94 protein-coding genes and 1 pseudogene (1 of these 95 running past the window's edge) are annotated in these 115,343 nt (G+C 69.6%); 39 read left to right on the forward strand and 56 right to left on the reverse strand.

Annotation, left to right across the window (positions count from 1 at the left end; translation table 11 throughout):
• From H7J06_RS28210 to H7J06_RS28220, 3 genes and pseudogenes are all read left to right on the forward strand, one after another.
• Window positions 1-310: pseudogene (locus H7J06_RS28210) on the forward strand (hypothetical protein); the annotation flags it as partial.
• An 81-nt stretch (window positions 311-391) separates the two neighbouring features.
• Entirely contained in the window at window positions 392-1,030 is a 639-nt protein-coding gene (locus tag H7J06_RS28215; RefSeq protein WP_372515428.1) for a DsbA family protein, read from the forward strand.
• A 3-nt stretch (window positions 1,031-1,033) separates the two neighbouring features.
• A complete protein-coding gene (locus tag H7J06_RS28220) occupies window positions 1,034-1,852 on the forward strand; it encodes a serine hydrolase (RefSeq protein ID WP_264042749.1) in 819 nt (272 codons plus the stop codon).
• Here the strand turns inward: H7J06_RS28220 and H7J06_RS28225 are convergent.
• Window positions 1,849-2,475, reverse strand: coding sequence for a TetR/AcrR family transcriptional regulator (locus H7J06_RS28225; protein ID WP_264042750.1), 627 nt, complete (start codon window positions 2,473-2,475; stop codon window positions 1,849-1,851). The genes H7J06_RS28220 and H7J06_RS28225 overlap by 4 nt on opposite strands.
• Window positions 2,475-2,612 (reverse strand): hypothetical protein, encoded by a 138-nt coding sequence (locus tag H7J06_RS28230; RefSeq protein WP_264042751.1) that lies wholly within the window; start codon window positions 2,610-2,612, stop codon window positions 2,475-2,477. Before H7J06_RS28230 ends, H7J06_RS28225 begins: the two co-directional genes overlap by 1 nt.
• Before the next feature lie 187 nt (window positions 2,613-2,799).
• Between H7J06_RS28230 and H7J06_RS28235 the strand changes: the two genes are divergently transcribed.
• Window positions 2,800-4,635 carry an acyl-CoA dehydrogenase gene (locus H7J06_RS28235; protein WP_264042752.1) on the forward strand — a complete coding sequence of 612 codons (1,836 nt, stop codon included), beginning with the start codon at window positions 2,800-2,802 and terminating at the stop codon, window positions 4,633-4,635.
• A 56-nt stretch (window positions 4,636-4,691) separates the two neighbouring features.
• Window positions 4,692-6,476 carry an acyl-CoA dehydrogenase family protein gene (locus H7J06_RS28240; protein ID WP_443678424.1) on the forward strand — a complete coding sequence of 595 codons (1,785 nt, stop codon included), beginning with the start codon at window positions 4,692-4,694 and terminating at the stop codon, window positions 6,474-6,476.
• 90 nt (window positions 6,477-6,566) lie between these two features.
• On the opposite strand, the gene H7J06_RS28245 is transcribed toward H7J06_RS28240, so the two are convergent.
• Together H7J06_RS28245 and H7J06_RS28250 are read right to left on the reverse strand one after the other, a co-directional pair.
• Entirely contained in the window at window positions 6,567-8,036 is a 1,470-nt protein-coding gene (locus H7J06_RS28245; protein WP_264042753.1) for an aldehyde dehydrogenase, read from the reverse strand.
• Between the two features lie 55 nt (window positions 8,037-8,091).
• Window positions 8,092-8,874, reverse strand: a complete 783-nt coding sequence (locus H7J06_RS28250) for a class I SAM-dependent methyltransferase (RefSeq protein WP_264042755.1) — start codon at window positions 8,872-8,874, stop codon at window positions 8,092-8,094.
• A 100-nt stretch (window positions 8,875-8,974) separates the two neighbouring features.
• Here H7J06_RS28250 and H7J06_RS28255 point away from each other — a divergent pair, with 100 nt between their 5' ends.
• Window positions 8,975-10,135 carry a glycosyltransferase family 4 protein gene (locus H7J06_RS28255; protein WP_264042756.1) on the forward strand — a complete coding sequence of 387 codons (1,161 nt, stop codon included), beginning with the start codon at window positions 8,975-8,977 and terminating at the stop codon, window positions 10,133-10,135.
• Here the strand turns inward: H7J06_RS28255 and H7J06_RS28260 are convergent.
• The 3 genes from H7J06_RS28260 to pgfA are packed head-to-tail and all read right to left on the reverse strand — an operon-like array spanning window position 10,097 to window position 13,766.
• Entirely contained in the window at window positions 10,097-10,900 is an 804-nt protein-coding gene (locus H7J06_RS28260; RefSeq protein WP_264042757.1) for a hypothetical protein, read from the reverse strand. The two genes, H7J06_RS28255 and H7J06_RS28260, sit on opposite strands and share 39 nt — an antisense overlap.
• Before the next feature lie 5 nt (window positions 10,901-10,905).
• The gene (locus H7J06_RS28265; protein ID WP_264042758.1) at window positions 10,906-12,540 is read right to left on the reverse strand and encodes an MmpA family trehalose lipid delivery protein; all 1,635 of its coding nucleotides are present in this window, start codon (window positions 12,538-12,540) and stop codon (window positions 10,906-10,908) included.
• A 20-nt stretch (window positions 12,541-12,560) separates the two neighbouring features.
• The gene (gene pgfA / locus H7J06_RS28270; protein WP_264042759.1) at window positions 12,561-13,766 is read right to left on the reverse strand and encodes a cell envelope lipid trafficking protein PgfA; all 1,206 of its coding nucleotides are present in this window, start codon (window positions 13,764-13,766) and stop codon (window positions 12,561-12,563) included.
• Between the two features lie 242 nt (window positions 13,767-14,008).
• Between pgfA and H7J06_RS28275 the strand changes: the two genes are divergently transcribed.
• A complete protein-coding gene (locus tag H7J06_RS28275; protein WP_264042928.1) occupies window positions 14,009-15,118 on the forward strand; it encodes an acyltransferase family protein in 1,110 nt (369 codons plus the stop codon).
• 76 nt (window positions 15,119-15,194) lie between these two features.
• On the opposite strand, the gene H7J06_RS28280 is transcribed toward H7J06_RS28275, so the two are convergent.
• The 5 genes from H7J06_RS28280 to H7J06_RS28300 are packed head-to-tail and all read right to left on the reverse strand — an operon-like array spanning window position 15,195 to window position 23,580.
• The gene (locus H7J06_RS28280) at window positions 15,195-16,670 is read right to left on the reverse strand and encodes an AMP-binding protein (protein WP_264042760.1); all 1,476 of its coding nucleotides are present in this window, start codon (window positions 16,668-16,670) and stop codon (window positions 15,195-15,197) included.
• 1 nt (window position 16,671) lies between these two features.
• A complete protein-coding gene (locus tag H7J06_RS28285; protein ID WP_264042761.1) occupies window positions 16,672-17,649 on the reverse strand; it encodes a phosphotriesterase family protein in 978 nt (325 codons plus the stop codon).
• Window positions 17,650-21,870: an alpha-(1->3)-arabinofuranosyltransferase domain-containing protein gene (locus H7J06_RS28290; RefSeq protein ID WP_372515429.1), complete on the reverse strand. Its 4,221-nt coding sequence runs from the start codon at window positions 21,868-21,870 to the stop codon at window positions 17,650-17,652.
• Window positions 21,871-21,873: 3 nt separating this feature from the next.
• A complete protein-coding gene (locus H7J06_RS28295) occupies window positions 21,874-22,047 on the reverse strand; it encodes a DUF2613 domain-containing protein (RefSeq protein WP_140698126.1) in 174 nt (57 codons plus the stop codon).
• Between the two features lie 42 nt (window positions 22,048-22,089).
• Complete coding sequence (locus H7J06_RS28300) at window positions 22,090-23,580, reverse strand: serine/threonine-protein kinase (protein WP_264042763.1); 1,491 nt, start codon at window positions 23,578-23,580, stop codon at window positions 22,090-22,092.
• 35 nt (window positions 23,581-23,615) lie between these two features.
• Between H7J06_RS28300 and H7J06_RS28305 the strand changes: the two genes are divergently transcribed.
• From H7J06_RS28305 to H7J06_RS28320, 4 genes are read left to right on the forward strand one after another with little or no spacing between them, the layout of a single operon-like run.
• On the forward strand, window positions 23,616-24,830 hold the full coding sequence (locus H7J06_RS28305) for a glycoside hydrolase family 3 N-terminal domain-containing protein (protein ID WP_275080022.1): 1,215 nt from the start codon (window positions 23,616-23,618) through the stop codon (window positions 24,828-24,830).
• A 28-nt stretch (window positions 24,831-24,858) separates the two neighbouring features.
• On the forward strand, window positions 24,859-25,485 hold the full coding sequence (locus H7J06_RS28310) for a TetR/AcrR family transcriptional regulator (protein ID WP_264042764.1): 627 nt from the start codon (window positions 24,859-24,861) through the stop codon (window positions 25,483-25,485).
• Entirely contained in the window at window positions 25,482-26,402 is a 921-nt protein-coding gene (locus H7J06_RS28315; RefSeq protein WP_264042765.1) for an alpha/beta hydrolase, read from the forward strand. The genes H7J06_RS28310 and H7J06_RS28315 overlap by 4 nt, the downstream gene beginning before the upstream one ends.
• A 50-nt stretch (window positions 26,403-26,452) precedes the next feature.
• Window positions 26,453-28,315, forward strand: coding sequence for an ABC transporter ATP-binding protein (locus H7J06_RS28320; protein ID WP_264042766.1), 1,863 nt, complete (start codon window positions 26,453-26,455; stop codon window positions 28,313-28,315).
• Here H7J06_RS28320 and H7J06_RS28325 read toward each other — a convergent pair.
• Together H7J06_RS28325 and H7J06_RS28330 are read right to left on the reverse strand one after the other, a co-directional pair.
• Complete coding sequence (locus tag H7J06_RS28325; protein ID WP_264042767.1) at window positions 28,312-29,157, reverse strand: MaoC/PaaZ C-terminal domain-containing protein; 846 nt, start codon at window positions 29,155-29,157, stop codon at window positions 28,312-28,314. The two genes, H7J06_RS28320 and H7J06_RS28325, sit on opposite strands and share 4 nt — an antisense overlap.
• Window position 29,158: 1 nt before the next feature.
• On the reverse strand, window positions 29,159-30,511 hold the full coding sequence (locus tag H7J06_RS28330; protein WP_264042768.1) for a 3-oxoacyl-ACP reductase: 1,353 nt from the start codon (window positions 30,509-30,511) through the stop codon (window positions 29,159-29,161).
• Window positions 30,512-30,661: 150 nt separating this feature from the next.
• Between H7J06_RS28330 and H7J06_RS28335 the strand changes: the two genes are divergently transcribed.
• Window positions 30,662-31,981: an acetyl-CoA C-acetyltransferase gene (locus H7J06_RS28335; protein ID WP_264042935.1), complete on the forward strand. Its 1,320-nt coding sequence runs from the start codon at window positions 30,662-30,664 to the stop codon at window positions 31,979-31,981.
• Window positions 31,982-32,090: 109 nt separating this feature from the next.
• On the opposite strand, the gene H7J06_RS28340 is transcribed toward H7J06_RS28335, so the two are convergent.
• Window positions 32,091-33,230: a TDT family transporter gene (locus H7J06_RS28340; protein ID WP_264042769.1), complete on the reverse strand. Its 1,140-nt coding sequence runs from the start codon at window positions 33,228-33,230 to the stop codon at window positions 32,091-32,093.
• An 18-nt stretch (window positions 33,231-33,248) separates the two neighbouring features.
• Here H7J06_RS28340 and H7J06_RS28345 point away from each other — a divergent pair, with 18 nt between their 5' ends.
• On the forward strand, window positions 33,249-34,199 hold the full coding sequence (locus H7J06_RS28345) for a TIGR03564 family F420-dependent LLM class oxidoreductase (protein ID WP_264042771.1): 951 nt from the start codon (window positions 33,249-33,251) through the stop codon (window positions 34,197-34,199).
• Here H7J06_RS28345 and H7J06_RS28350 read toward each other — a convergent pair whose 3' ends face one another.
• On the reverse strand, window positions 34,200-35,612 hold the full coding sequence (locus H7J06_RS28350) for an alpha/beta hydrolase (protein WP_264042772.1): 1,413 nt from the start codon (window positions 35,610-35,612) through the stop codon (window positions 34,200-34,202).
• 100 nt (window positions 35,613-35,712) lie between these two features.
• Entirely contained in the window at window positions 35,713-37,548 is a 1,836-nt protein-coding gene (locus H7J06_RS28355) for an acyl-CoA dehydrogenase (protein ID WP_264042773.1), read from the reverse strand.
• Window positions 37,549-37,795: 247 nt separating this feature from the next.
• On the opposite strand from H7J06_RS28355, the gene H7J06_RS28360 reads away from it, so the two are divergent.
• Window positions 37,796-38,875, forward strand: a complete 1,080-nt coding sequence (locus H7J06_RS28360; protein ID WP_264042774.1) for an NAD(P)H-dependent amine dehydrogenase family protein — start codon at window positions 37,796-37,798, stop codon at window positions 38,873-38,875.
• On the opposite strand, the gene H7J06_RS28365 is transcribed toward H7J06_RS28360, so the two are convergent.
• On the reverse strand, window positions 38,872-49,863 hold the full coding sequence (locus H7J06_RS28365) for a type I polyketide synthase (protein ID WP_264042775.1): 10,992 nt from the start codon (window positions 49,861-49,863) through the stop codon (window positions 38,872-38,874). The two genes, H7J06_RS28360 and H7J06_RS28365, sit on opposite strands and share 4 nt — an antisense overlap.
• A gap of 256 nt (window positions 49,864-50,119) precedes the next feature.
• On the opposite strand from H7J06_RS28365, the gene H7J06_RS28370 reads away from it, so the two are divergent.
• The 4 genes from H7J06_RS28370 (at window position 50,120) to pe (ending at window position 57,705) form a co-directional block, all read left to right on the forward strand.
• Window positions 50,120-51,541 carry a condensation domain-containing protein gene (locus tag H7J06_RS28370; protein WP_264042776.1) on the forward strand — a complete coding sequence of 474 codons (1,422 nt, stop codon included), beginning with the start codon at window positions 50,120-50,122 and terminating at the stop codon, window positions 51,539-51,541.
• 69 nt (window positions 51,542-51,610) lie between these two features.
• Entirely contained in the window at window positions 51,611-54,628 is a 3,018-nt protein-coding gene (locus H7J06_RS28375; RefSeq protein WP_264042937.1) for an MMPL/RND family transporter, read from the forward strand.
• Window positions 54,629-54,757: 129 nt separating this feature from the next.
• Window positions 54,758-56,500, forward strand: coding sequence for an AMP-binding protein (locus H7J06_RS28380; RefSeq protein WP_264042777.1), 1,743 nt, complete (start codon window positions 54,758-54,760; stop codon window positions 56,498-56,500).
• Between the two features lie 65 nt (window positions 56,501-56,565).
• A complete protein-coding gene (gene pe, locus H7J06_RS28385; RefSeq protein ID WP_264042779.1) occupies window positions 56,566-57,705 on the forward strand; it encodes an acyltransferase PE in 1,140 nt (379 codons plus the stop codon).
• A gap of 7 nt (window positions 57,706-57,712) precedes the next feature.
• Here the strand turns inward: pe and H7J06_RS28390 are convergent, their stop codons facing one another.
• Window positions 57,713-58,360 carry a GAP family protein gene (locus H7J06_RS28390; RefSeq protein WP_264042780.1) on the reverse strand — a complete coding sequence of 216 codons (648 nt, stop codon included), beginning with the start codon at window positions 58,358-58,360 and terminating at the stop codon, window positions 57,713-57,715.
• A 257-nt stretch (window positions 58,361-58,617) separates the two neighbouring features.
• On the opposite strand from H7J06_RS28390, the gene H7J06_RS28395 reads away from it, so the two are divergent.
• The gene (locus tag H7J06_RS28395) at window positions 58,618-59,112 is read left to right on the forward strand and encodes a flavin reductase family protein (protein ID WP_264042781.1); all 495 of its coding nucleotides are present in this window, start codon (window positions 58,618-58,620) and stop codon (window positions 59,110-59,112) included.
• 15 nt (window positions 59,113-59,127) lie between these two features.
• Here the strand turns inward: H7J06_RS28395 and H7J06_RS28400 are convergent, their stop codons facing one another.
• From H7J06_RS28400 to H7J06_RS28420, 5 genes are all read right to left on the reverse strand, one after another.
• Window positions 59,128-59,289, reverse strand: coding sequence for a hypothetical protein (locus tag H7J06_RS28400; RefSeq protein ID WP_264042782.1), 162 nt, complete (start codon window positions 59,287-59,289; stop codon window positions 59,128-59,130).
• Window positions 59,290-59,429: 140 nt separating this feature from the next.
• A complete protein-coding gene (locus tag H7J06_RS28405) occupies window positions 59,430-60,179 on the reverse strand; it encodes a succinate dehydrogenase/fumarate reductase iron-sulfur subunit (protein ID WP_264042783.1) in 750 nt (249 codons plus the stop codon).
• A 1-nt stretch (window position 60,180) separates the two neighbouring features.
• A complete protein-coding gene (locus H7J06_RS28410; RefSeq protein WP_264042784.1) occupies window positions 60,181-62,145 on the reverse strand; it encodes a fumarate reductase/succinate dehydrogenase flavoprotein subunit in 1,965 nt (654 codons plus the stop codon).
• Window positions 62,146-62,177: 32 nt separating this feature from the next.
• Window positions 62,178-63,008 (reverse strand): succinate dehydrogenase subunit SdhC, encoded by an 831-nt coding sequence (sdhC, locus tag H7J06_RS28415; protein ID WP_264042785.1) that lies wholly within the window; start codon window positions 63,006-63,008, stop codon window positions 62,178-62,180.
• Window positions 63,009-63,071: 63 nt separating this feature from the next.
• A complete protein-coding gene (locus H7J06_RS28420) occupies window positions 63,072-63,377 on the reverse strand; it encodes an Rv0250c family protein (RefSeq protein ID WP_264042786.1) in 306 nt (101 codons plus the stop codon).
• Between the two features lie 115 nt (window positions 63,378-63,492).
• On the opposite strand from H7J06_RS28420, the gene H7J06_RS28425 reads away from it, so the two are divergent.
• The 4 genes from H7J06_RS28425 to nirD all read left to right on the forward strand — a co-directional run bounded on the left by H7J06_RS28425 (window position 63,493) and on the right by nirD (window position 67,644).
• Window positions 63,493-64,251, forward strand: a complete 759-nt coding sequence (locus tag H7J06_RS28425) for an isocitrate lyase/PEP mutase family protein (RefSeq protein WP_264042787.1) — start codon at window positions 63,493-63,495, stop codon at window positions 64,249-64,251.
• 70 nt (window positions 64,252-64,321) lie between these two features.
• On the forward strand, window positions 64,322-64,669 hold the full coding sequence (locus tag H7J06_RS28430; RefSeq protein WP_264042788.1) for a hypothetical protein: 348 nt from the start codon (window positions 64,322-64,324) through the stop codon (window positions 64,667-64,669).
• Window positions 64,670-64,765: 96 nt separating this feature from the next.
• Window positions 64,766-67,291, forward strand: coding sequence for a nitrite reductase large subunit NirB (nirB, locus tag H7J06_RS28435; protein WP_264042789.1), 2,526 nt, complete (start codon window positions 64,766-64,768; stop codon window positions 67,289-67,291).
• Window positions 67,288-67,644 (forward strand): nitrite reductase small subunit NirD, encoded by a 357-nt coding sequence (gene nirD / locus H7J06_RS28440; protein WP_264042790.1) that lies wholly within the window; start codon window positions 67,288-67,290, stop codon window positions 67,642-67,644. Before nirB ends, nirD begins: the two co-directional genes overlap by 4 nt.
• On the opposite strand, the gene H7J06_RS28445 is transcribed toward nirD, so the two are convergent.
• The 10 genes from H7J06_RS28445 to H7J06_RS28490 all read right to left on the reverse strand — a co-directional run bounded on the left by H7J06_RS28445 (window position 67,641) and on the right by H7J06_RS28490 (window position 76,444).
• A complete protein-coding gene (locus H7J06_RS28445; protein ID WP_264042791.1) occupies window positions 67,641-69,071 on the reverse strand; it encodes an HNH endonuclease signature motif containing protein in 1,431 nt (476 codons plus the stop codon). The genes nirD and H7J06_RS28445 overlap by 4 nt on opposite strands.
• A 115-nt stretch (window positions 69,072-69,186) precedes the next feature.
• Entirely contained in the window at window positions 69,187-70,017 is an 831-nt protein-coding gene (locus H7J06_RS28450; RefSeq protein WP_264042792.1) for a hypothetical protein, read from the reverse strand.
• A gap of 52 nt (window positions 70,018-70,069) precedes the next feature.
• Window positions 70,070-70,753: a sirohydrochlorin chelatase gene (locus tag H7J06_RS28455; RefSeq protein ID WP_264042793.1), complete on the reverse strand. Its 684-nt coding sequence runs from the start codon at window positions 70,751-70,753 to the stop codon at window positions 70,070-70,072.
• Complete coding sequence (locus H7J06_RS28460; RefSeq protein ID WP_264042794.1) at window positions 70,750-71,898, reverse strand: uroporphyrinogen-III synthase; 1,149 nt, start codon at window positions 71,896-71,898, stop codon at window positions 70,750-70,752. The genes H7J06_RS28455 and H7J06_RS28460 overlap by 4 nt, the downstream gene beginning before the upstream one ends.
• Before the next feature lie 139 nt (window positions 71,899-72,037).
• The gene (locus tag H7J06_RS28465) at window positions 72,038-72,583 is read right to left on the reverse strand and encodes a GNAT family N-acetyltransferase (protein ID WP_264042795.1); all 546 of its coding nucleotides are present in this window, start codon (window positions 72,581-72,583) and stop codon (window positions 72,038-72,040) included.
• Window positions 72,584-72,621: 38 nt separating this feature from the next.
• On the reverse strand, window positions 72,622-73,491 hold the full coding sequence (locus H7J06_RS28470) for a 5-oxoprolinase/urea amidolyase family protein (protein ID WP_264042796.1): 870 nt from the start codon (window positions 73,489-73,491) through the stop codon (window positions 72,622-72,624).
• Window positions 73,488-74,114, reverse strand: a complete 627-nt coding sequence (gene pxpB, locus H7J06_RS28475; RefSeq protein ID WP_264042797.1) for a 5-oxoprolinase subunit PxpB — start codon at window positions 74,112-74,114, stop codon at window positions 73,488-73,490. The genes H7J06_RS28470 and pxpB overlap by 4 nt, the downstream gene beginning before the upstream one ends.
• A 12-nt stretch (window positions 74,115-74,126) precedes the next feature.
• The gene (locus H7J06_RS28480) at window positions 74,127-74,813 is read right to left on the reverse strand and encodes a queuosine precursor transporter (protein ID WP_264042798.1); all 687 of its coding nucleotides are present in this window, start codon (window positions 74,811-74,813) and stop codon (window positions 74,127-74,129) included.
• Window positions 74,814-74,825: 12 nt separating this feature from the next.
• Window positions 74,826-75,806, reverse strand: coding sequence for an ABC transporter substrate-binding protein (locus tag H7J06_RS28485; RefSeq protein ID WP_264042799.1), 981 nt, complete (start codon window positions 75,804-75,806; stop codon window positions 74,826-74,828).
• A gap of 50 nt (window positions 75,807-75,856) precedes the next feature.
• Window positions 75,857-76,444: a hypothetical protein gene (locus tag H7J06_RS28490; RefSeq protein ID WP_264042800.1), complete on the reverse strand. Its 588-nt coding sequence runs from the start codon at window positions 76,442-76,444 to the stop codon at window positions 75,857-75,859.
• Window positions 76,445-76,600: 156 nt separating this feature from the next.
• On the opposite strand from H7J06_RS28490, the gene H7J06_RS28495 reads away from it, so the two are divergent.
• On the forward strand, window positions 76,601-76,900 hold the full coding sequence (locus H7J06_RS28495) for a deoxyribodipyrimidine photolyase (protein WP_264042801.1): 300 nt from the start codon (window positions 76,601-76,603) through the stop codon (window positions 76,898-76,900).
• Window positions 76,901-76,925: 25 nt separating this feature from the next.
• Here H7J06_RS28495 and H7J06_RS28500 read toward each other — a convergent pair whose 3' ends face one another.
• Entirely contained in the window at window positions 76,926-77,723 is a 798-nt protein-coding gene (locus tag H7J06_RS28500; protein WP_264042802.1) for an SDR family oxidoreductase, read from the reverse strand.
• A 55-nt stretch (window positions 77,724-77,778) separates the two neighbouring features.
• Between H7J06_RS28500 and H7J06_RS28505 the strand changes: the two genes are divergently transcribed.
• Window positions 77,779-78,027 carry a hypothetical protein gene (locus H7J06_RS28505; RefSeq protein ID WP_264042803.1) on the forward strand — a complete coding sequence of 83 codons (249 nt, stop codon included), beginning with the start codon at window positions 77,779-77,781 and terminating at the stop codon, window positions 78,025-78,027.
• On the opposite strand, the gene lysE is transcribed toward H7J06_RS28505, so the two are convergent.
• Window positions 78,024-78,629 carry an L-lysine exporter gene (gene lysE / locus H7J06_RS28510; RefSeq protein ID WP_264042804.1) on the reverse strand — a complete coding sequence of 202 codons (606 nt, stop codon included), beginning with the start codon at window positions 78,627-78,629 and terminating at the stop codon, window positions 78,024-78,026. The two genes, H7J06_RS28505 and lysE, sit on opposite strands and share 4 nt — an antisense overlap.
• 70 nt (window positions 78,630-78,699) lie before the next feature.
• On the opposite strand from lysE, the gene H7J06_RS28515 reads away from it, so the two are divergent.
• Both H7J06_RS28515 and H7J06_RS28520 read left to right on the forward strand, forming a co-directional pair.
• Window positions 78,700-79,590, forward strand: coding sequence for a LysR family transcriptional regulator ArgP (locus H7J06_RS28515; protein WP_264042805.1), 891 nt, complete (start codon window positions 78,700-78,702; stop codon window positions 79,588-79,590).
• Window positions 79,591-79,828: 238 nt separating this feature from the next.
• Entirely contained in the window at window positions 79,829-81,466 is a 1,638-nt protein-coding gene (locus tag H7J06_RS28520) for a hypothetical protein (protein WP_264042806.1), read from the forward strand.
• A gap of 189 nt (window positions 81,467-81,655) precedes the next feature.
• Here the strand turns inward: H7J06_RS28520 and H7J06_RS28525 are convergent, their stop codons facing one another.
• On the reverse strand, window positions 81,656-81,928 hold the full coding sequence (locus H7J06_RS28525; protein WP_264042807.1) for a hypothetical protein: 273 nt from the start codon (window positions 81,926-81,928) through the stop codon (window positions 81,656-81,658).
• A 273-nt stretch (window positions 81,929-82,201) separates the two neighbouring features.
• Window positions 82,202-82,876, reverse strand: a complete 675-nt coding sequence (locus tag H7J06_RS28530) for a TetR family transcriptional regulator (RefSeq protein WP_264042808.1) — start codon at window positions 82,874-82,876, stop codon at window positions 82,202-82,204.
• A 134-nt stretch (window positions 82,877-83,010) separates the two neighbouring features.
• Between H7J06_RS28530 and H7J06_RS28535 the strand changes: the two genes are divergently transcribed.
• Window positions 83,011-84,645 (forward strand): amidohydrolase, encoded by a 1,635-nt coding sequence (locus H7J06_RS28535; protein ID WP_264042809.1) that lies wholly within the window; start codon window positions 83,011-83,013, stop codon window positions 84,643-84,645.
• Window positions 84,646-84,657: 12 nt separating this feature from the next.
• On the opposite strand, the gene H7J06_RS28540 is transcribed toward H7J06_RS28535, so the two are convergent.
• Window positions 84,658-86,268, reverse strand: a complete 1,611-nt coding sequence (locus H7J06_RS28540; protein ID WP_264042810.1) for a sensor domain-containing protein — start codon at window positions 86,266-86,268, stop codon at window positions 84,658-84,660.
• Window positions 86,269-86,488: 220 nt separating this feature from the next.
• On the reverse strand, window positions 86,489-87,970 hold the full coding sequence (locus H7J06_RS28545; RefSeq protein WP_264042811.1) for an MFS transporter: 1,482 nt from the start codon (window positions 87,968-87,970) through the stop codon (window positions 86,489-86,491).
• Between the two features lie 126 nt (window positions 87,971-88,096).
• Between H7J06_RS28545 and H7J06_RS28550 the strand changes: the two genes are divergently transcribed.
• Complete coding sequence (locus tag H7J06_RS28550) at window positions 88,097-88,756, forward strand: L,D-transpeptidase family protein (protein WP_264042812.1); 660 nt, start codon at window positions 88,097-88,099, stop codon at window positions 88,754-88,756.
• A 1-nt stretch (window position 88,757) separates the two neighbouring features.
• Here the strand turns inward: H7J06_RS28550 and H7J06_RS28555 are convergent, their stop codons facing one another.
• Window positions 88,758-89,804, reverse strand: a complete 1,047-nt coding sequence (locus H7J06_RS28555; RefSeq protein WP_264042813.1) for an SAM-dependent methyltransferase — start codon at window positions 89,802-89,804, stop codon at window positions 88,758-88,760.
• A gap of 123 nt (window positions 89,805-89,927) precedes the next feature.
• Here H7J06_RS28555 and H7J06_RS28560 point away from each other — a divergent pair, with 123 nt between their 5' ends.
• Window positions 89,928-90,776, forward strand: coding sequence for a UbiA family prenyltransferase (locus H7J06_RS28560; protein ID WP_264042814.1), 849 nt, complete (start codon window positions 89,928-89,930; stop codon window positions 90,774-90,776).
• 15 nt (window positions 90,777-90,791) lie between these two features.
• On the opposite strand, the gene H7J06_RS28565 is transcribed toward H7J06_RS28560, so the two are convergent.
• The 5 genes from H7J06_RS28565 to H7J06_RS28585 form a co-directional block, all read right to left on the reverse strand.
• Window positions 90,792-91,538, reverse strand: a complete 747-nt coding sequence (locus H7J06_RS28565) for a GAF and ANTAR domain-containing protein (protein ID WP_264042815.1) — start codon at window positions 91,536-91,538, stop codon at window positions 90,792-90,794.
• A gap of 46 nt (window positions 91,539-91,584) precedes the next feature.
• Window positions 91,585-92,292, reverse strand: coding sequence for an ANTAR domain-containing protein (locus H7J06_RS28570; RefSeq protein WP_264042816.1), 708 nt, complete (start codon window positions 92,290-92,292; stop codon window positions 91,585-91,587).
• Between the two features lie 91 nt (window positions 92,293-92,383).
• Window positions 92,384-92,956, reverse strand: a complete 573-nt coding sequence (locus H7J06_RS28575; RefSeq protein ID WP_264042817.1) for a hemerythrin domain-containing protein — start codon at window positions 92,954-92,956, stop codon at window positions 92,384-92,386.
• 24 nt (window positions 92,957-92,980) lie between these two features.
• Window positions 92,981-93,106, reverse strand: a complete 126-nt coding sequence (locus H7J06_RS28580) for a hypothetical protein (protein ID WP_264042818.1) — start codon at window positions 93,104-93,106, stop codon at window positions 92,981-92,983.
• Between the two features lie 116 nt (window positions 93,107-93,222).
• A complete protein-coding gene (locus tag H7J06_RS28585; protein ID WP_264042819.1) occupies window positions 93,223-94,581 on the reverse strand; it encodes an NAD(P)/FAD-dependent oxidoreductase in 1,359 nt (452 codons plus the stop codon).
• Window positions 94,582-94,693: 112 nt separating this feature from the next.
• Between H7J06_RS28585 and H7J06_RS28590 the strand changes: the two genes are divergently transcribed.
• Window positions 94,694-95,812, forward strand: a complete 1,119-nt coding sequence (locus H7J06_RS28590; protein ID WP_264042820.1) for an alpha/beta hydrolase — start codon at window positions 94,694-94,696, stop codon at window positions 95,810-95,812.
• A gap of 10 nt (window positions 95,813-95,822) precedes the next feature.
• Here the strand turns inward: H7J06_RS28590 and H7J06_RS28595 are convergent, their stop codons facing one another.
• Complete coding sequence (locus H7J06_RS28595) at window positions 95,823-96,521, reverse strand: TetR/AcrR family transcriptional regulator C-terminal domain-containing protein (RefSeq protein ID WP_264042821.1); 699 nt, start codon at window positions 96,519-96,521, stop codon at window positions 95,823-95,825.
• Window positions 96,522-96,600: 79 nt separating this feature from the next.
• Here H7J06_RS28595 and H7J06_RS28600 point away from each other — a divergent pair, with 79 nt between their 5' ends.
• Window positions 96,601-96,879, forward strand: coding sequence for a hypothetical protein (locus H7J06_RS28600; RefSeq protein ID WP_264042822.1), 279 nt, complete (start codon window positions 96,601-96,603; stop codon window positions 96,877-96,879).
• Window positions 96,880-96,941: 62 nt separating this feature from the next.
• Window positions 96,942-97,313 carry an SRPBCC family protein gene (locus H7J06_RS28605; protein ID WP_264042823.1) on the forward strand — a complete coding sequence of 124 codons (372 nt, stop codon included), beginning with the start codon at window positions 96,942-96,944 and terminating at the stop codon, window positions 97,311-97,313.
• On the opposite strand, the gene H7J06_RS28610 is transcribed toward H7J06_RS28605, so the two are convergent.
• Entirely contained in the window at window positions 97,303-97,773 is a 471-nt protein-coding gene (locus H7J06_RS28610) for an Lrp/AsnC family transcriptional regulator (protein WP_264042824.1), read from the reverse strand. The genes H7J06_RS28605 and H7J06_RS28610 overlap by 11 nt on opposite strands.
• A 136-nt stretch (window positions 97,774-97,909) precedes the next feature.
• On the opposite strand from H7J06_RS28610, the gene H7J06_RS28615 reads away from it, so the two are divergent.
• The 5 genes from H7J06_RS28615 (at window position 97,910) to H7J06_RS28635 (ending at window position 104,844) form a co-directional block, all read left to right on the forward strand.
• Entirely contained in the window at window positions 97,910-101,398 is a 3,489-nt protein-coding gene (locus H7J06_RS28615; protein ID WP_264042825.1) for an indolepyruvate ferredoxin oxidoreductase family protein, read from the forward strand.
• A 259-nt stretch (window positions 101,399-101,657) separates the two neighbouring features.
• Window positions 101,658-101,906: a hypothetical protein gene (locus H7J06_RS28620; protein ID WP_264042826.1), complete on the forward strand. Its 249-nt coding sequence runs from the start codon at window positions 101,658-101,660 to the stop codon at window positions 101,904-101,906.
• A 125-nt stretch (window positions 101,907-102,031) separates the two neighbouring features.
• Window positions 102,032-103,213, forward strand: a complete 1,182-nt coding sequence (locus H7J06_RS28625) for a zinc-dependent alcohol dehydrogenase (RefSeq protein ID WP_264042827.1) — start codon at window positions 102,032-102,034, stop codon at window positions 103,211-103,213.
• Window positions 103,214-103,299: 86 nt separating this feature from the next.
• Window positions 103,300-104,277: a pyridoxal-phosphate dependent enzyme gene (locus H7J06_RS28630; protein WP_264042828.1), complete on the forward strand. Its 978-nt coding sequence runs from the start codon at window positions 103,300-103,302 to the stop codon at window positions 104,275-104,277.
• A gap of 228 nt (window positions 104,278-104,505) precedes the next feature.
• A complete protein-coding gene (locus H7J06_RS28635) occupies window positions 104,506-104,844 on the forward strand; it encodes a hemophore-related protein (protein WP_264042829.1) in 339 nt (112 codons plus the stop codon).
• A 97-nt stretch (window positions 104,845-104,941) separates the two neighbouring features.
• On the opposite strand, the gene car is transcribed toward H7J06_RS28635, so the two are convergent.
• From car to H7J06_RS28670, 7 genes are all read right to left on the reverse strand, one after another.
• Window positions 104,942-108,478: a carboxylic acid reductase gene (gene car, locus H7J06_RS28640; protein ID WP_264042830.1), complete on the reverse strand. Its 3,537-nt coding sequence runs from the start codon at window positions 108,476-108,478 to the stop codon at window positions 104,942-104,944.
• Window positions 108,479-108,673: 195 nt separating this feature from the next.
• Window positions 108,674-108,874 (reverse strand): hypothetical protein, encoded by a 201-nt coding sequence (locus tag H7J06_RS28645; protein WP_264042831.1) that lies wholly within the window; start codon window positions 108,872-108,874, stop codon window positions 108,674-108,676.
• A 67-nt stretch (window positions 108,875-108,941) separates the two neighbouring features.
• Window positions 108,942-109,235: a DUF4235 domain-containing protein gene (locus tag H7J06_RS28650; protein ID WP_264042832.1), complete on the reverse strand. Its 294-nt coding sequence runs from the start codon at window positions 109,233-109,235 to the stop codon at window positions 108,942-108,944.
• Window positions 109,232-109,522 carry a DUF3618 domain-containing protein gene (locus tag H7J06_RS28655; RefSeq protein WP_264042833.1) on the reverse strand — a complete coding sequence of 97 codons (291 nt, stop codon included), beginning with the start codon at window positions 109,520-109,522 and terminating at the stop codon, window positions 109,232-109,234. Before H7J06_RS28655 ends, H7J06_RS28650 begins: the two co-directional genes overlap by 4 nt.
• Window positions 109,509-109,919, reverse strand: a complete 411-nt coding sequence (locus H7J06_RS28660) for a phage holin family protein (RefSeq protein WP_264042834.1) — start codon at window positions 109,917-109,919, stop codon at window positions 109,509-109,511. The genes H7J06_RS28655 and H7J06_RS28660 overlap by 14 nt, the downstream gene beginning before the upstream one ends.
• A 75-nt stretch (window positions 109,920-109,994) precedes the next feature.
• Complete coding sequence (locus H7J06_RS28665) at window positions 109,995-110,951, reverse strand: TIGR03557 family F420-dependent LLM class oxidoreductase (protein ID WP_264042836.1); 957 nt, start codon at window positions 110,949-110,951, stop codon at window positions 109,995-109,997.
• Window positions 110,952-110,995: 44 nt separating this feature from the next.
• Window positions 110,996-111,274, reverse strand: a complete 279-nt coding sequence (locus tag H7J06_RS28670) for a hypothetical protein (protein ID WP_264042837.1) — start codon at window positions 111,272-111,274, stop codon at window positions 110,996-110,998.
• Window positions 111,275-111,407: 133 nt separating this feature from the next.
• Between H7J06_RS28670 and H7J06_RS28675 the strand changes: the two genes are divergently transcribed.
• Window positions 111,408-113,933, forward strand: coding sequence for an excinuclease ABC subunit UvrA (locus H7J06_RS28675; RefSeq protein WP_264042838.1), 2,526 nt, complete (start codon window positions 111,408-111,410; stop codon window positions 113,931-113,933).
• A 208-nt stretch (window positions 113,934-114,141) separates the two neighbouring features.
• Here H7J06_RS28675 and H7J06_RS28680 read toward each other — a convergent pair whose 3' ends face one another.
• Window positions 114,142-115,343, reverse strand: partial view of a sugar porter family MFS transporter gene (locus tag H7J06_RS28680; protein ID WP_264042839.1) — the 3' portion only. The gene runs 229 nt beyond the window's last position; the window shows 1,202 of its 1,431 coding nt (coding positions 230-1,431); the start codon falls outside the window, past its right edge — the gene reads right to left on this strand; its stop codon occupies window positions 114,142-114,144.

Consider the following 115,343-nt stretch of genomic DNA (forward strand, 5'->3'; position numbering starts at 1 on the left):
CAGGGCGGCCCGGCGGCGCGGGCCGCGGCCACTGGTGGCGGGCATGCTCGCGCTGGCCTCCCCGCCACCGCCGGCGGGCGGACTGGCCGTGGCGGCCACGGCGACGGCCGCCCGCGCGCGTCGCTTGTTGGAGCCCGCCGGCGGGCGGACTGGCCGTGGCGGCCACGGCGACGGCCGCCCGCGCGCGTCGCTTGTTGGAGCCCGCCCGCCGGTCGACCCGGTGGTGTCATCGGGTGGCGACGTCGGCCGTCATCGCGGCGACGATCGCGGTGCCCGTGGTCGTCAACGTGCTCTGCCACCACTGACCTGACCTGCGCTACTGTTGCTACGTACTTGCTACGTAGGTCGCACGGACGAGGGGTGCGCGTTGCCGAAGACGACCGCGGGTCGGATGGGGGTGACCGCGGTCGCGATCGTCGCGATCGTCGTCGCCGCGGTGGCCCTCCTGATCGGCCGCAGCGACACCGACGGGCCCGACCGTGCCTCGGCGGAGGTGAGCACACCCGCGGTGGTTCGCGAGAGCAGTCACCGGCTGAACTCCCCACCCGGCGCCGACGTGACGTTCGTCGAGTTCCTGGACTTCGAGTGCGAGGGCTGCCGGGCGGCGTACCCGGTGGTCGAGCAGCTGCGGGCCGACTACGGGGACCGGGTCGAATTCGTGCTGCGCTACTTCCCCCTCCCCGGGCACGTCAACGCCGAGCGTGCCGCCCGCGCCGTCGAGGCCGCCGCCCAGCAGGGCAGACTCGAGGCGATGTACCGCACGATGTACGAGACGCAGGCCCAATGGGGCGAACGACGCGCTCCCGCCGACGACGTATTTCGCGGGTTCGCAGCCGAACTCGGCCTCGACCTGCCCGCCTTCGACGCGGCCTACGCCGACCCCGCCACCGCGCAACGCATTCAGGTCGACGTCGACGACGGCATGGCGCTCGGCGTCCAGGGCACGCCGACGTTCTTCGTCAACGGTGATCACGTGACCCCTCGGTCCGTCGACGACCTGCGCAACGCCATCGAGAAGGAGCTGCGCTAGCCGATGCGACGTCCCGCGATCGTCCTCGTCGTCGCTCTTCTGCTGGCCCTGGTCTCGGGTGCTCCGCCGTCAGCCGGTGCGCCCTGCGGCAACGCAGCGTCGGACTGCGACCTGCGTGAGCGCATCGCCGCCGCCGAGCAGTACCTCCACGACCGCCCGGGCACGATCGGATTCGTGCTGCGCGACCGCGCGACGGGGGCCACGTACCGCAACGCCGATGCCGCCACCCCGATCTGGACGGCGTCGACCATCAAGCTGGCGATGGTCGCCGATCTGCTGACCAGGCAGCAAGCCGGCGCCGTCACCCTCACCGACGCCGACCGCCGCCTGATGGTGGCCATGCTGCGCAACTCCGACAACGACGCCGCCGACGCGCTGTGGTCGCGGTTCGGGGGACCGGCGAACGCGTTCAACGCGAACTTCCCCCGCTATGGGATGCCAAACGTGGTGCCGCAGAGGGGTTTTAGCGACGTGTTTCCCTATTGGGGCTTTCAGAAGGCGACGGCCGACGACCTGGACGGGCTGATGAACTACGTGCTTGCCGGGCTGCGCCCCGCCGACGCCGCCGCCGTGGTGGCCGAGATGCAGCGGGTCGACCCCGACCAGCAGTGGGGCGTGTGGGGTGCCGGCCCCGCGATGGCACCCGGGAACAAGGACGGATGGTCGCAGGAGCAGGGCGGGTGGGTGGTCAACTCGGTCGGGTTCGCGGGTCCCGGACAGCGCTACACGCTGGCGATCATGAACGCGCTCGGCGGCGAGGGTGGCTACGACGACGGCGTCGCCACGACGACCCAGCTGAGCCGCATCCTGCTGGCACCCTAGGGACGCGAGGGCAGCCCGAACCGGTGCACGAATTCCCGTGACTGGATCAGGAACTCGACCTGACGGGCCACCTCCCGCAGCGGCTCGGCCGTGCGGGTCGCCCGACACAGCACCACGGCGCCCTCCAGCGCCGCGATGCAGGTGACGGCCAACGATCCGGCGTCGGCCTCGTCGAATCCGTCGGCCACGAAGGCGCGGGTGAGTGCCGCCCGCCACCGGTCGAAGATGTCACCGGCGATGGGCGTCAGCGCCGGTTCGGCGTCGGCCGAGCCGATCGCGGCGGCGACCACCGGGCAGCCTGCCGCGAAGTCGCTCTCGGCCAGGGTGCGCTCCCAGAAGGCGACGAACTGGCGAATCAGCGGGGTGCAGCCCTGCGTGGCGGCGTCGTCGATCAGACCGGCGATCGCGTCGCCCGCGAACCGCAGCGCCTCGGTCAGCAGCTGACTGCGACCGCCGGGAAAGTGGTGGTAGACCGACCCGCGTGGCGCGCCGCTGCGGGCCAAGACCTCGTCGATCGTGACCCCCGCGGCACCCTTCTCGCGCAACACCTGGGCAGCGGTCAACAGCATCCGGTCACGCGTCGTGCCCCGCGTGGCGCGGCTGACGTCGACGGGGGAGGGCATCAGGCGGCGGCACCCGACTGACGGTGCATCCGGTCGCGCCATTGCGCCACCTGGGCGGTGCCTGGCAACGGCCGGCGCCGGCCGTCGACGGCCCAGCTGAATCGGCGCCCCAGGACGTTGACCTCGACGACCCACATGGTGGCCTCCCTTATTATGGAGTGAAGCATATTCGACTGAACGTCGGACGGGTCGGAATGTATTCCGTGTCACATTGACGGCGGCCCACTATGGGTCCAGGCATACCGGCCGCGGGCGCGGTCATCTGGCCGCCCTGGCCCGATCGGACTACGCTGCAGTGCGGTTCGACAGCGAAAGGCGCAAGACGTGGGTCACTACAAGAGCAACGTGCGCGACCTCGAATTCAACCTCTTCGAGGTCCTCCAACTCGAGAAGGTCCTCGCCACCGGCGAGTTCGGCGACCTGGACGCGGACTCGATTCGCGACATGCTGAGCGAGGCGGCTCGCCTGGCAGAGGGCCCGCTGGCCGAGTCCTTCGCCGACTCCGACCGCCACCCGCCGACCTTCGACCCCGACACCCACGTGGTGACGCTGCCCGCGGCGTTCAAGGAGTCGTTCCGGGCGTGGCAGCAGGGGGAGTGGTTCCGCATCGGTCTGTCCGAGGACGTCGGAGGCGTTCCCGCGCCGTCGATGCTGGCGTGGGCGATCAACGAGTTCCCGCTCGGCGCGCAACCGGCTGCCTTCATGTACCTGGCCGGGCCGGTGCTCGCCGGCATCCTGCACGAGGAGGGCAACGCGCAGCAAAAGCACTGGGCGGCAATGGCGGTCGATCGCAACTGGGGTGCGACGATGGTGCTCACCGAGCCCGACGCGGGCTCCGACGTCGGCGCCGGGCGCACGAAGGCCGTCGAGCAGCCCGACGGCACCTGGCATCTGGACGGCGTGAAGCGCTTCATCACCAGCGGCGACTCCGACGACCTGTTCGAGAACATCGTGCACATGGTGCTGGCCAGGCCCGAGGGCGCCGGACCCGGCACCAAGGGCCTCTCGCTGTTCATGGTGCCGAAGTTCCTGCCCGACCCCGAGACCGGGGAACCGGGTGAGCGCAACGGCGTCTACGTCACCGGGCTCGAGCACAAGATGGGCCTGAAGGTGTCCGCGACGTGTGAGCTGACGTTCGGGCAGCACGGCACCCCCGCGGTCGGTTATCTGGTGGGCGACACCCACAACGGCATCGCGCAGATGTTCAAGATCATCGAGTACGCGCGAATGATGGTCGGCACCAAGGCGATCAGTACGCTCTCGACCGGATACCTCAACGCCCTCGACTACGCCAAGACGCGCATCCAGGGCGCCGACCTCACCCAGATGACCGACAAGACCGCACCGCGCGTCAGCATCCTGCACCACCCCGACGTGCGCCGGGCGCTGATGACGCAGAAGGCCTACGCCGAGGGGCTGCGCGCGCTGTACCTCTACACTGCCGCGCATCAGGACGTGGCGGCGGCGAACGTCGTCTCCGGCGCGGACGCCGGGATGGCGGGCCGGGTCAACGACCTGCTGCTGCCCATCGTCAAGGGCGTCGGGTCCGAACGGGCCTATCAGACGCTGACGGAGTCCTTGCAGACCTTCGGTGGCTCGGGCTTCCTGCAGGACTACCCGATCGAGCAGTACATCCGCGACGCCAAGATCGACTCGCTCTACGAGGGCACCACCGCGATCCAGGCGCAGGACTTCTTCTTCCGCAAGATCGCCCGTGACCAGGGCGGCGCGCTGGCCCACGTCGCCGGTGAGATCCAGAAGTTCCTGGACGCCGAGTCGGCACGTGCGGAGCTTGCCAACTGCCGCGGACGGCTGGCCACGGCGTTGGCCGACGTGCAGGCGATGGTCGGAGCCATGACCGGTTATCTGATGTCCTCGCAACAGAACTCGCGTGAGCTCTACCGGGTGGGCCTCGGCTCGGTGTCCTTCCTGCTGGCCGTCGGCGATCTCGTCATCGGGTGGCTACTGCTGCACGGGGCGGAGATCGCCCTGGAGGCACTCGACGGCGGCCCGTCGGAACGCGACCGGGCGTTCTATCGGGGAAAGGTGACCGCCGCCAAGTTCTTCGCCGACAACGTGCTGCCGCGGCTCACCGCCGAACGCAAGATCGTCGACGCGGTCGATCTGGCCACCATGGACCTCGACGAGGGAGCCTTCTAATTTCCGCCAGCCACTACAAGGCCAACGTTCGAGACCTGGCGTTCAACCTCGTCGAGGTGCTCGGTCTCGACAAGGCGCTCAGCAGTGGCCAATTCGGTGGACTAGAGGTCGACGACGTCCGCGGCATGCTGGCCGAGGCCGCCCGGCAGGCGGAGGGCCCGCTGGCGGCGTCGTTCGCCGAGAGCGACCGCAACCCGCCGACGTTCGACCCGCACACCCACTCCGTGACCCTGCCCGCGGCCTTCAAGGAGTCCGTGCTGACGTGGCAGCGCGGGGAGTGGACGCGCATCGGGCTGGCCGAGGGCATCGGCGGCCTGCCCGCACCCGCCATGGTCCGGTGGGCGATCAACGAGTTCCTGGTCGGCGGTCTGCCCGCGGCGTTCTTCTACCTCGACGGCCCACCGATGATGGACGTCCTGTTCGACGTCGGCAACGAGCAGCAGAAGCGTTGGGCCGCACTGGCCGTCGAGCGCAACTGGGGTGCCACGATGGTGCTCACCGAGCCCGACGCGGGCTCCGACGTCGGCGCCGGCCGCACCAAGGCCGTCGAACAGCCCGACGGCACGTGGCATCTGGACGGCGTGAAGCGCTTCATCACCAGCGGCGACTGCGACGACCTGTTCGAGAACATCGCCCACCTGGTGCTGGCGCGGCCGGTCGGAGCGGCGCCGGGCACCAAGGGACTCAGCCTGTTCCTGGTGCCGAAGTTCCTGCCCGACCCCGAGACGGCGGCCCCCGGTGCGCGCAACGGCGTCTACGTCACCGGGCTCGAGCACAAGATGGGGCTGACGGCGTCGGCGACGTGCGAGCTGACGTTCGGACAGCACGGCACCCCGGCGGTCGGTTACCTGGTGGGCGACACCCACGAGGGCATCGTCCAGATGTTCAAGATCATGGAGTTCGCCCGAATGGCCGTGGGCGGCAAGGCGATCGCCACGTTGTCGACCGGCTACCTCAACGCACTGGAATTCGCGAAGACGCGGGTGCAGGGCAGCGATCTGACGCAGATGACCAACAAGACGGCACCGAAGGTGACCATCCTGCACCACCCCGACGTGCGACGCTCGCTGCTGATGCAGAAGTGCTACGCCGAGGGACTCCGAGCGGTCTACCTGTACACCGCCGCCCACCAGGACGACGTCGTCGCCGAGCTGGTGTCGGGAGCCGACGCCGACATTGCCCGTCGCGTCAACGACCTGCTGCTGCCGATCGTCAAGGGCGTCGGGTCGGAGCGGTCGTATCAGTACCTGTCGGAATCGCTTCAGACCCTGGGTGGTTCGGGCTATCTGAAGGACTATCCACTCGAGCAGTACGTCCGCGACGCCAAGATCGACTCGCTCTACGAGGGCACCACGGCAATCCAGGCGCAGGACTTCTTCTTCCGCAAGATCGCCCGCGACCGCGGCGTCGCCCTCGAGCACGTCCTCGGTCAGATCCGCGCGTTCGTCGAACGTCCGGACGGCCGCCCCGAGTTGGCCACGTATCGGGGGATTCTGGCCACCGCGGCCGCCGACGTGCAGGCGATGGTGGCCACCCTGACGGGGTACTACGTCGCGGCGAGTACCGACGCCCGCGAGGTGTACCGCGTCGGACTGCAGTCGGTGCCGTTCCTGCTCGCCGTCGGCGACCTGCTGATCGGCTGGCTGCTGCTGTGGCACGCCGAGGTCGCGCTGTTGGCTCTCGACGGTCAGCCGTCGGAACGGGACCAGGCGTTCTATCGCGGAAAGGTCACGGCCGCAACGTTCTTCGCGACGAACGTGCTCCCCCGGCTGGGCGCCGACCGCCGCGCCGTGGAGAACACCGAACTCGCGGCGATGGAGCTGGCGGACGACGCCTTCTAGCCTCGCCCAGAAACGCGATCGAGTGTGCGGTGAGATCGCAACATCGCCCCCGACGACGATCTCACCGCACACTCGACGAGTGGGGAAGCGCTAGGGCGTGTACCCGAACGGCAGCAGGACGCTCTTGGCCTCGCAGTACGCCTCGATGCCCTCGGGGCCGTTCTCGCGGCCGATGCCCGAGTTCTTGTACCCGCCGAACGGGGCGCCGGGGTCGAAGGCGTACATGTTGACCGCATAGGTACCGGTGCGGATCCTCTTCGCGATCTCGAGAGCCTTCGGGAAGTCGGTGGTGTACACGCTGCCCGCCAGGCCGTACGCCGAGTCGTTGGCGATGCGGACGGCGTCGTCCTCGTCGTCGAACGGGATCACCACGAGCACCGGGCCGAAGATCTCCTCCTGCGCGATGACCATCGAATTGTCGACGTCGGCGAACACCGTCGGCTCGACGAACCAACCGCCGTCCAGACCCTCGGGCCGTCCGCCGCCGGTGACGATGCGGGCGCCCTCCTCGACGCCCTTCTTGATGTAGCCCTCCACGCGCTCGCGCTGCCGCTCGGAGATCAGCGGGCCGATCATGGCGCCTGCGTTGTCGGGCAGCCCGACCGGCATCGCGGCCACCGCGGCCGAGAGCTTCTCCACCACCTCGTCGTAGCGCGACCGCGGTGCCAGGATGCGCGTCTGGCCGACGCACGCCTGCCCGCAGTTCATCAGGCCGGAGAACACCAGCATCGGCAGCGTCGAGTCCAGGTCGGCGTCCTCGAGGATGATGGCCGCGGACTTGCCGCCGAGCTCCAGCGTGCAGGCCTTCAGGTTCTCGGCCGCGATCTTGGCGACCTCCTTGCCGACGGCGGAGCTGCCGGTGAAGGTGTACTTGTCCAGCTCGGGGTTGGCGGTCAACGCACGCCCCGTCTCGGCGCCGCCCGGCACGATCGACAGCACGCCCTCGGGCAATCCGGCCTCGGCGAACATCTGCGCCATCGCGAACACCGACAGCGGGGTCTCGGCGGCTGGCTTCAGGACGACGGTGCACCCGGCCAGCAGCGCGGGGCCCAGCTTGTTGGCGGCCAGGAAGAACGGCACGTTCCAGGCGGTGACCGCGCCGACGACGCCGACCGGCTCCTTGAGCACCATGGTCTGGCCGTAGATGCCGTCGCGGACGTCCTGCCAGGTGAACTTGTCGGCCGCCCCGACGAAGTAGTTGAACGACGACATCGCGGCGCCGTACTGCATCATGTCGACGATCGTCGGCGGCTGCCCCGTCTCGGCGGCCAGCAGGAACTTCAGCTCGTCGGCGCGCTCCTCCATGATCTTCACCGCGGCGCCGAGCACGGCGGCCCGCTCCTCGGGGGAGGTGTGCGGCCACGGGCCCTCGTCGAAGGCCTTGCGGGCGGCGGCGCAGGCGGCGTTCACGTCGGCCTCCGACGCCATGGGAACGCGGCCGACCAGCTCACCCGTGGCCGGAGAGTGCACTTCGATGACCTCCGAGGTCGACGGCTCGACCCACTTGCCGCCGATGAACAGCTGGTCCCAGTCGGTCTTGAAGGCAGTGCTCTGTGTCATGAAACTCACATTACCCACCGAAACGCCAAACTGGAACCTGTTGCAATTCAGGCCGTCACGCCGGTCGCAACACCAGCACCAGGTTGCTGACCAGAAACTCCCGAAGCACCGGGACGCGCGTCATCCACCACGCCCATCGCGGGTGGTAGCGGGGAAAAGCGGCCACCAGCATCCCCGTGCTCTCCGCCCACGCCAGGCCGTCGGCGGCCGACACGGCGAACAACGACGAGCCGTAGTCGTTCTTCGGCCGGTGGCCGTGCCTGCGGGTGTACCGCTCGGCGGCGCGCGCCCCGCCGAGATAGTGCGTCAACCCCATCTCGTGGCCGCCGAACGGGCCCAACCACACCGTGTACGACAGCACCACCAACCCGCCCGGCTTGGTGACCCGCAGCATCTCGCGGCCCATCCGCCACGGGTCTGGGACGTGTTCGGCGACGTTGGACGACAGGCACACGTCGACGGCGTCGTCGGCGAACGGCAGCGCCATGCCCGACGCCCGGACGAACGTGCCCGCGCCGGGCTCGCCGGCGGGGCTACGCCTGGATGTCGCCGCCAGCGCGGCTCCGGCGTGCGCCTCGCTGGCGTCGGGCTCCACGCCCAGGTAGTGCACGCCCGCCGCCTCGAACGCCGACGCGAAATACCCCGGGCCGCCGCCGACGTCGAGCAGGGTCAACCCCGTCGGATCGCCGTCGACCAGAGCCGCCACCAGAGCGACGGTGTCGTCGGCGAGCGCGCCGTAGAACCGGGGCGGGTCGCTCTGCTCGAAGCGGAACTCCCCGAGCAGCCGCACCGACCTCGCCAGGGTGGCCCGCCTGGCGACGGGGTCGGTGGCGCGCATGGGTCAACTGTATTCAGCGCCGAGTGGCCAGTTGTCATACGGATCCGGACGGCAACGGTGTCATAACTGGCCACTCGCGCGGGGTTTAAGCTGGTCTGCGATGTCCGACCGTCCCCTGAAGTCCGTCCTGCTGCTGTGCTGGCGCGATACCGGGCACCCTCAGGGCGGCGGCAGCGAGACCTACCTTCAGCGCATCGGCAGCCAGCTGGCGGCCGACGGCGTCGAGGTCACCCTGCGCACCGCCCGCTATCCGGGGTCCGCCCGACGCGAGGTGCTCGACGGCGTGACCGTCAGCCGTGCCGGCGGCCGCTACGGGGTGTACGTCCGGGCCGGGCTGGCGATGGTCGCGGCACGGGTGGGGCTCGGCCCGCTGCGGCGGGTGCGACCCGACGTGGTGATCGACAGCCAGAACGGCATCCCGTTCCTCGCGCGGCTGGCGTTCGGGCGGCGGTCGGTGGTGCTGGTCCACCACTGCCACCGCGAGCAGTGGCCGGTCGCAGGTCCGCTGATGAGCCGCTTCGGCTGGTTCGTCGAATCCAGCCTGTCCCCGCGCCTGCACCGCGGCAACCAGTACGTCACGGTGTCGCTGCCGTCGGCCCGGGACCTCGCCGACCTCGGCGTGGAACCGCACCGCGTCGCCGTGGTCCGCAACGGGCTGGACGAGGCGCCCGCCGAGACCCTGCGGCAGCCGCGGTCGGCGACGCCCCGGGTGGCCGTGCTGTCACGGCTGGTGCCGCACAAGCAGATCGAGGACGTGCTCGACGCCGTCGCCGAGTTGCTCCCTCGGACGCCGGACCTGCACCTCGACGTCGTCGGCGGCGGCTGGTGGGGCGAGCGGCTCGTCGCGCACGCCGCCCGCCTCGGCATCACCGACGCGGTCACCTTCCACGGTCACGTCGACGACCGCGCGAAACACGAAGTGCTGCAACGATGCTGGGTGCACGTGCTGCCGTCGCGCAAGGAGGGGTGGGGGCTCGCCGTGACCGAGGCGGCGCAACACGCCGTCCCAACCGTAGGGTACCGGTCCTCCGGCGGGCTGACGGACTCGATCGTCGACGGCGTCACCGGTCTGCTGGTCGACGACCACGCGGAGTTGGTGTCGCGCCTGGACCGGCTGCTGTCCGACCACGTGCTGCGCGAGCAACTCGGGGTCAAGGCCCAGCTGCGCAGCGGCGAATTCTCCTGGACTCAGAGTGCCGACGCCATGCGCGCGGTCCTGGAATCAGTGGTCGACGGCAGGCTGGTCGGCGGCGTCATCTGACGAAGTCGGGGTCGCCGGTGGGTCCGCGAGCGTCGGTGTGCCACCGACGAGGTCGTCCCAGTGCCGCCGGACGGGCGCCCATCGACGGTCGAAGGCCGCGGCCCGCCGCACGGCTCGGGCGTGCTTCTTCGGGCCGTAGCGCCACCGGGCCCACGGCGAGGTCGGACGTGCGAGTCGCACCGCGGCCACCCACGCGACGGGGGAGACGAACAACCCGATCAAGGCGGTGGGGTACTTGCCCTTCAGCGCCGCGACGGCGACGAGGGCGAAGTTGACCAGCAGCAGGCCGACGGCCGCGTAGCGCACCGCGGCGAACTCGGGCGGGAGGTCGTCCACCTTGACCGGGGACACCCCTACGGTGGCAAGCCCCACGCACGCCGCGGCCAACGTCACCACGTTCACCGACAGCTGGCCCTCCTGGGTCCAGTAGACGTCCTGCAGCCGGAAGATCATCGCGAACTCGTCGAGCACCAGCGAGGCGCCCACGCCGACGAACAACGCCGCGAGGTAGGTCCACGCCGACAGCGGCGGCGAACCAACGCCGCTGAAACCGCCGATGATCAGCAGCACCACGCCCGGCGTCGAGTGGTGCATGTGCACGCCGCCGCTGCTGACGTCGTGGAACGGCCCCTTGCCCGCCCGGATCAGCCGCGTGATGGTGCGAGTGGTCAGGAACGTCACCACGAACGCGGTGAAGCTCAGCAGCAGCGGTCCCTTGTAGCCGTTGACGACCTCGGCCTGCCACCACTCGCTGAGCCAACCCATGGCGCCTAGTGAACCGCACTCCTGCGCCGCACGGCGATCATCCCGGTCGCGCCGGCCAGCAGGGCGACCAGCCAGGCCAAGTGCGCGGCGATCATGACGCCGCGGTGCGACGCCGCGGGCCGGTCGCCGCCGACCCGGTAGACGGCAACGTCGTCGTCGGCGAAGGCGACCGGCAGCGACAGCCGGGCCCTGCCACCGCCCTCGACGACGACCCAGCCGACGCCCGCCGCCGCCAACTCGTCGACCCCCGCGCGGGACTGCACCAGCCGCTCGATCTCGCGTGCACGCGTGCCCTCGCCGGGCACCGTCCGCCCGCCGATGTTCAGGTCGCCGGAGGTCAGCACCTCCGCGGACACCCAGCGCGGCAGCGGGTCGAGTACGGGCGCGGAACCCGCCCACGGGAAGTGCCGCATGCTCATCTGGGGCAGCACCGCCACCGGTCGCGGATCGGCGTTGACCACCGCTGCCGCCGCCGCCCACCCCGCCGGGTAGCGCACGGAGGTGACCTTCCCGCCGACGCCCCACGCGAGGTCGGGCAGGACGGCCAGCAGCGCGAGGCAGCACACCGCCGCAGTGGCCCCCTTCGGCACCCGGCGCGCCACCGTGACGACGGCCGACGCGCCCGCCACGGCATAGCCCGGCAGTGCAAGGGCGACCCACTTCTGCGCGTCGCGTAGCACCCCCAAGCCGGGTACCGCGCGGACGATCGCCTCCACCGTGGCCAACCCGGGACCCGTCGCCATCAGCGCGGGCGCCACCACCGCGACCACCGCGAGTACCAGGAGCGGACGCGCGCCCGGCCGCCGCACCGCCGTCGGCAGACCCACCGCGACCACGGCGAGCAGCACGGCCGTGGCGAGGAGCGCGAACAGCGTCATCCTGGTGCTCGGAACCGCCTGACCGTTCCAGATGCCGCCGAGACCCGCGAGGCTGCCCAACGTGCCGAGGCCGGGTTCGGCCCTGGCGGCGAACTCGGTCACGCCGGCCGCCTGGCTCGACGACAGCGATCCGGACACCATCGGCGCGACAAGCCACGGCAGCGCGCCGAGCACGGCAGCGCCCAACGAGATCGCCGCACACCACCGCCGGGACCGACCCGCCCCCGGCGCCGCACACGTCGCCAGCGCCACGGTTGCGGCGAGCATCAGACCGGTTGGCGTCAGCCCCGCGAACGCGATCCAGAACAGGACGGCCCACGAGGTGCTGTCACCGGAGCGCAGCCGGAGCACCGCCGCCGCCACCCACGGCAGGCACCCGTATCCGACCAGAAGACTCCAGTGGCCCTGCAGCAGCCGTTCGGCGACGTAGGGATTCCACACCGCGAGCGTGGCGGCCACGAACTGCCCGCCCAGGCCGGCGGCGGGGACGACGACGTCGGCCAACCGGGCCGCGCCCCAGCCGGAAAGCCACAGGCCGGCGATCAGCAGGACCTTGACGACGATGCCGCCGTCGACGACGTGCGAGGCCACCGCCACGAAGAAGTCCTGCGGCAGCGCCCGTGGCGCCGCCTCGGAGAGCCCCAGGGCGGCGTCGGTCAGGTACGCCCTCGGGGTGGAGACCGCGTCACGCAGGAGCAGGTAACCCGGCGCCAGCAGGGGCGCCGTGATCGCGAGGGTCAGTGCCAGCGAGTACGCCGGCACCCACCACCGGGTGCGTGCGATCAGACCGGTCGGTCCGGGGGCAGATCCGACGGCCGCTGGGTGGGGATCTTCTCGGTCGCCGCCTCGGCCGCGGGCATCGGCCCGGTGTCGGTCGGGCGTCGTCCGAAGAAGCCGTGGCCGGTGTCGTCCAGACCGGGATCGATCAGGGCGGACTGGGCCCGCAGCGTGAACCAGCCCAGCAGGGCACCGCCGACGAGGGCCAGCAGACCGATCGCGGTGAACGAGATCGGCAGGATCCGACCCCACAGGGCGACGACGTCACCCTCGTCGCGGGCACTGGCCACCTGCGACTCCACGGTGTCCTCGGTGGAGGTCACCTTGTAGTCGGCGAACGTCACCTCGGGCTTGAGGGCATCGCGCGCGTAGTAGTGGTAGCCGTGCTCCTCGGCCTTCACGATGGTGCCCGACACCGGGTCGACCCAGAAGGTGCGCTGGGCGGCGTAGTAGCGGGTCATGGTGATCTGCTCGTCGGGATCACCCGGCAGGCCCCACAGCTCGGCCCGCGCGGAGACGACGCTGTCCGCGTCGTCGCCGTACAGCGAGGCGTACTTCACGGGGTCGACCAGCTTGCCGTCGGAGTCGTAGCCGATGTTCTGGGTGAACCGGAAGGTGTTCAGCCCGTTGACGTCCTCTTCGCCGTCGTAGTTGGCGTCGTAGGCCTTCTGCGCGATCGGGTCGAAGTACGGGTAGGTCTTCTTCTCGGTGTCGAACGGGAAGCGGTAGGCCAGGCCCTCGTGCGGGAGGGCGACGTTGGTCGGCGGCTGGGTGTCGTCGATGCTGCGCGGCTTCTGCACCGAGCCGCCGGGGTTGGTGTCGCTGGACACCGCCAAGGCGGTCTTGCGATCGAGCGTCACGGTGTCGACCAAGGCCAGCAGCAGGCCGTTGTCCTGCTGCTTGTCCGTCCGGCGCACGGTGTTGCCGACCTGAAGGGTGACGACGTCGGCGTTCGAGGGCGACTCGACGCTGATCTGCTGCTGGAACGACACGGGTGCGTTCCGGTCGACGACGAACTTCTGGGTGTTGAGTGAGTCGGGATCGAAGACGGTTCCGGTGCCGTCACTGACCAACGTGGTGTCGATGTCGAGCGGGATCTTGGCGATCTTGCCCTTGGTGTACGTGGACAGCAGCAGAGCTGCGATCAACAGGGCGGCACCGAGACCCATGAGCCCGCACGCTGCGATGCGCAGCGCTACAGCGCGGTTCAAACCGTGCCTCCTTCTCGTCCTGGGACGACTCCTCTAACGCCGTCACCTGCCTCGAAGGCAGTTGAGGCAAACCTGCTCGACCCTAACAGCCCATGGTGAGGCCGGTGTCGACCGCAAGGCCATCGGGCACACTGGGCGGCGTGAGTGAGCGCAGCGACCCGGAATCGGTCTCCGGAGGGCAGGAGCGCAGCGACCCGGGAGCAGTCTCCGGCACACGCAGCTTCCTGCCCGCCGTCGAGGGGATGCGGGCGTGCGCGGCGATCGGCGTCGTGATCACCCACGTCGGCTTCCAGACCGGGCACACCACGTGGAGCACCGGTCGCGTGCTGGGCCGCTTCGACCTGGCGGTCGCGGTGTTCTTCGCGCTGTCGGGCTTCCTGCTGTGGCGCGGGCACGCCGCCGCCGCGCGCGGTCTGCGGCACACCCCGCCGACGGGGCACTACCTGCGCTCCCGGCTGGTGCGCATCATGCCGGGCTACCTCGTCGCCGTGGTGCTGATCCTGCTGCTGTTCCCCGAGTCCGATCCCGATCTGACCGTGTGGCTGGCCAACCTGACGCTGACCCAGATCTACGTGCCGTTGACGCTGACCTCTGGGCTGACGCAGATGTGGAGCCTGTCGGTCGAGGTCACCTTCTACCTGGCGCTGCCGGTGCTGGCGCTGTTAGCCCGGCGGCTGCCGGTGCGGGCGCGGATCCCGGCGATCCTCGCGGTCGCGCTGGCCAGCTTCGCCTGGGGACTGATCCCGTTCTCCGTGCCGTTCGGGGTGAACCCGTTGACGTGGCCGCCGGCGTTCTTCTCCTGGTTCGCCGCGGGCATGCTGATCGCCGAGCTCACCGTCAGCCCGGTCGGGTGGGCGCACCGCCTGGCCCGCCGCCGGGTGCTGATGGCCGTCGTCGCGCTCACCGCGTTCGGCCTGGCCGCGTCCCCCATGGCCGGGCCGGCGGGCCTGGCGCCGGGCACGCTGGGGCAGTTCCTGATCAAGGTGTCGATGGGCGCGGTGGTCGCCGGGGCCCTGCTGGCGCCGTTGGTGTTGGACGCTCCTGGGACGTCGCACCGGATCCTCGGCAGTACGACGATGGTGACGCTCGGCCGGTGGTCCTACGGGTTGTTCGTCTGGCACCTGGCCGCGCTGGCGATGGTGTTCCCCATGATCGGGGAGTTCCCGTTCAACGGGCACATGCCGGTGGTGCTGGCGCTCACCCTGGTGGTGGGCTTCGCGCTCGCCGCGGTGAGCTACGCGCTGGTCGAGTCGCCGTGCCGGAATGCGTTGCGGCGGTGGGAGAGACGGTATGCCGTGTCGCCGCTGGACAGCTCGGTCACCGACGCGCCCGAGCCCGCGGTCGCCCGCTAGCGCTCCCTCGCCGAGACAGCACTGGTAGTCGTCGGCGGGGCCCGAGGACGACCATGGTTGCCGTCTCGGCGGCGCGCTAAGCGCGAGCCCGCAGTCGCGCGACGACCTCCTCGCGCACCGCCGACCGCCTGGCCTTGCCCGCGTCGTCGCGCAGCGGCCGGTCGACGAACTCGACCGTGCGCGGCACCTTGTAGCCCGCAAGGCGCTCGGCGAGGAAGGCGATCACCGCCGATTCGCTCAGCTCGGTGCCGGCCTGCACCAGCGCGTGGGGCACCTGCCCCAGATCGTCGTCGGGGACGCCAACGGCCAAGCAGGACAGGATGTCCGGATGCTCGGCGAGCGCCGACTCTATCTCCGCCGGGTACACGTTGCGACCGCCCACGGTGAACATGTCGACGCGCCGGTCGGACAGGAAGAAGAAGCGCTCGGCGCCGTCGTCCACGTAGTGACCGAGGTCGCCGAGCGAGTCCCAGCCGTCGCGGCTCTTGGCGGTGGATCCGACGTACCGGTAGGTCGGGCTGCTGCCCGGCGCGGGTCGCATGTACAGTTCGCCGACCACGCCGGGCGGGCATTCGTGGCCGTCGTCGTCGAGCACCTTCATCTCACCCGCCACGACGGTCCCGACCGTTCCGGGGTGACGCAGCCACTGCGTGCCCGACACGAACGTCAGCGCCTGAAGTTCGGTACCGCCGTACAGCTCCCACACCACCTCCGGCCCTAGAACGTCGATCCACGCCTGCTTGATCACCGGTGGGCACGGCGCGGCCAGATGCCAGAACCGGCGAATCGACGAGAGGTCGTAGGCGTCGGGGTTGGCGCGATAGACCGGAAGCAGTCGTTGCATCACGGTCGGCACGGTGGCCAGGTAGGTCACGCGGTAATCGGTGACGAGGCGCAGGAACTCCTCCGGCTCGAAGCGAGGCATCACCACCAGGTGGTGCCCCAGCAGCAAACCGGCTGCGGCCGTGGTGAATCCGGTGTTGTGGTGCAGCGGCACCGACAACAGGTTGACGTCGCCGTACTCCATGCCAAGCGGGTAGCCGATCGCCGCGGGCAGGCGGCTGTCCCCGCCCGCCTCGATGAGCTTGGGTCGGCCGGTGCTGCCGCCCGAGGTCATCGACTTCCACACCGGCGACACCGCCTCGGGCAGCGGCGCGACGGACAGGGCGGCGTCGGGCACGAAGTCGGCGGGCACGCTCGGCGCCACGCCGCGCGGATCGGTGCGGCCCACCACGAGAGCCCGCGGCACCAGGTCCAGGATGTCGGCGAACTCGACGTCGGGCAGTCGCGTCGACAACGGCTGCGGCACGGCACCCAGCTTCCAGCAGGCGAGCACCGATTCGATCCAGCCAATCGAGTTGGGCATCGCGATCGACACGTAATCGCCTGTGCCGACGCCTCGTTCGGCGTAGGCGCGGGCGAGCCGGTTGGTGGAGGCGTCGAGCTCGGCGCGGGTCAGGGTCCGTCCCTCGCAGGTGACCGCGGGCGCGTCGGGCTCGGCGGCGGCCAGCGCCGAGACCTGCGTGCCGATCGGTGCGAATCCGGTGACCACGTCAGTACCCGCCTAGGGTGGAGAAGATCGTGCGGGGATTGTCCACCAGCATGGTGGTCAGCTGCTCCTCGGTGACACCGCGCTGCCTCAGTGCGGGGAGCACGTCGTCGTGGATGTGCAGGTAGTGCCAATTGGGCAGGGCGACGGGCAGAGTGGCTTCGGGAAGCGCGTCGAAATAGCACGACGCGTCGTGGGACAACACCATTCGGTTGGCGTGCCCGCGTTCGCACATCGTCGCGACGGTGTTCACCCGGTCCTCGAAACCCAGGTACGCGTCGACGCCGAACCGGTCCATGCCGAGGTAGGAGCCCTCCGCGATCAGCTCCTCGAGATAGGCGATGTCGGTGGTGTCCCCGCTGTGGCCGATGACGACGCGGCTGAGGTCGACGCCCTCCTCGGCGAAGATGCGCTGTTGGTCGAGGCCGCGCCGGGTCGCCGCGTGGGTGTGCGTCGAAATGGGGACACCGGTCTGCCGATGTGCCTGGGCGACGGCACGCAGCACCCGTTCCACCCCCGGTGTGACGCCGGGTTCGTCGGTGGCGCACTTCAGGATTGCCGCCTTGACGCCGGTGTCGGCGACGCCGTGTTCGATGTCGCGGACGAACATGTCGACCATCGGTTCCGGGCCGCCGAGCGGCGCGCCGGGGCCCAGGTAGTGGAAGTACATCGGGACGTCGTTGTAGGTGTAGAGCCCGGTGGCGACGACGATGTTCAGCTCGGTGGCCGCGGCGATGCGGGCGATGCGGGGGATGTAGCGGCCGAGTCCGACGACCGTCAGGTCGACGATGGTGTCGACGCCGCGGGACTTGAGTTCGGTGAGCCGGGCGACGGCGTCGGCCTCCCGTTTGGCCCCGTCTCCCCAGCCCTCGGGATAGTTCTGCATGATCTCGGTCGTCATGATGAACACGTGCTCGTGCATGAGCGTGACACCGAGGTCGGCGACGTCCAGGGCTCCGCGCGCGGTGTTGAGGAGTGGCACTCAGTCGATGTTAGGGACGTTCTCGCGCCGCGACGGTGAAATGGGGACCACCGATGCCGCCACGGCGGCCACCGAGATCAGCGCCAGCAGTTGCACCCCCCACGCATGGCCGATGTAGCCGTCGACCGAGCGCCAGGGGTATCTGCTGAGCACCGCGCCCGCGAGGGTCAGTCCGCCCGCGGCGAGGCCAAGCGTCAGCCGGTCGGAGAGTTCGGGTCGCGCGCGCAGCAGGCGTCGCAGCCCGATGGCGGCGCCCAGGACCACGACGCCGACCAGACCGGAGACGAGACAGCCGACGGCGAGCACCGCGGCGCCCGCGCCGAGGGGTCCCCACCGCCAGGGGTCGGCGCCCTGCTCCGGTTCGCGGACGCGGCGCACGGGCAGGAACGCGAGCAGCAACAGCAGGGGCAGCAGCGCAAGGCCCCCGACGAGACCAATTCGATAGGTCGTGTTGGAGGCGAAGTCCAGCGTGACCGGACCCGACGTTCCGGGCGGCAACTGCCAGCCCTGCTGCCAGCCGTTGACCGTGACCGCGGTCAGCGCCGTGCCGTCGGCCGTATGCGCCGTCCAGCCCGGGTTGACGCTCTCGGGCACCACCAGGATTCGCCGGCTCGGCGACGGGGCGACCTCGACCTGCCGGTGGTCGGGCGCCCACTGGGTCGTGGTCGCGGGAGTCGTTGGGGCGCTGGGCAATTTGGCGGCCAGCGGGCCGGCCAACTGCACGCCGTCGGCGACGAACGCGGGACCGGGACTGATCACCAGCTCCTGCTGCCCGGCGGGCACGGCGATGGTGGTCGTGCCGCAGGGCGTGGCGGCGACGGGTTCGCCGTCGAGCAGCGCGCCGACGGTGGTGCTCACCGACGTCTGGACGAACTGTCCGGCGATGCCGATGATCGGCCCCTTGCCGCACGGCAGCGCGATGGGGCGGTCGCGGTTGCGACCCGGATCGGGTGCGGCGATCGGAGCGCCGCGACCGTCGAGCGCGGTGACCTCGGCCAGCCCCGGCGGCTTCACCTGGTCGAATCCGAGCGCCGTGCGGTCGATCACGTCGTTCCAGTCGAGGATCGAGATCTTCGCGGTGTCGGTGACGAACGGCGTCAGCCCGATCGTCTGCGGCCCGTCGGGCCGCAGCGTCCGGATCTGCGGGCCGTTGCCGAGGTCGACGGCCACGATCGTGGGGTGGGCGGGCAGCTCCGACGGGCTCGGCGTCAGCCGCAGCGCGGCGACCTCCGTCGGCCGCGGCAGCTTCAGGGTCAGGTTGGCCGCGGTCCGCTGCTGCACGATGTTTTGCGGTGCGGTCCACGACGTTCGCGGGTCGCCGTCGCTCGCCGCGTAGGCGGAGCCGAGCACGTCGATCACGTCGGCGTCGCCGAGGGTGCGTGCGGTGTTGGGCTGGGCGACGAGGTCGGCGAGATTGGGTCCTTGGCGGGCTCGTACCCACACCGTCGGCGTCACCGTCGTCGCGGCGGGCACCGACAGCGTGCGGCTCAGGTTGACCGGTTCCTCGGGCGAGGAGGCCATGGTCGCCGCGCACCGCACCCCGTCGGGTCCGTCGGCGCACCCGGGGCGGCCGAGCAGCTCGGACCCCAAATCCCATTGCGCGACGGCCGAACCCGATGGTGGGGCCGGAACGTCGACGGTGTGCCGCAGGCTGACGGGCTGTGCGAATCCCGACGCGTCGTACTGGGTGACGGTGAAGTCGGTGATGCCGAATTGCACGCCGGCGGAACCGTCGTCGGTCGCCACGGCGGTGAACCGCACCCACGGCGTCTCGCCGAGGGGGAGTGCCGCCGTCAGCGGTTTGCCGGCCTGGTCGAAACGCAGGGTGCTGGTGCCGGTCGCGGTGGAGACCTCGATGCGCCGCACCTGGGCGCCGACGGCGGTCGCACTCGGGGTGATGCTGACGGCCGCGTTGGTGATGGGGTGGTCGAAGTCGACCTGAAGCCATTGGCCCACCGCCGATTGCAACGAGTTGGACACCCAGCTGGTGGCGGGGTCCGCGTCGACGGCGGCGGCCGCACTCGCGGCGGGGGCGACGTTGGGCAGCGCGGTGGAGTCCGCCGCCGAGCTCGACACGGTGATCTTGCCGCCGGGCCAGCGGCCGTAGACGATGCCGGCGCCACCGGCGGGATAGTCCATCACGCGGTTGAAGGTGTTTCGCGAATCTCCTTGCGCGCGAACGGCCGAGGAGTGGTCGTCGACCCGGCCGTAGTCGGTCTCGCGGGCCACCGGGCTGTCGGTGACGGTGACGACGGGCGCGGGGAGCCCGGCGGCCAGCGCGTCGGAGGTCAGCAGCATCGGCCCCAGCGGCGGCTGACCGAGCAGCCTGCGCCGTTCGTCGATGCGCAGCAACGCTTCTGGGCCGCCGTCGACGCGGGCCATCGCGTCGGTGTCGGTGAGATACGGGCGCAACGGTTTCGCGCCGTCGACGCGGTAGATCTCCACCGGCGGATAGGCGGGCCGCAGTCCGCTGTCGGTGACGAAGCCCTTCAACGTGCCGGGGCCGACGGGTTCGCCGAACTGCGCCACCTTGGTAAGCCCGGGAGATCCGTCCACGACGCGGTGCACCAACAGCGGGCGGGCCGACCGCGACGTCTCCGGATCGAGGTCGTTGCGCACGACGAGGTACGAAACACCTTGACGCGCAAGGGTGTCGGCGAGACCGACCGACGGTCTGCCGGCGGCGAACAGCCGTTGCACCGAGTCCAGCGCGCGGATGGTCTCCGGCGGCGTCAGCGGAATCGAGTCCCGCACCCCCCACGGGCTGTCGCCCAGCACCTGCAGCGGCTCGTCGTGGCTGTTGCCCCACGTCTGCGTCGCGAACGGCGCGCCGGGAACCACCAGGACCCGACCCGGGGTGGGCGCGTTGTGCTCGTCGAGCCAGTCCGCGGCGTCGTGCCAGTACCGAGGTATCGCGGTGAAGGTGCCGGGCGGGGCCAACCGGCCCGTCCAGGCCAGCGACGTGGCCACGGCCAGCGCGACCAGTACGACGGCGCCGACGGCGACCCTCTTGTCGCGTTCGGGGTGGGCCAGCGCCTGCAGCCAGTCGCGTCGCGGGGCGCTGCCGGGCAGCGGGATGCGGGCCAGCAGGTGCGCGACGCCGAGCACCAGCGGCAGCCGGATCAGCGGTTCCAGCTTGTGCACGTTGCGCAGCGGCGTGCCGTCGGCGTCCAGGAAGGCCTGGACGTCGTGCGCGAACGGGCTGCCAAGGCCCCCGGAGTAGCCCACCGCCAGCAGCGAGACGCCGACCAGGAGGATCGCGATCAGCCTGCCGCGGCCCGGCATCGACCGCAGCGCAAGGCCGGCCAGCCCGGCCGCCGCCACCAACGTCGTCGCCAGCACGGCGAGCGACCCCGTCACCAGCGACGCCCCCGCGGTCGCGTTCGGCGCGACGAACGGCGTCCAGCTGTAGGTGCCCCGGAGCACCTCCACCAGCGACAGCCATTGCGTCGTGACCCCGGAGGACTCGATGAAGTCGAGGAACGGCGGGCTCACCCGCCCGAGCATCAGCAGCGCGACCACCCACCACGTCACGGCAAGCGCACCCGACAGCACCCACCACCCGGTGAACCGCCACCACAGCCGGTTCGGGCGATGCGCCGCCCACCAGATCAGCGCCGCCAGGCAGGCCGTCAGGGTCGCCACCGCGTTCACCGCGCCCATCAACGCGACCGCCAATGCCGAACGGGCCGCCAGCACGCGCACCGACCCCTGGCCTCTCAGGGCCACGATCACGGCGAGCAGCACCCACGGCGCGAGCATCATCGGCAGCGTCTCCGAGGAGATGGCGCCAAGCGTCGTCAGCACCCGCGGCGACAGCGCGAACGCCAGCGCGGCCACCACCCGAGAACTGCGACTGCCGATGCCTAGGGTCTCGGCCAGCCGGAGGACTCCCCAAAACCCGACCGCGAGCAGCAGCGCCCACCACAGCCGTTGAATCACCCAGCCGGGCAACCCGACGAGGTCACCGGCGAGGAAGAACGCGCCGTGGGGAAAGAGGTAGCCGTAGGCCTGGTTCTGCGCCTGTCCGAACGGGAGGTCGCTGTTCCACAGATCGGCGGCCCTGGCGAGGAATCGCAGCGGGTTGGCCGTCAGGTCGAGTTTGGTGTCCGGCGACGTGCGGCCCGGCGCTTGGGCGAAGCTGAGCGCGAGGGAGAGGACTGCGACGAGCCACAGCCAGCGACGGCTGACGGGGTCGGGCAGATTCGGTGGGGCGGACAGAACCTAGGTCCGGTCGCCGTACTCGACCCTGTTGAGGACGGAGGATCCCGGATCGCCGGCCTGCAGCGGGGGCTTGGTGTCCTGCTGAACCATCAACGTCACGCCGAAGATGGCCGCCGCACCAAGCAACAGCCCGACGACGATGCTGGCCGCAGCGGGCAAGACGAACCGATCCACCCGGCCAAGGTAGCACTCGTCGGCGGCACGGCGGCGGGAGGACTAGTAGAGGATCACGACGGCGTCGCGACCCCCGCGGCAGGTGATCCAGGGGTCCGAGCCCTCCGCGGAACACGTCACGAGGAACTTGTCGCCCACGCAGGCGGCGCCCTCCGCGCAGGGAATCGCGCCGGCGGCCACCACGGACCGCGGTTCACGGCTGGGGTCCGCAGCGTCCCAATACGCCTTCAGCACGTTGCCGACGAAGGAGCAGGTGGCGGCGGGGCTGCCGCGCACGCCCTGGCTGGCCCACCCCGCCTGGCCGGTGATCTGGAACCCGCCCTCGCAGTCCTCACCGGTCGGGTCGGCACCCCGGATCTCGGCTGGTCTGGGCCGGCCGCCGACGCCGGTGGTGGGCGCGTCGTCCACCGGCGACGACGGTGCCGCGGCCGACGGCGACGAGGTGGGGCCGGGGCCGGCGTCGGCGCCCCCGCCACGGACGACGACGATCACCAGGACGACGACGAGCGCCAGCAGCGCGGCGACCCCGGTGAACGCCCAGATGCGGCCCGCGCCCGAGGCGGGCGGCACGAACTCGGGCTCGTCGAACGCCGGCTCGGGAGGGTACGGCTCGGCCGGGTACGACGGGGCCGAGAGCTGACCGGCGGCCATCGTCGGGGCGAACTCCGGGTCGACCTCCGGACCGACGTCGGCCAACGGATCGGGCTCTTCGGCCGACCACGCCGCGACGAAGACCTCGGGCAGGCCCGACCCGGTCGTGGGGTTGGCCAGGTGTTCGGTCGGGGCGTAAGCGGCGGGATCGGCGATCGGCTGGGCCTGCGTGGCCGCGGTCGCGGCGTCCCGCAGCGCGGCCGCGAAGTCCAGGCACGCCTCGAAGCGGTCCCGCGGGTCGGCCGCCAGCGCACGCAGCAACGCGGGGTCGAAGGCGGCCAGGTCTTGACGGGTGGCACCCAGCGGACGGACGTCCGCCGCCGGCGGCACGCCGCTGAGCAGGTGGCGGGCCGTCGCGGCGAGCCCGTACTGGTCGGCCCTGGCGTCGTCGTCACCCCGGGGGACGCCGAAGTCCGTCAACGACGCGCGCCGCCGCCGCTCGTTGGTCAGCAGGATGCTCGACGCCGTGACGTCGCCGTGCGCCAACCGCCGGGCGTGGGCGTGGTCCAGCGCGTCGGCGACGGCGGTGACGATGTCGAGGACCTGGTCGGCGGGCATCCCGGTGTCGTACCGGTCGCGCATCAGCGCGGCGGCGTCGGTGCCGTCGACGAAGTCCATCGACGCCCACAACAGGCCACGGAATTCGCCGTGCTCGTGCACGCCGACCACGTGCGGGTGCCACAGCGTCGCGGCCATGTCGGCGCGTCGGTGGAAGCGGGCCCGGAAGTCCGGATTGGCCGACGCCGCCGCAGGCAGTACCCGCAGCGCGTCCTGACGCAACGTCCGCGGATGCGCGGTGAGATACACCGCGCCGCTGGCGCCCTCGCCCAGCTGGCGCACCACGGTGTACCCCGCGAACACGTCCCCGGATCGCAGCGGCATGCCCCGGAGATTACCCAGCCGCTACGATTCGCCCCATGCCGTTGGGCCGCGCCGCAGGAGATGACTCGAAGGGTCCCAGCCAGCGGACGACCATCGTGTCGATCGTCCTCGCGGTGCTCGCGATCGCCGCCGTCGTGGTGGCCAGCGTGTACGTCGTGAAGCACCGCGACACGGCTTCGGCGCCGTCGCCGACGCCGAGCCCCACCCCGCTGCCCCCGGCGGAGGCGCCCGTCTGCGGCGACGGCGACGCCCTGCTCGCCGCCATGTCCACGCGCGACAAGCTGGCCCAGATGCTGATGGTCGGTGTCACCGGCGCCGACGACGCCCGCGCGGTGGTGGCCAAGGACCACGTCGGCGGCATCATGATCGGCAGTTGGACCGACCTGACCATGCTGGGCGATCCGCTCAAGGAGATCGCCGCCTCGGCGGGCGCCCTGCCGCTGGCGGTGAGCACCGACGAGGAGGGTGGCCGGGTCTCGCGACTCAAGAGCCTCATCGGGGTGCAGGAGTCGGCCCGCGTGCTCGGCAGGACGGTCTCGTCGCAGGAGGTCCACGACATCGCGCTGGCCCGCGGCAAGGCGATGAAGGACCTCGGCATCACGGTCGACTTCGCGCCCGACGCCGACGTCTCCGACCAGGACGACGACACCGTGATCGGGGACCGCTCCTTCAGCGCGGACCCGCAGAAGGTCACCGAGTACGCCGGCGCCTACGCGCGGGGACTGCTCGAGGCCGGCGTCACGCCGGTTCTCAAGCACTTCCCGGGACACGGCCACGCCTCCGGCGACTCCCACGAGGGTGGCGTCGTGACACCTCCGCTGTCGGACCTGATGAACGACGACCTGGTGCCCTATCGCGAGCTCGCGCAAGTGCCCGGCACCGCGGTGATGGTCGGGCACATGCAGGTGCCGGGGCTCACCGGAGCCGACCCCGCGAGCCTGAGCCCCGCCGCCTACTCCCTGCTGCGCACCGGCGGGTACGGCGGGCTGCCGTACAACGGCGTGGCGATCACCGACGACATCTCCAGCATGGGTGCCATCAACCAGCACTACACCGTCGCGCAGGCGGCACTCAAGGCGTTGCAGTCGGGTGCCGACATCGCGCTGTGGATCACCACCGACGAGGTTCCCGGGGTGCTCGACGCGCTGGAGGCCGCCGTCGCCGCCGGCGAGCTGGACCCGAAGAGCGTCGACGCCTCGGTGCTGCGGATCGCGGCACTGAAGGGCAAGAGTCCGCGCTGCGGAGGCTGAACGCCGCGCGATTGCCTAGTCTGATCTGATGGCCGGTGGAACCAAGCGATTGCCGCGCGCGGTGCGTGAGCAGCAGATGCTCGACGCGGCCGTGCAGATGTTCTCGGTGAACGGCTATCACGAGACGTCGATGGACGCGATCGCCGGCCAGGCCCAGATCTCCAAGCCGATGCTCTACCTGTACTACGGGTCCAAGGAGGAGCTGTTCGGCGCCTGCCTGGACCGGGAGCTGGCACGGTTCGTCGACACCGTCCGCGGGGAGATCGACTTCAGCCAGACCCCGAGGGACCTGCTGCGCAACGCGGTGGTGGCGTTCCTGAGCTACATCGACACCAACCGGGCGTCGTGGATGGTGTTGTACACCCAGGCCACCAGCTCGCAGGCGTTCGCCCACACCGTGCGCGAGGGGCGCGAGCGCATCGTCGACCTCGTCGGCAGGCTACTGCAGTCCGGCACGCGAAATCCCGAGCCGGACACCGACTTCGACATGATGGCCGTCGCGTTGGTGGGCGCGGGCGAGGCGGTGGCGGCGCGCGTCAGCACCGGCGACGCCGAGGTGCACGAGGCCGCCGAACTGATGATCAACCTCTTCTGGCGCGGCCTGAAGGGCAGACCCGCCGACAGCCAGGCATCGGCGGCCGCGGGCTTGCCGTGATCGAGCACGTCGCCATCCCGCGGGGCCCCTTCGCGCTCGCCGGAGATCTGCACCTGCCCGACGACTTCGCCCCCTCCGCGCGCCGGCCCGCCGTCGTCCTCGCCACGCCGGGCAGCAGCGTCAAGGAACAGATCGGCGGCAACTACGCGTCCCGGCTGGCTCGCCGTGGACTCGCCGCCCTCACCTTCGACCCCAGCCATCAGGGCCGCAGTGGCGGCGAACCGCGCGACCTCGAGGATCCGTACCGGCGCGGCGAGGACATCTCCTACGCCGTCGACGCGCTGAGTGCCGTGGACGGCGTCGACCCCACCAGGATCGGCGGGCTCGGCATCTGCGCAGGCGGCGGCTACGCCGTGCACACCGCTCGCACCGACCACCGGATCAAGGCAATCGCGACGGTCGTCGCCAGCAATGTCGGCGAGGCGTTTCGTAGCGCCGCGTTCGCCCCCGACGGTCCGGTTGCGGCGCTCGACGACCTGGCCCGCCAGCGCGTCGAGGAGGTCGCCAGCGGCACGCCGGCAAGGGTCAACTGGCTGCCCGACACGCTCGAAGACGCTGCCGCCCTTGGCATCACCGACGTCGACACCCTGCAGGCGATCGAGTTCTACCGGTTGCCACCGGCGTACAGCGAGCACTCCACCAACCGCCGTCTGAGCCAAAGCGACCCACTGCTGCTGGGCTACGACGCCTTCCACCTCGTCGACCCGCTGCTCAGCCAGCCGCTGCAGGTGATCGTCGCCGGTCGGCGCGGCACCACCGGCCAGTACGAAGCGGGAATGGCGTTGTGGGACATGGCCCCCAACCCCGTCGACCTCCACGTCGTCGATGGCGCGGGTCACTATGAGATGTACGGGGTGCCGCGGTACGTCGACCAGGCCGTCGCACGACTGCTGGCGTTCTACGACGAGCACCTGTGAGGTGACGTAGCGTCCGACCACGGATTCGGGCCGGCAGAAGAGGTGTTCCCATGGTCGACGCAGCGCAGCCGGGCGTACGGCCGGACCGTCTGATCCGGCGCAGCCTGGGCATGCTGCCCGCCGTGCGCCGTTCGATCGTCGCCCTGTTCGTGGTCGGCGCGTTGGCCTCGGCCCTGCCCTACGTCAGCGCGGCGGCCTTCGGCCCCATGATGCAGGTCGTCGCCGACGCCGGTACGAACGGAAACCTCACCGAGGTGTGGGACATGCGGGGCGCGTTGGTCGCCCGGACCGACGGGCCGCTCGGGGGCGTGGCCGGCTCGGTGCCGTTCGCCGTCCTGTTGACCGTCTGGGCCGGCGCGCTGGTGCTGACCCAGCTGATGTACCTCGTGAACGCCTGGGTCGGCACGAAGGTCGAGCGGGCGCTGGTCACCGACATCCGCCAACGGGTCCACGACCACCTTCAGACGTTGTCACTGGACTTCCTCACCGCCTCGCGCAGCGGGGCGCTGATGCAACGCGTGACGACGGAATCCGCCGGGGTGCAACGACTTCTGACGGGGTGTCTGCTGCCGCCCCTGATCGACACCCTGGTGCTCCTGGTGGCGGTCGGCTACCTGGTGGCGCTGTCGTGGCAGATGACGGTGGCCGCGCTCGTCCTCACGCCGGTGGCGCTGGTGGTGCTGAAGGTCGCCGGCGGACACGTGCAGGCGGCGGTGCGGCGGACGATGACCGCGGATCGGGCGATGGGCGCCGAGCTGGAGCAGACGATCAGCGGCATCGCCGAGATTCAGCTCTTCAACGCGCAAGCGTTGCGCAGCAGCCGCTTTCGGACGGTGTCGGACGACGCCGCCCGCAGCGACGCCTCGACGACGATGTGGATGCAAGCCACCGCCAACGGTTCTCAGGTGTTCATCGCGTTGAGCACGGTGGTGGTGTTGCTGGTCGGCATCGGGTTCAGTTCGAGCTTCGGCCTGACGTTCGCGGGACTGATGGTCTTCGCCGGAATGGTGCCGACGATGTTCGGTGCGGCACAACGCGTCATGGGCGCCTACACCACCTATCAGTCCGTGGCGCCGAGTGCCGCGTCGACCTATGAGTTGCTCGACACCCGCCCCACGGTTCGGGAGTCGCCGGGCGCAACGCCGCTCGGAAACGTTCGCGGCAACCTGGTGTTCGACGACGTGGTGTTCGGCTATTCGTCGACGCAGAAGGTGCTCGACGGGTTGTCGTTCTCGGTCGCCGAGGGCGAGACGGTGGCGCTGGTCGGCGGTATCGGGTCGGGGAAGTCGACGGTCTACAACCTCGTGCTGCGATTCCTCGACCCGCAGCGCGGCCGAATCCTCCTCGACGGTCATGCAATCGACGAGGTCACGATCGCCTCGCTGCGTGACCAGGTGTCGAAGCTGGCCCAGTTTCCGTTCTTCGTCAAGGACACGATCCGCGAGAACATCCGGTTGGCCCGGCCAGGGGCCACCGCCGCCGAGATCGAGGAGGCGTGCCGTAGGGCCAACGTGCACGCCGTCATCACCGACCCGAAGAAGATGCCCGCCGGGTACGACACGGTGGTGGACGTGCAGGTGCCCTCCGGCGGGCAGAAACGCCTGATTGCGTTGGCGCGCTGCCTGTTGCGTACCCCGGAGGTGCTGTTGCTCGACGAGCCCACCGAGAACCTCGACGCCGGTCAGCGGGCGCTTCTCACCGGCGTGATCCGCGGCTACGCCAAGGACCGCACCTGCCTGGTGATCAGCCACGACATGGACTTCATCGCCGCGGTCGCCGATCGCATCCTGGTGATCGAGGACGGTCGCATCGCCCAGCAGGGCGACCACCAGACGCTGATCGCCGCCGGCGGACCGTACAAGCGGCTGTACGAGGCGCAGAACGTCGACCCGAGCCTGGTCTACCCCAGCTAGATCGCCCGCACCGTTGCAGTCAGGTGCGGGTACCCCTTCGACAGGTTGCGCAGCGTCAGGTCCCAGCCGTCGGCGACGTGCTCGGTGTAGAGGCCGACGCGGGCCGGCAGCAGAATGGGCTTGCCGAACCGCACCGAGTACTTCACCGCATCGCGAAGCTGTCCCTCGACGTTGGCCAGTACCGCTGCGGCGGAGAACATTCCGTGCGCGATCGAGGTCGGGAACCCGAACAGCTTGGCGCCGATCGAGCTGGTGTGGATCGGGTTGTGGTCCCCGCTGACCGACGCGTAGTGCCTGATCTGGCTCGGCGTGATGTGGAGGATCGCGTTGGGCGGCGGCAACTTCTGCTGCTTGCGCGGTTGCTCCGGCTTCGGCTCGTCGGACAGGCTGGTCCGCTGCTGGTGCAGGAACGTCGTCACCTGATGCCAGGCGACCTCGTTGCCGACGCTGATCTCGGTGATCAGGTCGACCAGCAGGCCCTTGCGGTGTTCGCGGAGGTTCTCCGCGTGCACCTTGACGCCAACGGTGTCGGTGACGGAGATCGGGCGGTACTGGGTGATCTGGTTCTCGACGTGCACCGAACCCATTGCGGCAAACGGGAAGTCGAAGCCACTCACCAACGACATCACCGACGGGAAGGTCAGCGCGAACGGGTACGTCAGCGGCACCGAGTCGCCGAAGCGCAGACCCGTCACCGCGGCGTACTCGGACACGTTGGCCGGGTTGATCGCCACGTCGGAGATCGTCACCGTTCGGTCGGGCAGCGAGGTGCCACGCGAGACGAACGGCAGCGCTCCGGCCGCGGCCAGCGCCATGTTCCTCAGACCACTCGGTTGGGTCATCTCACGCTCCCAACAGGGCCTGGCCGCACACCCGAATGGTGTTGCCGGTGACGGCGTTCGACGCGGGGCTGGCGAAGTAGGCGATGGCCTCGGCGACGTCGACCGGCTGGCCGCCCTGGAAGAGTGAGTTCATGCGACGTCCCACCTCCCGGGTGGCCAGCGGGATCGCCTCGGTCATCTTGGTCTCGATGAACCCCGGTGCGACGGCGTTGATGGTGATGCCCTTCTCGCCGAAGACGGGGGCCAACGCCTGGGTCATGCCGATCATGCCGGCCTTGGTGGCGGCGTAGTTGGTCTGGCCGCGGTTGCCCGCGATGCCCGCCATCGAAGACAGGCCGACGATGCGGCCGCCCTCGCCGATCGTGCCGTTGTCGACCAGGCCCTGGGCCAACCGTTGCGGGGCAAGCAGATTGACGGCCACGACCGAATCCCAGCGACCCTCGTCCATGTTGGCGAGCAGCTTGTCGCGGGTGATGCCTGCGTTGTTGACCAGCACGTCGGCCTTGCCGTCGTAGTGCTCGCGCAGGTGCTCGGTGATGCGGTCGACCGCGTCGGCCGCCGTGACGTCGAGGGCCAGCGCGGTGCCGCCCACCTTCGTGGCGGTCTCGGCCAGGGCGTCGGCGGCGCTCTCCACGTCGATCGCCACCACCTTGGCCCCGTCGCGGGCGAACACCTTGGCGATCTCGGCCCCGATGCCCCTGGCTGCGCCGGTGACCAGGGCGACCTTGCCGTCGAGCGGCTTGTCCCAGTCGGCGGGCGGCACCGAGTCCTGGGCGTCGACGTAGAACACCTGAGCGTCGACGTAGGCGGACTTGGCCGACAGGAGGAACCGGATGGTGGACTCCAGGCCGGTGGCGGCGGGCTTCGCGTCGGCGGCCAGGTAGACCAGTCCGATGGTCGCGCCGTGCTGCAGCTCCTTGCCCAGCGAGCGGGTGAAGCCCTCGAGCGCCCGCTGCGTGATGCGCTCGTCGACGCTGGCCGTCTGGTCGGGCGTGGTGCCGACGACGACCACGCGACCGCTCGAGCCGATGTTGCGCAGGACCGGGGTGAAGAAGTCGCGGAGCGCCTTCAAGCCCTCGGGGGTGGTGATGCCGGTGGCGTCGAAGACCAGGCCGCCGAACGTGTCGGCCCAGCGGCCGCCGACGTTGTTGCCCACCAGGTCGTAGTCCTCGGCGAGCGCGTTGCGCAGGGGTTCGGCGACGCGGCCATCACCGCCGATGAGGAGAGGACCGGCGAGCGGCGGCTCGCCCGCCCGGTAGCGGCGCAGGGTCTCCGGCTGCGGAACGCCGAGTTGCTTGGCCAGGAACGAGCCAGGTCCGGAGTTGACCACTTGCGAGAACAGGTCGGAAGCCACAGAGCTGCCTTTCGAGGAGACGGGTAGTGCGTGCGGGACTGGGGTACCCATGACCGCGCGAGATTGTCGTATCGGTCACGAACTTACTCCAGAGTAAGAACGGTGGGTAGTATGACGCTCGACACCAGCAACCACAGTCAAGCAACGGAGATGAACGTGGCCGACACCCAGTCGCCCAGCAAGGCAGCCCGCAGAGTGGCCATCCTCGGCGGAAACCGGATCCCCTTCGCGCGCTCCGACGGCGCCTACGCCAACGCGTCGAACCAGGACATGTTCACCGCCGCGCTCGGAGGGCTCGTCGACAGATTCGGCCTGAAGGGCGAGCGCATGGGTGCCGTCGTCGGCGGCGCGGTGCTCAAGCACAGCCGCGACTTCAACCTGATGCGCGAGTGCGTGCTCGGCAGCGCGCTGTCCCCGTACACGCCGGCGTACGACCTGCAGCAGGCCTGCGGCACGGGTCTGCAGTCGGCCATCGCGGTGGCCAACGGCATCGCCCTCGGGCAGTACGACTCGGGCATCGCCGGTGGCGTCGACACCACCTCCGACGCACCCATCGCGTTCGGCGACGACCTGCGCCGCGTCCTACTCGGCCTCCGCCGCGCCAAGTCCAACGTCGACCGGCTCAAGCTGGTCGGCAAGCTGCCCGCCTCCATTGGCGTCGAGATCCCCACCAACGGCGAGCCCCGCACCGGCCTGTCGATGGGTGAGCACGCCGCCATCACGGCCAAGGAGATGGGCGTCAAGCGCGTCGACCAGGACGCCCTCGCGGCCGCCAGCCACCAGAACATGGCCGCGGCGTACGACCGCGGGTTCTTCGACGACCTGGTCAGCCCGTTCCTTGGGCTGTACCGCGACAACAACCTGCGCCCGGATTCGTCGGCCGAGAAGCTGGCCAAGCTCAAGCCCGTGTTCGGGGTGAAGAACGGCGACGCCACCATGACGGCGGGCAACTCGACGCCGCTGACCGACGGTGCCTCGGTGGCGCTGCTGGCCAGTGACGAGTGGGCTCAGGCGCACTCGATCCCGGTGCTGGCGTACTTCGTCGACGGCGAGACCGCGGCGGTCGACTACGTCAACGGTCCCGACGGTCTGCTGATGGCGCCCACCTACGCGGTTCCTCGCCTGCTGGCCCGCAACGGGCTGACGCTGCAGGACTTCGACCTCTACGAGATCCACGAGGCCTTCGCCTCGGTGGTCCTCGCGACCCTGAGCGCATGGGAGTCCGAGGAGTACTGCAAGGAGCGGCTGGGTCTGGACGCGGCGCTGGGCAGCATCGACCGGTCCAAGCTCAACGTCAACGGGTCCTCGCTGGCGGCGGGCCACCCCTTCGCTGCCACCGGCGGTCGCATCGTCGCCCAGCTGGCCAAGCAGCTCGCCGAGAAGAAGGCCGAGACGGGCCGGCCCGTGCGCGGCCTCATCTCGATCTGCGCGGCGGGCGGTCAGGGCGTCACCGCAATTTTGGAGGCGTGACCTCCGGGGTGTAACGCCCCGCGACACCGCGTCGATATGTCCAGTAGCTCCGTGTTGCCGTCAGCCCCCCCGACCCGACGGCAACACGGGGCTTCTTTCATGTCTGGGGTCAGGCGGGCGTGGGCGGATCCTTCTTCGCCCGCACCGGCCCCGCGTTCGCCGGCGGCGGTGTGAACAGGCTGCCGCCGACGCTGCCCCTGGCCGTCCGCGTGGCGACCAGACCCCACGTGCACAGCAGCCCGGCGTAGGCGAGCAGCGCCGCGACCCGGAACGCCGGCAGGCCGGTGTGCACGGCCAGCTGCGTGGTGCCGGTGACGAACGTGCCGACCGGGAAGGTCAGGCTCCACCACGTCAGCGCGAACGGCATGCCGCGGCGCAGGGTGCGCACCGTCAGTGACGTCGCCAGCACGATCCACAGCAGCGCGAAACCCCACACCGGCACGCCGAAGAGGACCGCGAAGAGGTTCATCGCCTTGGCCAGGTCGGCGGGCACCGCCAGCGCCGCGGCCGTGCCAAGCAAGCCAGCGGCCGTGATGCCCTGGCCCAGGGGCCCCAGCACGATCCACAGCGTGGGCACGCGCGCGGTGCCCGAGGTGCCGTAGTGCGCAAGGCGGCTCCAGATCATGCTGATGATGATCAGCCCGGCGAACAGCGACAGCCCGAACATCGCGTAGCAGCCGTAGAGCATCGTGGTGCGTCCCGTGCCCGGCGCCATGTGCGGGATCAACAGCGCGCCGGCCGCCGCGGACACCATCGGCGGGACCACCGGCATCAGCCAGCCGCCGAACGCCGCGTCCGGTTCGACGTTGAACTGGGTGAACATGACGAAGGGGATGGACACCGCCGTGAACAGGCCGCCCACGGTGCCCGCCGTCCACAGCACCCACGCCAGGTCGACCGCGATCCGCGCCCCCAGGAGGTCCTTGCCGACGAGGATCGCACCCGACCCGACCGTCATCAACGCCATCGGGCAGGCACCGTAGAAGTGCGCCATCTGCGGATTGTGGGAATGGCTGCGGGCGACCGTCGGATGGCGGAACCACTGCACGCTCACCGCGACGAGCAGCACCACCAGCAGTGCCGCCGCGACCACCCACACCACGCGGGAGAAGACGTGCAGCCCCGGCACGTGGATCGGCAGCCCGACGCCCGCGGTCGCGACGATGCCGGTGCCCATGACCGACGCGAACCAGTTGGGACCGAAGTTCTGCAGTCGCGCCGCTTCGGTCGCCGTGGAGGGTGCGGTCATGTGTGGCATTGAACACCGATGCACTCGTGCTTCGATGGACGCGTGCAGATCTCCATGTTTGGCCAACTCGGCGACGCGGGCCGTGACAATCCGGTCGACGCGTGCGTGCAGAACCTCGCCCAGTTGCGCGACGAGGGCTTCCGCCGCGTGTGGATGAGCCAAATGCCTTATGAGCCGGACCTTCTCACCGTCCTGGCGGTGGCGTTTCGCGAGGTCCCCGACATCGAGGTGGCCACCGGCGTGGTCCCCATCCAGAATCAGCACCCCATGCAGATGGCGCAGCGCGCGCTGACCGTCAGCCTGGTGTCACACGGGCGCTTGATCCTGGGCCTGGGCATGACGCACCAGGCCGTGACCGAGGGCATGTGGGGCATCCCGTGGGACAAGCCGGTGCGCCGGCTCAACGAATTCCTCGACGGTCTGCTGCCGCTGCTGGCCGGTGACGCCGCCGACGCGACCGGTCAGACGGTCACCACCAGGGGAGCACTGATGATCGCCGGGGCGCCGAGGCCCGACGTGTACGTCGCCGCCCTGGGTCCGCAGCTGCTCAAGATCGCCGGCCGCCGGACGTCGGGCACGTGTACCTGGATGACGGGGCCCAAGACGCTCGCCGGTCACGTCGGCCCCACGCTGCGGCAGGCGGCCGCCGACGCGGGCCGTTCCGAGGACGCCGTCCGCGTGGTGGCGGCGTTGCCGGTGAGCGTCACCGACGACGTCGACGGCGCCCGCAAGCAGGCCGCCGAGCAGTTCAAGATGTACGGCGTGCTTCCGTCCTACCGCGCCATGCTGGACCGCGAGGGCTACGCCGGGCCCGAGGACGCCGCCATCATCGGCGACGAGGCGACGGTCCGGGAGCGGCTCGCCGAACTGAGCTCGGCCGGGGTCGACGAGTACGTCGCGGCGACCTTCGATCCGTCTCCCGAGGGCCGGGCCCGCACCCGCGCGGCGCTGCGCGCCCTCGACGCCTGATCAGATCTTGGCGACCGGTGCGCCCGCGGGCAGCGGCACGGCCTGGACGCCGGGGGTGTGGATCGCGCCGGCCAGCCAGGGCAGCGCCGCGGTGAACACCTGGGTGGCCAGTGGCCAGTCGTGGCGACCCGTCGTCGGCACCACCGAGCACGTGATGCCCTTGGCCTTGCCGAGCCCGCACAGTGTGTTGGCGGCCTGCGTCTGATCGGTGGGCATGCCGTCCGCGTCGCGCCCGCCCAGCCCGACGGCACCCTCGCTGTGCGGCATGTTGAACTTCTTCGGCGCATCGGTGGAGATGGCGAACCAGCCCGAGACGCCTTGATAGGGGCCGTGTTTGGCCATGACGGTCGCCGGGTCGAACTGTGCCCAGGCCGCCTCGCTGCCGCCGTAGAGCCGGGCGACCGTTTGATCCTTGGTGCCCGCGTTGGGCCCCGTGTCGCCGGCGATGTCGACGAAGCTGGAGAACAGGTCGGGATGCATGACGGTCAGGTCGACGGCGCAGGTGCCGCCCATCGACCAGCCGACGACGCCCCAGTCGGAGCTTGCCGAGCTGGTGCCGAAGGTGGCGTTCACGTAGGGCACCACGTCCTTGGTGAGATGGTCGGCGACGTTGCCGCGGGTGCCGTTGACGCACTCGGTGTCGTTATTGAACGAGCCGCCGGAGTCGACGAAGACCAGCACGGGTGCGTTGCCGCCGTGGGATTGGGCGAAGGAGTCGACGATGGACGCGGCGTTGCCGGTGCGAAGCCAGTCGGCGGGGGTGTTGAACTCGCCGCCGATCATCATCACCACGGGCAGCTTCGGCGCGGGGTTGGTGGCGAACCACCGCGGGGGCAGGTAGACCAGCTCGGTGCGGTGCTTGAATCCCGATGCGGCCGACGGGATGTCGACCGGCACGACGCTGCCGTGGTCGAGCACGGTGCCGGACTTCTGCATGGCGGTCACGGTGTCGAGGTCCGTCTCGTCGGGCAGGGGACCGGCGGTCAATTGGTTCCAGGCGACCTGCACGGTGGGGAAGTAGCCCACCCAGGTGTTGAGCGCCAGGCCGGTGCTCAGCAGGCACAGCGGGACCGCCGCCACCGCGGCGATGCGGCGCCACTTCACCCCGCGCCAGCCGAATATCGCTGCGGCGAGGGCGAATCCCGTCACACCGGTCCACACCCACAGCGAGTCGGGAGCGGGATCACCCGCCATGCCCTGGGAGTCGACGTACCAGTGCGCCCACGCGGCCGCGCCGACGCCCACCAAGACGGCCACGGGTGCCCAGATCAGCCACCAGCGCCGCGCTCGCCAACCCAGCGCGGCGACCAGCACCACGAGCGCGATGATCTGGATGGTCAGCGGCAGCCAGCCCTGCAGGAGCGACAGTCCGTGGCGGTAGGTGGCAGGAGCATCGGCGGCCAAGAAGTGCACGTTTACATGGTCGCAATGAAACCTGGGCGGTAGCTGTTCGGCGGTTATGAAACGCAAGAGGCCCCCGCCGCAGCGGGGGCCTCGAGCGCGTGATTCGACGTTAGAAGGCAGCCTCGTCGAGTTCCATCACTTCGTTGTCGATGTTCTCCAGCACCAGACGCGTGCTGGACAGCAGGGGCAGGAAGTTCTTGGCGAAGAACGACGCGACGGCGATCTTGCCCTCGTAGAAGGACTTGTCCGCGCCGGTCGCACCCTGGTCGAGGGCGGCGATGGCCACGACGGCCTGCTTCTGCAGGAGCCAGCCGAGCACCAGGTCGCCGACGCTCATGAGGAAGCGCACCGAACCGAGGCCCACCTTGTAGATGTTGGCCGAATCCTCCTGGGCCGACATCAGGAAGCCGGTCAGCGTGGCGGCCATGCCCTGGACGTCGGCCAAGGCGTTCGCCAGCAGTTCACGCTCGGCCTTGAGGCGTCCGTTGCCGGATTCGTTCTTGACGAACTGCTCGATTTCGTTCGCGACGTAGCCCAGCGCAACACCCTTGTCGCGGACGATCTTCCGGAAGAAGAAGTCCTGCGCCTGAATGGCGGTGGTGCCCTCGTAGAGCGAGTCGATCTTCGCGTCGCGGATGTACTGCTCGACCGGGTAGTCCTGCAGGAAGCCGGAACCACCGAAGGTCTGCAGGCTCTCGGTCAGCTTGGCGTAGGCCTGCTCCGAGCCGACGCCCTTGACGATTGGGAGCAGCAGGTCGTTGACCTTGCCCGCAAGCTCGGGGTCCACGCCGTGGACGGCCTTGGCGACCTCGGCGTCCTGGAACGTCGCGGTGTACAGGTACAGCGCGCGAAGAGATTCCGCGTAGGCCTTCTGCGTCATCAGCGACCGGCGCACGTCGGGGTGGTGCGTGATGGACACGCGGGGCGCGGTCTTGTCGGTCATCTGGGTCAGGTCGGCGCCCTGGATGCGGCTCTTGGCGTACTCGAGCGCGTTGAGGTAGCCGGTCGACAGCGTGGCGATGGCCTTGGTGCCCACCATCATTCGGGCCTGCTCGATGACCTCGAACATCTGCGCGATGCCGTTGTGCACCTCGCCGACGAGCCAGCCGACGGCGGGGGTGCCGTGCTGGCCGAGCGACAGCTCACACGTCGCCGAGACCTTGAGGCCCATCTTGTGCTCCACGTTGGTGACGTAGACGCCGTTGCGCTCGCCGGGCTCACCGGTCTCGAAGTCGAAGTGGTACTTCGGCACGAAGAACAGCGACAGGCCCTTGGTGCCCGGACCGGCACCCTCGGGACGCGCAAGCACCAGGTGCAGGATGTTCTCGCCGAGGTCGTCGGCGTCACCGGAGGTGATGAAGCGCTTCACGCCGTCCAGGTGCCACGTGCCGTCGGGCTGCTGGACTGCCTTGGTGCGGCCCGCGCCGACGTCGGAACCGGCGTCGGGCTCGGTGAGCACCATGGTGGAGGTCCATCCGCGCTCGGCGGCCAGGATGGCCCACTTCTTCTGCTCTTCGGTGGCCTGGTTGTACATGATCTGCGCGAAGCCGGCGCCCATCGAGTACATGTACACGGCGGGGTTTGCGCCGAGCACGCTTTCCATCAAGGCCCACTGCAGTGCGCGGGGCATCGGCATGCCGCCGAGCTCCTCGTCGAGGCCGATCTTGTCCCAGCCGCCGTCGATGATGGTGCGAACAGACTTCTTGAAGGCCTCGGGCAGCTTCACCGTGTGGGTCTCGGGATCGAACACCGGGGGGTTGCGATCGCCGTCGGCGAACGAATCGGCGATGGGTCCCTCGGCCAGCCGGGTGATCTCCGCGAGCATCTCACGGGCGGTGTCGCCGTCGAGGTCGCCGTAGGCTCCCTCGCCGAGCACCTTGTCCATTCCGAAGACCTCGAAGAGGTTGAACAGCTGGTCACGGACGTTGCTCTTGTAATGGCTCACGAATTCTCCTCGATGAGATGCCGTCTGCGGTTGGGTACTCGGGCTAAGTTACCCACCAGTAACTGCCGCCAACTATACCGGCTGGTAACTTGTTCGCAAAGCAGTGTCGAGCAAATTTCCGCTGGCTAACCAACCCGACGGTTGATTGGGCCGGCCGTAAGCGACGATTGGGCACCTTGACCTGCGGTTTCCGGCCAATGTGATGTCTGCCACGAGGCGCTCTAGCACGCCCGTTAGGGTGAGGCGCATGAGGCGCGTGGTGGTCTGGGGGACGGGAAACATGGGCTCGACGGCGATCCGCTCCACGGTCGCGTTTCCCGGGCTCGAACTCGCCGGCGTGATCACGTCGTCCCCGGACAAGGTGGGACGTGACGCCGCCACGTTCGCCGGCCTGCCCGACGACACCGGAGTCCTGGCGGGAGCCGACGTCGACGCGGCGCTGGCCGACTGCGACGCGGTGGCCTACATGGCCTCCGGCGACATCCGCCCCGACGACGCCGTCGCCGACATCGAGCGGTGCCTCCGGGCCGGCGCGCACGTCGTCACGCCGTCGCTCTACTCCCTCTACGACCCGCGCTCCGCGCCCGGCGAATGGGTCGACCGCCTGACCGCCGCCGCCGAGCAGGGCGGCGCCACCCTGCTGGTCAGCGGCGTCGACCCGGGATGGGCCAACGACGCGCTCGCCATCATGGCCGCCGGGCTCTGCACGCGCATCAAGACGATCCACTGTCAGGAGATCTTCGACTACTCCACCTACGACCAGCCGCACGCGGTCCGGGTCAGCTGCGGTTTCGGCGGATCGATGGACGAGGTGCCGATGATGCTGCTGCCGTCGGTCCCGACGATGGTGTGGGGCGGCAACATCCGGCTGATCGGCCGCGGTCTCGGCCTGGAGATCGACGACATCACCGAGGTCGTCGAACGGCGACCGCTCGAGGAGTCGGTCGAGAACGTGATGGGGCACTTCGGCAAGGGCACCCAGGGCGCGTTCTGGCTGAAGATCATCGGCTGGTCCGGTGGCCGCGAGCGCATCGTCGTCGACCACGTCACCCGCATCGACCCGGCGTGCGCGCCCGACTGGCCGCAGCCCGACGAGGGCGTCGGCGACCACCGCGTCGTCGTCGACGGCGACCCTCAGCTGACCATCGTCAGCCGCGCCGACGTCCCGGGCGGCACCCGCGCCGACGGCGGCAACACCACGGCCGCCAACCGCCTGCTCGGTGCCGTCGAGTGGCTGGCGACCCAGAAGCCGGGCATCTACGACGGCCTCGACGTGCCGTTGCACACGCCGCTGCCCGCCGAGGTCGAAGCCACCCGCTGGGCCTAGGTGGCCGCCGGGGCGGCGACCTCCGCTTCCTCTGCGGTTTCCGCGTCGGGCAGCTGGCCCACCAGATATTCGGCGAGCCCGCCGATGGTGGGGTAGTCGAACACCGCGGTCGCGTTGATCGTGAACGCGCCACCGAACTGGCTGTGCAACCGGTTGCGGAGCTCGATCGCCATCAGGGAGTCGGTGCCCAGGTCCAGGAACCGACTGGACGCCGCGGGCGGCCCCGCCAGGCGCAGGAAGTTCTGCACCTCGCGCTGCAGGAATTCGGTGACGAACCCGGCACGCTGCGCCACCGGGATCTCCTGGAGCTGCTTGAGCAACTCGCTGTCACCGGTCACCTCGCCGGCCGCACTCGGCAACACCAGATCGAGGATCGGGGGCCTCGAACTGCCCAGCACCTTCGCGGCCCGCTGCCAGTTGGCCTTGATCACGGTGGCCTGACCGGTGCCGTTGGCGACGACCTCGGCAAGGGCGCTCAGCGCCGCCGACGGTTCCAGCGGAATCAGGCCTTGGGCACCGATGTTGGCCGCCGCCGCCTCGGAAGACGCCATGCCGCCCTGGGCCCACGGTCCGAAGTTGACCCCGGTGGCGGGCAGGCCCCTGGACCGGCGCCGCGCGACCACGCCGTCGAGCAGTGAGTTGGCCGTCGCGTAGTTGGACTGCCCCGGCGAACCGAACAGGGCCGACACCGACGACGACACGATGAAGAAGTCCAGCTCGTCGTCCCGGGTCAGCCGATCCAGGTGGAACGCCCCGAAGGCCTTGGGTGCCAACGCCGTTCGGAACCTCTCCACGCTCTGCTGGGACAGCAGCGCGTCGTCGAGGACGCCCGCCAGATGCACCACCCCGGCCAGTGGCGGCAGCTCGGCGCGGATCCGCTCGAGAAGCGTCGCCACCTCGGACTCGACGCCGACGTCGGCCGCGAACACGTGGACGTGGCACTTGTGCCGCTCTTCGATCTCCTCGATCAGCCGCAACGCCTCCGCGTCGGGGGCGCGGCGGCTGGTCACCACGATCTCACCGGCGCCGAGGTGGGCCAGGTACGCCGCCGTGTGCAGCCCGATCGCGCCGAGGCCACCGGTGATCAGATAGCTCCGATCGGCCCGGGGGGCAAGCGGATTGGGGATCTGTACGACGATCTTGCCGATGTGCCGAGCCTGCTGCATCCGCCGGAACGCGGCCCGCGCCTCGGTCAGCGGATAGATCTCGGCGGGCAGTGGCGTCCACTCGCCGTTCGCCAAGCCCTCCGACACCTCGGTCAGCAGCCCGCGGATGCGTTCGGGGTCGGTCAGCATGACCGTGTCCAACGCCACGATCTCGTAGGCGATGTCGGGACGGGCCTCGGCCATCCGCTCGTGGGTCCAGATGTCACGCTTGGCGATCTCGGCGAAGCGGCCGTTCGGGGCGGTGGCCCTCAACGTCGCCTCGATGAAACCCTCACCGGTGAGGCTGTTGAGCACCACGTCCACGCCGGTGCCGTCGGTGTCGGCGAGGATCTGGTCGGCGAAATCGGTTGAGCGCGAATCGTAGACGTACGTCACGCCCAGCTTGCGCAGCGTCGCGCGCTTGAAGGTGCTGGCCGTCGCGTAGACCGTGGCACCGCACCGCTGCGCCATCTGCACGGCCGCCAGGCCGACGCCTCCGCTGGCCGCGTGGATCAGCACCTTGTCGCCCGGCTTCAGCTGCGCCCAGTCGAACGACAGTCGAACCGTCAGCGCCGCAGCGGGAATCGTCGCGGCCTCCACCGCGCTCACCCCGTCCGGGATCGGTGCCAGGAACGGGGCGGGCACGTTGAACCGGGTGGCGAACGCGCCCTGCATGGAGCCGTAGACGCGCTGACCCACCTCGAGTCCTTCTGCGCCGCCGCCCAGTTGGGTGACGACGCCGGCGAAGTCGCCGCCGATCGGGCCCGGGTCACCCGGATAGAGGCCGAGGACGTTGAGCACGTCGCGGAAGTTGAGGCCGGCGGCCTCCACCCGGACCTGCACGTAGTCCTCGTCCGGCGGTGGCACGTCCTTCTCGGTCAGCCGCAGGTTGTCGATCGCGCCACGCTCGGTGGGCGCCAGCCAGTAGTCCCCGGCCCGTGGCACCGCGAGGTGGCCGCTGCGGGCCCACGGCAACAGCCGCGAGGCCAGCAGCTTGCCTTGGCGCAGCGCCAGTTCGGGCTCGTCGACCGGTTTGGCCAGCAGGTCGACGAGGGCCTGAACGGCCTCCGCCGAACCGTCGCAGTCGACCAGCCGGCAGCGCAGCATCGGCTCTTCGTTGATCGTCGTGCGGCCAAATCCCCACAGGGCCGCCTGCACTGGGTCGACGGGTTCGCCGGACTCGGTGGCGACGGCCTGTTCGGTGACGATCCACAGCCCACCGGGCAGCTTCACCTCCCCGCCCTGCACGGTGTGCACGGCGCTGAGCAGGTTGGCGATCTCGCCCTCGAGGCGAGCCGTGGACTCGACACTCGACTCGGGTCCGGTCGGCGCCGCGCTGCGCCACACCACACCGGAGAACCCGAGACCGCGCTGGTGGGCGTCGGCCAGCACCCGACCGAGGAGCTCGGGGTCGGCATGGCGATTCAGCGTGATGCAGCCCGGCACCTTCGCGGCGAGCTCGTCGAACCCGGCGATCAGCCAGGTGCCGTTCGCGGTGCCGATGCCGGTGCCGTCGTCACCCGACGCCGGCACCTCGTGCCAACCGAGGGTGTACAGCAGCCGGGTGGCGTCGCCGCCGAGCCCGCGCAGCAGTGCCTCGCGCGGCGCGCGCTTGACGGTGAACTCGCGAATGCCGCCCAGCTGACGGCCATCTCGGTCGAGGAAGTCGAGGTCGAAGACCTGGGTCTCGCTGTCGAGACCGCTGTCGTGCCACCTCGCCCGGCAGTAGAACCGCCGCGGCATCTTCTCTCGCAACGTCACCTGCCCGTACCGCAGCGGCAGGAACAGGTCGTTGACGCCCTGCTCGGCGGCGAGCAGGGCGGGGAACGCCGGGAACGCGACACCCGTGCACAGGTCCATCAGCACGGGGTGCATCGGCTCGGTGCCGAGGTGTTCGGTGAGTTCCTCGCCGACGAGGATGTCGCCGATCGCCTCGCCGTCGCCGAGCCACAGTGACTTCAGCGAGCCCGACCAGTTGGGTCCCCACGCCAGCTCGAGGTCGGCGAACGTCTCGAAAAGATCCTGGGGGCGCATGCGCTCCAGCCGTTCGATCGCCTCGTCGACCGGCTCCGTCGGCGCGGTGGCCTCGGCGTCGTCGACGCCGGTGACCACGACGCCCTCGGCGTTCAGTGACCACTCGGCACCCTTCTCGCCGTACGGGCGGCTGTGCACCTGGAAGCGCGACTCGCCACCCTGGTCGAGCGGATGCAGCGTCAGCTGCACTTCGCGGGATGCCTTCTCGGGCAGGATGATCGGCTCGTAGAAGAACACGTCCTTGGCCCGAGCCGGGGTGCCGACCGCGGCGAGCGCCATCGCGGCATACGTCGCGCCGGGGACGACGACCGTGCCGTAGATGACGTGGTCGGAGAGCCACGGCTGGGACTTGACCGACAACCTGCTGGTGTAGACGGAGTCGCCGGACGCCAAGTCCTTGGCACTGCCCAGGATTCCCGACACCGATGCGCCGTTGCCCTCGGCGCCGGTCAGACCGGACGACTTGGGCCAGAACCGGCGACGCTGGAACGGGTAGGTCGGCAGTTCCAGCGGCGCCGTGTTGCCACGGTGGAACGCGTCGAACCTCGGTCGGTGACCGCCGACGTACGCCGCGGCCAGTGCATCGGCGATCTGACAACGGTCGTCGACGCCCTTGCGCATCGACAGCACCGCCCGCGGCGCGGCCAGATGTTCGGGCCAGACCTGCACCGCCGCGCTGGTCAACACCGGCTGCGGTCCGATCTCCATCAACACCGAGCAGCCCAGCGCCGCCACCGTGCGCACGCTTTCGGCGAACTGCACCGGTTGCCGGGAGTGACGCCGCCAGTAGGGGGCGTCCAGCGGGGTCTGCGGCGTCAGCACCGCGCCCGTGCGGTTGCACACCAGCGGCAGGATCGGCGCAGCGAAGTTCACCTGCGCCGCGAAGGACTCGAATTCGTCGAGCACCGGGTCGAGCAGTTCCGAGTGGAACGCGTGGCTCGTCTGGAGCCACGTGCAGCGGATGCCCTCCTCCTCGAACCGCTCGACCGCGCTCTCCAGGTCTTCGCCGGGGCCCGAGAGCACGGTGTTGGGACCGTTGTACGCGCCGACCGAGACCCGCGGGAAGTCGGCGGCGACCTGCTCCACGAGCTTGGCGTCGGCGAACACCGCCACCATCCGCCCGCCCTCGGGCAGGCTGCCGAACAGCCGGCCGCGCTCGGCGATCAGCCGGGCGCCGTCGGCCAGGCTGAACACCCCGGCCACGCAGGCCGCCGCGTACTGGCCGACGCTGTGGCCGAGCACCACGTCGGGCTCGACACCCCATGACTGCCACAGCCGGGCCAGGCCCATCTCGACGGCGAACAGCGCCGGCTGCGCAAACGACGTGTGGCGCAACGCCTCTCCGGCCTTGCCGCCCGTGTCGAGGTCGGTGGCGAACATGACCTCGAGCAACGGACGCGCCACGATGTCCTTGACCGCGTCCGCGCACTGCAGCACGGTCTCGGCGAAAACCGGCTCCTGGGCGAACAATTCGCGTGCCATTCCCGGGTACTGGCTGCCTTGCCCGGTGAACAGCCACGCCGTGGTCGGATGGTTGGCGTGCTCGCCACGGACCACACCGGGGCGCAAGCGGTTCTCGGCCAGTTCGGCGAGGCCGTCGCGGGCGGTCGCAACCGAATCCACCACTAGTGCGGCGCGGTGTTCGAAGTGTGACCGGCCGGTCCCGGCGGTGCGGCACACCGCGTCGAGGTCGACGTCGGGGTGCACGCTCAACCAGGTGTCGTAGCGCCGCGCCAACGCGGCCAGGGCCTCGGGTGAGCGCGCCGACAGGGCGAGGACGCTGACCGGAGACGTCGACTCGGGCGCGTCGTCGGCCGGCTCGACCCGCGCGGGCGCCTCCTCGATCAGCACGTGCGCGTTGGTCCCGGTGAAGCCGAACGAGCTGACTCCGGCGCGCCTAGGCCTGCCGTTGGCGTGCCACGGCGTCGCCTCGTTCACGACCCGCACGGGCAGGGCGTCCCACGGAATGTGGGGCGACGGGGTGTCGAAGTGCAGGCTCTCCGGGAGCAGGTCGTGCTGCAGCGACAGCACGACCTTGATCAGACCAGCTGCCCCCGAGGCGGATTCGGTGTGCCCGATGTTGGTCTTCACAGAACCCATCAGCAGCGGGCGGTCGACGGCCCGGGAGCCGGCGTAGGCCGCTGCGGCGGCCTGCACCTCGATCGGATCGCCGAGCGGCGTGCCGGTGCCGTGTGCCTCGAGGTAGTCGACGTCGCCGCCGCTGAGGCCGGCCCGGGCGAGCACGGTTCCGATGAGGCGTTGCTGCGCACCACCGTTGGGCACCGTCAGACCACTGGAGGCGCCGTCCTGGTTCACCGCACTGCTCGAGATGACGGCGGCGATCCGGTCCCCGTCGCGTTCGGCGTCGCTGAGCCTCTTGAGGACCAGGACACCGCAGCCCTCGCTGCGCACGTACCCGTCGGCAGAGGCGTCGAAGGTCTTGCAGCGTCCGACGGGGGAGAGCATCCGGGCGCGGGAGGCGGCGACCATGGTCACCGGGCTCAGCAGAACGTTCACCCCGCCGGCCAGCGCCATGTCGCAATCGCCGAAGCGCAACGCCTGGGCGGCCTGATGGACCGCGACCAGCGCCGAACTGCACGCCGTGTCGACGGCCACCGCGGGCCCTTCGAGGCCGAGCGCGAAGGCGACCCGGCCGGAGATGGCGTTCAGCGCGTTGCCGGTGATGAAGTGCGGTTCGATCTTGTCGATCGACCCACCCGAGAGCAGATGCGCGTACTCGTTGGCGGCCACGCCCATGAATATTCCGGTCCGGCTGCCGCGCAGCGAGGCCGGCGAGTATCCGGCTCGTTCGAGCCCCTCCCACACGGTCTCGAGCGTCAGACGCTGTTGCGGCTCGATCCAGACGGCCTCCCGCGGCGAGATGCCGAAGAACTCGGGATCGAATCCGTCGATGCCGTCGAGGAATCCGCCGAAACGCGTGTACGTCTTGCCCGCGCTGTCGGGATCCGGGTCGTAGAACTCGTCGATGTCGAAGCGGTCCTCTGGCACCTCGCGGATTGCGTCGACGCCGCCGGACAGCAGCTCCCAGAACGCCTCCGGGTCGGGCGCGCCGGGGAAGCGGCACGACACCGCGACGATCGCGATCGGCTCGTCCAAGCGCGTGGTCACCGCCCGAGCCGGGGCGGGGGCGGCGTCGGGCGTCTCGCCGAGGCCGAGCACGTCGTCGAGCAGGTAGTCGGCGACGTCGGACAGTCGGGGGTGGTCCATCACCACGGTGACGGGGATTTCCGTGCCGACGCCCGCCTCGATGCGGCGCCTCATCTCCACGGCCATCAGCGAGTCCATGCCGAGGTCGAAGAACCCGGCGTCCTCGCGGATCTCGGCGGCGTCGACCAGCGTGATCTCGGCGACCGCGTCGCGCAGGTAGTCGGTGACGAGCCTCTTGCGCTGCTGCACAGGGGCGTTGACGAGCCGTTCGACCAGCGGCGTCCGTCCGGTGGCCGTCACAGCCGTGGTCGCCGCCTGCTCGGCGGGGAGTTCGCGCTCCACCTCGGCGAGGAACGCCCGCCTGCCCGCCTGCTGGTACAGCGGAAGGAAACGCGCCCAGTCGATTCGGGCCACGATGCCGTGCGCGGGTCCCGCTCCCGACGCGGCGTTCACCACGTCGACCAGACCGGCGAGCGCATCGGTGGGCGACAGGGTCCGAACGCCACGCTGCTCGAGCCGGGCACGCGACTCCGCGTCGGCCATGCCCGCCGACCAGGGGCCGAAGTTGACGCTCGTCGCCGGGACGCCGCGTGCGCGCAGGCGGGCGGCCATGCCGTCGAGGTAGGCGTTGGCCGCCGCGTAGGCGGTCTGGCCGAAACCGCCCCACACCGACGCGATCGACGAGGTGCTGACGAAGAAGTCGAGCCGAAGGTCGGCCACCGCTTCGGCCAGATGCCAGGCGCCCCAAACCTTTCCGGCGAAGACCCGGTCTACCTCGGCGTCGTCCAGGCTGCTCATCGGGGTGGTGCCGATCTCGCCCGCGGCGTGCACGATGCCGGCCAGCGGCGGCAGCTCGGCGTGGACGGTCCCCAACAGGCGGGCGACGGCGTGCGCGTCGGCCACGTCGGCGGCGACCACGCGGATCTCGCAGCCGTGCTGCGCGGCCAGGGCGTCGACGCGCCCCTGGGTGGCGTCGTCAGGGGTCCGTCGGCTGGTCAACACCAGATGGCCGGCGCCGTGCGCGGCCAGGTAGCCGGCGATCTCCAGGCCGATCGCGCCGAGGCCGCCGGTGACGAGATAGGTTGCGTCACCTCGTAATTCGAGTGGTGCGCCGCTTGGCTGCTCGGAGCGTCGAACGAGCCGGGACACATGGATCGTCTGCCCGCGCAGCGCGAGCTGGTCTTCTCGCGGGGCCGTGTCGTGCGATGCCGCAATGCGCTCGAGGAGCCGGGGCCACTCGTCGCCGTCGGCGTTCGCCGGCAGGTCCACCAGGCCGCCCCACACCTGGGGAAGTTCCAGCGCGGCGGCCCGGCCGAATCCCCACAGCGCGGCCTGTTCCGGTGCCACGGCGTCGGCGTCGACGACGCCTTGCGCACCGCGGGTCAGCAGCCAGATTGGTGCGCGGAGGTCGGCCGTCGCGGCGGCCGTGAACAGGCGTCGGGTACCACTCAGGACGCGGTGCTGCATGCGCAACAACGACTGCGCCGCGGCCGGGTCCAGCTCGGCGTCGACCGCCGCCACGTGAAGAATGCGCAGCGGACCGTCGTCCGCGGCGCCGCGCAGCGCCTCGGCCAGCGCCTCTTCGTCGGCGTCGGAGGAGGGCAGCCCGAGGAACCGGTGCCGCTGTCCGCGTGCGGTGATCGCGTCGACCAACGGCTGCAGCCCGGTGTCGGCGGTCCCGACGAGCAGCCAGGTGACGTCGGCGTCGGCGGCCGCACCGGAGAGCGGGGTGGGGGACGTGTCCCAGCGAATCTCGTAGCGGCCGTCCGACGTGGACTGCGCCGAGCGCTGTCGATTGTGTTGTGCGGCAAGCTCGGTCAAGATCTTCATGATCTGCGGGTCGTCACCGGATCCACCGAGCGCGGCGGCGAGTTCGGCGATGTGGCCGTCTTCGAGCAGTTGGACGGACTGGGTGCGTGGTCCGGCGGCGACCCGTTGCTCGCTCGCCGGCTCGCGGCCGTCCCGGAACCAGTACTGGCGGTGCTCGAACGGATAGGTGGGCAGGTCCACCTTCCGCGCGGGCGTTCCCAGGAACGCCGCGAAGTCGGGCACGTGACCGTGGACGTAGGCGTCGGCGACGGCCTCGGCGATCTGCCGAGGATCGGCCACGTTGCGGCGCAGGGACGCGATGGCCCGGGGCGCGGAGGCGGCGTCGGGCCAGGCCCGCAGCGCGGTGGCGGTGAGCACCGGTTGCGGACCGATCTCCAGCAGTACCTTGCAGTTCAGCGCGGCGAGGGTCTGCACGCTCTTGGCGAACTCCACGGGTTGACGTGCATGCCTGCGCCAGTGTGCGCCGTCGAGCCGGGTGCTCCAGCCGAGTGCCTCACCGGTGCGGTTGTCGATCAGAACACGTTGCGGCACTGCGTATTCGAAGGTGTCGGCGAAGTACTCGAACTCGTCGAGGATCGGTTCCAGCAGCGCCGAGTGAAACGCATGGCTGGTGTCGAGCCAGTCGCACCGGACGCCGTCCGCCGTCAACGTGGCGACGGCCCGCTGCACATCGTCGCCCGGACCCGACAGCACGGTGTTGGCGCCGTTGTAGGCGGCGACCGACAGTGAGGGGAAGTCGTCGGTGAGGCCCTCCACCCGTTCGGCCGCGGTGAAGACGGCCACCATTCGGCCGCCGGCGGGCAGGCTGCCGAAGAGGCGGCCGCGTTCGGCCATCAGCCGCAGGCCGTCCTCGAGGGTCAGTACACCGGCGACACAGGCCGCCGAGTACTGGCCGACGCTGTGGCCCACCACGACGTCGGGCTCGAAACCCCATGACTGCCACAGCGCGACGAGGCCCATCTCCACCGCGAACAGGGCGGGCTGCGCGTAGGCGGTCTGGCCGAGCGTCTCGTCCCCGCTTCCCCCCGTCGCTTCGCTTCCAAAGATCACGTCCAGCAAGGGCTCGTCGAGCACGTCGGCCAGCACCGCGGCGCACCGGTCCAGCGTCTCGGCGAACACCGGCTGGGTGGCGTACAGGTCCCTGGCCATGCCGGCGTACTGGCTGCCCTGACCGGTGAAGAGCCACGCGGTCTTTGGAGTGTCGTGCGATTCTCCGCGGACCAGCCCGGGAGCCGGGCGGTCGTCGGCGAGCGCGGCGAGGAGCTCGATGGCGGACTCCCTCGAGTCGACCACCAGCGCGGCCCGGTGCTCCAGGTGCGCCCGTGCCGCGCCCGCGGTGAGGCAGACGTCGGCGAGGCTCGCCTCCGGATGGTCGACGAGCCAGCGGCGGTAGCGATCTGCGAGTTCCGTCAGCGCGGCGGGCGTGCGGGCCGAGAGCGGGAGGATGCCAAAGCGGGCGTCGGGTTGGTCGACCGGCTCGGCGGCCGGCACCTGCGGCGCCTCTTCGATGACGACGTGCGCGTTGGTGCCGGCGAAGCCGAAGGAGCTGACGCCGGCGATGCGGGGCCGGTCACCGCGCGTCCACGGGGTGTTCTCCCGGACGACCTCCACGGCCAGGCGGTCCCAGGGGATGTGCGGCGAGGGGTTCTCGAAATTGAGGTGCTTGGGCAGGGTTTCGTTCTCCAGCGAGAGGACGACCTTGATGACGCCGGCGATACCCGCGGCCGCCTCGAGGTGTCCGATGTTCGTCTTCGCCGATCCGATCAACAGCGGTTGGTCGGCTGCGCGGCCGGTGCCGAGCACCGCGCCGGCGGCCTGCGCCTCGATCGGGTCGCCGAGGGAGGTTCCGGTGCCGTGGGCCTCCAGGTATCCGACGTCGCGGGGTTCGACGTCGGCGCGCTTCAGGGCGTCGGAGATGACTCGTTGTTGCGCAACGCCATTCGGCACAGTCAGACCGCCCGACGCGCCGTCCTGGTTGATTGCGCTGCCGCGGATGACGGCCCGAATGTGGTCGCCGTCGGCGATCGCGTCCTCCAGACGCTTGATGACGACGACGCCACAGCCCTCACCGCGAACGTATCCGTCGGCCGCGGCGTCGAACGTCTTGCATCGTCCGTCGGGGGCGAGCATGTGCGCGCTGGAGAACGTGATCATGGTGGCGGGGGTGAGCAGCACGTTGGCGCCGCCCGCCAGCGCGAGGTCGCACTCGCCCAGGCGCAGCGCCTGGCATGCCTGGTGGATCGCCACCAGTGACGAGCTGCACGCCGTGTCGACGGCCACCGAGGGGCCTTGAAGTCCGAGCCGGTAACTGATGCGGCCCGCCGCCGCGGCGTTCGACGTGCCGATTGCCAGGTACGCCTCGATCTCCGGATAGGTCAGCTCATCGGACGCCATCCCGAGGTAATCGTGGGTCGCCAGGCCGACGAAGACCCCGGTGTTGGTGTTTGCCAGATCTGTCGGTGCGGTGCCGGAATGTTCGACGGCGCGCCACGCCGTCTCGAGGAGGATTCGATGTTGGGGATCCATGAGCCGAACTTCGCGGGCCGACATCCCGAAGAACGGCGCGTCGAAACCGGTGACGTCGTCGACGAAGCCGGCCCGGCGGCTGACGATCTTGCCGGGCGCGCCGGGCTCCGGGTCGTAGAAGTCGTCGGCGTTCCAGCGGTCTTTCGGCACGTCGGAGACGGCGTCGCGACCCTCGCGCAGGACGTCCCAGAACTCGTCGGCGTTGGCCGCGCCCGGGAACCGTGCGGCATAGCCGACGATCGCGAATCGCGGGGCCGGCTCCATCGGACGATCTGCGCTTCCCATGGTGGAGCCCTTCCATCGTGACCTACGGTGAGGTAACTTACTCGGCGGTCAGATAACTTACCCAGCTGTCAGTTTCGGCGCCACCGAGGCGCCGGAGTTGCTGAGAAGCACTGCCGCCGCCCACTATGGCACGTGCGGCGCGACGTCACAGATTCGTCACCGGCGAAAGGGTTTAGTCGGCCACCGAGGGTATGTTGGGCGCCGCGACCGTGAGGTGCCGCACCCGGCAACCGGGCAAACTGGGAGGACGACGTTCTTGCGCATCGGGGACATCACCATCGGCGCTCTTCACGAGTGGTCGGTGACGGCGGGCACCGTGACGTCGTGGCATCCCACACCCGCGGCGCAGGAGAAGGCCCGACAGGCGCCCGTCAGCCCGGTGCCGGTGAGCTACATGCAGCGCCAGCACCTCCGCAACTACCGTGACCGCACGAACGCCGGCTTGAACTTCTCGCGGCAGATCATCGCCAGCTGCGAGGTCGCCGGCCAGTGCGACGTCGCGGCCATGGACCACGCCGTCAACGCCTACCTGCGGCGGCACGACACCTTCCGGAGCTGGTTCGAACACACCGATGCCGGCGACTTCGTCCGGCACGCCCTCGAGGATCCCTCCGACATCGAGTTCGTGCCCGTCGACCAGGGGCACCTGACGGCCGACGAGATCCGCGAACACGCCACGAGCATCCCAAATCCGTTGGAGTGGGGCTGCTTCACGTTCGGCATCGTCCAGAACGACGACCACTTCACCTTCTTCGCCGCCATGGACCACGTCCACGGGGATGCGACGCTGATCGGCACCACGATGATGGAGGCCAACGGCATGTACTCGGCGTTGAGCACGGGCGGCGACGCCCTGGTGCTTCCCGACGCCGGCAGCTTCGACGACTTCTGCGTCCGTGAGGGCGAGTACACCGCGGAGCTGACCACGGATTCACCCGGGGTGCGCCGGTGGATCGAGTTCGCGCAGAACAACGCCGACGGTTTCCCGGAGTTCCCCCTGCCGCTCGGAAACCCGGGCAAGGCCACCGCCAGCGACATGACCTCCCACGTGCTGATGGACGCGGGGCAGACGGAACGCTTCGAGGCGGCGTGCTCGGCCGCGGGCGCGCGCTTCGTCGGCGGGCTGTTCGCGTGCCTCGGCCTGGTCGAACACGAGTTCACCGGGGCCCTTACCTACTACGGGCTGACGCCGAGGGATTCCCGGACCGCCGGCGACAACTTCATGACGCAGGGGTGGTTCACCGGTCTGATCCCGATCGTCGTCCCGGTGGCCGCGACGTCCTTCACCGAGGCGGCGGCGGCGGCCCAAGCGTGCTTCGACTCGAGTTTGGACATGGTCCGGGTGCCGTACTACCGGGTGCTGGAGTTGGCGCCGTGGCTGCGGTGGCCCCAGCCGAACTTCCCGGTGTCGAACTTCCTGCACGGCGGGGCGGCGCCGCTGAACGCCGTGCTGGCGGCGGGTGCCATGGGGCTGGCCAACAACATCGGGATCTATCCCGACGGGCGGTTCTCCTACCAGCTGACCATCTACATATTCCGGTACGGGGAGGGCACGGTCATGGCGATCATGCATCCCGACAACCCGGTGGCCAAGAAGTCGGCAACCCGCTACATGGAGGCGATGAGTTCGATCGCCGGGCGCGTCGCCGACAGCGGCCACTGGGGACGCGTCGCATGACGGGGAACAGATGATTGGCAAGCATTGGCACGGACCACGGCCGGCGAACCGTGCGGCGGTGAGGCCGGCATGCGGCGGCTGAGCGATCTCGTGGTGCGGTGGCCCCTGGCCGTCATCGGGGTGTGGCTCGCTCTCGCGATCGCCCTACCGCTGGCGGTCCCGTCGCTCGGCGAGATGTCCCAGCGGCACCCGCTGCAAATCCTGCCAGCCGACGCGCCGTCCAGCGTTACCGCGGCGAAGATGACCGCGGCGTTCAAGGAGCCCGGCTCGGACAACCTGATGGTCGTCGCCCTGATCAACGACAAGGGCCTCACTCCCGCCGACGAGACGGCGTACCGCAAGCTGGTCGACGCCATCCGCGACGACGTCAGAGACGTCGTGTCCGTGCAGGACTTCGTCGGCACCCCGCAGCTGCGACCGTTCCTGACCAGCGAGGACAAGACGACCTGGGTGCTGCCGGTGAGCCTCCAGGGTGAACTGGGCACCCCGCGTGCCTACGAGTCCTTCACCCGCGTCAGCGACATCGTCAGACAGAACGTGCCGACCGGTGGCGGCGACTCCGGAGGTCAGCTCGCCGTGCAGGTCACGGGTCCCGCCGCCACGGTCGCGGACCTCACGGTCGCCGGGCAGACGGATCGTCTTCCGATCGAGATCGCGATCGCCGTCCTGGTTCTCCTGGTGCTGCTGCTGGTCTACCGCAGCGCGGTGACGATGCTGCTGCCGCTGATCACCATCGGCGGTTCCCTGGTGATCGCCCAGGCGCTGGTCGCGGGGTACTCGGAGCTGACGGGCTCCGGAGTGTCGAACCAGTCCATCGTGTTCCTGAGCGCGATCATGGCGGGCGCCGGCACGGACTACGCGGTGTTCCTCATCAGCCGTTATCACGACTACGTGCGTGCGGGCGAGGATTCCGACCGGGCCGTCAAGGCGGCCATGAAGTCCATCGGAAAGGTGATCACCGCGTCCGCGGTGACCGTGGGTCTGACGTTCCTCTGTCTGAGCTTCGCCAAGATGGGCGTGTTCCGAACCGTCGGAGTGTCCTCGGCGATCGGCATCGGCGTCGCCTATCTCGCGGGGGTCACCCTGCTGCCCGCGATCCTGGTGCTCGCCGGGCCGCGCGGCTGGGTCACGCCGCGACGGGAACTGACCACCAGATTCTGGCGGCGATCGGGCATCCGGATCGTCCGAAAGCCGGTGCCGCACCTGGTGGTGAGCCTCCTGGTGCTGGCCATCCTGGCAAGCTTCGCGACGGTCGCGCACTTCAACTACGACGACCGCAAGGTGGTGTCGCCGTCGGCGGCGAGCTCGGTCGGGTACGCCGCGTTGGAGCGCCACTTCCCGATCAGCCAGGCGATCCCCGAGTACATCCTCGTCCAGTCGCCGCGCGATCTGCGCTCGCCGCAAGCCCTCGCGGACCTCGAACAAATGGCCTCCCGGGTGGCTCAACTTCCCAACGTCGGCCTGGTCAGCGGCATCACCCGGCCGGTCGGCCAGGTCCCGCCGGAATTCCGGGCCACCTACCAGGCGGGCATCGTCGGCGACCGGCTGGCCGACGGGTCCACCGAGATCGGCAAGCGCGCCGGCGACCTCAACCGGCTCGCCTCGGGCGCCAACACCCTCGCCGACAACCTCGGTGACGTGCGTTCCCAGATCAACCGGATGGCGCCCAGCATCCAAAGCCTGCTCGACGCGTTCTCGTCGATGAAGTCCAAGGACGGTGGCGACAAGCTGGTCCGGGACGTGGCGGCCGCCGCCAGGCTCGTCAAGGCCGTCAACCGCCTCGGCAACTCGATGGGCGTCAACTTCGCCAGCGCCAGGGACATGTTCGCCTGGATCGGGCCGGTCCTGGTGGCGCTGCAGGGCAACCCGGTCTGCGACGCCGACGCGTCGTGCACCGACACGCGCAACCAGTTCGAGCGGCTCGCCGCGGCCCGAGACGCCGGAGCCCTCGACGAGGTCAACGCCGCCGCGAAGGACTTGGCGAGTTCCGACGACAAGGAGACCCTCTCCGCGACGGTGAACAAACTCAACGGCGCGCTGGCGAGCATCTCCAAGGCGGCGAAGGCCGCGGGGCTCGACCAACCCGGCGGCCCGCAGAGCAGCCTTAGCCAACTGCAACAGGGTGCCAACCGCCTGGCCGGTGGCAGCCGGGAGGTCGCCGGCGGCGTCGACCAACTCGTCGACCAGGTCAAGGTGATGGCCGACGGACTCGACCAGGCGTCGGCGTTCCTGCTGTCGATGCGATCCGATGCCGCGAACCCGTCGATGGCCGGGTTCAACATCCCACCCGAGGTGCTCGGCCTTGCGGACTTCAAGAAGGCCTCGGCGGCGTACATCTCGCCGGACGGGCACTCGGTGCGGTACTTGATCCAGACGAAGCTGAACCCGTTCAGCTCCGAGGCGATGGATCAGGTCAACCAGATCGGCGACGTCGCCCGCGGCGCTCAGCCGAACACCGCGCTGTCCGACGCCACGATCTCGATGGGCGGCTTCCCCGTCGCGTTGCGGGACACCCGCGACTACTACGAGCAAGACATCCGGTTCATCATCGCCGCGACTCTCGCCGTGGTGCTGCTGACCCTGATGGTGGTGCTGCGGTCGCTCGTGGCCCCGCTCTACCTCGTCGGGTCGGTGGTGATCTCGTACTTCGCGGCCATCGGCGTCGGCGTGCTGGTCTTCCAATTCGGCCTCGGTCAGCAACTGCATTGGAGCGTGCCGCCGTTGGCGTTCGTCGTGCTGGTGGCGGTGGGTGCCGACTACAACATGCTGTTCGTGTCGCGAATGCGGGAGGAGTCCGGGCGCAGCGTGCGCTACGGAGTCATCCAGACCCTGCGCTCGACGGGCGGTGTGATCACCGCCGCGGGCCTGATCTTCGCCGCGTCGATGGCAGGTCTGCTGTTCTCCAGCATCGGCATCGTCGTCCAGAGCGGTTTCGTGATCGGCGTGGGCATCTTGCTGGACACGTTCGTGGTGCGCACCATCACGGTTCCCGCCATCGCGGCGTTGGTCGGCAGGGCTAACTGGTGGCCGTCACGGGCGGGTGGACGGGAGTCGACGCCACGCGAGTCGACGGCCGTGGCGGGATGAGCGAGTGATCATGATGTGTGTGACACTGAGGGCGAGCGGGGCCCCGGGCAGGGCCGAATGGGCTCCACGACGGCGTAGGTCGGTGACGGCTCCGCGCCGGCGACATCAACGACCGAGTACGGAATCATCGTGACGTCTACCTCGAATTCATCGATTCTCTCCATGCTTCACGGTCGGGCCAGCATGCGACCCGACGACGTGGCGATGACCTTCACCGACTACGCCCTCGACCCGTCGGGTGTCCGCGTCGGCCTGACGTGGTCGCAGCTGTCGCGCCGGACCACGAACGTCGCCAACGAGCTCGCCCAGCACGCGTCCGTCGGCGACCGGGCGGTGATCCTGGCGCCGCAGAGCCTCGACTACGTCACGGCGTTCCTGGGGTCGATGCAGGCGGGGCTCATCGCGGTGCCGCTGCCGTTGCCCCATCGCGGCTCGACCCACGAGCGGGTGAGCACCGTCTTCGAGGACACGTCCCCGGCCGTCGTGCTGACCACCTCCGGGGTGTCCGCCGACGTCGGCGACTACGTCGACCAGTCACGCTTGGACACGGCGCCCAAGCTCGTCGACGTCGACGCGATACCGCTGGACGCGTCGGGTACGGCGATCGCGCAGCCGGCCGAACTGCCGGGCACCGCCTACCTGCAGTACAGCTCCGGCTCTACGCGGCAGCCGACCGGCGTCGTGCTCACGCACCGCAACCTGTCGGTGAACTTCGAGCAACTGATGCGGATCTTCTTCGCCGACAAGCCAGCTCCGTCGGACATGACGATCGTGTCGTGGCTGCCGTTCTATCACGACATGGGTTTGGTGCTCGGAATCTGCGCCCCGATCCTCGGCGGTTTCCGCGCCGAGCTGTCGAGCCCCGTGTCGTTCCTCGAGAAGCCGTCCCGATGGGTGCGCGCGCTGGCGGAGAGCCGTCATGCCTTCTCGGCAGCGCCGAACTTCGCCTTCGACATGGCCGCGCGCAAGACCACGGACGCCGACCTCGACGGCCTCGACCTCGGTCAGGTGCGGGGCATCATCAGCGGCGCCGAGCGAGTCGAACCGGCGACGTTGCGCCGCTTCGTCGACCGGTTCGCCCACTTCAACTTCCGCGACGACATGATGCGCCCGGCCTACGGGTTGGCGGAGGCAACGGTCTTCGTGGCCGGGGGAACCTGGAGCGACTCGGCGCCCGAGGCCCACTTCGACGTCGACGAGCTGAGCGCCGGCCGGGTTCGACGCTGTGCCCCCGGCAAGGGCACGGTGTTGGTGAGGTATCGGGTGCCGCAGTCGCCGTTGCTGCGGATCGTCGACGGTGAGACCAAGCGCGAGTGCCCGTCGGACGTCATCGGCGAGATCTGGGTGCACGGCGAGAACGTCGCCGACGGTTACTGGAACAAGCCGCCGGAGGAGCATGCCGGCTTCGGCGCCGTCGTCGTCGACCCCTCACCGGGGACGCCGGAGGCACCGTGGCTGCGCACCGGCGACCTCGGCTTCGTCCACGAGGGTGAGCTGTTCATCGTCGGCCGCATCAAGGACCTGCTCATCGTTCGCGGGCGCAACCACTACCCGGAGGACATCGAGGTCACGGTGCAGGAGATCACCGGTGGCCGGGTCGCGGCGCTGGCCGTACCCGTCGGCGGCACCGAGGAGTTGGTCACCGTCATCGAACTCAAGAAGCGCGCCGACCTCGACGGCGACGCCGCGCAGTGGCTCAGCGGGATCAAGAACGACGTCACCTCCGCGATCTCGAAGGCACACGGTCTCAACGCCGCCGACCTCGTGCTGGTCCTGCCGGGGTCGATCCCCACCACGACGAGCGGCAAGATCCGGCGCGCCGCGTGCGCCGAGCAGTACCGGCAGAACCAATTCGCCCGATTGGACGCCTAGTGGGCGCCCAGTCGAGAACACCCGCGGCCTGCGTTGCGGGCGCGTCGTCGAGCAAGGGAGTGGGAATGCGGAGAGCCGTCGCAGCGGTCACCGTTCTGGTAACCGTCGGTGCCGTCGGAGTCTTCGGCGCCGGTAGTGCAGCGGCCGACGATCCGCGGTTCCCCGCGCCGCCCGACCCGTCGGGCACCGGAGCCCCGCCCCCGCTGGGGACGCCGGGCCGCGCATACGCCCTCGGCGGCGCGCACGTCCTGGGCATTCCGTACGACGAATACATCATGCGGACCGGTGCCGACTGGTTCCCCGGATTGAAGCGGCAGATCGTCGACTACCCGGCCGGCCAGGTGCAGGGCCACACGCTGGAGCGGCTGTTCCCCGGCATCGGTCGCCTCGACGACAACTTCCCGGGTCTCGGCGTCGACGGTCCCAGCATCGGCGAGTCGGTCGACGAGGGCACGCCCAACGTGATCAACGCGATCCACGCAGGCGGTCAGGGCACGGCGATCGGACTGTCCGAGGGCGCGATGGTGCTCAACGACGTGCAGAACAAGCTGGCGTACGACCCGGCCGCCCCGCCGCCGGACCAGCTGAGCTTCGCGATGTACGGCGATCCCGTCGGCAAGCACGCCTTCGGCGAAAGCTTCCTGACGCAAATGTTCCCCGTCGGCAGCGTGGTGCCGTCGCTGGACTACCGCATCCCGGCCCGCGTCGACAGTCAGTACGACACATACCAATTCGTCTCCGCCTACGACAGCATCGCCGACTGGCCGGACCGGCCGGACAACTGGATGAGCGTCGCCAACGCGATCGTCGGTCTGGCAACCGGTCACACCGCGGTGGCGTTCACCAACCCCAGCATGGTCCCGGCGAAGAACATCGTGACGACCGTCAACTCCCGAGGCGCCAAGAACACGACGATCATGATCCCGGAACAGCACCTTCCGTTGGTGCTGCCGTTCAAGTACCTCGGGGTGCCGACGGAGACGCTGAACAAGCTCGACGCGGTGCTGCAGCCCGACGTGGACGCGGGGTACTCACGCAACGACGATCCGGCGACCGCCCCCGTCACGGTGGATCCGGTGCACGGCTACGATCCCGCCGAGGTCACCGCGCCGGCCACCAAGGCGGCGTTCGGCGGCGGTTCCGATCCCGTGTCGCAGCTCCTTGCCGGACTGCAGTACGTGACGAGCCACCAGCCCAAACCCTAAGGGCGCGTTACACGGTCAGCAGTCCGACGGTGACGAGGATGGCTCCGACCACGCCGAGCGTGGCGGCCACCTCGCGCCGTCGGCGAGACCGGACCCATTCGTTGAGTGCCGTCATCGCCGCCAGGGTGCGTCCCGGCGCCACCAGGTAGGCGATCAGCGGGATCTCGACGAGCAAGAACGCCACCACCTGGAAGAGCATCAGCGCGGCCACCTGCGTCGCGGCGCCGCTCCCCGACGCCAGGATGACCGCCAGCACGGCCAGGAAGTCCACCGACGGTAGCGCGATCGCCAACCCCGCCACGGCGGACACCCACGGCGAGCCCGTCTGGGTGACCCAGGTGCCCAACTTGGCCATCCAGCTCGGTTCCCCGTCGACGGCCGCGGGCCGCAGCACCAGGTAGAGGGCCGCCGCCAGGGCTAGCGCACCGATGGCCAGTTGCACCTTGGGCAGCGTGAAGTGATTGGACTCCATCAGCCGCTGGCGCAGCACGAACAGCACGACCACCCCGACCGTCGTGCCCATCACGAAGCCGCCGCACAGGAACACCAACAGCTGTAGCTGCGGACGGGGGCGGTTGAGCATCAGCACGGCCATGCCGATCCGGAACGGCTCCAGTGCGATGGCAACGGCCATCACCAGAAGGGTGATCCACATGACCTGGTCGCGTACGCCTAGCCGGCCGGGCGGGAGGTGCGGTCCGGCGACGGAGGCGGCGTGGGCATGGCGTCACGTTACCGTCCCGACCGCGTCGGGAAGCCGACGTCGCGACCCTTGTGTTCACGCAGATCCTGGCTCTGGCGATAGTGGGCGCAAGCGACGATCATCGACTCAGTGATCTCCGTGTCAACCATGCTGCCCGCCGCACGTCCCCGTGGCCGCGGTCCGTCGATCCGTGTGAAGATGGAGATCTCATGACCGGTACCGATCTGAGTCCGATGTCCCTGCGCGAGGCGTACGGGCACTTCCCGACGGGTGTCATCGCCATCGCCGCGGAGGTCGACGGCGTCCGGGTGGGCCTGGCGGCCAGTACCTTCGTCCCGGTGTCGCTCGATCCGCCGCTGGTGTCGTTCTGCGTGCAGAACACGTCGACGACGTGGCCGAAGCTCAAGGATCTGCCGTTCCTCGGGATCAGCGTGCTTGGAGAGTCACACGACACGGCCGCGAAGACCCTTGCCGCGAAGACGGGCGACCGCTTCGCCGGGCTGGAGACGACGACGTCGGGGCGTGGCGCGCTGTTCATTCACGGCACCAGCGTGTGGCTGGAGAGCGCCATCGAGCAGGAGGTACTCGCCGGCGATCACACGATCGTGGTGCTGCGGGTGCACGACATCACGGTGCACGACGGTCCGGACATTCCGGCGCCCATCGTGTTTCACCGCAGCGCGTTCCGCCGCCTCGGCGAGTAGGGGGTCGACCCCGAGCTACGGACGCGCGGCGAGTTCGTCGCGGTAACCCGCGACGCGGCGGTCCAACTCGGCGGCGTCGTCGGGCCTGCCCTCCTTGCGGGCCAACTCGGCACGGGTCGTCAGTTCGCGGATCGCAGTGCGAATGTCGTTGACGCTCTTGGTTTCTCCTGCACTCACGTGGGTGCCTTTCTTCGTTGAACGGCGTAGCTTGACCACTGAATCCCACGGTACGCCGCAACCCTCGCCCAACGTGACGTGGCTGCGAGATTCTCGAAGAATTCTCGCAGCCACGTCACGTTCGGCGGTCGATTGCGCCGCTAGCGCTTGAACAGTTTGTTTCCGAGCCACACGATCGGGTCGTACTTGCGGTCGGCGACGCGTTCCTTCATCGGGATCAGCGCATTATCGGTGATCTTGATGTGTTCGGGGCAGACCTCGGTGCAGCACTTGGTGATGTTGCACAGGCCGAGGCCGAACTCCTCCTGCGCCATGTCCTTGCGGTCCACGGTGTCCAGCGGATGCATGTCCAGCTCGGCGATCCGCATGTGATAGCGCGGGCCCGCGAAGTTCTCCTTGTTCTCCTCGTGGTCGCGCACCACGTGGCAGACGTTCTGGCACAGGAAGCACTCGATGCACTTGCGGAACTCCTGGCTGCGGTTCACGTCCTCCTGCTGCATCCGGTATTCACCCGGTTGCAGGTCCTTCGGCGGGGTGAACGACGGGATCTGACGCGCCTTTTCGTAGTTGAAGGACACGTCGGTCACCAGGTCGCGCATGACGGGGAACGTGCGTAACGGGGTCACCGTGACGACCTCGTCCTCACCGAAGGTGGACATGCGCGTCATGCACATCAGCCGCGGACGACCGTTCACCTCCGCCGAACACGACCCGCACTTGCCGGCCTTGCAGTTCCAGCGCACCGCGAGGTCGTTGGCCTGGGTGGCCTGCAGCCGGTGGATGATGTCGAGCACCACCTCGCCGTCGTTGACCTCGACGGTGTAGTCCTTGAGCTCGCCCCCGGTGTCGTCGCCGCGCCAGACCCGCATGCTCGCTTCATAGGCAGCCATGTCAGCCCTTCCGTTCCGGGTGCTCGGTCAATTCGGCGTCGGTGTAGTACTTCTCGAGTTCGGAGAGCTCGAAGACCTCCAGCAGATCCGGCCGCATGGGCACCTGTTCTTCGGCCTCGACGGTGACGCGCGGGACCATCGCGTCGGCGGTCGCCGCCTCCGTCGTCCGGCACACCAGCAGCGTGTTGCGCCAGTTCGAGTCCATCGCCGGATGGTCGTCGCGGGTGTGCCCGCCACGGCTCTCGGTACGCTGCAGCGCGGCCTTGGCCACACATTCGCTGACCAGCAGCATGTTGCGCATGTCGATCGCCAGGTGCCAGCCGGGGTTGTAGACCCGCCCGCCCTCGACGGCGACGTTTTGCAGCCGCCCCCTCAGCTCCTCGAGCTTGGCCAGCGCCTCGTGGATCTCGTCTTCCTTGCGGATGATGCCGACGAGGTCGTTCATCGACTGCTGCAGCTCGGCGTGCAGCGTGTACGGGTTCTCGGGATTCTCGTGCGGCTCGTACGGCGCCAACGCCATCTTCTCGGCCTCGTCGAGGGAGTCCTGCGAGATCTTGGGCCGCTCGTCGAGCGCGCGGACGTAGTCGGCCGCGCCGAGCCCGGCCCGCCGGCCGAACACCAGAAGGTCCGACAGCGAGTTCCCGCCGAGGCGGTTGGAGCCGTGCATGCCACCGGAGCACTCACCGGCCGCGAAGAGCCCGGGGGTGGCCGCACCGCCGGTGTCGGGGTCGACCTCGATGCCGCCCATCACGTAGTGACAGGTCGGGCCGACCTCCATCTCGTCCTTGGTGATGTCGACCTCGGCCAGCTCGATGAACTGGTGGTACATCGACGGCAGCCGGCGCTTGATCTCCTCGGTGGGCATGCGCGAGGCGATGTCGAGGTAGACGCCGCCGTGCGGCGTGCCGCGGCCGGCCTTGACCTCCGCGACGATCGCGCGGGCTACCTCGTCGCGGGGGAGCAGGTCAGGGGTGCGGCGGGCCGAGTCGTTGTCCTTGAGCCACTGGTCGGCCTCTTCCTCGGTCTCGGCGTACTGGCCCTTGAACACCGGGGGGATGTAGTCGAACATGAAGCGCTTGCCCTCGGAGTTCTTGAGCACTCCGCCGTCGCCGCGGACGCCCTCGGTGACGAGGATGCCCTTCACCGACAGCGGCCAGACCATCCCGGTCGGGTGGAACTGGATGAACTCCATGTTGATCAGTGCCGAGCCGGCGCGCAGCGCCAGCGCGTGGCCGTCGCCGGTGTACTCCCAGGAGTTGGACGACACCTTGAACGACTTGCCGATGCCGCCGGTGGCCAGCACCACGGCCGGGGCTTCGAAGAGGATGAAGTTGCCGGTCTCGCGCCAGTAGCCGAAGGCGCCCGCAATCCTGCCGGTGGGTGCCTCCGAGTTGGGCTCGGCGCTCGCGTTCTCCCTCGGACCCTTGTCGAGGATCAGATCGGTGATCGAGCATTCGTGGAAGACCTTGATCCGGGCCTCGTAGTCGCCGAGCTCGCGGAAGTCCTCCTGCTGCAACGAGACGATCTTCTGCTGCAGCGTCCTGATGATCTCCAGGCCGGTGCGGTCGCCGACGTGCGCCAGCCGTGGGTAGGTGTGGCCGCCGAAGTTGCGCTGGCTGATCTTGCCGTCCTTGGTGCGGTCGAACAGCGCCCCGTAGGTCTCCAGCTCCCACACCCGGTCGGGGGCCTCCTGCGCGTGCAGTTCGGCCATCCGCCAGTTGTTGAGGAACTTGCCGCCGCGCATGGTGTCACCGAAGTGCGTCTGCCAGGAGTCCTTGGTGTTGACGTTCTTCATCGCCGCCGCGCAGCCGCCCTCGGCCATCACGGTGTGCGCCTTGCCGAACAGGGACTTGGTGACCACTGCGACGCGCTGGCCGCGTTCACGGGCCTCGATCACCGCGCGCAGTCCCGCCCCGCCGGCGCCGATTACGACCACGTCGTATTCGTGCCGTTCGAGTTCAGCCATCTGATTTCCTCGCTAAGTCGTCAAACATGTTGTCAGCCAATGAATCTGAGGTCGCTGATGGTGCCGCTGGCGACCAGCATCACGTAGAAGTCGGTGAGCATCAGGGTGCCGAGCGTGATCCACGCGTACAGCTTGTGTCGGGTGTTGAGCTTGCTCACCTGACCCCACAGCCAATACCGCACGGGGTGCTTCGAGAAGTGCTTGAGCCGCCCGCCGACGACGTGGCGGCAGGAGTGGCAGGACAGCGTGTAGACCCACAGCATCACGACGTTGACGACGAGAATGACGTTGCCCAAACCGAATCCGAAGCCGCTCGGGGAGTGGAACGCCTCGATCGCGTCGTAGGTGTTGATCACCGAGATGATCCCGGCGATGTAGAAGAAGTAGCGGTGGGTGTTCTGGATGATCAGCGGAAGCCGCGTCTCACCGGTGTACTTGGCGTGCGGTTCGGCGACCGCGCAGGCGGTGGGCGACTGCCACACCGAGCGGTAGTAGGCGCCGCGGTAGTAGTAGCAGGTCAACCGGAACAGCAGCAGGAACGGCAGCGACAACGCCGCGTACGGCAGCCACCACACGTCGGGCAGGATCTGCGGCCAGAATCCGCTCGCCTCGGGGGTGCACCCGGTGCTGATGCAGGGCGAGTAGAACGGCGTCAGGTAGTGGTACTCCGGCACGAAGTACGCGCTCTGCGCGAATGCCCGCACCGTCGCGTAGATCACGAACGCGGCGAAGCCGAGGTCGGTGATCAGTGGCGACTTCCACCACGAGTCCGTGCGGAGCGTGCGCTGCGAGATCTGGGCTCGCGTCGGCGAGAAGACGCCCGTGCCCCCGGGGTCGCTGCGGTCGGCGGTGGGTGCGCTCAAGGGGTCTGCCTCACTTCATCGTGACGTGTCGGGGTCGGGAACGTTCGTCCAGCGGTGCGGCCGTCAGTCGAACGGCGACGGGCTCATCGGGCCCTCGTCGTCGACGTCCTGCCAGAAGTCACTTGCGTACTGGGTGTCGGGAATGCCGATCTTCTCGACGGCATGGTGGTGGTGGCTTACCCCGCGAACGAGGTTCAACTCCTCGGCGTCGATGTCGAGCCGGTCGATGTCGTTCTGGATGCGTTCGGCGTCGTTGACGATGCGCCGCATCGCGGCACTGTCGCCGTAGCGTGATGCCAGTGACGACACGCAGCGGCGCAGGCCTCCGATCAGCTCGTGCAGCTGGTCGAGTTCGGTGGTTGTGGACAACGGAGTTGACCTCCTTGGGCTGAAGGGTGTCACGGATCACAGTACGACAATTGATGGTAGTCACTCTCGGAGTTGAGAGTGAGACAGGTCACGTCAGGAAGCGAAGGGTTGGCAAATGTCCAAAGAGGTTCTGCAGGAGCGCGCGACGGCACTGAAGGCACTGCACGTGGCCGGTGACCCGGTCATTCTGCCGACGGTGTGGGACGCCTGGTCGGCCAAGCTCGCGGTGGACGCGGGCTTTGCCGCGCTGACGGTCGGGAGCCATCCCGTTGCCGACTCGGTGGGCAAGGAGGACGGGGAGGGCATGTCCTTCGACGACCTGACGACGCGGGTCGCGCAGATCACCGGCGCGGTCGACGTGCCGATCTCCGTGGACGTCGAGTCGGGCTACGGCGAGTCGGCGCAGCGACTGATCGAGGGACTGCTGGAGGCCGGCGCCGTGGGCCTCAACGTCGAGGACACGGTGCACAAGGAGGGCAAGCGGCTGCGCTCGGCGGAGGAGCACGCGGCTCTGGTCGGCGAACTCCGCAAGGCCTCCGACGCGGCGGGCGTGCACGTCGTGCTCAACGCGCGCACCGACCTGTTCATCCGCAACGACGGTGACGACGCCGACCGCGTGGACCGTGCCATCGCCCGGTTGAAGCTCGCGGCCGACGCCGGCGCCGACAGCCTGTACCCCGTCGGGCGCCACGACGACGACACCATGCGGCGGCTGACGTCCGAACTGCCCCTGCCGGTGAACGCAATTGCGCTGCCGGACACCGACGATCCCGCCTCCTTCGGTCCGCTGGGCGTGGGCCGGATCAGTTTTGGGCCGTTCTTCCAGCGGGCGTTGTCCACGCACGCAGAGACGCTGCTGGCCCGCTGGAAGTAGGCGGTCCTCCTCGCGGGCCGGGTGGGGGCGTTCACCGGCCATTCGCCTGACGTCTCTACCATCTGCGTCCGTGGACGATCATCCCGGCGCGGTCTGGGCGGCGGGGGCCGCGGCCGTCGCCTTGCTGGTCGTCCTCGTGGTGGCGGTGATCAGGACGTCGAACACGTCGGACGCCCCGGCCGTCGCTCCGCCGGCTCCCTCGTCGGACGTCACGTCGGCCTCGGCGTACACGACGTCCTCGTCGTCGTCGACGAGCTACCCCGTGCCGAGCGTGCAGACCAGTCAGGACGGCGGCGGGCCGCCGCCGCCGACCGACGTTCCCGCAACGGGTGACCCGGCCACCGACGAGCCGACCACGTCGACGACCACCTCGAACCCGTACGGCACGACGACCCCCACCAACGCCGGCCACGTCTGAATGCTCACGAGGCGGTGCGACGCCGGGTGAGCACACCGTGACGACTCCGTCACGCGACGCGACATGACGGCAACGTCGGCTCCCTAGCGTGGCGCCATGGGTTCGCAGAGGCGTGTCGTCGTCGTCGGGCACGGCATGGTCGCTCATCGCTTCGTGGAGGCGTTGCGCTCGCGCGACGGCGACGACGTCTGGTGGGTGACCGTGCTCGCCGAGGAGCGCGACGCGGCCTACGACCGGGTCGGCCTGACCGGCTACACCGAGCACTGGGACCGCACCCGGTTGGCGCTTCCCGGCAACGACTACGCCGCCGACGAGCGCGTCGAGCTGATCCTGCGGGACCGCGTGACCCGGGTCGACACCGCCGCGAAGTGCGTGACGACCCGGCTCGGCCGTCGCATCTCCTACGACGCGCTGGTACTCGCCACCGGCTCGTCGGCGTTCGTGCCGCCGGTGCCCGGCCATGACCTTCCCCGGTGTCACGTCTACCGGACCCTCGACGACCTCGACGCGATCCGGGCCGACGCCCTGAGTGCGGGCGACGGGGCCGCGGGCGTGGTGATCGGTGGCGGGCTGCTGGGCTTGGAGGCCGCGAATGCGTTGCGCCAGTTCGGTATGACGCCGCACGTGGTCGAACGTTCGCCGCGGTTGATGAGCCAGCAGCTCGACGAGGCCGGTGGCGCGCTGCTGAGGCGGATGGTCAGTGCGTTGGGCATCGTGGTGCACGTCGACGTCGGCACCGACGCGATCGAAAGCGTCGACGGCGCGGTGCGCGTCACCCTCGGCGACGGATCGGTGGTCGACGCGGGTCTGGTGATCTTCGCCGCCGGTGTGCGTCCCCGCGACGAATTGGCCCGCGCCGCCGGGCTACCCGTCGGCGAGCGCGGAGGCGTGCTCACCGATTCGGGCTGCGCGACGGCCGTCCCCGACGTGTACGCAATCGGCGAGGTCGCCGCGATCGACGGCCGGTGCTACGGACTGGTGGGGCCGGGATACACCAGCGCGGAGGTCGTGGCCGACCGATTGCTGGGCGGTGCAGCGGAATTCGGTGAAGCCGACATGTCCACCAAATTGAAGTTGCTCGGCGTGGACGTCGCGAGCTTCGGCGACGCGATGGGCGTCACCCCCGGCTGCCTCGAGGTGGTGGTCAACGACGCCGTCAACCAGACCTACGCCAAGCTCGTGCTCTCCGACGACGCCGCCACGCTGCTCGGCGGCATCCTGGTCGGTGACGTCACGGCCTACGGCGTGCTGCGGCCCATGGTGGGTGAGCAGCTGCTCGGTGATCCGCTGGAGATCATTGCGCCGCGCGGAACCGCCTCGGACGACGCGGGATTCGGGGTCGGGGCGCTGCCCGCCGCCGCTCAGATTTGTTCGTGCAACGACGTCAGCAAGGGTGATCTCACCGACGCGATCGCCGACGGCTGCACGGATGTGCCCGCCTTGAAGGGCTGTACCAAGGCGGGCACGTCGTGCGGCTCGTGCCTCCCGTTGCTCAAGCAACTGCTCGAGGCGCAGGGCGTCGAACAGTCGAAGGCGTTGTGCGAGCACTTCACCCACTCCCGTGCCGAGCTGTTCGAGATCGTCTCGGCGTCGGGCATCCGCACCTTCTCGGGTCTGATCGCTCGTTACGGCGTCGGGCGCGGGTGCGACGTCTGCAAGCCGGTCGTCGCCTCGATCCTGGCCTCGACCAGTTCGGGGCACATCCTCGACGGCGAAGAGGCCTCGCTGCAGGACTCCAACGACCACTTCCTGGCCAACATCCAGAAGAACGGCAGCTACTCCGTGGTGCCCCGGGTGCCCGGCGGAGACATCACCCCCGAGCAGCTGATCCTGATCGGTGAGATCGCCCGCGACTTCGGGCTCTACACCAAGATCACCGGCGGTCAGCGCATCGACATGTTCGGCGCCGCGGTCGACCAGCTCCCCGAGATCTGGCGCCGGCTCGTCGACGGCGGCATGGAATCCGGTCAGGCGTACGGCAAGTCGTTGCGCACGGTGAAGAGTTGCGTCGGCAGCGACTGGTGCCGCTACGGCCAGCAGGACTCGGTGCAGATGGCCGTCGACCTGGAGCTGCGCTACCGCGGGCTGCGCGCGCCCCACAAGATCAAGATGGGGGTGTCGGGCTGCGCGCGCGAGTGCGCGGAGGCCCGCAGCAAGGACGTCGGCGTCATCGCCACCGAGACGGGCTGGAACCTCTACGTCGGCGGAAACGGCGGTGCCACACCAAAACACGCGCAACTGCTGGCCGGTGACCTCGACGACAAGACGCTGGTTCGCTACGTCGACCGCTTCCTGATGTTCTACCTGCGCACCGCCGACCGGCTCCAGCGCACCGCCCCGTGGGTGGAGAGCCTCGACGGCGGCCTGGACCATCTGCGCGACGTGGTGTGCCACGACTCGCTCGGGTTGGCGGCCGACTTCGAGGCCGCGGTCGCGCGGCACGTGGACGGCTACGCCTGCGAGTGGAAGGGCGTGCTGGACGATCCCGACAAGCTGTCGCGGTTCGTGTCGTTCGTCAACGCCCCCGACGTCGCCGATCCAACCGTCGAATTCACCGAGCGATCGGGCCGCAAGGTGCCGACGGCCCTTGGCATTCCGTCGATTCGTAGAGGAGACACATGACACTGCTGGACGACGCCAGGGACGTTCACGTCTGGACGCCCGCCTGCGACTACGACCGCCTGCTGCCGGGGCGCGGCGTCGGCGTGCTGCTGCCAGATGGTGTGCAGGTCGCGTTGTTTCGGGTCGACGACGGTTCGCTGTGGGCGATCGGGAACGTCGACCCGTTCTCGGGGGCGGCGGTGATGTCGCGGGGCATCGTCGGAGACCGTGGCGGTCGCCTGTGCGTGCAGTCGCCGATGAAGAAGCAGGCGTTCGCCCTCGACGACGGCACGTGTCTCGACGATCCCGAGGTGGCCCTGCCGGTGTATCGGACCAGAATGGCCGACGACGGCCGGGTCGAGGTCGGCGCCTAGGGCCCTGGGCCATCCTCTCCGACAGACTGCTCGTTCGCGTTGCGCTCGCGGTGAATGGCTCGAACGTGCCCCTCGACGCGGGTGACCTTGCGGCGGGGCATGGCGAGTCCCGCGGTGTGCGGTACGGGCCTGCCGGTCGTCGTGATCGTGGCGGTGGGTGCGGACAGTTCGGGGAACAGCAGCCTGCTACCCGGCGTGGTGATGTACTCCCGTCCGTCGGGTGCGGTCCAGATGACGGTTCCGTCGTCGAGTTGCCTTTCCCGCCAACAATTCTCACCACCCCAGAAGGTTTTGAGCAAGTGGTGTCGACGACAGATGCACTTGAGATTGGACGCCGCGGTCGGGCCGTGCGGCCACGGAATCGTGTGGTCGACGTCCGTCTGGCTGGCGGGCACGCGGCAGCCCGGGAAGCGGCAGGTCATGTCGCGGCAGCGGATGAAGTCGGCCAGCTTCTTGGACGGTCGGTATCGGTTCTCCGGTGGGGCTTGTCCGGGGTGCACGACTTGGGTGATCGTGGCCCCGATGGCGGCGCGGCAGGCGACGGCACCGGGGAGGAATTGGCCGCCCGTTGACGCCGCCGGCCGCAGCTTCGCGAACCTGCCGGGGGTGGGAGTCATTACCTCGGTGAGGGTGAGGTCGCGAAGGGGCTTGTCGAAGAGCGGTGGCTTTTCCCCGTCGATGGCGGCGCAGTCGTCGTTGCCGCAGAGGCAGGCCATGCGGTCGGTGCCGTTCCCGATGGCCCCGTAGGCGTCGGCGCGGAGTTGGTCGGCGGTCCGGGGGTCGGCCGGGCAGACGGTGGCGGCGAGGTTCTTCAGTCGGGCCTCGAACACTTTCGCGTCGTGGGCGAACAGGGTGGCCAGCACCGTGGCCAGACCGCTGCCGTCCTCCTCGATGTGCACCTCCACGGACCGGCCTCGCGCCTTGGTCTCGGCACGGCGCACCGCCTGCGGGTCGACCTGCCCCACGAAGAAGTCGATGGCCTTCTCGGTCTTGTCGACCGACCTCGGCTCCCAGTCCCCGAACGCCTGCGCCAACAAGTGGTCCAAAGCCCGCAGGGCATCCGGGTCGATGACCAGGGCGCCGCGTTGCACCACGGTCTTCACCAACGCATGGGTGATGAGACCCTCGGCGAACACCGCGGCCACGCGGGGAAACCGTTCGTGCAATGCGATCGCAACGAGCAACTGGTGGGAGGCGGCACCGGGGGTGATGTTCTGTGCCGCGCCGATGTGGGCGGCGACGGCGTCGAAGTCGTCCAAGCACCACTGGTCCCGATCCGCCGACCCGGAGAGCGCATACGCCTCGTCGAGCATGGCGGCCATCGTCGCCACCCGACAGGCGCAGGCCGCGTTCTCCACCCGCGACCACGACGACAGCGCCCCGGCACCACGGGTGCCGGTCGTCGCGTCCACCAGATCGTCGAACATGAACCCAGTTTACGGCGCGTGTATGACGAAAAGCGTTCTGCTACAAGCGTTCTTTGGATGAAACCAGGCCTGTGGACAACCCCGCCGGAGCCACCAGGAATGTCAGAGGCGCGTGCTAGAGCGCGCGCAGCAGACGGGTGTCCCGCCCGGTCACCGCGCCGACTCGGACGGTGGTGCCCCACAATTCGACCGTCTGCACCATCCAGTACACCGCGAACTCGGCGATCAGCGCCGCCTCGACCAGGATCACGGCGTGGTTGAAACCGTCCAGGACGAGGTGCAGACATATCGCGGCCACCAACGTGAGCACCATCGCCACCAGGATGGACCGGTAGATCCAGCGATAGCGGCCGGCGTCGACCACGAGCGCGGTGATCGCCACGGTGGCGATGATCGCCGCGAACATGGCCACCGCGGCCACGCCGTGGGCGTTGGCGCGAAACCACTCGGGCGCCACCGCCAATGTCACCAGGCCGACCGCCAGCAGTAGGCGCTGCACCCACAGGGCCGCGGTCCCGAGGGCGCTGCGCCGCGGTCCGGTGCCCGTGCGGTGATACATCCACCAGGAGGCGACGCGCGACACCACCAGGGCGACGACGACGGCCCACGTGTTGGGGATGGCAAACTGACCGCCGGCGTCGAGATCCGCAGTGCCGCAGAGCGACAACGGCCGCGACGTCGGCACCATGGCGACGACGAAGGCCAGGATGCCGGCCAGGTTCAGCAGGACGTCCTCGGTGTCGTTGCCGCCCTTGTAGACGATCAGCATGGCGCCCAGGCCGCAGAGGGCGGCGATGAACACGGCGTGCGCGCTGGTGAAGTAGTACGCGCTGACGGAGGTCTGCCAGCAGGTGGCGTGCGCCCGTTCGACGAGCACCGCGGTGCCCAGCAGCACGATCATCACCGCCATGCCGCCGCGGAGGTAGCGATAGGTCTCCAGAGCCATCTCACCGCCGAGACTACGGAAGGTGTGGACGCGCGCGCGGTCTTCGGCGCCCTCAGGCGGAGATCGGCAACCGCGCCCGACGGAATCGGCGGGCGATCAGGCGCGCCACGCCGGGGTGGGTGACCAGCGGGGCGGTCACCACGTCGGCGCCCGACTGGTGCAGACGGTCCTGGAAGAGTCCGTCGGCCAGCAGGTAGGACGCCACGACGACGCGGCGGGCGCCCCGGGATCGCACGGTGGCGACGGCGTCGGCGACGCGCGGCTCCCCGGTGGCCGCGTAGGCGAGTTCGACCCGCGTGCCGGTGGCGGCGGACAGCAGCGTGGCCGTGACGCGGAGGTCGCGCTTCGCGCGGTCGTCGGAGGTGCCGGCCGCCGCCATGATCACCGAGTCCGTTGGGCGCCAACCGGATTCGACGAGACGGTCGACCAGTACCCGGACGATGTCGGCCGACGGGCCCAGCGCGTCGGTGACCGTCACGTCGGGGTGTCCGCTGGCGGCGACGAACGCGGGAACGTCGACGCGCACGTGGTAGCCGCTGGCGAGGAAGGCGGGCACCAGCACGGCGGGCTCGTCGCGAAGCTCGGCCAGCACGTCGGCGGGGGTGGGGCCGAGCACGTCGACGAACGCGGTGCGCACCCGCTGGCCCAGCTGCCGGCCCACCCGGTCGGCCAGGTCGGCGATCATCGCCACCCCGTCGGCCTTGCGGGTGCCGTGGGCCACCAACAGCGGGTTCACGCGGCACCGGCCGGGTCGTCGTCGACCGCGAGGCGGTAACCGCGCTTGACCACCGTGGTGACGATGTTCTTGTCGCCCAACGCCGTTCGCAGCCGCAGTACCGCCGTCTCGACGGCGTGCGTGTCGGTGCCCCCACCCGGGAGCGCGCTGAGCAGGTCACCGCGCGAGACGACCTGCCCTGGCCGGTGGGCCAGCGCGCGGATGGTGGCCATGCCCGCAGGCGGCAGATCCTTGACGGCGCCGTCGACGAGCACGCACGTGCCGCGGATCTCCAGGACGTGCCCGGCGACCGTGACGGTCCGCGACTGAAGCAGCGGCAGTTCGTCGGTGATGTGGCGGGCCAGCGCCCCGAGTCGCATCCGTTCGGGGGCCGACGTCGGCACCCCGAGGCGCACCAGCGGCCGTGCCGTCACGGGGCCGACGCACATCGCGTGGACGTCGGTCCGCAGGGCGTCGAGCACCTTGTTCTCGACACCCATCTCCAGGGCCCGCATCAGCATCGCGGCCACGGCGGGTGCGGAAGTGAAGCTGACGGCGTCGAACTTGTGCTCGGCGATGCCGGCGACCAGCGTGTCGAAGGCGCCGTCCCGCGGTACGGGGTGCCAGCGGTAGACCCGGATGGGCACCACCTCGGCTCCCGCGGCGCGGAGTTCGTCGAGGAATTCGGGGAACGGGTCCCAGTCGGCGGTGGCCCCGTGTAGCTGGACGGCGACGCGCAGCCCGTCGACGCCGCCTTCGCGCAGGTACTGCATGACTTCGCGGGACGACTCGGACTCCGGCGACCATTCCTCGGGCAACCCCGCCGCCCGGAGCGCTCCGGTTGCCTTGGGGCCTCGGGAGACGACGCGCGCCTTGCTCAACGCGGCCGTCAGCTCCGCGGCCAGTCCCCAGCCGTCGGCGGCGGCGATCCAGCCCCGCAGCCCGATGCCGGTCGTCGCGACGACCACGTCGGGCGGCGTGGCGATCAACGCCTCGGTGTGGACGTGCAGTTCCTCGTCGTCGGGCAGCGGCACCATTTCGATGGCTGCGGCGCTGGTGACGGTGGCTCCGCGGCGGCGCAGCAGCGTGCTCAGCTCGTCGGCACGTCGGGCTGAGGTCACCGCCACCCGGAATCCGGTCAGTGGTGCCCAATCTGGTTCGGGCATGGCACCAGTCAAGGCATGCCGTGTTGCCGTTTGGTTTCGTCGCCGTTTCCGACGCATGTCGCGGCGGCCCGACCATGACTCGGCGGTGAACTTCGGCTCACCACGGCCGCAATCCCTCGGTGAGATGCGTATCCGCTGGTCACCACACGTCACCCTCGCGGAAGTCGCACGTGATTTCGCCCGTGGTGTCGAGGTCCGCGGTCACGGGCAGGACGAAGATCGAGGAGTCGTCGTCGGGTGTGGCGACCACCCCGGACGGGGTCAGCACCGACGTCATCCCCTGCCACGGCTGCCACCCCCGCGTCGCGTAGATGTGCCTGCCGGCCTCCGACGCGCTCAGTGCCCCCAGCTCGTAGGCGCCGCGAAGCACCTGCTCGAGGGCGTCCATCACTGCCATTGCGAGGCCCTGGCCGCGCCAGTCCTCGCGCACGGCGACGGCCTCGAGATATCCGCAGCGCAGGGCGGTGCCCCGGTGGATCATGCGGCGTTGCACGACGGCGCCGTGCGCGATCAACGCGCCGCGGACGCAGATCAGCGCATGCATGCCGCCGAGGGCGTGCTCCCAGTCGGCGTCGGTGAAGTCGACCTCGCCGTCGGCGAAGGCGTCGGCGAGCATCCGCCGCGCGTCCTCCCGCGTCTCGCCGTCGAGATCGGACGTGTGAACCAGGCGCGCGGTGTGGAGCACACCTCGTTCCTACCAGGGCGCGACGTCGAAGAGAACCGTCACCTGCGCGGGCGGGACCAGTGCAGCCGGACGTGCTGGCCCGGCCGGACCTGCGCCATCCGGTCGACGTCGCGGTCGGCGACGACGCCGATCACCGGGTAGCCGCCGGTCACGGGATGGTCGGGTCCGAGGATGACGGGTAAGCCGTTGGGCGGCACCTGGATTGCCCCGCGGACGGCGCCCTCGCTGGGCAGCTGCCGGTCGGGGAAGCGGGGCGTCAGGGGGTGCCCGGTCAGTCTCGTCCCGACGCGGTCGCTGCGATCCGAGGCCACCCAGTCGGTGCGCACCAGCGCGTCGGGATCGGCGAACCAGTCGTCGCGCGGGCCGGGCACCACCACGAGGTCGAGGCCGTCCGTGCCGATTGGGGCGACCGGTGCCTGGTCGAGTTCGGGGAAGTCGGCCGCGTGCTCGCCGATCGGCAGGACGTCGCCGGACCGCAACGGCGGAGGCCCGATCGCCGACATCACGTCATGGCTGCGGGAGCCGAGGACGGGCTCGGCGTCGACGCCGCCGCGGACCGCCAGATAGCTGCGCAGCCCCGAACGCGGGGTGCTCAGCGAGATCACCTGCCCGTCGCGAACGTGGTGAATGCTGTTGGTGCCGAAGGCAAGCCCGTCCACCGCCGGGTCGGCGTCGGCCCCGGTGACCGCGATGACGACGTCGCCGCCTCGGACGCGCGCGGAGAACCCGCCGAAGGTGATCTCGATCGTGGCGACGTCGGGTGGGTTGGCGACCAGCCGGTTGGCCAGGGTGTGCGAGTGCCGGTCGGCGGCGCCGGAGCGGGTGACGCCCAGGTGCGCGAGGCCGGGTCGGCCCAGGTCTTCGATCAGGGCCAGCGGGCCGGTGGCGAGGACTTCGAGGGTGGTCACCGCCGCTCCTCGTCGACGGCCCGGAAGCGCACCCAGCTGCCGGGCACCAAGAGGGCAGGCGGGTCGCGGTCGACGTCCCACAGCACGGCGTCGGTGTGGCCGATCAACTGCCAGCCGCCGGGGGACTCCCGTGGGTAGACGCCGCTGAAGTCGCCTGCCAGCCCCACGGATCCGGCGGGAACCCTGGTGCGGGGCTCGGCCCGGCGGGGCACGTGCAACCTCTCGTCGCCGCCGACCAGATACGCGAAGCCGGGGGCGAAGCCACCGAAGCCGACGCGCATCGGTGCGGCCGTGTGGGCCGCCACGACCCGTTCGGGGGACAGGCCGGTCAGGCGCGCAACCTCGTCGAGGTCCGCCCCGTCGTAGACGACGTCGATCGTGACGACGGTGCTCGGGTCGGCCGGGGTGATCTCCGAACGCGGCACGCGCAGCCCGTCGAGACGGGTCCGGGTCGAGGCCTGCTGCCGGGGCCCGGAGAGCACCAGCAGCACCGTGCGGGCGGCGGGGACGACCTCGATCACGCCGGGCAACTCCGCGCGTCGCACCGCGTCGCACCACGCCAGGACGTCGGCCGTGTCGTCGACCTCGAGCAACAGCGCCCGGTCCCCGTAGTCGTGAATCATCCCGGCCTCGAGCTAGACCGCGGGCTCGTACGTCGGTTCGCGGCGCTTGATCACCGCGATCACGCGGTAGGTGATGGGCAGCAGCACCACCTCGACGGCGGTCTTGTAGATCCACCCGAGCGCGGTGTACACGGCGAAGTCCCGGAAGCTGGTGATGCCTATCGCACCGGCCGCGATGCTGCAGAACACCAACGTGTCGCCGAGCTGGCCGGCGAACGTCGACCCGACCAGGCGCGCCCACAGGTGCTTCTCCTTGGTGCGCTCCTTGATCGCCACGACGACCCAGGCGTTGATGGTCTGCCCGACCAGGAACCCGGCCAGCCCGGCGACGATCAGCTGGGTGTAGGCGTGCACGACGTTCTCGAGCGCGGCCTGATTCTCGTAGAAGTCGGCGGCGGGCAGGTAGATGGTCACCCAGAACGCCAACGCGGCCAACACGTTCATCGAGAAGCCGAGGATGATCGCCCGCCGGGCTGCCTTGAAGCCGTACACCTCGGACAGGACGTCGCCGATCACGTAGGTGAGGGGGAAGACGATGAAGCCACCGTCGGTCAGGATCGGACCGAACGCCACGCCCTTGGTGGCCGTCACGTTGGAGATGATGACCAGGGCCGTGAACACGGCGACGAGGACCGGATAGTAGGCCGACCCAACCTGTGCGAATCCTGGGCGCTGGTCGGTTGTTTCGGGCGTTGTCACCCGGTCATCTTGTCAGGTGAGCACCTTCGAGATCATCGGCGGTAACCGATCGGCCACCACGGGGTAGGACAGCACCGACGAGAAGGCCAGCGCGCCGGCGAGGTCCTTGCCCGTGAAGACGTTGCGGTTGGTCCGGGTCGACTTCAGGGTGGCGAAGGTCGGGTCGGCGAGCAGCGCCGCCTGTTCCTCGTCGCTCTCGGTCTTCCAGACGACGACGTCGGCGGCGTCGAGCACCGACGCCAGCTTGTCGCGGGGGACCCGGGCCCGGTCGTCCTTCACGTAGGCGTTGACGGCGTCCGGCACGATGAAGCCCATCTGGCTCAGGAATTCGGTGCGCCAGCCGGGCGGGGTGAGGTCGTACTGATCTTGGAAGGCGGTCGCGCTGACGACGACGACCTTCTTGCCGTTGAAACCGGAGTTGTTCTTGGCCACGTCGGCGAACTTGGCGTCGACGTCGGAGACGAGCTTGGCCATGTCGTCGAACTTGAACACCGCTTGGCCGATGGTGTTGGCCTGGTCCTTCCACGGTTCGAAGAACGCGCTCTGGCCGGACTGCGCGATGGTCGGCGCGATCGCCGACAGCTTGGTGTAGGTGTCCTGGTCGAGGCCCGCGTTGGTGGCGACGATGAGATCTGGTTTGAGGGCGGCGATCTGGTCGACCTGGATGCCGTCGGAGAGGTTCAGCACGACGGGTTGCGCGGTGCCGAGCTTGGGCAGGGCCCACGGCCACGTGCCGAACGGCTCACCACCGAACCAGTCGGTGATCGCGATCGGTACGACACCCAGCGCCAGCAGGTCGTCCTGTTCGGTCAACCCGGCGCTGACGACCCGCTTGGGGGCCGACGGAATCTTGGTCTCGCCGAAGGCGTGCGTGACCGTGACCGACCCGTCGCCGGCTACCGTGCCAGGTTTGTCGGAGCCGCAGGCCACGGCGGTGAGGGCGAGGCCCGCGGTCATCGCCAGGAAACTCCGTCGGGACCAGGTTTGCGGCACGCGGCGAGCGTAACTTGGTATCCGTCGGCGGGCCGGAGGAACACACCGGCTCAGTCGTCGTCGGACAGCGCCTCGAGGTAGTCGTCGTAGTCGGTGACCGCGCCGCGGATCTCTTCGGCGGCACGTTCCCACGCGCCGGCGACGTCGGCCCGCGCGGTGTCGGTCCGCGCGGCGATCTCGCGTCGTCCGCGGGCCAGCGCGTCGGTCACGTCGCCGCCGCGGGCGGCGGTGGTGGCGACGGCGAACGCGGAGTCGACGGCTGCGGCGGCCACGGTGCCCTGCGCGCGGAGAACGGCTTCGGCGACGTCCGCGGCTCCGACGACGACGGCGTTCGGCAGGGTGGCCTGGGTTCCGACGTACTCGCCGATGGCCGAGCGCACCCGGGTGCCGGTGCTGGAGGCGATGTCGCGCAGTTCGGTGCCGGAGTGGGCAAGCGCGGCGGGCAGCGTTGCGCCACCGCGAATTTCGTCGACGACGGCCGACGGTGCGTGTGCCAGTGACGCGGTGAGGTCGGTGGTTGCGCCCACCAGATGGGCGCCCAGGCCGTGGCCTGCGTCGAGTTGGCGCTCCAGCACGTGGCGGATGACGAGCGGCCGGCTCGACGTGGGGGCGGTGATCGTGGCGTCGTGCTCGGACATGGGTGGTTCCTTCCGCGCGTGGTCTCGGACGCCTTCCAGTCCACAGGGCGCGGGCGACTCGGCGGCCAACGACGGTCGACGTCCTCGCGAATTCGTGGCGTTCCGCTGCGAGCTTGCTGGGGATTTGGCGCGGGTGTGTCCCAATGTGGTTCAGGTGTGGCAACTGGGGTACCCGGTGAGGCCGGTGAACGTCGCCGGGTCGAGGCTCATCGCGGAGGCGCAGGCATGCTGAACAACGTCGTATTACTTGCTTCGGACAACGTCGAGGCGGCGGGGTTCATCCTGCGCGGCATCAAGGGCATCTTCGTCGCCATCGGCAGCATCATCGCCGCCATCATCTGCGCGGTGATCGCAGGAACCAAGGGGCGCAGCGCGATTGGCTGGGGCATCCTCGGTCTGTTCTTCAGCATCATCACCCTCATCGTGGTGATCGTGATCCCCAGCAAGAAGAGCTGACGATCCCGAGAGGGTGTCGGCCGCCTCAGCTGTGGGCGAGGCGCTTGTTGACGAGCCGGGTGAGCCAGGCCGGCGAGAACCGTGCGCCCACGGCCAGGGTCTTCGCCTGGGATCCGACGGGGAAGTGCACCTGGTGGATCAGTCGGCGCGGCCAGGAGGGGTCGAGGGCCGCCACGATGTCGTCGGCGATGTCTTGCGCGGTGAGGCGAATGCCCAACGAGTCGGTGGTGCCGGTGCGGACGTCGGTGGTCATCGCCGTCTGCACGTAGAGCGGCCACATCGCGATCACCCGGATGTCGTAGCGCTTCCACTCCAGGTCCAGGGCTTCGGTGATCGCGCGGACGAAGAACTTGGTGGCGCTGTAGTTCGCGAGTTCGGCTTGCCCGTAGATCGCCGACGCCGACGCCATGTTCACCACCACCGCTCCCGGTGTGGTCCGCAGGTAGGGGAACGCCGCGTGTAGACCGTTCACCACGCCCTTGGTGTTGACGTCGATCTCCTCGTGATGCGCCGCGACGGCGATCTCCTCGAAGCGACCGGCGATCAGGATGCCCGCGTTGTTGATCATGACGTCGAGCCGGTTGCCCGCGGCGGCGGCGAATTCGCCCACCCGCTGGGCCATCTCCTCGGCGTCGGTGACGTCGAGGTGTCCGGTGACCGCCGTGGCGCCGAGGTCCTCGATCTCGTCGGCGAGGGTCTTCAGGCCCACCTCGTCGATGTCGTACGCGCCGACGACGTAGCCCTTCTTGGCCAGGGACAGCGCGGTGGCGCGGCCGATGCCCGCGGCGGCGCCGGTGATGAAGACCGACTTCTTTGGGCTCATGGACACCATGATGGCTCGTGCGCGAGCATGCTTGGGGGACACCTTGGGAGTGATCATGCGAATACGCCTGCACTGGGCCGTCACCGTCGTGACGTTCGGCGTCGCGGCGGCCGGGCTCGCCGCGGCCCCGGCGGCCGTCGCGGGCTGCAACGACTCCAGCGGCACGGTCGTCTGCGCCCAGGGTGACATCCGCGGGACGGACGCTCCGCCGCCGGTACAGCCCGGGCTGGGGTCGTACGGCACGTGGTGCAACGGCGCCGTCTGCTTCCCCGGCAACCTCTTCGGGGTCGTGGTCGCTCCCTAGCGGGTCGCCAGCATGACGCCGAGCCCGATCATGGTGGCTGCGACGACACCGTCGAGCACGCGCCAGGTGGACGGTTTGGCGAATGATCCGGACAGCCGCCGGGCCCCGTAGCCGAGGCAGACGAACCACACCGCGCTCGCGGTGACGGCGCCGACGGCGAACGACCAGCGTCCCTGCCCTCGTTCGTTGGCCAGGGCCCCGAGCAGGACGACGGTGTCCAGATAGACGTGCGGATTGAGAAACGTCAGCGCGGCGCACGTGAGGAGCACTCCGGCCAGCCGGGCCGGCGCGGCGTCCGACGGCGTCAGGGTCGAGGCCGACGGCCGCCACGCCCGCTTGGCGGCCAGCAGGCCGTACCCGACGAGGAAGACGGCACCGCCAAAGGTGGTCACGCTCAACGTAATCGGGTGCGCGGCGATCAGCGCGCCGACGCCGGCGATTCCCGCCACGATCAACACGGCGTCGGACAGGGTGCACAGGACGACCACCGGCAGGACGTGTTCGCGCCGGATGCCTTGGCGCAGGACGAACGCGTTCTGGGCGCCGATGGCCGCGATCAGTGCGGCCGACGCCAGAAAGCCGACGACCAATTGTGAGTGCATGCCTCGACGCTACGAGCTGGACAGACAGTGGTACAGCTAAAGATTGTGTCGAACCATTAGAATCACTAATGTGAGTCTGGACGCCCAGCAGCTGGCCGCCTTCGCGGCCGTCGTCGAGTTGGGCTCCTTCGACGCCGCGGCGTCGCGGCTGCACGTAACGCCCTCGGCCGTCAGCCAGCGCATCAAGTCGTTGGAACACGCCGTCGGCCAGGTCTTGGTCAGGCGTGAGAAGCCTTGCACGGCAACGGCTGCGGGCGTACCCCTGCTGCGGCTGGCGGCCCAGACGGCGATGTTGGAGTCCGAGGCGCTTGCCGAGATGACCGGGCTTCCCAACCGCCTCACCCGCGTGGCCCTGGCGGTCAACGCCGACTCGATGTCGACGTGGTTCACCGACGTGCTCGGCGTGCTGCCGCAGGTGTTGTTCGACGTTCGCATCGAGGACCAGGATCGGTCGGCCCGGCTGCTGCGGGAGGGGGCGGTGATGGGCGCAGTCACCACCGAGCGCACCGCGGTGTCCGGGTGCCGGACGGAGGCGCTCGGGGTGATGCGCTACCTCCCGGTGGCCAGCCCCGACTACGTCGAGCGGCATCTCCGGGGCGGCGTCACCGCGGCGACGATGGCGGCGGCACCCTCGCTGGCGTGGAATCACGACGACGCGTTGCAGGACATGTTGCTCCGCAAGCTGTTTCGCCGCGCCGTCCCGCGCCCGGTGCACTACGTGCCGACCACCGACGGCTTCGCGGCGGCGACGACGGCCGGGCTGGGGTGGGCGATGTATCCGGAGCGCGCGGCTGCGGCGGCGTTGGCCGACGGCAGGTTCGTCCGGATCGTCGACGCGTACCTCGACGTCCCGCTGTTCTGGCAGTGCTGGAAGCTCGACAGCCCGGTCGTCGACGCGGTGAGCGCCGCGGTGCGGACGGCCGCGGCGTCGTTGCGGCGGCACACGGCGTCGCACTCGTGAATCCTCTGCGGTCTACCGGACATGTCACCGTGCACGGTTCACGATCGGCGCGCCGGGCCCACCGCCGATCGATCGTCTGGCAGCGTTTCCGCGCGACTCCACCAGAAATACGAGTGAGAACTACCGTGCAACGTTCGTGACGTTTCCCGGGCCGCTGGCGTTAGGACGTGTGAACTCGGGGGATCCGGGTATCGACGGGTCCTGCCCACTTGCCCAACTCGCCTCGGAGGCTGCCCACATGATCGTGTCATTCCGCGTGATCACCGCTGCAACGGCGATGGCCTCCAGCGCACTTCTTTTGGCCACCGGCGTCACCGCGGCCGCCGAACCTCCGGCAATTCTCCGCGCGGATCTCCGGCCAACCTTGCCCACACCCGACGTGCTCCCGGTGTCGCATACATCCACTCCGGCCGATGCCGTGAACACGGGGATGATGCTGGTGGCGGTCGGCAGCCCGGCCGATGTGGTTGCGGCGCTGCACCACTGGCCGACGGAACCCACTGCCGGCGCATCGGCGAGCGGTGGGTCGCGGTCTTGGGGTGCGGCACCGGGTCTGCGTGGCACTGCCGCTCCCGAGGAGTTTCTCGCCTCGCCGACTCCGCGCAGCGGTGGGCTGCGCGCGGCGAGCACTCCGGCACCCGGAGCGTCTTCTGGCGCCGGGATGCAGGCGCAGCTGGCCATGGTCGGTTCGCCGGGGTTCGCGCTGTTCACCTCCACGGGAGCGTTCTTGGGCCTGATCGGTCCCGGCGGACTGCTCATCGGTGACGGTGTGCTGCCCGGGCAAAACGGGGGTGTGTTCTTCGGCAACGGCGCCGCGGGGGACCTGCCCGGCGTGACCGGCGGCAACGGCGGTCTGTTCTTCGGCAACGGTGGCGCGGGCGGGGCCGGCGCCAACGGCGGCAACGCCGGACTGATCGGAGCTGGTGGGGCCGGCGGCGCGGCCACCAAGCTGGGCCACGCCGGCGGCAACGGCGGAGCCGGTGGGTCCTTGTTCGGCAACGGCGGCAACGGGGGCGCCAGCACCTCGGGTACCGGTGGCACCGGCGGCAGCGCGGGCGCCATCCTGGGCAACGGCGGAAACGGCGGCAGCAGCGTGACCGGCTCGGGTGGGGACGGTGGTGACGCGGCCACCATGTTCGGCAACGGCGGCAGCGGAGGCACCTCGGGCTTGGGTGGTGACGGTGGTGACGGTGGTGACGGCGGTGACGGCGCCTCGTTGGCCGGCAACGGCGGTGCCGGCGGAAACGGTGGAAGAGCGGTGGCCGGCGGTCCAGCTGGCAACGGCGGCAACGGCGGTGCCGGTGCGGACTTCGGAAGCGGAGGTGCCGGCGGCACGGGTGGAGATGACCTCACTGGCGTCGCCGGCGCGGTCGCCGGCAATGGGGGCGACGGCGGCAACTCGGTCATCGGCAACGCCGGTAACGCCGGTAACGGAGGCAACGCTGCGACGGTTGGCGGCACGGCCGTCGGAGGGCGGGGCGGCCAAGGTGGCAACTCCGCTGGTTCGGGCACCGGCGGTGCCGGTGGGCGTGGCGGCAACGCGACCTCCGGCAGCGGTGACGCCACCGCCGGTGGTGCCGGCAACGGTGGTACCGGTGGACTGACGGGCAACGGCGGCAACGGAGGAAACGGCGGCAACGCCTCCGCTGGTGGCGTCGCGCGCGGTGGCGACGGCGGTAACGGCAACACCGGCGGTCTGGTCGCACCGGGTGGACACGGCGGCAACGGGGGTAGCGCCACCGGTGGCACGGCGGGCATCGGCGGAAACGGGGGACACGGCGGCCGGGGTTTCGGCGACAGCGGCGGGGCAGGCGGAGCCGGCGGCATCGGTAACACCGCCAACGGAACCGACGGTGCCGGCGGCAACGCCGCGTGACCGACGCGTGCGGCCGCCAGTCATCCGCCGAATCGACGCCGTGAACCCGACCCGGGATCGGTAGACTCGAACGCGTCGCGCCCCGCACATTGGCGCACGTCGAACCGCCCCTACGTCACCACGTGGGGGCGGTTCGTCGTCGTCCCCATGCAGGCCCAGATGGGCGCCGTCGTCGACGCTCCGCTGAACTCACCGAGCAGCTCGATGTCGATAGCGTTGGTAGGCGTTGCCGCGTGCCAGGCCTAGCACGTCGCCGATCTCTCCCCACGCCACACCGGCGTCACGGGCGGCGTCCACGGCGATCTGCAGTCGATGCTGCGCCCCTTGGACTTCCGAGGTGCCCCCGGTTGCGGTCGCCGTGGCCAATCGGTTGTGCGCAGTGCGCACGACCGACAGTAGTGAGTCTTTGCCGTGCGCGAAGTCCCTGACGCTGGCGCGGCTGGTGTCGGTCGGACTGAACATCTACACCCCCAAGGGGAACGTGACCCCGATGGCGCGGTCCTCGGCCGCCATCCTTGAACACGTGCTCGGATCGCCAGTCGCGAGAGGGGTCGGAGTCCGCGCCTGCATCCACAGACCTCTTCTTGCCGTACTGGCGGTACCACCACTCGGCCTGAAGGTGGTGTACCTCTATCCCTTCATCGCAGACCCCGGCGAATTCGTTAGCGCCAGGTCGAAATTCCTCGTTGGGCAGGGACGACGACGAGACGGTGCGCCGCCGTCGTCGTCAGCGGGTCACGAGGATTCGAACTGTTCGAGGCGGTTTCGCAGGCCGTCGATGAGTAGGCGTAGTCCGACGTCGAACGTCACGTCTGCCGCGGTGGCACCCTCCGCCTTCGCCGTCGCCTTACGGGCTTCGAGCGCGGCGTGCATCGTCGGCGCTCGGTCGGCAAGGGCACCGGGTGCCTGGTTGTCCTCCGGTGCGAGAACGTCGAGAGCCGAACCGATGATGAAGGACTCCAGCGCGATGACCACCGAGGCCAGTTCCGACACGGGCCATCCTTGGCGCCGAAGGGCGCTGAAGATGACTTCGTAGTTGAGGAAGACGACTTCTTCGTCACCGAGGGGCAGGATGGCGAGCAACGCGATCGTCTGTGGATGGGCCGCGAAGGCGTTTCGGTACGCCCAGGCCCACGGTACGAGCGCGTCGTACCACGGCAGGTCGTCGAAGTGATCCACCTGGAAGCTCAGGGCGATCCTTTCCCGCATTGCGTTCACCACCTCGTTGCGGTTCGCGACGTGGTTGTAGAGCGCAGGCGGTTGCACGCCGAGGCGTTTGGCGAGCTGCTTCATCGAGAAACCCTCGGTGCCAGCCTCTTTCGACAGCTCGAAGGCACCGTCGATGATGAGGTCACGCGTCAGGATCGCTTGCTTCGGCCGGCCGGCACGTCGCGGCGATGCTGCGCTCATGACCGCAGCTTAGGCGATCCGTTGACGGAATCAGTTGCTCGCGGTACCGTCCGGCGGTACTTATTTACACCCATTAATTTAAGTCGAACTCACCGCGTCATGCGTCCACGATTCCCTCGACAGAAAGTAGTCCCATGGCGACCACGGCTTCGATGATCATTCGGGATGCGAACATCCGGACACAGAACCCGGCCCAGCCGCGGGCCGAGGCCGTCGCCTTCGACGGGGACACGATCATCGCCGTCGGCTCGTTGGCATCCGTCCTCGAGTTCCGCGGTGCCGCAACCGAAGTGGTCGACGCCGCGGGCCGCACCTTGACGCCGGGGCTCATCGACGGACACATCCATCCGTTGATGGGTGCGGCGGCAACTCGAGGGGTGGACTTCGGCGGGATCACCACCATGCCGGAATTCCTCGCGCGGTTGCGCACCGAAGCCGATCGCATCCTCCGTGACGACCCCCAGGCTTGGCTCCGCGGCTGGAACGTCGACTACGGCATCTTCGCCGGCCGCCCGATCACCGCCGAGGAAATCGAGGACGCCGTTCATCGGCTGCCCACCGCCTTGTACTTCTTCGACATGCACACGGTACTGGCCACCTCGGCAGCGCTGACCCAAGCGGGCGTCACCGGCGCGGTCCACTTCGACGACGTGTCACAGATAGTCGTCGACGTCGACGGCCGTCCTACCGGCGAGGTGCGCGAAGCCACCGCCTTCGACTACGTCCTGGCGGCCGCTCCGGTGCTGACCCGTTCCGACGGCATCGCCATCAGCAGAAGGGTTCTCGCGCAGCTCAACTCGTCGGGCATCACCGGAGGCTGCGTCATGGACGGCGACGCCGAAGCGATCGACTTCCTCGAAGAAATGGCGGAAACCGGACCCGGTCTTCCCGTTCGATTGGTGACCGCGTTGCGGCACGGTCCCGAGCGGGACGACGACGGTGTCGCCGAATACATCTCGTTACGAGATCGGAGGGGACGCCGGTGGCGCGGTGGCGTCATCAAGATGTTCCTCGACGGCGTCATCGACACGGGAACCGGTTGGCTGTCGGAGCCCGACACCATGGGCGAGGGACTGCTGCCCTTCTGGCCGGAACCCGCGCATTACGCCAAGACCGTCGAACGGTATGCCGCCGCGGGGTTTCAGATTGCCACGCACGCGATCGGCGACCGCGCGATCAGCGCGGCCATCGACGCCTACCTGGCGGTCGGGGTGATCGCGAAGAATGGTGTCCCCCATCGCATCGAGCACTTGGAGTACCTCGCCGACGAGGACCTGCCGCGGCTGGCTGCCGCGGGCATCACGGCGTCCATGCAGCCACTGCATCTCCAATGGCGCAAGGCCGACGGCTCGGACTCGTGGGCGACTCGCCTCGGGCCGGAACGCACCACGCGGGCGTGGCGCATCCGTGACGTCTTGCGATCCGGGGCGCCGCTTGCCCTGGGCTCCGATTGGCCGGTGGCGCAGCTCGACGCGCGGATTGGCATGGCGTGGGCCAGACTTCGTCGAACTCCGGGTGACCGCGACGGGTTCGTCTTCGAACCGGATCAGTGCCTGACGGCCCAGGAGGCACTGGACGGATTCACGACGTGGTCGGCAGCCGCCCAGGGTGACGGGGGCCAGCTGGGCAAGATCGAGGTGGGCTTCAAGGCCGACGTCGCGCTGTGGGGCGACGACCCGGTCGCGGTCGACGCCGACGATCTGGTCGACGTACCCGTGCACCTCACCGTCGTCGGCGGTGAGCCGGTGCATCGCCACGACGACGTGTAAGTGCGTCGTCGGTCACGGGGTGTTTCGGAGTTCCCCGATCCCCGGCGTCGGCGATGCCGCCGTCGCCGCCGCGGTGGCGTCTGGTCCGGGCGCGAAACGCGTCTGGCCCGGCCCGGCGGCCTTTGCGGCATACATCGCCGCGTCGGCGTCGCGGAGCAGCTCGAGGGCATCCCGATGTTCGTCGGCTTCCACCATCGTCACTCCGATGCTCGCGGTGACGGCGACGCTCGTGTCCCGGTAGGTGACGGGCGTGGCTGCAGCGCAGTGCAATCCACGGATGCACTCGTCGACGACCCGTTGGTCGACGGGCGCGAAGAGCAGCACGAGGAACTCGTCGCCAGCCAGTCGTGCGATGACGTCGTGGTCGCGCAGGGTGTCGCGCATGCGCGTGGCGACCGTGGTCAGCACCGCGTCACCCGCGCCGTGCCCACGGGAGTCGTTGACGGACTTCACCTTGTCCAGATCGATGAACAACACTGCCCGGACGCGACGATCGGCGTCAGGGGCGATCGCGCTCGCCAGCAGACCCAGCGCGTTGGGTCGATTGGGAAGACCGGTCATGGGGTCGTGGTCGGCGGCGTGGGCCAGTTGTTCGCTGGCGAGCTTCTGCGCGGTGACGTCGACGAAGGTGCAGAGGATCGGCGATTGCGGCGGGTCGAGTTGGTTCAGCAGCCGAACGCTGATGGACAGCCAGAGCCGTCGGCCGTCCTGGCGGTCGACGCCGATCACGCAGTCGGTCTGCGGTGCCCCGGATGCGATGGCCACCCGAAGCGGATTGCGTTCTCCGACAATGGGTTGCCCGTCCTGGTCGAAGACCGGAATGTCGGCGGCGAATGGCGCGGTGCCCTCGGTGACGCCCTCGAAGATCCGCCACGCCGTCGGGTTGGCCGAGGACATCACTCCGGTCGGATCGAACACCACTACTCCGGCGTCCATGGCCGTGACCACGGACTCGAAGTGTCGTTCGGCGCGGCGCAGGGCGGTCATGTCCGCACACACGAAGACATAGCCGTTGTCGGTTTCGGCGGCGGACACGCGAACCGATCGTGATGTGCCGTCGGCGGCGACGTGCGTGGTGTGCAGCACGTCGCCGAGTTCCAAGACGGACCGCGCGTCGAGGCTGGTTCCGACCGCGTTGCTCACCGGAAGATCGAGCACGTCACCGAGGCTGCGGCCGTAGATCGTCTCCGCGGCGGCATTCCAACTGGTGACCACCCCCGCAGCCGTGACACCGATGATCGCGTCGCTGACGTGGTCCAAGAGGGCCGCCTGATACTTCAGAAGCGTGGCCGCCTTGACGTTCGTCAGGTCGCGGAAGGTGGTGACGATGGCCGGACGGCCGTCCCAGTCGATGCGCATCGACGTGGCCTGCACGTCGCGCGCCGATCGTCTCGGTCGACCCATCACGACCTCCGTCGGCGTCGAGGAGTCGCCCTCCCGTCGTAGCCCCTGGAGGCGGCGTTCGACCCCGGGGTAGGAGTCCTCGTGGACGAACTCGGAGACCCGTCGTCCGATCAGTCCGACCGCCGGATCCACGTTCATCCAGCGAACGGCCGCGGCATTGGCGAAGACGATCTTCCCGTCCGCGTGGACGCAGATGCCGTCCGATGACATCTCTGCCATGCGCTCGAAGCGTCCTTGGAAGACCCGCGAATCGTCTGCGCGCGCATTGGCGGTATCCGTGTCACCCGTTCCCATGCATGGCTCCCCGCGCGCTCCCCGAACGCCTTCAAGGCTACGTGCCGTCAGCTCGACGCGAGGAGGCATTGCGCCGAGTGCCCGGAAACGGTCACGCGTCCGTCATCTCGAGCGGCCACGCAGTGGGTCTCGAGCGGCGAGCCGGTCAGCCCCATTCGTGGTTCATGGCGCGCGAGTCGACCGCGGCCTCGGGTGACACGTCCTTGCGGATGCCGCTGCGGGACAGGGCAATCAGCACCATGGCCAGCCCTGCGGTGACGGCACCGCCGACGAAGATGACGACGAATGCGTGTTCGGCGGGCAGTCCGGTGCCGGCCACCGCGCGACCGAGCAGGACGGCCACCAATGCGGCGGCGACCGAGCTGCCGACGGTGCGGGCGATCGCGTTGACGCTGGTGGCGACGCCGGTCTCGGCGCCGTCGACCTCGGCGACCACGAGCGCGGGCAGGGCGCCGTAGGCGAGGCTGATGTAGGCGTTGGTCCAGATGCCCGCCACGATGACCTGCCACGGTTGCGAGTGTGCGAGCGCCAGCCACAGGAACCCGACGATGCCGGCCAAGGCGCCGCTGACGAGGATGGGCCGCGCGCCGAAGCGGTCGATGAACCTGCCGCTGAGGGTCGCCGTGACGAAGCCGGCCATCGCCCCCGGAAGCAGATACACCAGGCTCGCGTGGAGGACCGATGCGCTGAAACCGTATCCCGCCGTGGCACGGTCGACCTGAACGAACTGAGTCAGACCCAGGAAGCCGAAGTACAGGCCCATGCCGACGAAGACCGTCGCGAGGTTGGTCAGCAGCACCGGTCGGCGGGTCAGCATCTCGGTCGACACCAGCGGATGCGGTCGTCGGCGCTCCCACGCCCACCACGCCACCAAGACGATCACCCCGAGGGTCGCCGAGCCGATCGTCGCAGGCGCCGACCAGCCCCACGAGTTGCCCTGGGTGATGGTCAGCAGGAGCGCGGACAGGCCGGTCGCCAGCCCGGCTGCTCCCCACCAGTCGATCGTGCCGGTGGCGGTGCTTCGGCGAGACGGGATGGCGGTCACCGCCGCCACGATCACGACCACGACGAATCCCGTCGTGAGCCAGAACACGCGGTGGTACCCCGCCGCTCCGTCCATCAGCAGGCCGGTGACCACCAGACCCACGCCGCCGCCGAACCCCAGCGTGCCGGACAGCACTGCCAGAGCACCGTTGACCTCGTCCGCCGGGAGTTCCTCACGAAGGATCGCCACGCAGATCGGATACAGCGAGTACGACACCCCCTGCAGCACGCGGGCCACGATCAGGAGGGCGAGCGCCGACGTCGTCGCCGCCAGCACCGAGCCGGCAAGGACGACGGCGAGCACGCCGAGCAGGACGTGCTTCTTGTTGTGGAGGTCGGCCAGCCGGCCGATCAGGGGCGTCGACGCGGCAGCCGCGAGGAGGTTCGCCGTCACCGCCCAACTCACGGCCACCGACGACGCGTTCAGCTGCTCGGCGATGATTCCGAGGATCGGCACCACCGCCGTCTGTAGCACCGCCACGGTCAGGGCGACCAGACTCAGCGCCGCGACGAGTGCCCCTGGCCTGGGGTGCGACGACGTGCTCCTCGTACACCGGGGTGCGTCGGAGCCGTTTCTTCGCATGCCTAATTGTTTCGTCCATCCGACCCCGGTGCGAGGTCGGGGTGCGAAAGTTCGCCGGTCTCGCGGCGCTGCAGTGCAATTGACCGCGCCGACCCGGCGCGTCGACGTCCGAGTAGGGTCGCCGGTATGGGGATCGCAGCACGGACCTGGCGTGCGCTGGGACTGGCACCCATCGTGTTGGCAATGGCGACGTCTGCGCCGGCCCGGGCGCACGCGCCGGGTCAGATGATCGTCGTCAGTGCACCGTCCGCGACGTCCAGCACCGGCAGCCTGAGCGCTTACGAGCGCGTGAACGGGACGTGGGAGCAGGTGCTCGGTCCGATGGCGGCGATGCTGGGGGAGCTGGGCGTCGGTGCGTCCGAGGACGACGTGTTCCGGACCCCCGTGGGTACCTTCCCGCTGGGCCAGGCCTTCGGGCGGCAGCCGGACCCGGGGACTCGAATGCCGTATTTCCAAGCCACCGACGAAGATTGGTGGGACGAAGACGTCGACTCTCCCACCTACAACACGCACGTCCACGCCGCCGAGATCGACTCCGAGGATGCCGAGAACCTGTACGACTCGGGCGCGATGTACGACTACGCCGTCCTCGTCGACCACAACCCCCAACGCGTTCCCGGCCGATCGGCCGGAATCTTCCTGCACGTCTCCGACGGCGACCCGACGTGGGGCTGTGTGGCCATCGACCGCGCACAGATGAAGTCGGTCTTGCAGTGGCTGGATCCTGCTGCGCATCCACAGATCACCATCGGCGTCGCGCTCGTGGGGCCACCCACGGGGGCGTGAGTCAGCGCGGTTCCCTTCTGGCCACGTACATGGCCTGCCCGGGGATGCGGAGGATGCGGATCCGGCGGGCTGCGCCGAACCCGGCGTCGCGGAGCCAGCCGTACAGCCGGTCCGGGGTGTGCACTCGTGACCCCGAGCTGAGGTACATGAACAAGCCGAGGACGTTTGCCTGGGCCGAGCTGCGCCGGCTCGGCTCGGCGAAGGCGTCCATGACTGCCAGCGTCCCGCCGGGCGCGAGCGCGTCGTGGATGCGAGAGAACAGCGCAACGGTCTGCTCTTCGGACAGGTGGTGGAGGAGATTGAAGCAGAGCACGACGTCGTACCCGCCGCCCAGGTCGTCCGTCGTCGCGTCCCCGTCCCGGTGCTCGACCCGGTCGGTCATCCCCGCGCGGGCGATGATCTCGCGACCGATCTCTGCGCTTCCCGGTAGGTCCAGGACGGTCGCGGTCAGCTGCGGATGGCGTCGGCACAGCTGCGCCGAGTACCAACCGTGCCCACCGCCGACGTCCAGCAACGACCGCGAATCAGCGGGCAACGGAAGCTTCTTCGCGACCTCGTCGGCGCTGAGCCGGGCGAGCTCCAGCTGCCCGGCGACGTAGCGCCGCCAGTAGGGGTCACCGGGGGGCGCCTCGTGATGCCCGGCGGGCTGGCCGCTGCGGGTCACCTCCGCTAGGTCGGACCACCAGTCCCAGTAGTCAGACGTCCCCGCGACGTACTGCGCGACCGACAGCGCGGAATTCGGGTCCAGCCAGCGCCGTGAGGAACGGGTGAGCCGGTAGCGGTCACCGCGGGCCGCGACGTGGCCCCCCGACCGGAGGCAGTCCAGCAGCATCCGGGTCGGTACCGGGTCCAGATTCAGGTCGGCCGCGAGCTCGTCCGCCGTGGCTGGTTGCTGCGCCAGGCGGGCGGTGATGCCGGTACGCACACCGGCGATGAGCACCGCCGACAGGGCCATCCCGCCCCACGCCTCGCCGGCGGCGGTCGGGACCACGCCCGCCCGCAGCGCCAGCCATTCGAGGGGATTGGCGCCTCGCAGAGCAAGCCTCACCTTTAGGACCTTCCGTCGTGGGGCACTCACCACCACGTCAGTGGTTCATCTCGCGCTTACCCGCTGCCAAGACGACCAAGCGCACGACCCGAGCGGACATCGACGACCACGGTGCGCAACCACATGGAACGACCCCCCGCCGATCCCTCCTTCGCGAACCGGGCGCGAGCACTCCTCGTCGCCAGCCATCCATGGCCGTCGCTGGCCATCACGGCCCTGGTCACCGTCCTGGCGGCGCAGGCGGCACCGCATGGCATCGGGCCCGTGCTGACCGGTCCCGCGATGCTGGCCGGCCAACTGTCGATCGGCTGGTGCAACGATGCGTGCGATGCCCCCCGTGACGCGGCGGCTGGGCGCACGGGCAAGCCCGCCGCCACGGGTGCCATCAGCGTGCGGGCGGTATGGATCGCGGCCTACGTGGCGCTGATCGCCGCACTGGCAATGGCCGCGGCCGTCAGCGCCCGGACCGCAGTTCTCCTGGCGGTGATCATCGGCGCAGCGTGGGCATACAACCTGGGACTCAAGTCCACCCTGGCGTCCGGGCTGGCGTACGTCCTGGGGTTCGGTCCGATCCCCGCGTACGCGGCCAGCACCCTGCCGGGCCATCCGGTGCCGGCGTGGTCGGTCACCGCGGCGGCAGCGCTGGTCGGGCTCGGCGGCCACTTCGCCGACGTCTTCCCCGATCTGGTCGCCGACCGGGCGACTGGCGTCGCCGGCCTGCCTCAGCGGGTGGGGGCCTGCTGGGGTGCCGGTGCGGTGCGTACGTGCGCGCTGGCGCTGCTGCTGTCGGCGTCCGCGCTCTTGGTCGTGGCGTCCACCCGCCCGTGGGTGTCCGGGCCCGGGTTGGCTGCCGCCGTCCTGCTTGCGGTAATCGGGGTCCGCGGTGAGGGCCGGGTGCCGTTCGCCGCCACGTTCGGCATCGCCGCCGTCGACGTCGTGGTGTTGGCCGCGGGCGGATTCACGTCGACGTGACGACGCGCGCCGCGGTCAGACGTGGAGCCGTCGCATGGCGTCGAGGATCGGGCCGCGCGCGGTCGGGTGCGCCATCAGGCGCCGGGCGACGTCGCTCATGTGCTCGCCGTGCACGCGCGCGTACTGCCGGAGCAGGACGAACGCCGTCTCCACCGAGATGCCGAGACGTTCCCGCAGGTAGCCCTTGGCCTGCTCCACCAGCACCCGGCTCTGCAGCGCGTGGTGCAGGTGCGGCAGCACCGTCGCGGGGCTGGGGGAGCGTTCCTGCAGGATCGCCACGCAGGCCACGTGGGTGAGGGTTTGGCCGACGAGTTGGTCGGCCTCGTTCAGTTCGCCGGCCCGAGTTCCGAACAGGCCCATGGCCCCCAGCACGGTGCCGGCCGCGCGCATCGGCAGGGCGTGCACCGAGGCGAAGCCGGCGCGGGTGGCGGCGTCGACGAAGCGGGGCCAGCGGTCCGCGGCGCCGTGCAGGTCCGCCACCGACACCGGCTGGCCCGTCGTGAAGCAGTCCAGGCAGGGTCCCTGCTCGGCCTGAAGTTGGAACAGCTCGAGATCCCGGGCCCTCTCCGAGGTGGCCGCCATGAGGTGCAGTTCCCCGCCGGGGTCGGCGAGGAGCAGACCGGCGGCGTGTACGTCGAGGACCTGGGTGCAGCTCTCGGTGAGCTGAGTCAGGAGCTCGACGACGTCGTAGTCGTCCAGCAGGGTGTCCACCAAGGTGACCACCGCCGCCAAGACCTGTGTCTCCCGCGGAAGTTCGGTCATGGGCGTGCGCTCCCGTCGCCCGTCGTCGTTCGTGTCGTCGGCCTCATCAATCGGCGTCCAGCCGGAGACGGCGCTCGATGATGTCGCGAGCGACGTCGGTCGCGCTGCGCCCGGTGGCGTAGGCATGCGCCCGGAGCCGGACGAGCGCTTGGGACGGGGACACGTCGAGCTGGGCGACCAACATGCCGGTGGCCTGACTGACTTCTGCCCGCGCGAACTGCGAGAGCTCAGCCCACGCCTCGCTCGTCGGGTCGTTGATTCCCGCCACCGACTCCTTGGCGAGCAGATCCATGAAGGGCACGGTGGCCATTTGCGCCGCGACCAGGGCGCCCGCCGACGTCTCGGCATGCCAGTCGCCGGGCAGGGTACGGAACAGGTCGAGTGCGCCGACGTACTCGCCGGCCACCACCACCGGTGTGGCGTAGACGCTGCGGATGGTCTGCGCCACCAGGGCAGGGCGGAACGCCGGCCACCGCTGCTCGTCGGGGTGCGCCAAATCGACGGCCGCCACCGGTCCCCGGAGTTCGACGGCGTCGAGACAGGGTCCCTCGCCGTAGGTGAATTGCAGCTCGTCGTAAATGCGCGCCGTCGGGCTGGAGACGCCGACCGTGCCCATGTTGATCCCGTCGAACACCGCCGAGATGGCCGCCGCGTCGACGTCGAACAGCATCACGCACGCCACGCAGAGCTGGTCGGCGGCGGCGAGGCCACGATGGTCGCCCACCGCGGCCATCAGCTGATCGTGCACCGTCACGTCAGTTCCCAGCAGATGAATGGCTCATGGCTCAAGCATGCGCCATCCAACGCCGCGCGACGCGGCATGGGGTGAAGTCGTCGGTAAGGGATCACTGACCCTTCAGGCTCCCGATCCCCAGCGAGGTGTCCTTGGTCTGGGCCGAGTCAGCCTCGACGCCGTCGACGTAGGCCTGCGGATCACGGTCGGAGATGTCGAGGCCACGCGTGGTGGGGTGGCTGGTCATGAAGGCGTCGTACTGACGACCGAGCGCTTCCCGAAGTCCGGCGGGGGCGTGCTTGCGGAAGTCGGAGAGGCCCTCGCGCTCCTCTTCACCCATGTGTTCGTCGTTGGCCTTGCGGGCCCGTCCCACCGCGGCCCACCACTCGTCGCTGCCGATCTCCACGTCGTTCGCGTCCCGGACGCCATCACGGATGTCGTTGTGGTCGCCGATTGCGTCGAGGGTCTCCCCCTCGGGATCGTCGTGCCCGCGCGTGAGCAGCTGTGGATAGAAGATGGCCTCTTCGGCGTAGGCGTGCACGTCGAGCTTGTCGCCCAGCGGACCCCACACCCGCTGCAGGTCCTCCGGCCTCGGGTGGGCGCGGGCCTGCAGGTAGTCGAGCTTGGCGAACTGCTCGCGGAACCACTCGTGGTCGGCGAGGATCAGCCTGGTGATGTCGGCCATGGGAACTCTGCGAACCGTGGTTCGTCAGGCCGCGGGGGCGGCGGGTGAGGTGCAGTCCTCTACGTATTCGTAGCCGCAGGGACGGCACGACACCTCGTATCGCAGGAAGCCGCCGTCGCCCTCCTGGAACGAATAGTCGGCTTGGACCATGCACCGCGGGCACCGTGCCGTGCCTCGTTCGACCACGCTCATCGGCAGGGCCTTTCGTCCAGGGCAGCCCCTCGGCTGCCTGCGCGGACGGAATACCCCTCGGGGCCGATCGTCAATCACTCACCGCGGGACGGCTCGACCGCGCGTAGCGACACCGGACCGCAGGCCGACCAGGTGTAGGGCTGGTCCGGGGTGGTCGCGCTGCCCAGCATGAACGTTCGGTCGGTGCGTCGGGCCCGCGCGATCGTCGCCAGCCAGGTGGCCACGGTGCTGACGCGGTTCTGCACCCCGGTGAGGAACGCGATGTGGATGAAGCCCCAGCCCAGCCAACCCAAGACGCCCGTGAGCTTCACGGGGCCGGCCTGCAGCAGGGCGTGGCCGCGGCTGATGTAGGCCGCCGAGCCCAGGTCGCGGTATCGATACGGCTTGCGGGGCTGGCCCCGTCGGTCGCGTCGTAGGCAGGCGGCGACGTGCAGACCGCCCTGCATGGCGTTCTCCGCCACCCCCGGCAGGTGGTCCCGGCCGACGAGGTCGCCGATGACGAAGACCTCTGGGTGTCCCGGCACGGTCAAGTCCGCGTCGACGGCGATCCGGCCCGCGTGATCCGACGCCGCACCGAGCACCTCGGCCACCCTCTTGGCGAAGGGCACCGCTTCCACGCCCGCCGTCCACAGCACCGTCCGCGCGGCGTAGTCCTCGCTGGCGCCGCCGGCCTTCGGGGTGACCGTGATGCCCTCGCGCCGGACGTCGGTCACGTGCACGCCCATGTGCATCTCGACGCCGAGGTCCTCGAGGATGGTGGCGGCCTTGGCGGCCAGGCCGGGGGCGAAGCCGCCGAGAACGCACTCGCCGCCGTCGAAGAGCAGCACGCGGGCGTCTTCGGGCTCGATGCTGTGGAATTCGTGGGCCAGTGCGCGGGTCGCCATCTCGCGGATCTGGCCGGCCAGTTCCACTCCGGTTGGCCCGCCGCCGGCGACGGCGAAGGTCAACCAGCCGTCGCGTTCGGGGCCGGGGGCGAGCGTCTCGGCGATCTCGAAGGCGGCGAACAGTCGGCGGCGGATCGTCAGTGCGTCGTCGAGGGTCTTCATCCCCGGTGCCCACTTCGCGAAGTCGTCGCGCCCGAAGTAGGACTGCCGCATGCCGACGGCCACCACCAGCACGTCGTATTCGAGCTCGAAGGTGCTCTCGTCGGGGCGTCGGGCCGTCACGCGGCGGGCGTCGGCGTCCAGCTCGACGGCCTCGCCGAGAAGGGTGGTCACGTTGCGGTGGCCCGCCAGTTCCTCACGAAGCGACCTGCTTATTTGGCCGATGCTCAGCGTCCCGGTGGCGCATTGATAGAGGAGCGGTTGGAAGACGTGACAGGCCGCCCGGTCGAGGAGTGTCACGTCGACGTCCTCGCCGCCGAGGCGGCGCGCGCAGAACAGCCCGCCGAATCCACCACCGATGATCAGCACCCGCGTCCGACCGTTGCTCATCGCTCGACAGTACGCAGCGGGGCGTTTCGGCCGGTTCGGTGCCGGGTAAGGAGCAGGCCAACGCTGCAGACCAGTCGGCGTCCCCGACTGCCGTCAGCGAAAGGCGCGCGCCATGACCTCCTCGACGATCTGGCGAATGCCGCGACTGCATCCCGTCGACCTGGTGCTCGCCACCACCCGCGCGTACTCGGCCCTGCCCGTGGTCGGCAAACACCTCGAACCGTTTGCGGGTTTGACGGCGATGGCGCTCTGGGGTGGCCACTACGCACCCGCTGCGGCACGCGCGGCGCTGAGCCGTCGCACGGCCGTCGCCGCGGCACCGGTCGCCGTGGAGCCGGGCAGCCCGAACGCCGGTCGAGTCCCGCCGTACCTGCGTGCGCGCGGACAGAAGCGGAAGTGCTTGTACGCCAGCTCCGTTCGATACGGCGACCATCCGGCGCAGCTGCTCGACGTGTGGCGTCTGCCGGACCTGCCGCCCGATGCACCGGTGTTGCTGTTCGTGCCGGGAGGGGCCTGGGTTCAGGGCACGCGAGTGCTCCAGGGTCATACGCTCCTGGCGCATCTGGTGAGTCAGGGCTGGGTGTGTCTGACCATGGACTACCGCGTCTCTCCGGTGCACCGCTGGCCTCGGCACGTTCAGGACGTCAACGCCGCGATTGCGTGGGCGAGGGCGAACGTCGACCAGTACGGCGGCGATCGCGAATTCGTCACCGTGGCAGGGTGTTCGGCGGGTGGGCACCTCGCCGCACTGGCGGCGCTCACTCCCGGCGACCCGGCCTTCCGTGGCGAGCTCGCCACGGACGCCGACACCTCGGTCGACGCGGTCGTGGGGATCTACGGGCGGTACGACTGGGAGGATCGCTCGACCGCGACGCGGCGCAACTTCCAGGGGTTCCTCGAGCGGGTCGTGGTGCGGCGCAGCCAGGCGCGCCACCCGGACGTCTTCGCGGCGGCGTCTCCGATGGCGCGGATCACCGCCGACGCACCGCCGTTCTTCCTCGTCCACGGTGAGCTCGACGCCATCATCCCGGTCGACGAGGCCAGGCAGTTCCGCGCCGCACTCGCGGCGGTGTCGCGAAACGCGGTGCAGTACTCCGAGATTCCTCGTGCCGGTCACGCCTTCGACCTGGTCGACTCGTCACATGCCAGGCGGGCCGCGGTGGAGATCTCGCGCTTCCTGACCGGGGTGAGGGAGCAGCACTGTCAACGAGGTGCCGTCGCCGCGGTGTGACACCCGGCCCCTAGGGCGCCGAGGCAGCAAGCCCCCTGAGGAGCAGTTCGAGAACGGCTTCGAACGACGACTGCACCATGTAGGCGCCCAGGTGCGGTGCGGCGGCGTGGGTGTGGGGGTGGTCGTCCTGCGGCAGGCGGATCGCCAGGTCCCGCCACGAGGTCTTGTCGGCGGTCTGAATCTCCGCGGGCAGCGTGGCGGCGGCACCCTCGAACATCGCCTGGCCGAGCATGGCACCGGAGATGGCGCCGAACCACTTGGCGGCGGTCTCCTCGTCGAAGCCGCCGTCGCGCAGCAGCCCGAGAGTGAGCTCGACGGCGCGAATCTCGTTGGGCAGACCGGTCGTCCGGCTTGCGACCGCCAACCCCGCGCGGGGAAAGTCTCGCGCGTAGACCGAGAACAGCACACGGGCCAGCCCCGCCAGCGAGTCCAGCCAGTCCGTTCCGGGTGTCCAGCGATCCAGGCCCAAACCGATCATCCGGTCGCCCACCGCCCGCACCACGTCGTCGACGCCGGTGAAGTAGCGGTAGAGGGCCGACGGGTCGGCGCCCGCGGCCGCGGCAAGGGTGCGTGCGCTCAACACGGCCGCACCCCGGTTCTCGATCAGGTTGACGGCCGCGTCGACGTAGACCTCGCGCGACAACTCGGTTCCGCTCGAGGTGCGCCGGCGTCGTCGCCCCGCCACGTGTTGCCTGCCCGACTCGGCCACGGTTGTGCGCTCCTTATGTCAACACCGTTGACGTCAACGTCTCGATGCCGAAGTCTGGGGCGCCAAGGGGGTGATATCGGTGCCTGACAGACATCCGACAGTTCGTAATTTTAGGCGCGTCGCGGGGCAGGCCGGACACGTAAATTACTACGTCGAGGTCCAGGCCGACGGCGACGACTCACGCCACCTCGTCTTCGCGGGCAACATCTTCGTCGGCCCCGTTGTCGTGATCAGTACCGACGCCGAGGGGCGCAGCACGCACGAGGTGGTCGACCACCCTCGGCGGTTTGGTGAGTTCGTGTCCTCGGACTGGGTCGACCGCTTCTTGGAGTCCTGGCACGCCGCCCAGGCGGCCTGACGGTTTGACGGGCCGACCCGCTGGGAAAAGCGGAAGGCCATGACCCCGTGTGGCGTAGGCCAATGCTGACCACGGCGCGCACCGTCGCCGCTCCCCCCGAGTCGGCGTGGCGGGTGCTGACCGACCTGTCCGCGTGGCCCACGTGGGGGCCGACGGTGCAGCGGGCCCAACTCGACGACGCGGGGCCTCTACGGCTCGGCTCCCGCGGCAAGGTGTGGACGCCGATCGGGGTGCCACTGCCGTTCGAGATCACCGAGTTCGACGAGGGCAGCGCGTGGGCGTGGAAGGTGCTCGGGGTGCCCGCGACGCGCCACGTCGTGACGGCTCATTCGCGCGGGTGCCGCGTGTCGTTCGGCGTGCCGCTGTGGGCGCCGGCCTATCTGCCCGTCTGCGCGGTGGCGCTCAAGCGAATCGACGAGCTGGCTAGGGCCTAGCGAGCTCCTCGAGCAACGGTTTGGTGCGGTAGGCGACCACCTCGTGCATGGCCACCGACATGGTGGTGCGCTCGACGCCCGGCACCGCAAGGATCAGCCCGGCGACCCGGTACAGGTCGTCGGCGTCGGTGGCGACGACGCCGATCAACAGGTCGGCGGCCCCCGACAGACCGGTGATCTGGGTGACCTGGGCGATGGTCTCCAATTCGACGAGCACCTGGTCGAGCCGATGCTGGTCGACCACCGCGGTGATGAACGCCTTCAGCGGATAGCCGAGGTCGCGCGGTGACACGCAGCGGTCGATCGGCGCGAGGACTCTTTCGTCGTCCCACCGCGCCAGCCGTGCGGCGACGGTGTTGCGGGCCAAGCCCAGCGCGGCGGCCAGTTGCACGCCGGTCGCCCGGGGGAACTCGCACATCGCAAGGAGCATTCGTGCGTCGGTGCGGTCGAGCTTCGCCATGTCGCCCAGTATTACACGTCACACTTTGACGGTAATGGGCAACATGCTCAACGAGATCGACATTGCTTGCTCACTATGCATACCGATGGTTCCCTTGAGTCAGCAATACGCGCACTGCAATCAAGGTGGTGATTACATGACGGATCTCGACACCCGCCCCACGGACCGCCAGCCCTACGAGTTGGGCGATCGCTACCGCGCAGGATCGGGGGCGGTCGTGCTGACCGGCGTCCAGGCGATCGCCCGGGCACTGGTCGAGCAGCACGAGCGCGACGCGCGTGCCGGCCGCCGGGTGGCGACGTTCGTGTCCGGCTACCAGGGCAGCCCCCTGGGCGGCGTGGACCGGATGCTCGCGGGCATGCCCGAGGTGCTGCACGCCAACGACATCACCTTCGTGCCCGGTGTGAACGAGGAACTCGCCGCCACCTCGGTGTGGGGTAGTCAGGCCGATTTGGCGAGCTTTGCGGAGTCCGCCGGGCTCTCCCGTTCCACGCCGAAGTACGACGGGGTCGTCGGCGTGTGGTACGGCAAGGGGCCCGGCCTGGACCGCGCGACCGACGCGCTGCGACATGCCAACATGTACGGCGTCAATTCCCATGGCGGAGTGCTGCTCCTGGTCGGTGACGACCCGGCGTCGAAGTCCTCCACCGTGCCCGCCGTCAGCGAACGGTCCCTGGCCGCGCTCGGCATACCGGTGCTGTTCCCGCGCAACGCCCGCGAGATCGTCACGATGGCCATGCACGGCGTGGCGATGTCGCGGGCCTCCGGGTGCGTGGTGGCGCTCAAGATCGTCGCCGACGTGGCCGACGGCGCCTGGTCGGTCGACGCAAGCATGGCCGACGTCGACGTCGTGGTGCCCCAAGTGCGTTGGGATGGAAGGCCTTTCACCTACCGGCAGCGACCGATGGCCGCGCCCGCCAGCAGTCTGGATGCCGAGGCGGATCTCTACGGTCCCCGCGCCGAGGTGGTACGTGCCTACGGTGCCGCCAACGGTCTCGACGTCGTCGAGCTCGACCCGCCCGACGCGACGATTGGCATCGCCGCCCCGGGACCGACGTTCGACGCGGTGCGTCAGGCACTCGCCGATCTCGGTGCCGACGACGGGGCGCTCTACCGGGCAGGGGTCCGGCTACTGCGCATCGGCATGCCCACTCCGTTGGGGCCCGATGCCGTCACGGCCTTCGCCCAGGGCTTGGCCGAGATCCTCGTGGTGGAGGACAAGACGGCGTTCGTCGAAACCCAGGTGCGCGAAATCCTTTATGGCACTTCGGATGCGCCGCGCATCATCGGGAAGAAGGACGCTGCCGGACGGCTGTTGATCCCCGCGGGTGGCGAACTGACCGCGGGCCGGTTGGCGGCGCCGTTGCGCCGCGTCCTCGCCGGCCGGCTCGAGCTGAAGAAGCCGCCTCCTCCTGCGCTGTCGCTCGACGTACTCACGGCCACGCGGGCGCCCTACTTCTGCAGTGGCTGCCCGCACAACCGGTCGACCGCGGTGCCCGAGGGTTCGCTGGCCGGCGGCGGGATCGGCTGCCACACGATGGTGACGATGTCGGATCGCACGGACAGCGCCGTCACCGGCCTCACCCAGATGGGCGGCGAGGGCAGTCAGTGGATCGGTCAGGCTCCGTTCACCGAGGTCGAGCACCTCTTCCAGAACGTCGGCGACGGGACCTTCTTCCACTCCGGCCAACTCGCCCTGCAGGCGTGCGTCGCGGCCGGCGTCAACATCACCTACAAGCTGCTCTTCAACGAGGTCGTCGCCATGACCGGCGCGCAGAACGCCGAGGGCGCGCTGACCGTCGCCGGGCTGACGCACAAGTTGACCGCAGAAGGCGTCAAGCAGATCATCGTGTGCGCCGACGAACCGCGGCGCCACGACCGGCGCGCGCTGGCGAAGGGTACCGTCGTCTGGCATCGAGACCGGCTCGACGACGCCCAGAAGCGGCTTCGCGAGGTCAAGGGCGTCACCGTCCTCATCTACGACCAACACTGCGCGGCCGACGCGAGGCGGCAGCGCAAGCGCGGGACCCTGCCCACCCGCACCACCCGCGTGGTCATCAACGAAGCGGTGTGCGAGGGCTGCGGCGACTGCGGCGTCAAGTCCAACTGCCTGTCGGTGCAGCCGGTCGACACCGACCTCGGCCGCAAGACGCGCATCGACCAGACGTCGTGCAACACCGACTACAGCTGCCTCGACGGCGACTGCCCGTCGTTCGTGACCGTGGAGGTCAAGCCGGGCAAGCGTTCGACCCCCCGGGCCACCCCCGCGCCCCCGACGCTCCCCGACGTCGACGTCGAGCCGATCACCTCGACCCATAACGTCTTCTTCGCCGGCATCGGCGGAACCGGCATCGTCACCGTGAACCAGGTTCTCGCGACCGCGGCGCTGCGGGCCGGCTACGAGGTGGAGAGCCTCGACCAGATCGGGCTGAGTCAGAAGGCCGGACCCGTCGTGTCGCACCTGAGATTTGCCGCGGGCCGGTGTGAGCCGTCCAACCGGCTCACGCCGGGGGCCGCGGACTGCATCGTCGCCTTCGACCTGCTGGCGGCGGTGGACGGCAAGAACCTCGCGTACGGCGACCCCGCCCGGACGGTCGCCGTCGCGTCGACCAGCAAGACGCCGACCGGGGCGATGGTCTACGACAAGTCGGTCCAGTACCCCGAGACGGCGTACCTGCTGGACCGGTTGGGCCGGGTGTCCCGCAGCCTGCACTCATTCGACGCGCTGGAGGCCGCGCAGGCCCTGTTCGGCGGCACGGCCGCGGCGAACTTCCTGCTGATCGGCGCCGCGCATCAAATGGGGGCGCTGCGGCTGCCCGCGGAGTCGGTGGAGGAGGCCATCCAGATCAACGGGGTCGCCGTCGACGCCAACCTGGCGGCCTTCCGGTGGGGCCGCGTCGCGGTGGCCGACCCGTCCCGCTTCGCCGAGGTCGTCGCGCCGGCGCGGAGCCGCCAGCCGGTGGCCCCGCCCGCGTACCTCCTTGCGGGGACCGCCTTCACCGGTCGACTCGGGGATCTGGTGTCACGGCGAGCGGCCGACCTGGTCCAGTTCCAGGGCGATCGGGTGGCTCGCCGATACGTCATGGTGATGCACGCGGTGTGGACGGCGGAGCGCGCCGCGTCCGACCGCACCGAGTTCAGCGAAGCCGTCGCCCGCGGACTCTTCAAGTTCACCGCCTACAAGGACGAGTACGAAGTCGCCCGACTGCTCACCGATCCGCAGTTCGTCGACCGGGTTCGCGCGGAGTTTCCGACCGGTGAGAAGCTGACCTACCGACTGCACCCGCCGATGTTACGAGTTCTGGGCCGGGAGAAGAAGATCGGCCTCGGCCCGAGGGCGCACGTGGCGTTGCGTGTCCTCGCCAAGGGAAAGCGGTTGCGGGGCACGGCATTCGACCCGTTCGGCTATGCCCACGTCCGCCGGGTGGAGCGTCGGCTGCGCGACGAGTACGAGCTCGTCGTGACGGAGTTGGCAGCCGGACTGAACGGTGAGAACTACGACCGGGCAGTCGAGATCGCCGCCCTGCCGGACGTCGTTCGTGGCTACGAGGGAGTGAAGCTGGCCAACGTCGACGCCTACCGTGCCCGACTGCGCGAGCTCGGGGTCAACCAAAGGCCCAGCTAGCAAAGGGAATTTCGCCGGCAACGGTGTAGCGTGGGATGCGGAGCGACACGCAGGCCGGCCTGCTCGTCACTCAAGCCCTTGGTGGTTTTGGCATCAAGCTTCCAAGGGCGCTCCGCCTGTCAGGCGCCCCCGGACCCCGGGTCACCGAATCCCCGTCGCGTGACGAACGCGTCATATCCGCCGAAGTGTTGTTGCCCCGTCGTGCGGTGGTTCAGAATGTGAACCGTCGGGGAAACTTTGACAGACGGGGGAACGAACCATGAGTGACGACACGGCCAGCAGCGAGGGTGACGCACCTGCCGGTGTGGGCATCACCACCCGCGTCCGCGTGTTCCCCAGTTCCGACCGGGAAGTGCACGGGGTGATCGTCGACGACTTCGGGGAATCCATCGGCATTCCGGTCGAAATCGGCGGCAACCGCATCGCCGGGCCCGCACGCCGTTGGGCCGTCATGCTCGACGACGACAACCTGCTCTTCGTCGACACCGAAGACCTCGAGGCGGAGTGACGTCCGCCGCCTGACTCCTCGCCGGACGTCCGTCCGCACCCCACGGTCGCCAGCGCGTTTTGCGGTCCCTGGCGCGGGTAACTGCCAGGCACCCAAGCGTTGGGCAGATGGCGGACGGAGTAGACGTGAAGGCAGTGACGTGGCACGGCAAGCGCGACGTACGGGTGGAGCAGGTGCCCGATCCGAAGATCGAGGAACCGAACGACGCGATCATCGAGATCACGTCCACCAACATCTGCGGCTCTGACCTCCACCTCTACGAGGTGCTCGGCCCGTTCATGACACCCGGTGACATCCTGGGCCACGAGCCGATGGGCATCGTTCGCGAAGTCGGTAAGGACGTGTCGAACCTGGCGGTGGGCGACCGGGTGGTGATCCCGTTCCAGATCTCGTGCGGGCACTGCTTCATGTGCGACGCCCACCTCTACACCCAGTGCGAGACCACGCAGGTCCGGGATCAGGGCATGGGCGCCGCCCTGTTCGGCTTCTCCGAACTCTACGGCGCCGTTCCCGGCGGGCAGGCCGAGCTGTTGCGGGTGCCCCAGGCCCAGTTCACCCACATCAAGGTGCCCGACGGCCCGCCGGATTCGCGCTTCGTCTACCTCTCCGACGTCTTGCCCACCGCGTGGCAGGCGGTGCAATACGCGGACATTCCCGACGGCGGCACCGTCACGGTGATCGGGCTCGGTCCCATCGGCGACATGGCGGCGCGCATCGCGCATCACCTCGGCTACGACGTGATCGGCGTCGACCTCGTGCCGGAACGCCTCGCGCGGACCGCCGCCCGCGGCATTCGCACGGTCAACGTCGCCGAGATCGACTTCGCCGTCGGAGACGCGATCCGGTCGATGACCGACGGCCGTGGCACCGACTCGGTGATCGACGCGGTCGGCATGGAGGCGCACGGGTCGCCGGTGACGAAGGTCGCCCAGCAGGTGACGGGACTGCTCCCCGACGCCCTGGCCAAGCCGTTCATGAAGACCGCGGGCGTCGACCGCCTCGGTGCCCTCTACTCCGCCATCGACGTGGTGCGCCGCGGCGGCAACATCTCGGTCATCGGCGTGTACGGGGGAGTGGCGGACCCGATGCCGATGCTGACGATGTTCGACAAGCAGGTCCAGCTCAAGATGGGCCAGGCCAACGTCAAGCGATGGGTCGACGACATCATGCCGCTACTCGGCGACGACGACCCGTTGGGCGTCGACGACTTCGCCAGCCACGTCCTGCCGCTCGACGATGCGCCCCACGCCTATGAGATCTTCCAGAAGAAGGAGGACGACGCGGTCAAGATCATACTGAAGCCGTGACGAGGACAACCGCCAGAGGCGTTGCGGTCAACGCGTTTTCGCGGCCGCGGCGCCGGTAGCGCGGCGAGGAGGCAGAATCGTCGGCGATGAGTGATCACGGACGAATCGATCTCTGTGCCCTCCCGACGCCGCTCGAGGCGGCACCCCGGTTGGCGTCGGCGCTGGGGCTGGGCCCCGAGGACCTGTGGGTCAAGCGTGACGACCTGGTGGGGCTCGGCGGCGGTGGCAACAAAGTGCGCAAGCTGCAGTACACGGTCGCCGCCGCCATGGCCGACGGCGCCACCACTCTCGTCACCACGGGTGCGGCGCAGAGCAACCACGCCCGACTCACCGCTGCCGCCGGGGCCAGGCTGGGCCTCGACGTCGTGCTGGTGCTCGCCGGCACCGGCGGGGCCGTCGCCGGGAACCTGGCGTTGAACTCGATCCTCGGCGCGAGGATCGTCTGGGCGGGCGACGTCGACTCCGAGGAGTTGGAGCATCGCGCGGCGTCGATCACCGAGCAACTGACCGCGGACGGCCGCCCGGCCGGCCAGATCCCGTTCGGCGGGTCGAGCGCGATCGGTGCCCGTGGATACGTCGACGCCGGGCGCGAGCTGCTGGACCAGATGCCCGACCTGACCCAGGTGGTGGTGGCGGTGGGCTCCGGCGGCACCGCGGCCGGTCTGATCCACGCCCTGGGCGCCAACCGGGTCCTCGGCGTGCACACCGGGGCGGTGCCCGATCCCGGGGCGCGGATCGCGGACCTGCTCGCCGGGATGGGCGGCCCGAGTGTTCGCGACGGTTCCGCGTTGCGGCTGCGCACCGACCAGGTTGGCGCGGGCTACTCGACGCTCACCGAACCGGTCAAGGACGCGCTGACGCTGGCGGCGCGGACGGAGGGGCTGATCCTGGATCCGGTCTACACGGGCCGCGCGCTCGCCGGGCTGGTCCAGGCGGTCGGCGAGGGCGACGTCCGTCCGGGCGAGCGGACGGTGTTCCTGCACTCCGGAGGATTACCGGGGCTGTTCGGCTCCGGTGCCGCTATGTCGTGGGCGGGCTCGCTCGGTGACGGCGAGGAAAGTTAGCGAATTCGGGGCGCACGGGGCCACGGAACCTCGGCTGCCCGTCGGGACGGGTTTAGCCTCGACCGATTGCGGCAAAATAGCTACGGTGGCTAACCAAATCGGCGTCCGGGCGACGATGCGCGGATTTTGCCCTCGGAGAAGATGTAACGCGGGGGCCGTCGCCGACGGTTAAACTCGTGACGACACTTCGATGATGCCGTCGTGTACACGTGTCGGAAGGTGGACGGAATGACTTTGACAATGAAGATGGCCGCTGGCTTGGGTGGTTTGGCTCTCGCCGCACTGGCGGGAAGCGGAATCGCGTCGGCGGCTCCCGGTGACGCAGTGATCCTGAACTCGACGTGCACCTACCCCCAGGTGATCGCGGCAGCCAACGCCCAGGATCCGGCCGCAACCGCGGCGCTGCAGAACGATCCCGCGGCCAACGGGTTCCTCCAGGGACTCGTCGCCTCGCCCCCCGGATCGCCCGAGCGTCAGCAGAAGATCGACTTCGTTCGGAGCTTCCCGCAGGCGGCTCAGTTCAACGGGCTGATCATGTCCGTGGCGACCAGCTGCAACAACTACTGACCGGCTGAGCAAGGCGGGGCTGCCGCAACGCAGCCACCGACACGAATGCCCACCTCCGAGCAATGTCGCTCAGAGGTGGGCATATTCGTGTGACGGGTCAGAGAAGCCCAAGCAGCCGTAGGTCGGTGACGTACTTGACGATCACGGGGGCCGTCAGGTGGGGGATGTCCTTCTCGGGGCCAATCTTGTCGTCCTGCACCGCAGTTCGGAAGTGGTCGACTGGTGCCAGGGATCCGTTGACCGGGCGTTGCGGCACCCCGTAGTTGTGCAGCAGCGGCAACAGCGACGCCTGACGCTGCTTCTCCGGCAGCGACCGCAAGGCCGTGTCGAATCGAGCCAGCCAGTCGGCGTAACCGGGGATCCGGACGATCTGATGGCCCGCCTCGACCAGCCAGTCGACGAACGTGTCCATGCTGATGCCGTCGTCGTACGGATTCATCACGTGGAACGTCTCGAACCCGGTGACGTGGGCACTGATCGTGTCGACCGCGTCGGCGATGAATTCGACGGGCAGGCCGTCGAAGTGGGCGCGCTGCCTACTTCCGCCGCCGTCCAACTCGTAGAACGACGCCGGGGCCACGCCCGTCGCCACCAGGCTCAGCATCATCCGGGTGAACATGTCGGGCACGTTCAGCTGACCCGCGTAGGTGGTGTCGGCCATGATCATGTCGCACCGGAACACCGAGACCGGCAGACCGCACAGATCGTGGGCCTCGCGCAGCAGGACCTCGCCCGCCCACTTGCTGTTTCCGTAGCCATTCGCGTAGTCCTCGTTGACCTTTCGCGTTGCGCTCATCTGCCGGATGTCGGTCTCTTCGACGAAGTGACCCGGCTCGATGCCGTCCCCGACGCCGATCGTCGAGATGTAGACGAACGGCTTGATGCGGGTGGTCATGGCGATGCGAATCAGCTCGGCGGTGCCGACGACGTTGGGCCCGAACAGTTGGCTGTAGGGCAAAACGTGGTTGACCAGGGCGGCCGGGTCGACGATCAGGTCGACGGTGTCGGCCAACCGCTGCCACGTCGGCTGTGACAAGCCGAGGTTCGCGTCGCCCTTGTCGCCGGCGATCACCTCGAGGTGATCGGACAGGGAGCGGTAGTGGGCGAGCAGCTTCGGATCACCGCTGTCGAACGTCGCGTCCAATCGGGCGCGCGCGGCGGCGTCGTCCTTGGCGCGGACGAGGCAGACGACCTTGCCGTCGACGAGGTCCATCCGCTCCAGCCAATCCAGGGCCAGATAGCGGCCGAGGAAGCCGGTGGCGCCGGTCAACAGCACCGTGCGGACCTCACCGGCCGGCGTCGGCAGTGAGGGCGCGGCAGCGAGGGTGGCCTCGTCGACGAACTTCTCCAGCGTCAGGTCGCGGGCGTGCACCTCGGTGGCGTCGCGGCCGTGGACCGCGTCGTAGGTGGGGCGCTTGGTGCCGCCGGCCAGCTGCGCCTCGACGTAGGCGGCGATCGACGCGAGGTCGCTGGCCGGGCTGACGATCACGCCGACGGGAACGTCGACCTCGAAGATCTCGTGCAGCAGGTTGGCAAAGGTCAACGCCGACAACGAATCTCCACCAAGATCGGTGAACGCCGAGTCTGGCGCCACGTCGGCGGCGGCGGTCCCGAGCAGTGCGCTCGCGGCGCGGCCCACGGTCTCGGCGACGGGGCGCTGGGCGCCGTCGCGCCGCAGGGAGCGCAGCACGTCGGCCTGACCGTCGGCGAGGTCGACGTACAGCTGCTCGAGCCGGTCGCCGTAGAACTCCTTGAGCTTCGGGCGCGCGAGCTTGCGGATGCCGGTCAGCAGGCCGTTCTCCAGGGTGAACGGCGTGGTCTCGACGAGGAAGTCCCGGGGGATCTCGTACCCCTGCAGCCCGGACTCTCGGGCGACGCTCTGCAGCGCCTCGGCGAGTACGGACTTCACCGCGGTGACGTCGCCGCCGGCACTGGCGAGCGCGTCATCGGTCGGCACCACCACCGCCAGCAGATACGAGCGAGAGCTGTTGCCGTAGACGAAGATCTGGCGGACCGACGGATGGCCGCCGTAGGCCGCTTCGAGCTTCGAGACGGTGACGAACTCGCCTTGGGAGAGCTTCAGCACGTTGTTGCGGCGGTCGACGTAGGTCAGGTGCTCGGGTGCAGTCTCGGCGAACACGTCGCCGGTGTGGTACCACCCGTCGGCGTCGAACAGTTCGGCGGTCACGTCGGGCCGCTTGTAGTAACCGGGGATGACGTCGGCCGTCCGGACCCACAATTCGCCACGGGGGTGCGGGCGGTCGGTGGCGAAGTAGCCGAGTTCGGGGACGTCCACCAGCTTGTAGTCGACGACCGGTGGCCGTCGGATCGCACCGTCGACGAGCACGACGCCGGCCTCGGTGGAGCCGTAGCCGTCCTGCACGTGGACGTCCACGAAGTCCTCGATCCAGGTGTGCAACTCGGGCGAGATCGGCGCGGAGCCGGTGATCGCCGAGAACTGGCGTCCGCCAACGAGACTCGTGCGCTGTTCGGCCATGACCTCCTGTTCGACGGTGGCCCGGTCGGCGTCGTCGCGGGCCGCGGTCCGACGGTCGGTCTCGCTCTGGACTTCCTGAAAGAGCATCTCCCAAATCCTGGGGACGAAGTCGAGCTTCGTCGGACGCACCAGGGAGAGGTCCTCGAGCAGCGTCGAGAGGTCGCTCTTGGCGGCGAAGTACGCGGTGCCGCCCGCGCCCAGCGTCGAGTAAAGGATCACGCGGCCCATGACGTGGCTGATGGGCATGAAGCTCAGGGTGATGGCGGGAAGCTTGTTCTCGGTGTCCCATTCGGGGCTGAACCAGCCGCGCCAGCAGTTGGCCATCAGCCGGTCGGTGTACATCGCCCCCTTGGGCGCACCGGTGCTGCCGGAGGTGTAGATCAGCAGTCGCAGGGCGTCGGCGTCACCCGTGCGGGTCTCCGCCGCTGGGGCCGAATGCCGAGAGCCGCCCTCGACGACGTCCTGCAGGGTCGTCACGTCGACCTTCAAGTCTGCGAGCCGGGTGGTGGCGGACTCCAGCGCCTCGCGGTGGTCGTCGACCTGGGGGTGGTAGTCGAACACCACCAGGCGTCGAGGCGCGTGTGACGTGAGGGCGAGTTCGACCGCGTCGTCGAGGTGGTCCATGCTCGACAGGATCACCACGGGCGTGGTCTCGACCATGATCGGTTGCAGCTGTGCCACGGGCGCGCTGGTCTGCAGCGGGACCGACACCGCGCCCGTCAGGGGCAGCGCCATGTCGACGACGGCGTAGTCGGCGCTGGTGAATCCCAGCGTCGCGACGCGGTCACCCGGCTGAATGGGATTGCCGGCCAGCGCGTCGGCCAGGGCACGGACCCGCTGCCAGGTCTCGCGGTAGGTCAGGGTGTCGAATCGGGGCTGCAGTGAGGCGACCGTGCGGCCCGACTCGTCGGGAACGAACTCGACGGCGCGCTGGCCGAGTGCGGGCCGGTCGGCGTAGCCGGTCATCGCGATGCGGATCACGTCGGCGAGCACATTCTCGGGACCCTGCATGGCGGTGTTGATCGACGGATCGGGTTGGGCCGCAACGAGTTGCGCGTCGCCGGAACCCGAGTGCGAGGTCAACTCCTCGAAGCGTCGAGAGAGTCGCTGTTCACGGGTGTCGGTGGGAGTTGACATTGGGGGGTCTCCTCGGACAGGTGGTCGAATCGCCGGCGGGATGCATTGCCGGCTCCACGACCGGAAACTACGTTAGCGAAACTAAATATTCCTGGACGCTTACTGTGAGGAGGCTTGGCCCCGCGCCGGCAGGCCCGTGAACGGCCACGTCTCGGAGGGGCGGCTAGACCTCGGTGACCGATCTCACCGAAGACCTCAGCGCACGAGGACGTCGACGCCCGCGCTCAGCACCACGGCGCAGACGACGAACGACATCGCGGCCCACGCCACGGGCTTGCGCTTCGTCTCCATGGCGACGATGGCCGCGATGACGCCGCAGAAGATCGATCCCACGAAGATCGCGATGGCCGGCCCGCCGTGGGGGATGACCGCCATGGCGGCGTACGTCGTGGACATGCCGCGATGGTGGCACGGCGACCACCGGGTCTAGCTGTGGATTGGCTCGTCGACGGCTGAGACGAGGTCAGCTACCGGGCCACTCGCCGGTCCACCGCTCGAAGATGCGCGCACCCTGTCGGTCGATCACGGTCTTGACCACTGAGTAGACGACGCCCTGCACGGCGGCCGCCAGCAGGATCTCCTTGAACGGATACTCGGTTTGCAGCGCCGTCGGCGGATCCGGCTTGTCACCGGGGCTGGCGCGCTTCCACACCTGCTTGAAGATGGCACTGGCCACCAACCCGCCCAGAATGGAACTGACTAGCCCGACGGGGCGGTAGAGGATCTTCGCCGTCGTGGACGGTGAGTTCGTGGTCATCGCCTTCTCCTTCGCCAGACGACGATACCCAGTATCAGCAGGGCGACCGCGACGGCGGTCACGGGAAGCGCGGGCTTGACCGAGCCGTCGGGGGTCGTGGTGCTCTCGACGATGCGGTGCTTGGCGTCGTCCACGGCGTCGCCGGCCCGCGCCTTCACGTCGAGCTTGTCGGTCAACGCACGCGCCGTCTCGCCGAGATCGGCTCGGGTGTCCTCGATGTCGGCCTGCAAGTCGTCGATGCTTGCCTCCGGGCCTGGCTCTGCCCGGGTCGGATCAGGTTCGGTCATGGCGGGCGTCCTTCACCTCGTGGATGTCGTCCTTCACGTTCGCCACCGTCTGTTGAGGCACCGGCGACGCCTCCTGGACCTGACGTTTGCCGATCAGCGCGGCGACACCGCCGGCGGCGAGCAGCACGACGCCGACGATCACGGCGGCCGCCCACACCGGCAGGGCCAGGGCGAGCGCGGCCACCGCCGCCGCAATCAGCGTTGCCACGCCGAAGACCGCGAATGCGCCTGCGACGCTGAACAATCCGGCACCTATGCCGGCGTGCTTGGCCGACTCTTGGAATTCCTTCTGCGCCAGCCGGATTTCGTCGCGCACGAGGCGCGACGTCTGCGCTGCCAGCTGGGTGATCAGTTCGCCGGTGGAGGCGCTCTCGGTCGGCGTCGAGCCTGTGCTCATCGCTCCTCCTTCACGAGGAATGTCGGCGGGTGAAGGCGACGTTCCCGCTGCGAACCGACTCAAACGTGGTCGGCGTCAGCCGCGCAGCTGCGGCAGCACCTCGTCGTGATAGGCGGCGAAGAAGCCCTCCATGTCCGGACCGATCTGCTGCACGTAAACCTCGTCGATCCCCGCGTCGACGTGGGACCGAAGCTGCGCGACGTGCTGGTCCACGTCGGAGCCGCACGCGATGGCCTCGGCCGTCTTCTCGCGCGGGACCAGCGACATCGCGTCGGCGAAGTCCTGTGGGCGGGGCAGCGTCTGCGCCAGTTGACCGGGGAGTTGTTCGTTGGCCCAGAGACGGTGAGCCGCCGACAGGGCGGTGTCGGCGTCGGCGTCCCAACTCACCTTCGTGCCGGCCTGCACCGGCTTGTCGCCGCCGCCCGACTCGCGAAAGGTCCTCACCAGCTCGGCGTCGGGCATGGCCAGGCAGTAGCCGTCGCCGATGCGCCCCGCGAGTTTGGCGCCCTGCGGGCCGAACCCGGAGACGTAGACGGGCACGGGCTGATCCGGGCGGGTGTAGATGCGCGCATCGGACACCTCGTAGTGCAGGCCGTGGTGGCTGACGTTGTCGCCCTCGTGCAGCAGGCGAATCACGTCGACCGCCTCCTCGAGCATCTCCCACCGCAGGCCCACGGACGGCCAGGGGTCGCCGAGGATGTGTTCGTTGAGCGCTTCGCCACTGCCCACGCCGAGCACGAACTTGCCGCCCAACTGGACGGCGGCGGTGGCCGCGGCCTGCGCCACGATCGCCGGATGCATGCGGATGGTCGGACAGGTCACCGCGGTGGTCACCGGAAGCGAGGTCACCTCCGAGAGGGCCCCGATCACGCCCCACATGAACGGGCTCTGACCCTGCTCGTCGTTCCACGGGTGGAAGTGGTCGGAGATCCACAGCGCGTCGAAACCGGCGGCCTCGGCGCGTCGCGCTTGGTCGACGAGCTCCTTGGGGCCGAACTGTTCACAGGACAGGAAGTATCCAAAGGTGGTCACCCGCACCGCTATACCCACCTGCGGGCGGGCCAACCCCGCGGCGCTCAGTCCTGCTTGTCGGGCTTGTCCCGATCCTCGTCGTCGGCCCCTGCGTCGGCGTCGTCGGTCTCGTCGTCGGCCCGTGCATCGGCCTTGGCGTCGGTCTCGTCGTCCTTCCCGCGCTGCCCGCCCACCTCGAGCACGGCCCAGTGGCTGGGGGAGACGTAGACGGACCACTCGCCGTCCCGGCGTCCCATCTTGAGGACGCCGTTCTCGACCTCCCACGCCGTGTCGTCGTCGTAGTCGGTCTCTTGTCCATCGGAATAGGTCAGTGTGAATGCCATTGACCGAGCCTGCCATCGGGGTGGCGCGCTCGTGGCGAGCCCGCGAAAATTCTTCAAGATCATCCATCATCTTGCGGCAGTGGCCCTTTCGGCGACGTTTGGTCGTGGCGAAACCTGCGACCACACTGGAGGTGTGTCTACGCGCCCCGAAGACGTCGATCCCTTCGTCCGCGTCGTCGGATCGCAGGTGCACAATCTGAGGACCGTCGACGTGGCGGCGCCGCGCGACGCGTTCGTCGCGTTCACCGGGGTGTCCGGGTCGGGCAAGTCGTCCCTGGCCTTCGGCACGATCTACGCCGAGGCGCAGCGCCGGTACTTCGAGTCCGTCGCGCCGTACGCCCGCCGTCTGCTGTTGCCTGCCGGCGCCCCGAAGGTCGAAGACATCACCGGGCTGCCGCCCGCGGTCGCCCTGCAGCAGCGCCGCGGCGCCGGAACCTCGAGGTCGACGGTCGGCACGGTGACCACGCTGTCGAACCTGCTCCGCATGCTCTACTCGCGGGCGGGCACCTACCCGGCCGGCGCCACCGCCCGGCTGGACTCCGACTCGTTCTCCCCGAACACCGCCATCGGTGCGTGTCCGGAGTGCCACGGCCTGGGGCGAATTCACCGCGTGACCGAGCAGACGCTGGTTCCCGATCCGACGCTGACGATCCGGGAGGGTGCCGTCGCGGCGTGGCCGGGGGCGTGGCAGGGACAGAACCTGCGCGACATCCTGATCACGCTCGGCCACGACGTCGACGTGCCATGGCAGAAGCTGCCCAAGCGCACCCGCAACTGGATCCTGTTCACCGACGACCAGCCGACCGTCGAGATCGATCCGAGTCGGCACCCGGTCACCGCGGACTACTACTACAACGGCACGTTCTCCAGCGCCGAACGCCACGTGCGACATACGTTGGCCAACTCGCAGAGCGCGATGATGCGCCGTCGCGTGCTGCAGTTCGTCGACTCCGTGGAATGTCCCGTGTGCGGCGGGTCGGGGTTGCGGCCGGAGGCACTCGCCGTCACCTTCGCCGGGCACACGATCGCCGAGCTGGTGGCCATGCCGATGATCGACCTGGCGGCCACGCTGGCACCCGCGGCCGGCCGGGTCGACGCCGACGCGGCGTACGAGTCCATCGAGTCGGGGGAGTTCACCGAGGTGGCGACGATGATCGCGGCGGACCTCGTCGCGCGCATCCAGGTGCTGCTGGATCTCGGCCTGGGATATCTCAGCCTGAACCGGCGGACGCCGACCGTGTCACCGGGGGAACTGCAGCGCCTGCGGTTGGCGACGCAGCTGCGGGCCGGCCTGTTCGGCGTCCTCTACGTGCTCGACGAACCGTCGGCGGGGCTGCACCCGGCCGACGCCGAGCCGTTGCTCGACGTCCTGGATCGCCTTCGGCGGGCAGGCAATTCGCTGTTCGTGGTCGAACACGACATGGACGTGGTGCGGCGCGCCGACTGGATCGTCGACGTCGGGCCCGGCGCGGGCGAGCTCGGCGGCGAGGTGCTCTACAGCGGGCCCGTGCCAGGGCTGGCCGACGTGTCGACCTCGGTGACCCGTCGGTACCTCTTCGACGAGGCGACGGCCGAGCTGCGCGCCAAGCGGGTCCCGTCTCGGACGCTGCGGCTGCGCAACGTGTGCTTCCACAACCTTCGCGACCTCGAGGTGCAGATCCCGCTCGGCGTGTTCACCGCCGTCACCGGGGTGTCCGGATCGGGAAAGTCGACGCTGGTCTGCAAGGTCGTCGGCGACGTCGTCGCCCGCCACCTCGGTGCCGCCAACACCGTCACCTCCGACGCCGAGGGTGCCGATCCGGCCGACGCCGACGCGGGAGTCGCCGACGCCGACCTGGACGCCAGCATCGGGGTGACGGTCGACGGGGTGGACTTCGTCGACCGGTTGGTGACCGTGGACCAGAGACCGATCGGACGCACGCCACGGTCGAATCTCGCCACCTACACCGGCATGTTCGACGCCGTCCGGAAGGCGTTCGCGGGGACCGACGAGGCGCGAAGGCGGGGGTGGAGCGCGGGGCGCTTCTCCTTCAACGTGGCCGAGGGGCGATGTCCGACGTGTCAGGGCGAGGGCTTCGTCGCCGTCGAATTGCTGTTCCTCCCAGGCACGTACGCGCCGTGTCCCACCTGCCACGGGGCCAGGTATTCCGAGGAGACGCTTTCGGTGCGCTACCGCGACCGTACGATCGCCGACGTCCTGGCGATGACCGTGGACGAGGCCGCGGAGTTCCTCGCCGACGTTCCCGCAGCGGCCAGGAGTCTGACCACCCTGCGCGAGGTCGGGCTGGGGTATCTGCGGTTGGGGCAACCCGCGACGGAACTGTCCGGCGGTGAGGCGCAGCGCATCAAGCTGGCCTCGGAGTTGCAGCGATCCCGCCGCGGACACACGTTCTACGTGCTGGACGAGCCGACGACCGGATTGCATCCCGCCGACGTCGACCTGCTGGAGCGGCAATTGCAGCTGCTGGTGGACGCGGGCAACACGGTGGTCGTCGCCGAGCACGACATGGGCGTGGTGGCGGGAGCCGACTGGGTGATCGACCTGGGTCCCGGCGCGGGCGACGCCGGCGGTCGAGTGGTCGCGGCGGGCACGCCGGAGCACGTCGCCGGGTCGGCGGAGAGCCGGACGGCGCCCTATCTCAAGGCGAGACTGCGCTAGTTCTCGGCGCGATGCCTACCCCGGTAGGGGCTGACGTCGCCCGACCTGGCTCCCGTCGGGGACCAGCCATGGCCGAAGAGTTCCAGGGACGGGTCGCCGACTGGCGGCGTGAACACGGGTGCACCCTCCCGGATTGGGCTCACCACGAGGTCGTCTCGTTCGATCACGCGGGCTATTTACCCGCTCGTCAACCGAGGCCAAACATTGCTCAGGACCGTGACGCAAAGTCCGCGGGCGTGAACGTGCCCGCGCCGAGCTTGGACTCGATCTCCTCCAGGCTTCGGCCGGTCAGATCTGGCATCCGGAAGTAGACGAAGAGCCAGGCCGCGACGTTGAACAACCCGTAGAGCCACATCGACGGTCCGACGCCGATGCCGCTGATCAGCGTCAGCAGCGTGAGGGTGATCAGCAGATTGGTCCCCCATAGCGCCGCCGACTGAGCCGCGGTGCCGGCGGGTCGCACCGCGAGCGGGTAGGTCTCCGAGCCGGTGAGCCAGCCCATCAGCTGGAGTCCACCGGCGTTGAAGAGCATGAACACCACCAGGCAGGCGATGATGAACGGTATCGAGTCACGCCCGCTGTTGCCGGAGACGAACAGCCAGCCCAAGACGAAGAGGCTCAGCGCCGCGCCGGGAATCATGATGAGGGTGAGGCGGCGCCGGCCGACCTTGTCGATGATCGACAACCCGACGAGTTGGGCCACCAGGTAGGCCACCCCCAGGGCGACCGACACCTCCAGCGCCACGGATTCCGAGAAACCGTTGTCGGTCAGGATCGTCGGTGAGTAGTAGATGATCATTTCGATGCCGCTGAGCTGGGTGAAGATGGCGATGCCGCAGCCGAGTATCAGGGCGGGCCGCACCCACCCCGCGCGCAGTCCCGACCAGCCGCGGGTCTTGGCCGTCTTCTCCTCGTGGGCCAGCTCGCCCATCTCGTCGAGCTCGCCCGCCACGTCGTAATTCGACGGGCGAACCCGGTCGAGCACGTCGCGGGCGTCGTCGCCCCGGTCCTGCTTGACCAGCCAACGCGGGCTCTCCGGCAGACGCAGCAGCAGAACCAGCATCAGCGCGGCGGGTACGGAGGCAGCTCCGATCGACCACCGCCAGGGAATCGACTCCGAGGCTCCGACGATGGTCGCGATGACGATGCCGACGCCGATGGCGATCTGGAAACAGAGCACCAGGCGTCCGCGGTACTTGGGAGGGGCGAGCTCGGCGACGTACATCGGGGCGGTCTGGGTGGCCCCGCCGACGGCGAAGCCCAGGACCAGCCGTCCGGCCGACAGCAGTTCGGGGTTGGGGGCCACCGCGCACCACAGGGAGCCGACGACGAAGACGACGGCGAGCATCACCAAAGTGCCCTTGCGTCCTCGCCTTTCGGACAGGTAGCTACACGTCAACGCGCCGACCA

Source organism: Mycolicibacterium hodleri, assembly GCF_025822245.1.
GTDB classification, from domain to species: domain Bacteria; phylum Actinomycetota; class Actinomycetes; order Mycobacteriales; family Mycobacteriaceae; genus Mycobacterium; species Mycobacterium hodleri.

What these genes read in the sequence shown, in the direction of transcription:
- H7J06_RS28645 (WP_264042831.1), bottom strand. Translation starts at nt 108,874, where the DNA reads ATGTCCACGACGTACGCCGCCATGGCGGTCATCCCCCACGGCGGGCCG.
- H7J06_RS28410 (WP_264042784.1), bottom strand. Translation starts at nt 62,145, where the DNA reads ATGGCTGAACTCGAACGGCACGAATACGACGTGGTCGTAATCGGCGCC.
- H7J06_RS28250 (WP_264042755.1), bottom strand. Translation starts at nt 8,874, where the DNA reads ATGCGCGCCACCGACCCCGTCGCCAGGCGGGCCACCCTGGCGAGGTCG.
- H7J06_RS28525 (WP_264042807.1), bottom strand. Translation starts at nt 81,928, where the DNA reads ATGTTCAGTCCGACCGACACCAGCCGCGCCAGCGTCAGGGACTTCGCG.
- H7J06_RS28445 (WP_264042791.1), bottom strand. Translation starts at nt 69,071, where the DNA reads ATGTTCGACGATCTGGTGGACGCGACGACCGGCACCCGTGGTGCCGGG.
- H7J06_RS28605 (WP_264042823.1), top strand. Translation starts at nt 96,942, where the DNA reads ATGCTGACCACGGCGCGCACCGTCGCCGCTCCCCCCGAGTCGGCGTGG.
- H7J06_RS28340 (WP_264042769.1), bottom strand. Translation starts at nt 33,230, where the DNA reads ATGACCGCACCCTCCACGGCGACCGAAGCGGCGCGACTGCAGAACTTC.
- H7J06_RS28375 (WP_264042937.1), top strand. Translation starts at nt 51,611, where the DNA reads ATGCGGCGGCTGAGCGATCTCGTGGTGCGGTGGCCCCTGGCCGTCATC.
- nirB (WP_264042789.1), top strand. Translation starts at nt 64,766, where the DNA reads ATGGGTTCGCAGAGGCGTGTCGTCGTCGTCGGGCACGGCATGGTCGCT.
- nirD (WP_264042790.1), top strand. Translation starts at nt 67,288, where the DNA reads ATGACACTGCTGGACGACGCCAGGGACGTTCACGTCTGGACGCCCGCC.
- H7J06_RS28360 (WP_264042774.1), top strand. Translation starts at nt 37,796, where the DNA reads ATGAGGCGCGTGGTGGTCTGGGGGACGGGAAACATGGGCTCGACGGCG.
- H7J06_RS28655 (WP_264042833.1), bottom strand. Translation starts at nt 109,522, where the DNA reads ATGACCGAACCTGATCCGACCCGGGCAGAGCCAGGCCCGGAGGCAAGC.
- H7J06_RS28650 (WP_264042832.1), bottom strand. Translation starts at nt 109,235, where the DNA reads ATGACCACGAACTCACCGTCCACGACGGCGAAGATCCTCTACCGCCCC.
- H7J06_RS28550 (WP_264042812.1), top strand. Translation starts at nt 88,097, where the DNA reads ATGGGGATCGCAGCACGGACCTGGCGTGCGCTGGGACTGGCACCCATC.
- H7J06_RS28215 (WP_372515428.1), top strand. Translation starts at nt 392, where the DNA reads ATGGGGGTGACCGCGGTCGCGATCGTCGCGATCGTCGTCGCCGCGGTG.
- H7J06_RS28365 (WP_264042775.1), bottom strand. Translation starts at nt 49,863, where the DNA reads ATGGGAAGCGCAGATCGTCCGATGGAGCCGGCCCCGCGATTCGCGATC.
- H7J06_RS28390 (WP_264042780.1), bottom strand. Translation starts at nt 58,360, where the DNA reads ATGTGGATCACCCTTCTGGTGATGGCCGTTGCCATCGCACTGGAGCCG.
- H7J06_RS28585 (WP_264042819.1), bottom strand. Translation starts at nt 94,581, where the DNA reads ATGAGCAACGGTCGGACGCGGGTGCTGATCATCGGTGGTGGATTCGGC.
- H7J06_RS28565 (WP_264042815.1), bottom strand. Translation starts at nt 91,538, where the DNA reads ATGACCGAACTTCCGCGGGAGACACAGGTCTTGGCGGCGGTGGTCACC.
- H7J06_RS28255 (WP_264042756.1), top strand. Translation starts at nt 8,975, where the DNA reads ATGTCCGACCGTCCCCTGAAGTCCGTCCTGCTGCTGTGCTGGCGCGAT.
- H7J06_RS28275 (WP_264042928.1), top strand. Translation starts at nt 14,009, where the DNA reads ATGCGGGCGTGCGCGGCGATCGGCGTCGTGATCACCCACGTCGGCTTC.
- H7J06_RS28630 (WP_264042828.1), top strand. Translation starts at nt 103,300, where the DNA reads ATGAGTGATCACGGACGAATCGATCTCTGTGCCCTCCCGACGCCGCTC.
- H7J06_RS28500 (WP_264042802.1), bottom strand. Translation starts at nt 77,723, where the DNA reads ATGAGCCCAAAGAAGTCGGTCTTCATCACCGGCGCCGCCGCGGGCATC.
- H7J06_RS28610 (WP_264042824.1), bottom strand. Translation starts at nt 97,773, where the DNA reads ATGGCGAAGCTCGACCGCACCGACGCACGAATGCTCCTTGCGATGTGC.
- H7J06_RS28260 (WP_264042757.1), bottom strand. Translation starts at nt 10,900, where the DNA reads ATGGGTTGGCTCAGCGAGTGGTGGCAGGCCGAGGTCGTCAACGGCTAC.
- H7J06_RS28335 (WP_264042935.1), top strand. Translation starts at nt 30,662, where the DNA reads ATGAACGTGGCCGACACCCAGTCGCCCAGCAAGGCAGCCCGCAGAGTG.
- H7J06_RS28620 (WP_264042826.1), top strand. Translation starts at nt 101,658, where the DNA reads ATGAGTGACGACACGGCCAGCAGCGAGGGTGACGCACCTGCCGGTGTG.
- H7J06_RS28505 (WP_264042803.1), top strand. Translation starts at nt 77,779, where the DNA reads ATGCGAATACGCCTGCACTGGGCCGTCACCGTCGTGACGTTCGGCGTC.
- H7J06_RS28300 (WP_264042763.1), bottom strand. Translation starts at nt 23,580, where the DNA reads ATGCCGCTGCGATCCGGGGACGTGTTCGCGGGGTACACCGTGGTGCGC.
- H7J06_RS28425 (WP_264042787.1), top strand. Translation starts at nt 63,493, where the DNA reads ATGTCCAAAGAGGTTCTGCAGGAGCGCGCGACGGCACTGAAGGCACTG.
- H7J06_RS28345 (WP_264042771.1), top strand. Translation starts at nt 33,249, where the DNA reads ATGCACTCGTGCTTCGATGGACGCGTGCAGATCTCCATGTTTGGCCAA.
- H7J06_RS28460 (WP_264042794.1), bottom strand. Translation starts at nt 71,898, where the DNA reads ATGCCCGAACCAGATTGGGCACCACTGACCGGATTCCGGGTGGCGGTG.
- H7J06_RS28560 (WP_264042814.1), top strand. Translation starts at nt 89,928, where the DNA reads ATGGAACGACCCCCCGCCGATCCCTCCTTCGCGAACCGGGCGCGAGCA.
- H7J06_RS28450 (WP_264042792.1), bottom strand. Translation starts at nt 70,017, where the DNA reads ATGGCTCTGGAGACCTATCGCTACCTCCGCGGCGGCATGGCGGTGATG.
- H7J06_RS28575 (WP_264042817.1), bottom strand. Translation starts at nt 92,956, where the DNA reads ATGGCCGACATCACCAGGCTGATCCTCGCCGACCACGAGTGGTTCCGC.
- H7J06_RS28320 (WP_264042766.1), top strand. Translation starts at nt 26,453, where the DNA reads ATGGTCGACGCAGCGCAGCCGGGCGTACGGCCGGACCGTCTGATCCGG.
- H7J06_RS28230 (WP_264042751.1), bottom strand. Translation starts at nt 2,612, where the DNA reads ATGTGGGTCGTCGAGGTCAACGTCCTGGGGCGCCGATTCAGCTGGGCC.
- H7J06_RS28310 (WP_264042764.1), top strand. Translation starts at nt 24,859, where the DNA reads ATGGCCGGTGGAACCAAGCGATTGCCGCGCGCGGTGCGTGAGCAGCAG.
- H7J06_RS28635 (WP_264042829.1), top strand. Translation starts at nt 104,506, where the DNA reads ATGACTTTGACAATGAAGATGGCCGCTGGCTTGGGTGGTTTGGCTCTC.
- H7J06_RS28245 (WP_264042753.1), bottom strand. Translation starts at nt 8,036, where the DNA reads ATGACACAGAGCACTGCCTTCAAGACCGACTGGGACCAGCTGTTCATC.
- H7J06_RS28405 (WP_264042783.1), bottom strand. Translation starts at nt 60,179, where the DNA reads ATGGCTGCCTATGAAGCGAGCATGCGGGTCTGGCGCGGCGACGACACC.
- H7J06_RS28670 (WP_264042837.1), bottom strand. Translation starts at nt 111,274, where the DNA reads ATGGCATTCACACTGACCTATTCCGATGGACAAGAGACCGACTACGAC.
- pe (WP_264042779.1), top strand. Translation starts at nt 56,566, where the DNA reads ATGCGGAGAGCCGTCGCAGCGGTCACCGTTCTGGTAACCGTCGGTGCC.
- H7J06_RS28490 (WP_264042800.1), bottom strand. Translation starts at nt 76,444, where the DNA reads ATGTCCGAGCACGACGCCACGATCACCGCCCCCACGTCGAGCCGGCCG.
- car (WP_264042830.1), bottom strand. Translation starts at nt 108,478, where the DNA reads ATGTCAACTCCCACCGACACCCGTGAACAGCGACTCTCTCGACGCTTC.
- H7J06_RS28530 (WP_264042808.1), bottom strand. Translation starts at nt 82,876, where the DNA reads ATGAGCGCAGCATCGCCGCGACGTGCCGGCCGGCCGAAGCAAGCGATC.
- H7J06_RS28580 (WP_264042818.1), bottom strand. Translation starts at nt 93,106, where the DNA reads ATGGTCCAAGCCGACTATTCGTTCCAGGAGGGCGACGGCGGCTTCCTG.
- H7J06_RS28305 (WP_275080022.1), top strand. Translation starts at nt 23,616, where the DNA reads ATGCCGTTGGGCCGCGCCGCAGGAGATGACTCGAAGGGTCCCAGCCAG.
- H7J06_RS28395 (WP_264042781.1), top strand. Translation starts at nt 58,618, where the DNA reads ATGACCGGTACCGATCTGAGTCCGATGTCCCTGCGCGAGGCGTACGGG.
- H7J06_RS28590 (WP_264042820.1), top strand. Translation starts at nt 94,694, where the DNA reads ATGACCTCCTCGACGATCTGGCGAATGCCGCGACTGCATCCCGTCGAC.
- pxpB (WP_264042797.1), bottom strand. Translation starts at nt 74,114, where the DNA reads ATGATTCACGACTACGGGGACCGGGCGCTGTTGCTCGAGGTCGACGAC.
- H7J06_RS28220 (WP_264042749.1), top strand. Translation starts at nt 1,034, where the DNA reads ATGCGACGTCCCGCGATCGTCCTCGTCGTCGCTCTTCTGCTGGCCCTG.
- H7J06_RS28225 (WP_264042750.1), bottom strand. Translation starts at nt 2,475, where the DNA reads ATGCCCTCCCCCGTCGACGTCAGCCGCGCCACGCGGGGCACGACGCGT.
- H7J06_RS28535 (WP_264042809.1), top strand. Translation starts at nt 83,011, where the DNA reads ATGGCGACCACGGCTTCGATGATCATTCGGGATGCGAACATCCGGACA.
- lysE (WP_264042804.1), bottom strand. Translation starts at nt 78,629, where the DNA reads ATGCACTCACAATTGGTCGTCGGCTTTCTGGCGTCGGCCGCACTGATC.
- H7J06_RS28325 (WP_264042767.1), bottom strand. Translation starts at nt 29,157, where the DNA reads ATGACCCAACCGAGTGGTCTGAGGAACATGGCGCTGGCCGCGGCCGGA.
- H7J06_RS28545 (WP_264042811.1), bottom strand. Translation starts at nt 87,970, where the DNA reads ATGCGAAGAAACGGCTCCGACGCACCCCGGTGTACGAGGAGCACGTCG.
- H7J06_RS28540 (WP_264042810.1), bottom strand. Translation starts at nt 86,268, where the DNA reads ATGGCAGAGATGTCATCGGACGGCATCTGCGTCCACGCGGACGGGAAG.
- H7J06_RS28615 (WP_264042825.1), top strand. Translation starts at nt 97,910, where the DNA reads ATGACGGATCTCGACACCCGCCCCACGGACCGCCAGCCCTACGAGTTG.
- H7J06_RS28520 (WP_264042806.1), top strand. Translation starts at nt 79,829, where the DNA reads ATGATCGTGTCATTCCGCGTGATCACCGCTGCAACGGCGATGGCCTCC.
- H7J06_RS28660 (WP_264042834.1), bottom strand. Translation starts at nt 109,919, where the DNA reads ATGAGCACAGGCTCGACGCCGACCGAGAGCGCCTCCACCGGCGAACTG.